Raw genomic sequence first — 115,343 nt, 5'->3', positions numbered from 1 at the left:
TGAATTTATCGTCGTAATACACTGTTCAATTGAGTGTTAAGAGGTTTTGAAATAAGAAGGTTGGTTTATCGGCGATTTTCTAAAAGAATTTTAACAGCGAGTCCGGCTAATACAGTTCCCATGAGCCAGCGTTGTATATTTGCCCAAAGAGGCTTTTCTTGTAGAAAAAGCGCAATGCTACCGGCAGAAAGTACAATAAGAGCATTTACTGAAACGCTTACAAAAATTTGAATCGTACCAAGTTGGATTGATTGCCATAAAATACTGCCTTGTTGTGGGTGAATAAACTGTGGCAGTAAAGATAAATACATAATGGCAATTTTAGGATTAAGCAAGTTTGTGGCAAAACCCATTAAAAAGAGTTTAGCTGGGGAGTCTACTGATAAATCTTTTACATTAAAAATAGGGGAGGCATTGGGACGTAGTGCTTTCCATGCAAGCCAGAGTAAATAAATTGCACCCGCAATACGAATGGTGTCATAGGCGTAGGGAACAGCTACAATTAACGCCGTAATACCAAAAGATGCGCAAAGCATATAAAAGATAAAGCCTACAGCTACCCCACCTAAAGAAATAAATCCAGCGGTTTTCCCTTGGCAAATCGAACGAGAAATAAGGTAAATCATATTGGGACCAGGAGTGAGTACCATCGCCAAACAAATTAGTCCAAATGCCAAAATTTGAGAAAGCTCTAGCATGCGAAAACACTCCAATATTATTATGTTGCTAGGTATAACATAATTATTTTTAGAAGTCTTATATTCAAGCACAAGGCTATTTTTAAAATACTGAAAATAGCGAAGATATAATCCATTATAGGAATGTGATGTATAAGCTTTGATTTTAAAAAAGCTTATATTCTTAATATAAAAAAAGAGCCCCCTTAATTTAAGGAGGCTCTTTTTTACGTTCTTTTTAGCAAAGTAAAGCTGATTAGTTTCCTTTGCTCATTTGTTCAAGCACGTCCCAACGTTCCAATTTTTCAAGTAATAACTCGTCAATTTCTGTAAGACGTTGGCTTGCTTTTGTTGCTGCATCAGCATCTTTAACAAACCATGAACCATCTGCAAGTTTCTCAGAAAGTTCTGCTTGCTCCTTTTCTAAGTTTTCAATTTCAGCGGGTAATTGTTCAAGTTCACGCTGATCTTTATAACTAAGTTTTACTTTTTTAACACTGTTCTGAGCTGCGGCTTTTTCAGCTTCAGCTTTTGCCTGAGCTTTTTTTACATCAGATTTCTGGTCTACAACTTTATCATCTGGACGCTGTTGCAAATAGTCTTGATATCCACCGATGTATTCTGCAATGTTACCTTTACCATCAAATACCCACGTCGATGTTACTACGTTATCCATAAACGCACGGTCATGGCTAATGAGAAGCAAAGTGCCTTTGTATTCAGCTAACATTTCTTCAAGTAGCTCAAGGGTTACCATATCCAAGTCATTGGTTGGCTCATCCATTACAATCAGATTGGATGGTTTGAGCAGCAATTTAGCCAGTAAGATACGATTTCGTTCACCACCAGAAAGTGCTTTTACTGGAGTACGTGCACGTTCAGGTGAAAATAAGAAGTCTTGTAGATAGCTGTAGATATGACGACGGTTGCCATTCACATCAACGAAGTCAGAGCCTTCTGAAACGTTGGCCATTACCGTTTTTTCAAGGTCTAAGGCATTACGCAACTGGTCAAAATAAGCAACTTCTAACTGTGTGCCTGTTTTAACTGAGCCGCCATGTTCGATTGTACCTAAAATAGCTTTAATTAAGGTTGTTTTACCAACACCGTTATCGCCGACTAAACCAATACGGTCACCGCGCATGACAAGGGCAGAAAAATCTTTGATGAGTAGATTGTCACCATAAGATACGCTTAAATGTTCGATATCGAATACTAATTTACCAGAACGATTTGCATCTTGAGTTGCCATACTCACTTTGCCTTGTTGTGAGCGGCGTGCTTTAGATTCTTCTCGTAAAGCTTTTAGGGCACGAACACGGCCTTCATTACGCGTACGACGTGCCTTAATACCTTGGCGAATCCAAGCCTCTTCTTCAGCTAGCTTTTTATCAAATAAAGCATTCTGTTTTTCTTCGGCTTCCATTTGCTGAGCTTTAAGCTCTAAATAACGTGAATAGTTACCTTCATAAGTGCGTAAAACGCCTCGATCGAGTTCTACAATTCGAGTTGCAATGCTATCCACAAAAGAACGGTCATGCGAGATAAACAGAAGCGTTAAATTATTTTGATCTAGTAAAAATTTTTCTAACCATTCAATACTTTCAACGTCTAAATGGTTCGTTGGTTCGTCTAGAAGTAATACATCTGGTTGCGTCAATAGAGCGCGAGCTAATAAAACACGGCGTTTACGTCCACCAGATAGGTCTGCCAAGTCGGCATTTGGATCGAGACCCATTTTGCTTAGAAGAGCATTTACTTTATTTTCGAGTGCCCAACCGTCTAATTGGTCTAGCTTATGCTGAAGGTTACCCATACGATCACAGGCTTCCATATCTCCTAGCATACAAGCGTCAGTCGCTTCATGATAAGCTCTGAGTACTTCTGCTGCTTCTCCTGCACCATCTGCCACAATGTCGGCTACTTTGCCAGAGTCCATTGGAACGTCTTGGGCTAACATTGAAACAGTTAGACCATTTTGAATGGAAACTTCACCAGAATCTGGTAATAGGCTTCCCTCGATCAGTTTAAGTAAAGTAGACTTACCTTCACCATTACGCCCAATTAAACAGACTCGTTCGCCACGTTCTAGATTAAAGTTCGCGCCATCGAGCAGGGCAGGTCCGCCAAAAGCAAGTTGGACATCCCTTAGGGTAATATAGGCCATAATGTTTTCCAGAATCTCAAATGAGGATTTAAATGACTAAACCACCATATCATGATGATCAAGCGTCATTGTCCGCACCCATTGAAGATTTGCAAGTGCGAATTACATTTTTGGATGATTTAGTTGAAGAATTAAATCAACAACTCGCTATTCAGACCCAAGAAATAGCTGATTTAAAAAAACAAATGCAATTTCTTTATCAACGTGTGGAATCATCGGATTTATCAGATGGCATAGCACCTTTTGACCCATTAACCAATAAACCTCCTCACTATTAATAAAATGGCAAGTTCAATACTTGCCATTTTATTAGGGGGTATTTATGAATTTTGCTTAAAAACCATGTAATACGATCTTCCCTTTTATTGTACCACTTTCAATTTGCTGGTGAACCAACTTTAAGTTTTGCGCATTAATCGGGGTTAAAGTTTGCGTAACTGTGGTTTTGATTTTACCCGCGTCAACAAGTTCGGCAACCTCATTGAGTAATTCACTTTGTTTAACCATGTCTTGGGTTTGATACATGGAGCGAGTGAACATAAACTCCCAATGCACTGATACAGACTTAGATTTAAAAGGTTTAATATCTAACTGTGCCGGATCATCAATTAAGCCAAAATGGCCTTGCGGTGCAATCAACTCTACGATGTCTGCTAAATGTTGATCAGTTTGGGTAGTCGAGAATACATATAAAGGTGCATTTAAACCTAATTGCTTGATTTGTGTTGCTAAAGGTTGACTATGATCTAACACATATTCGGCACCGAGTTGCTTAACCCACTCTTTAGTTTCTGCTCGTGAGGCTGTTGTAATAATCGTTAGGTTAGTCAACTGCTTGAGTAGTTGAATTGTGATTGAACCAACACCGCCAGCTCCCCCAATCACTAATATTGATGTATTTTCTGGGGCAACTTTTGGGACCTGTAACCGATCAAATAACATTTCCCACGCCGTGATTGCGGTTAAAGGAAGGGCCGCTGCTTCTGTAGGTTCTAAGGTCTTTGGTTTATGGCCCACAATGCGTTCATCAACCAACTGCAGCTCACTATTACTGCCTTGGCGATTGAGTGCACCTGCATACCAAACCACATCTCCGACTTTAAATTGTGAGACTTTGTCTCCAATGGCTTCAACGACACCTACCGCATCCCAACCAAGAGTCTTCCACTGATTATTATCTGCGCTTACATTCTTACGAATTTTTGTGTCTACAGGGTTCACAGAGACCGCTTGGACACGGACAAGTAGATCATGACTTTCTGCAACAGGTGTCTCTAGTTCGACTTCAACCAGTGCCTCTGGTGATGTAATCGGACCTGCTTTTTGATATGCCACAGCTTTCATAATAATAATTCCTCTTGTTGGGAGTTTGATCATAACGTAAGCTTAAATTGGGTGACTACAGACAAATAACGCTCATAGTGTCAAAAAGGATACTGTAAAATGGCAAAAGCACGACATTCAAGTTTTGATTGCTCTCCGGGTTGTTCAGTTGAAGCAGCCATTAGTCTGATTGATGGAAAGTGGAAATGCGTCATTCTTTGGCATTTATTTAATGAAGGCACCTTAAGATTTAATGAAATTCGAAAGCGTGTTCCAAGCATTACCCAAAGAATGCTGACAAATCAGTTACGTGAGTTAGAACAAGACGGGATTATTCATCGAGAAGTTTATCCTCAAGTCCCACCTAAGGTTGAGTACTCTCTAACTGATTTAGGACAAAGCCTAGAGCAAATCTTGTTTGCTTTAAAACTGTGGGGAGATGCTCATCTTGATCGGTTTGGTAAATTGGCATTGGTTGCGAGCGATCAGAACCCTTAAACATATTTAAATAATCTCACGGCAATTTGCACCGTGAAATACCGATATTTTGGGTCTTGCGATCTTATCGGGCATTATTTTTATGATGTAACTTGCGTTTTCTGGTCAGCTTATGCAACTCTAATAAAAGAGATTAATAGGTTTTGCTATGGACAATATGGGAATTTGGGTTACCGTTATCATTGTTCTTTTCGTAATAGGCTCCATTTTTGGTTTAAGAGTGAGCCCACGTGAAAAGGCACTTGGTATTATGCGAGATAAAGCCCGTAAAATAGGGTTACATCCGCGTGTAATTGTTGCACCTGAATGGACACATGTCCCAATGGCCACTGAAAAACGTGCCAGCATGGTTGCTTATTATAGTGTATTGATTCCTGATGCCCGTTTATCTCTAATGCGTGCTCGTGTTATAGACGGCAAGTTAAAAGTAATTCAGGGTGATGAGAAATTTAATGATTCTCCCATTGCATTAAAAGGGATTTATGCTATTGATATGCAGGCAAACTGTGTAGGGCTTTATTGGGATGAGGAATCAGACCTAAGAGCGACACAATTAGATGAGATGAAGGCTTATCTATTGGCCTTGGCTAAAGCCTGATTTTTAAATTTATTGGTATAGGAATAACATTTTATATGGCGAATACCTCGCGCTCTGCATCTCAAAGCACAGCATCTACTGCACCTGCTGCACATAAACGTGCCTTAGTGATTGTGGAGTCGCCTGCCAAAGCGAAAACCATCAATAAATATTTGGGTTCGCAATTCATTGTAAAGTCTTCTGTAGGTCACGTACGTGACTTGCCAACAGGCGGCAGTAAATCAACAGAGAAAAAGCCGGCTGCCCGGACTAAACTCACCGAGGCCGAAAAAGAACAAAAAGCTAGTCAGGCTTTAGTTAATCGTATGGGGGTTGATCCTGAACATGGTTGGGAAGCTCATTACGAAGTTCTGCCTGGCAAAGAAAATGTTGTTGCTGAACTCAAAAAACTCGCCAAAGATGCCGATGCAATCTATCTCGCAACGGATTTGGATAGAGAAGGGGAAGCCATTGCTTGGCACCTAAGAGAAGTTATCGGTGGTGATGACAGTCGTTATCACCGCGTAGTGTTCAACGAAATTACCAAAAATGCCATTCAAGAAGCATTTAAACAGCCAACACGTCTAGATCTAAATCGTGTGAATGCTCAGCAAGCACGCCGTTTCTTAGACCGTGTAGTGGGCTTTATGGTTTCGCCATTACTTTGGGAAAAAATTGCCCGTGGTTTATCTGCCGGACGTGTGCAGTCAGTAGCGGTGAAACTGGTTGTAGAGCGTGAGCGTGAAATCCGTGCGTTTATTCCAGAAGAATATTGGCAAGTTTTTGCAGATACTCAGTCCAAAAAAGATGATATTCGTCTTGAAGCATTTAGACAGGCTGGTAAAACCCTTAAACTGAAAAATAAAGCTGAAACTGATGCTTTATTAGATGTTTTAAAAGGTGCTGAATATAAAGTTGCACAGCGTGAAGATAAACCAACTAAGGTCAATCCAAGCGCACCTTACATTACTTCAACTTTGCAACAGGCTGCGAGTACACGTTTAGGTTTTTCTGTGAAGAAAACCATGATGTTGGCTCAGCGTTTATATGAAGCAGGTTTTATTACCTATATGCGTACTGACTCAACTTTCTTGAGTGATGATGCGGTAAGCATGGTACGTGCCCATATTGAAAGCCAATATGGTGAAAAATATTTACCGGCAAAGCCAAACCGCTATGGTAACAAAGCGGGTGCTCAAGAAGCCCATGAAGCGATTCGTCCATCAAATGTTGCACTTACTGGCGATCAGCTTGCGGGTGTAGAGCGTGATGCTCAACGCCTATATGATTTGATCTGGCGTCAGTTTGTTGCGTGTCAAATGACACCAGCAGAATATCTATCTTCTACTTTGATTGTTGAAGCAGCGAATGTTGAGTTAAAGGCGAAAGGCCGTACGCTTGTATTTGAAGGCTTTACTAAAGTGCGTGGCGCGAATAAGTCAGATGACGATATTATTTTACCTGCTATTAAAGTAGGCGAAATCTTAAAGTTAGAAAAGTTAGATCCAAGTCAGCACTTTACTAAACCACCTGCACGTTTTACTGAAGCATCTTTAGTTAAAGAGCTTGAAAAACGTAGTATTGGCCGCCCTTCGACCTATGCTGCTATTATTTCTACCATTCAGGAACGTGGTTACGTTAAGTTAGAAAACCGTCGTCTTTTCGCCGAAAAAATGGGTGAAATTGTGACGGATCGTCTGGATGAAAGTTTTAATAACTTGATGAATTATGCCTTTACGGCAGATCTCGAAGGTCAGCTTGATAAAGTCGCAACGGGTGAGCGTAACTGGAAAGAGTTGCTAGACACTTTCTATGGCGACTTTAAGAAACGCCTAACCAATGCTCAGGGTGAGCAGGGAATGCGCCGTAACCAACCGGTTGAAGTACCAGCAGTACATTGCCCTGAATGCTCACGTCCAATGCAGATTCGTACGGGTACAACTGGTGTATTCCTAGGGTGTTCTGGCTATAACTTGCCGCCTAAAGAACGTTGTAAAGGTACACTGAACTTAACACCTGTTGAGTCTTTGGCTGCGCTATCTGATGATGATGGTGCTGAAACCGCGGACTTGATGTCTAAGCATCGCTGTGAGAAATGTGGCACTGCCATGGACAGCTATGTGATTGATGGTGGTCGTAAACTGCACGTATGTGGTAATAACCCAGACTGTGATGGTTTTGAGCTTGAAGAAGGTGAGTTCAAGATTAAGGGTTATGATGGCCCAACGATTCCATGTGATAAATGTGATGGTGAAATGCAGCTTAAGACGGGACGTTTTGGTCCATATTTCGCTTGTACCAGCTGTGACAATACACGTAAAGTCTTGAAGAGTGGTCAACCTGCACCTCCACGTGTAGAGCCAATCAAGATGGAACACCTACGTTCAGCGAAACATGATGACTTCTTTGTGTTACGTGATGGCGCAGCAGGTTTATTCTTGGCAGCGAGTAAATTCCCGAAAATTCGTGAAACACGCGCACCAAAAGTCGCAGAGTTACGTAGTGTTGCAGCTCAACTTGATCCGAAATATCAATTTATTTTGCAAGCACCAGATGTAGATCCAGAAGGTAATCCAGCAGTTGTGAAATTCAGTCGTAAGAATCAATCACAATATGTAGGCTCGGAAACCCCAGAAGGTAAACAAACTAAATGGAGCCTAATTTATCAAGATGGTAAATGGGTTGAGGGCTAATCAAGTCCAACATAAAAAATGCTAGCTCAGCTAGCATTTTTTATGTCTAAAACAATAAAGAAAATTTTAATTTTATGGGGAATAAGAATGTGGAAAAACATTCGGATCTTATGCTTATTAATTATTTTATTGATTGTTGCTGTTCAGGCATGGCGAGATCAAAATCAAGACTGGAATCACACCGTTGTAGTCGTTCTACATCCAGTGAATGCTGATGGTTTACAATCAACGCAGAGCTATATTCATCAGTTAAAAAACGAAGATTTTTGGGCAATTAAAAACTATCTAGATGAATGGTCACAGCATTATCGTGGGCAAACAGGAAACTTTGTAATTCGCTTAGGACAGCCGTTGCAGCAACGACCACCAGAGGTTCCTCAAAAGGCCAATATCTTGCATGTTATTTGGTGGAGCTTAAAGTTTCGTTTTTATGCATGGCGACAACAACAACCCGAGGATAGTGGAGCCTCACTCAAACTTTACTTAAATTATTATGATCCAAATTATCAGAAAGTCTTGATCCATTCGACTGCTTTAGAAAAAGGTCGCATTGGTAGTGTTAATTTATTTGCGACCAAAACACAAGCTTCACAAAATCAGGTCGTGATTGTTCATGAGTTATTACATGGCTTTGGAGCACAGGACAAATATGATTTAAAAACAGGACAGCCGGTTTATCCTCTAGGCTACGCTCAACCAAAAAAAATTCCTCTTTATCCGCAAAATCAAGCTGAAATTATGGGAGGTCGCACTGCCTTATCTGAGCAGAGTAGTAAAATGCCCAATAATTTACAAGAAACGATCATAGGTTTACCTACTGCCCGAGAAATTGGCTGGGTGAAATAAAACTGTGGATAAATACTGCTTTATCCACATCAATTGTTAAGAAACGATGCAGATTTTATACAGACAAAAAGTGTGAAGTACATCACTATTGTTAGGTAGATGAAATTCTAATACCTGATAATAAGAGTAGCCATGATGAAAACTGTAGGTAATGATTTGGTACGTAATCAGTTACATGCTGACCGTAAATGGTATTTGATATTAGGCTTTGTGCTTATTGGTTTTGGTCTGATTTTATTTAGTTCATTGCCATTTGCGACTTTTTCTGTCGTTTTTTTATTTGGAATACTCATGATGGTCGGAGGTGTGTTACATCTCGTCGCGGCGATGAGTGTTTTTAAAGGCGCAAGCCGATGGTTATGGGCACTGTTTGGTCTGCTGTATCTCATGGCTGGCTATTACGCTTTTTCTACTCCAGTCACTACAGCTGTGGTTTTGACAAGCCTATTATCTATAGCGCTTATCATTGCTGGTGCTATACGTACTATAAATGCAATTTTACTTAAGCCTATTACAGGCTGGGGCTGGACCTTGTTTTCAGGACTGCTCACCTTATTTACTGGTATTTTAATTTTGGTTTCTAAAGATTCACCTTTTTGGGTGCTGGGAATGTTCCTTGCTGTTGATATCTTATTTCAGGGAATTAACTTCCTTGGCTTAGCTTCAGCTATCAAACATCTTCCATCTAGTTCAAAAACAGTATCTTAAAAAATAATATTGACTCAAAGAGCACTTTAAGTGCTCTTTTTGTTTTTAGGAGGGGCAGACCCATCTTTGTTGGGCTCTGTTAAACTATGCCTTGGTGTGTTAGCGATATGTGTTATGAGTCTTGCAAAATTAATTAATGAACTAAATGCTCAGCAAAAAAAAGCAGCAACAACGTCTGTGCAGAACTGTTTAGTTTTGGCGGGTGCTGGTTGTGGCAAGACGAAAACGATTGTTGCGCGTGCAGCCTATTTAATTGATCAGGGCTTACCAGCGAACCAAATTCAGATTTTAACTTTTACTCGACGCGCTGCGAGTGAAATTGTTGCAAGAGTAGAACAACATGTGGGAGCACAGGCAAAGGGTCTGAGAGCTTCAACTTTTCATACTTTTTGTATGTATTTACTGCGCCGTAATCCACAAGCTTTTGGGTTAAATCAATTTAGTATTATTGATCGTGATGATCAGTTGCTCATGTTTCGCTTATTAAGAGGCAAAGACAAAGATAACGTCTTACCTAAAGCCGCAGAGCTATGCGATTTATATTCTTATGCCCGAAATACTCAAACAAAGCTTTCTGACGCATTAATCAAACAGCTTCCAGAAGCCTATGACCATAAGACTCAAATTGCAGATTTGATGAAAACCTATGAGCAGCGAAAAAGAGAGCGTAATTTTTTAGATTATGACGATATTCTCTCAATTGTGGCTGTTCATTTGCAAAATTCTGAAGCACTCACCAATTGGGTTGCAGGTTTTTGTCAGGCATTGCTGGTTGATGAAATGCAAGACACTAATCCTTTGCAATGGGCTTTATTGCAGCCGTTGATTGGTAAAGTGAAGCTGTTTTGTGTTGGCGATGATGCCCAGTCGATTTATGGTTTTCGCGGTGCTGACTTTGAAAATATCCATTCTTTTAAAGAGCGGATACCTGACGCAGTCATTCATACACTGGATTTAAATTACCGCTCGACTCAAGAAATTTTAGATTTATCAAATTGGTTATTGGAACACAGTCCAATTGATTATCAAAAACAGCTGCAAGCCCATCGTGGTCAAGGCCAAAAGCCTCACCTACATTTGTTTGGTAATGAGTATGAAGAAGCAAACTGGATTGCACAGGATTTAATAACGCGACATCAGCAAGGTGCAAACTGGCACGACCATATGATTTTAGTGCGTTCTGGCTATAGTGCACGATATCTGGAAGGGGCCTTTATTGCTGCTGAACTACCTTACCGTTTTATTGGTGGTGTAAAACTTCTTGAGTCGGCCCATGTAAAAGATGTGCTTAGCCTGCTACGTATTGTGAGTAATCCTCACGATGATTTGGCGTGGATGCGTTTCTTAACTTTGTGGGATGGTATTGGTGATGTTGGAGCAAGTAAGCTCGCTCAAGAGCTGATGGGAATTGCTGATGTTGAGGAGCGCTGCAATCGTCTAGAACGTCATGGCAAAGTTCCTTTACAAGCGATTTTAATTTTAAAACAGCTAGATGTATTACAGCAGCATGTTGAAGCAAGTATTGGCTTAGCACTCGATGCTTTAGGTGAACAACTAGAGCAAAATTATAAGACTAAAGATTGGTCACGCCGCTTAAAAGACTTTGATTTGGTCAAGCAGCTTGCTCGTAAACACGCATCTTTAGGTGAATTTCTTGAAGAATATGTGCTTGAACCTATTTCAGTTTCTGAAATTGAAAAAGCAGCTGATCAGGATTTAGTGACTTTAATTACGATTCATTCAGCTAAAGGTGCTGAACAGAAAGTCTGTTATGTACCTCATGTATCACCAAATCAATATCCTTATGCAAGGGCACAGGGCGATTTTGATGATGTCGAAGAAGAGCGCCGCGTATTGTATGTTGCATTAACACGTGCAGAAAATGAATTAATTTTGACTAAGCAAAACCTCAATACATGGTCAGAAGACAATTATGACGAACAAGGTCGTAAAATAGAAAGTTATTTCCTAAATGATCTTCCTGCACATTTAGTTCAGGCAAAGATTCATAGGCAAGTACCTCAGCCATTTGCTAAAAAGCAATGGAACCGCTCACCTGCAGTAAATTTAGGTTTTGGTATCGATCTGGATTAAACTACTGTATAAGACACTGTGATTACTTAAATATATTGGCTGCTCCCTTTAATTGCCAATTAAGGTTAGAAAATGAAGATATTAGTTCGTAATTTAGATCGTGCTGTGAGTGAAACTGAAATTTTAGAGTTATTCAAAGCATTTGGTAAAGTTGAAACGTGTGTTCTTGTTACTGATAAAGACACAGGTAAATCAAAAGGTTTTGGTTTTGTTGAAATGCCTAACCCACGTGAAGCAATTAAGGCAATTAAAGGCTTAAACCTGCTTAAAGTTAAAGGCAATGGAATTCGCGTTAAAGCAGCTGAAGAATAGGTCTTCAGTGTGAAAAGACAGTTTTTAGCTCTTTCGATTGTCGCGCCAAATGGTACTCGTATCGCTGAAGGTATAAAAACACTTGAAGTGCGTTCATGGGTACCTACAAAACTACCAATCAAAGATCTATTAATTGTCGAGAACCAAAATTTTTTGGTCAAAGATACTGATGAAGAAGAGGGAGTTGCTGTCGTTTTGGTTGATATCGACTCTATTCATGCTTGGCGAAATGATGAAATTGAGCCAGCATGTGCAACTGCTTGGAGCGAGGGATATTTTGCTTGGGTTTTAAGTAATGTTCGTCCTATAAGCCAGCCTTTAAAAACTTTAGCTAAACGTAAAATTTATCAAGTTGAGCTGGATTTACCATAAATAACGTTGATTTTATTAATGGAGTCGTTAAGCTAAAGATTAGCTGTTGCAATAGCGATTTTAAAACAGGAAAGTTTAGTTATGTCACGTGTTGCTCGTTATCATGCCGATCGTACCAATCAGAAGCTCTATTTTGCGCGCTTAGCGTGTCAACAGGCTGAACAGACCGATCATGTGCAGCAGATACAAGCTCACCGTGAAGCAGCTGTATTCCACCTACATGGTGCAATGTTAGCTTTCTTGCAAGAATTGGTACGTTATTATCGTTTAAATGATTTACAACCTACCTTAAAATCTATTGAGGAACATATGGCGGCAAAAGGGCAGGTTTCTCCTGAAGTCTCTGTTTTGCAGCAATTGGCAAAAGATGGTTTCGTTGCTGAGTTAAAGCGAGCTTATCGTATGTGCCAATATGCGCCGGAACCAAAAGAGCCGACCCCTGAAGAAGAGACATCCTCTAACCTGATTATCAAAGTAACTCAAGGTCCTCAATCTTGGTTGCCTGATGTCAAAATTTTGCGTGAATGGCATCGAGAATTAACCCATTTAATTGATGGTTTTCGTAATGAAATGGTCGAGTTCTAAAATTAAACTGTCCTAGTGCTTGAAATTTAGTGTGGATGTGCCTATATAAATAAGACAAGAGATGCAAAGTGCAAGGGTGCTTTGCCACCATGTTGAAACATGGAGGAAGTATATGTCTATACAGCAATTGAAAGAGTTATTTGGAAATCAAGAAGCAGTGTTGGAATTAGTCCAACTCGAAGGTGGTGAACTTGCCTTGCGTAATGCCGGTTCTGAGAATGAACCCTTGGTCAAAATTCAATTTAGTGATGAAGTAAAAGCAATCTTAGGTGAACAAACACCTGTGGTTGCCCAACATATGATTCAGGCTGCATTGTTTGGACTGCTTGAGAAGCAGGTAAATGAGTGGCAGGCTGAGGTAGTAGACGAACAGCCTAAATTCTTGAGCTAATAAAAAGCGTACTCTTGAGTACGCTTTTTATATCAGTTAATGAATAGTTGACTGATGGGCAAGCTCGATCTGATTTACTATATGATGGCTCATATTCTTTGCCATTTCCTCTTTAGCATAGAACACTTCACCAATATTCTCATCTCGAATGATAGCCGCTTCTTCTTTACTTTCTGCGCAAATTAACACCTGAATTTGAGGGTTTAATTGCTTAGCAATCGCCACAATACGGTGAATATCTAGAATATCCATAGGTGAAATCACCAAGAGCCGTGCATGCATGATATGTGCTTGAATTAAAACACTTGGCTCAGTCGCCACACCACTGACTGCTGCAATATTCGAGTTACGCAGTTTTTCTACGATTTCACGATTCTCTTCGGCAATAACGACTTTAATATTTTCATTAATTAAATTTTCAGTGATACGTCGTCCGACACCGCCGTATCCCACAATGACGACCTGATCGCGTAAATAAGCTTGATCAACTTCATCAGGTAACATTGCTAATGGGTCACCACTACGTTCAAGAAGCCGAGCTAAGTGAGAGCGCTCACGAATCCAGCGTTGTACTGGTTCAATTGCAGAGAATATAAAAGAGTTCAGCGTAATTGAAAATAAAGCACCAGCTAGAATCAGGTTTTGTGCTTCTAAAGTTAATAAACCTAATGAGACACCGAGAGTTGCTAAAATAAATGAGAACTCACCAATTTGGGCCAAACTCGCGCCAACTGTAAGGGCTGTATTAAGTGGATAGCGAAAGAATAAAACCAAAGCCATTGCAGCAAGTGTTTTACCTACCATAATAATGGCGATAACGGCCAAAATATGTAGCGGACGTTCAACAAGAATATGTGGGTCAAAAAGCATTCCCACAGAGACAAAAAACAGAATTGAGAAAATTTCGCGTAATGGAAGCGTTTCTTCTTCTGCGCGGTGGCTAAAGTCTGACTCTTTAACAACCATCCCCGCAAAGAAAGCCCCTAATGCCATTGAAACCCCAAAAATGGCATAAGACCCGTAGGCAATTGAAACAGCAGCCGCAACAACGGTCAGGGTAAATAACTCTCTTGAACCTAAACGAGCAACAAACTGCATAATAATAGGAACAACGCGTTTACCTACAATTAGCATAAAGGCAATAAAGCCAACTACTTTTAATAAAGTGAGCCCAAGGGTTAAACAAATATTACCATCTGCACCTGCTGGTGCTTTCCCGCCGAGTAAAACTGCTGTAGCTGGAAGGAGTACTAAAACAAGTACCATGACTAAATCTTCGACTAACAGCCAACCCACAGCAATTTTGCCGTTGACTGAATCTAAAAGACCTCGGTCTCCTAAAGCTTTTAATAATACAACAGTACTCGCACATGACAGACTTAAGCCAAAAACGAGTGCAGAACCAAAGCTCCAGCCCCATAGCATGGATACGCCAACTCCCAATAGAGTGGCGACCGCAATTTGTAAAATCGCGCCTGGTACAGCAATACGGCGAACGAGCAATAGGTCATTTAATGAAAAGTGCATACCTACACCAAACATCAGGAACATGACCCCGAGTTCTGCAAGCTGGTTAGCAAGATGCATATCAGCTTCTATGCCGGGTGTATTTGGACTAATAATAATTCCGGCAATTAAATAGCCGATAAGAGGGGGAAGTCGTAATCGGGCTGCAAGATAACCAAAGAAGAGGGCAACACCGAAACCAACAGCAAGTAAAACAATTAAATCTACGTCATGCGGCACTAAAAACTCCTTTTACGTGAGTTAGGCTAAAGACAAGCATAAAAAATGCCAAGGCGAAATATGTGGAAAGTTTAACAAAAAAAAGCCAGGTATAAAAAAAATGCAAAAAAAAACGACCTCATTGTGAAGTCGTTTTTTTCGAGGCTAAAATTATTTGATTTTAGCTTCTTTGAAAATCACGTGTTGACGGATTTTTGGATCAAATTTTTTGATTTCCATTTTTTCCGGCATAGTACGTTTGTTTTTAGTCGTGGTATAGAAATAACCTGTACCAGCTGTAGAAACGAGACGAATCTTATCACGCATTGTTCAGACTCCTTAGATTTTTTGACCTTGAGCACGAAGGTCTGCAACAACCTTTTCGATACCCAATTTGTCAATAATACGCATACCTTTAGTGGTTAAACGAAGACGTACAAAACGTTTTTCGCTTTCTAACCAGAAACGGTGGTGGTGCAGGTTCGGCTCGAACCGGCGCTTGGTTTTGTTGTTGGCGTGTGAGACGTTGTTACCAACGACTGGACGCTTGCCGGTAACTTGGCAAACCTTAGACATGGTGTAACTCCATTGATTCAGCCAACAGCAAATCTGTGGCCAGTCATACTAAATGTAAACGGATGAATTCATTCAAGGGGCGTTTTATACCAAAAATACGATTAAAAGACAAGCGGAATTGGTAAAAACGAGGCATGATTTAGTATAACAGATCATGCCTTGATCAGTTAGCGCAACAAGGTTTTCGAAATGAAACGATGAATGGGCTTATTGAACGGTGGAAGAATGTATTTAAGACTATAAAGTTTTGGATTTGACATCACCGAACGTTCATGAGAAAGACTGAAAAAGCCCTCTGGTCCGTGATATTTACCCATACCTGATGCGCCAATTCCTCCAAAGGGTAAATCATCCTGAGCCACATGGGTAATGACCATGTTGATTCCGAAATGTCCTGAGTGGGTGTGCTGCGCAACATAATCAGCACGCGCCTGATCATAGTCGAAATAATACATGGCTAAAGGACGTGGACGACTATTAATAAATTCGATGACTTCTTCTATTTGATCATATTCTAAAATTGGTAGAACGGGACCAAAAATTTCATTTTGCATAATATCCATTGCAGTCGTTACGCCTGTAACTAAAGTCGGTGCAATTTTACGGACATCATCTAAAATTTCATTTTGTGGGTTAATTTCCACAATACGAGCACCTTGATCGCGGGCATTTTCAAGGTAACCCTGAATACGGTTGTATTGCTTGTCATTAATAATAGAAGTGTAATCTTGATTATTGCGGAAATGTGGGTACATACCAGCCACAATCAATTTAAAGTTTTCGATGAACTCAGCAGTTTTTCCGCGCGGTAAGAAAATATGGTCAGGTGCAACACAAGTTTGTCCTGCATTCCATAATTTACCTACAGCAATACGTTGAGCCACATCTTTCATATCCATAGATGCATGCACAAGTGCAGGGGATTTTCCGCCTAACTCAAGAATCACTGGAACTAGGTTTTGAGCTGCGGCTGCCATCACTGTTTTACCAACAGAAGTTGAGCCTGTGAAAATCATTTTGTCAAAAGGCAAATGACTAAAAGCATCTGAAATAACGCCACCACCATTTACTACAGCAACTAATTCTTGTGGGAATGCTTCTGCTAATACACTTTCAAGGACTCGCCCAAAATTTGGAGAGGCACTAGAAATCTTGATCATGGCATGGTTGCCCGCTGCCAACGCACAGATTAATGGTCCAACTGAAAGCAGCAATGGGTAGTTCCATGGTGTAATAATACCAATTACACCCATAGGTTGATATTGTACCCAACCTTTTGCTGGTTGATGTAATACACTGATATGGCGTTTTGAAGGTTTCATCCACGCTGTCAGATGTTTGCTGTAATATTTGATTTGTTCCAAACTGGTGAGTAACTCACCAATTTTTGTTTCCATAACTGCACGATTGCCATAATCAAGGTTAATTGCGTCGGCAATCTGATCTTGATATTTTACCAAGACTCTTTTAAGACGAGCTAAACGATCAATACGCTCTTTAGCAGTGGGTACCGGATGACGTAAATAAGCAAGCTTTTGATGTTCAAGCAAGTCATGTAAATGCTTAACATCATAAGGAAGCTGAGTCTCTGGATTTGTTTTTGTTTGACTGTTCATCGGTACTTACCAAATACATTGATATGTTTATTTTTTAGAGTAAATACTCTAAATAGTCAAGTCAGTTTATGTGTTCAAGTCTTAACCATTTGAATTATTAAAGGTTATTAAAATGTCTCAACCTAAAGCTCTGAAGACAAAAGACCGGATTTTACAAATCAGTTTGCAGCTTTTTAACGAGCGAGGTGAACGGTCGGTTACAACCAATCATATTGCTGCGGAGTTAGGTATCAGTCCCGGGAACTTGTATTATCATTTCCGGAACAAGCATGAAATTATTAAGGAATTGATGTATCAATATCAGGCCGAGACTTTGGAAGTACTTTCTTTACCTGACGATAGACCATTAACGACCAATGATAAAATCAACTATTTTCAAGTGCTCAGTGGACAGTTATGGAGTTACCGTTTTATTCATCGCGATGTTTATCATTTAGTTGAAAGTAACGAAGACTTTAAAAAGATTTATCCACGTTTTGCAGGGCAGGTCATGCAGCAGGGGCAAAGAATTTATCAAGCCTTTGTAGATGCAGGTCTTATGAAAATGACAGCGTCAGAAATTGAAGCACTCATTATTAACCTCTGGATTGTATTAACAAACTGGACAAACTTTTTGTATATGTCTGGTCATATTAGTGACAATAACCATTTAGAAGAAAAATGGGTTTGGCAAGCATTACGCCAAATGGTTTTCCTTGAAGGCCCTTATCTTATGGGTGAAAGCCGAGCAACTTATGAGCAGTTGCTTGAATCTCTTGGCCCTTCAGATCTATTTGCTAGCTTATCGTCCTTAAAAGACGAATAGTTGTGCTTGTTTATTTAGGGCGCTAGAATACTCGGCCTATTAAAAAATTTATCTCAATTAAGTGATATTAACCAAATGAATATGACCACTGCCAATACAGCCCGTTTACTGATTACTTGTGAAGACAAGCCAGGGATCGTACAAGCGGTATCGAGCTTTTTGTATCACCAAGGTGCAAACATTACCGCGCTTGATCAGTATGCGACGGAAGCTCAGGGCGGACGTTATTTCATGCGTGTTGAATTTGAACTTGACCACTTACAGTCGCGTAAAGATGCCTTAATCCAGACTTTTGCTGCGAACGTTGCTGAGCGTTATGGCATGCAATGGCGTCTTGCTTTCGTAAACGATGTTAAAAAAGTTGGTATTTTAGTTTCTAAAGTTGACCATGCATTGCTTGAATTGTTATGGCGTCATGCACGTGGTTCGTTACATTGTGAAATTACTCATGTTATTTCAAATCATGAAGATTTACGTGAATCTGTTGAAAACTTCGGGATTCCATTTACTGTAATTAAAGTCACCAAAGACAATAAAGCTGAAGCTTATGCGCAAATTGATGAAATGATGCAAGGCAACGATTTATTGGTTCTTGCACGTTACATGCAGATTTTAAGTGAAGATTTTGTTGCGAAATGGGAAATGAAAATCATCAATATTCACCATTCTTTCTTACCAGCTTTTGTGGGGGCTAACCCATATAAGCAAGCTTATGAAAAAGGTGTGAAGTTGATTGGTGCGACAGCTCACTATGTGACTGCTGACCTTGACCAAGGTCCAATTATTGAGCAAGACGTTGAGCGTGTGAGTCATGACTATAATGTTGAACAATTACGTGAGCTTGGTGAAGATGTAGAGCGTAATGTATTGGCTCGCGCAGTGAAGTGGCATTTAGAAGACCGTATTATTGTTGATGGTAATAAGACTGTTGTTTTTTAAATAACCGCTATCTTAAAAAAGCACGCTTTATGCGTGTTTTTTTTATATTTAAAATATTAATGAAATGATATAACATATCAATAATTGAGTTGGTTTGTGATAGTATTGGTTTTGTTCAATATGAAGTTATTCAAGCAATATAAGTTTGATTAAGTGAATGATGAGCAAGTGATCAACACTGATGTAACTATGAGAAAACTAAAGCAAAGACACTTAATAGATACAAATGGGTGACATAGCACAGATGATTTTCTCAAAAAATAGTTGCAAATGAAAACACTTCTCATTTATTATTGTGGCACTTTATTGTTCTATCCGATGTTTGAAATCGTTTCTATAAATAGAAAGCTGAAATCATCATCCATTAGGTAATTAGATTCTTATGAGTCAATCTTCCGCAGCCTTAAACTCTCCCAATCCGATGAAAAAGAAAGTCATCACAGCACTAATTGCAGTTGCAATTGGTCATATCGGGGTCTTATGGGCAGTTAGCCATATTAAGCCTGCTGAATTAAAGCCAATCGAGAAGAAACCTTTACAGGTACGTTTCGTAAAAATTCAAGAGCAACCTAAACCACTACCTCCTAAACCAAAGGAACCGCCTAAAAAGCCGGAACCTAAGAAAGAGGTAAAAGAAGTTAAAGTTGTTGAAAAGCCTGTGACACCACCGAAAAAAGTGGAAAAAATTCAACAGGTGAAAAAGGCTGAAACACCAAAAGAAACAGTAAAGACAGAACCTAAAGTTGAAACCAAAGTGGTGACAACGACTGTTTCTGAAAAAGTCGTTGAAAAACCAAAGCCAGTAGTACAAGAAGCACCTAAAGCTCAACCCGCTCCAGATCCATCACCAAAACGAGTTTCAATTGGTGGTTCAGGTGTACAGTGGAGTCGTTCACCACGTTTAACAGTTTCTTCAAAAGATTTACAAGGCGAAGCACGCTCTGTCATGGTACTGATTGAAGCCGATGAAAAAGGCAAGATTATTAATGTACGAGTGACGAGAAGTAGTGGTATTTCAAGTCTAGATGACAAAGTTGTCCGTGCTGTTCGCGGTGCGAAATTTAAACCTTATATGGAAAACGGGGTTGCTTATCCAATTAAAGCAGAGCAACCCTTTGATTTAACCCCTTAAATGAATTTGAGTCCCACGGCTAACCTTAATCAGGAGTTCATATGAACTTTTCAATCTATTGGCAACATGCAGATGCAGTGAGTAAAACCCTGTATTTCATCTTATTGGCAATGTCGATTGCTACTTGGACAGTTTTCATCTTACGTTTGATGGGGACTCGCCAATTAAAGCAACAAGCTTATGCTCAACTTTCTCAGGCTATCACTTCGCTAAAAGCAAAGTTACAACCATTAAGTTTTGAGCAGCGTAAAGCGGTTGCAGAGCAGGCTCTACTTCGTCAAATTTCTGCTGAAAAAGTCAATGCTGAGAAAGGTATTTCTGTTTTAGGAACAATTGCTTCAATTGCACCATTCGTTGGTTTGTTTGGTACGGTATGGGGTATTTTCCATGCACTTGTTGCAGTAGGTAAAAGTGGACAAGCAGGTTTGGCTCAAGTGGCTACACCAGTAGGTGAAGCGCTTATTATGACGGGTCTTGGTCTTGCAGTTGCGATTCCTGCGGTATTGGCTTATAACATCTGTGTACGTGCTAACCGTGGTCTTGCTCATGATTTACAAGATCAAGCACACAGTCTGTTAATTGACACGATGTTGCAGCAAGATTCTACTGTAAAGTCTGATGTTAAAAATGCACAGCAAAGTTATGTTGGAGGTCAAGCTTAATGGCTTTTCAATTGGGTGAAGACCACGATAGTGGCATAAATGAGATGAACCTCATTCCGCTAATCGACATTATGTTGGTGTTAATGATCATCTTTTTGGTCACAGCAACAGTTGCCAACCCATCGATTCCATTAACGCTTCCTAAAACAACTGCTGAAATTATTGATCCACCACCAAAAGCAATTACGATTAGTATTAATGCAAATGGTGAAGTGGCTTGGGATACTCAAGTAATTAGCCTAGATGAGCTTCAAAAACGTTTTCAAGAAGCGGGTCAAGGCGATGTTAAACCAACAGTTCAACTTCGTGCTGATAAAGAGTCGAAGTACGATACTGTTGCACAGGTAATGTCTCGCGCAAGTGAAGCCGGACTGAGCGATATTGCCTTTGTCAGTGAAAACTAAAATTTAGTTTACTCAATAAAAAAGCAACCTCATTGGTTGCTTTTTTATTGCTTTGATTTATTGATCTTTCATAAGATGCTGGAATTTACTATATAGCTTGAGCAACTTAGGTGGAATCGCAAAGTTGCAATAACCTTGTGAAGGATTCTTTGCATAGTAATTCTGATGATATTCTTCGGCTGGATAGAACGTCGGAACAGGAGACAACTCAGTCACAATATCAATATCATCATCTTTTAGCGTTTGAATCGTATGTTCCGCTGCCTGCTTTTGCTCTTCATTATAATAGTAAATAACAGAGCGATATTGCGTGCCGATATCATTACCTTGGCGATTTAAAGTCGTTGGATCGTGAGTCGCGAAGAATACATCGAGTAACTGGGAGTATGTTACTTGCTCTTCATCAAAATCTACTAAGATCACCTCAGCATGCTGAGTATCTCCTTGGCAGACTTGCTCGTAGGTAGGATTAGTCGTGTGCCCACCTGCGTAACCACTAGTTACTTTTTCTACACCGCGTATTTGTAAAAATACAGCTTCGACGCACCAAAAACAGCCGCCGCCAAATAATGCCTGTTGCATTGTTTTTTCCTCTATTTCCTGCCTATTACAATAGGGTTTATGTATTTAAAATACAAAGTAAAGCATGTATAAAAAAGTAAAGAAAAGTGCATTACTTATTTCGGTTTTGGTAAACCTTGTCGAACGATTTGAGAGAAATGTTCGCTACTCTGATCTGAAAGCTGTTCAAAATTTTCAGTACGTGGGTTGATGTGTGCAATTTGATACCACTGTTTTAAACTGATAGTTTGATTAAGTGCTTTAAGATCATATAAATAATTAGGTAAGTAACCTGAAGCGATTAGACGGTAATCTTTAGGAAGTTGATAGGGGTTAATCGCTTGAACCATATCAAAAATTAAGGTGGTGCAGTTACTAGTGAGGGTGTTGTACCACTTTGGCTCTGCACGAAGTTCATCGGATTTCTTTAGATATTCTAAAAATAAAGCCTTTTGCTCGCGACGTGGCATGTTGATAGGAAAATTATAAACTTGCTCTTTACGGATGTTACTGCGTGTGTACACAATATCTTTTTCATCAGAAGCAATTAGACTAAGTTCATATTTTCTAAAAAATCCACCAATTGCCGAAAATTCTTCGGTTTTTTCTTTACGAATCTCGATTGAAAATACTAAAGGTTGTTGATTCTTAAATTCAAAGCTGACCAATGTATGAGCAATTTGTGGTCCCATCCAGTAAGAGGCAATGATGTTTATGCCATTCAATTGGTTAAGATCAAAAGTTCGAGTTTCCCACCGAACATCATAGGTTCCATCGGGATGCCAGTTGAAGTTACGAACATTATGCAGGGTAATCACATCGCCATGCTTTTCGTAGCTCAGCATATTGGCAACTTCAGGGTTCCAATCACGGTCTTGGCGTGCAGTAATCGAAAAATACCAAACGAGAGAGCAGGCAAATGCCAAAAGATAAATCAGGATGTCTGTACGGCGGCTAATAATATGGCCTTCAACATATAAGCCAGCCATACTGAGTGCAAAAGCAATCCAGATGCCAATGAGTATGCGGCTGCCTAACCAGCCCAAAGGTTGTTGAACCCAGAGCGCTACACATACCCAAATGCTAGAGAGCACAATAAACAGCGTGAATAGACTATGTAATAGCCCCAAAAGTAGGGCAGTAATAAATTCACGTGTTCCGATATTGTGCATAGGCATCCATAGAATTATTTTTTATAAGTAGCAAACTCGAATGAAGTTCCTGATTTTTCATCAACTTGCTGTTCACTCGCAGTTTTATGAAATTCACTCGGTATTGTTGGGTAATGTGCATCACCTTGCACATCTAAGTCAACATGAGTAAGTTCAAGACGGTCTGCAATTGACAAAGTTTGCTTAAATATCTCACCGCCACCAATAATGAACAGTGCCTGCTTTTCGGTATTTTTTACATCTTCCAAAGCTGCGTTTAAAGCATCTTCAATTGAATACGCAACTTTAACGCCGTCAAATTGCCAGTTAATGTCACGGGTAATCACCCAGTTCACACGGTTGGGTAGAGCACGCCCCATAGACTCAAGGGTTTTACGGCCCATCACGACTACACCGCCTTGAGTGATTTCTTTAAAGTGTTTTAAGTCGGCAGAAATATGCCATGGCAACGCATTGCCTTTACCAATACAGTGGTTTTTGTCCATTGCCACAACGTGAACAACTTCTACATTTTGCCATGCCATAATCTTATTCTCTAAACCGTAATCTAATGAAATTTGAGTCGTCGTTATACTGCAACTGGTGCTTTAATTGCAGGATGTGACTCATAACCTACAATTTCAACATCTTCAAATTTGAAATCAAATAAGTCTTTTACTTCTGGATTCAGTTTCAATTGGCAGAGTGGTAAAGGTTCACGTGTCAATTGAAGTTGTGCTTGTTCAAAATGATTGACATAAAGATGCGTATCACCGCCTGTCCAAACAAAGTCACCTACTCCTAAACCGCACACTTGAGCAATCATATGGGTGAGTAGAGCATAACTGGCAATGTTAAAAGGCACGCCTAAAAACACGTCTGCACTACGTTGATAAAGCTGGCATGACAATTTGTTATCTTGTACGAAAAATTGAAAAAGCGTGTGGCAAGGTGGTAAAGCCACTTGTCCAGCTTCGTTTGGATTCCAGCCTGAAATAATTAAACGGCGTGAATTCGGATTGGTTCTGATTTCATTAATTAACCATTTAATTTGGTCAAAACCATCTTGGTTATAAGTACCATCGGCATTTTTGGTTGCACCGAAATTACGCCATTGATGACCATATACCGGTCCAAGTTCATGTTCTGGGCGGCCAAAACGGGCAGTTTGTTCTGCTGTAGCCCATTCATCCCAAATCGATACTTTATTGTCTTTTAGATATTGGACGTTGGTGTCGCCTTTTAAAAACCAAAGTAATTCAATCACGATAGAACGGAAGTGAACTTTTTTTGTGGTGAGTAAAGGAAAACCTTTAGAGAGATCAAAACGCATTTGATGACCAAATACAGAACGGGTTCCTGTGCCTGTACGGTCGCCTTTGTCACCGCCATTATCAAGGATATGTTGTAGAAGGTCTAAATATGCACGCATAACACTCTCGAGTTCGGATTAATTCCATAAAATAAAGGGGGAGATAGCTCAATGATAAATAATTACGCAATAGAGCTGCTTCATCATGAACCACTGAAGATGATACCTGTTGTAGCTCAAGATGAAAATCTAAAAATAGTTCTATGGCATTTCAATGGACGTAATTAGTCAAATCGCTTGGCGCGATTTTGATAAATCGAAACAAGAAAGAAGCCAACCAGTACAAAGCCTAAAGCTTGTATCGCAAGAATCCATTTATGCTGAGCAGGAAGCAGATACATCAAAATAACAACGATAAAAATAGGATAGATGCTGCTTAAAAGTCTAAAGCTCGATTTATATGATTTGTTATTTGAAATTTTGCTATTTAAGTAATGTCCAACATGTAAACCAAAACCGAAAATAAGGCTGAGTACAGTATGAATAGGAGACAAGGGCTGAATTTGATTAGCGACGTAAACTGCCACACAAACGGCAACAATGAAGATGAGTTTGATATGGCGCGGAGCGTTGTACCAATAAGCCAACATGAAAACTAAACCTATTTCTTAAAAAGCGATTGAGGTGAAAAGATAAAAGCTGCAAGCGCCATAAAAGCGATTCCTTGAACACCCCAGATCAGCAAGTTCGGCATTGCTTTAACAAAAATAAGGGCAAACAAAAGGGCTATAGGGATCCAAGTAAATAGACGGTAAAGTAAACCAGTTGGGTTGCTTTGAGCGAAATGCAATTTAAAGTAACGACAGATTAAAAAAATTACCCCAGTTCCAGTAAACATCAGAATCGTATCTAAAGGTAGCGGTTGGTATTGATATAGCGCAATACAAATAAGTAGCGTAATAATTAAAATCACTAGTTTTTTAAATGTTGGGACTTGCGTATTAAACCAGAATTCCAGCATGGTATATCTTCATCTTGGGAGAGTAAAAACTGTAGCATAAAAAAGAAAAGAGGAGCCGAAACTCCTCTAATTTAGATATTAACTATTCTTTTGTGGACCCCAGTCATAAATTTTCTTTTGATAGGCATACCACATCATCCAAAGGCCAATTAGCAACATTGGAATTGTTAGAATCTGTCCTTTTGTCATCCAGCCTAATAGAATAAAACCTTGGTCGGCATCTGGCTGACGGAAGAATTCCATAACAAAGCGGGCAACGCCATATCCCATTAGAAATAGGGCAGAAACAGCCATACGTGGGCGCGGTTTTGAACTAAACCACCACAAGATAATAAATAGAATTAAACCTTCACAAAGCGCTTGATAGATTTGTGATGGATGGCGGACTAGATGTAATGGATCTGTCGGGAAAATCATCCCGAATGGATAATTTGGGTCAGTTACCGCACGACCATATAACTCTCCACCAATAAAGTTACCAATGCGTCCGAACATTAAGCCAGTCGGTACACAAGGAGCAATAAAGTCGAGGGTTTGGAACCATGTTTTTTGGTATTTTTTACACCAAAATAGCATAGCAATCATGACGCCTAAAAAGCCGCCATGGAAGCTCATACCGCCTGTCCAGACTTGAAATAGCCAGATTGGGTTTTCGAGGAATTTATCAAACTCATAGAAAAGGACATAGCCGACACGACCGCCCAGAACGACACCTAGAGCACCGTAAAATACCAGATCGGAAACGATGTCTGATGTCCAGTCATCACGCTGTTTGGCACGGTAGGAAGCAAGTCCCCAAGCACATAAAAATGCTAATAAATACATGAGTCCATACCAATGGACTTGAAGAGGTCCTAAGTGTATTGCGACCGGATCGATATTAGGATAGGTCAGCATTGCTGCTCCTTGATCTTACGTTTTGACAGATTGTAGCGGAATGATGTGAAAAATGTTGTACATTCAATGTGTAAAGATAGGGAACAAGAATTAATGTGTATTGTGGCTTTAGCATGGCATGTTCTGGATGATCTGCCCTTGTGTCTTATGTCAAATCGAGACGAGTTTTATCATCGACCAACTGCATTGTTGCATCAGTGGGAACATACGCCAATTGTTGCAGGGCAGGACTTACAGTCCGGTGGTACTTGGATGGGGGTTACGCCTCAAGGCCGATGGGCTGTTTTGACCAATTTTCGTGATGGGCGAGACCAAAAAACTTATGAAACTTCTCGAGGGCATTTAGTTCAGGCTTTTTTAGAGTCTGATTTATTACCTATTCGTTTTGCTCAACAATTAGAACAGCAACAACAAAATTTTGCTGGCTTTAACTTGTTTATGGGCAATGCTGATCAGGCTGTCTATATGAGTAACCGTGGTGAAGCTCCTCAAGTTTTAGCCAATGGAGTCTATGTGGTTTCTAATGGCCTCATGTCTGATCATTGGGAAAAAACCAGACATTTACGAACACGGTTTACGCAAGAGTTTTTGCCTATGCTTCAACACCAGACAGAAGAATTAACATTGCAACATGCAGCGTGGGATATTCTGGAAGATGAGCGCAAGGTCACAACGGCATTATTGCCGAATACTGGCATTCAAGCAGAAATGGAAGAGTTATTATCATCCACCTTTATTCAAAGTCCCGTGTATGGAACACGCTGTTCGAACTTTCTAAGAATGACCAATAATGAATGGCTTTGGTTAGAAAAGACCCAACAAGGTGAGCACAGCGGTCAAATTGTGCAGCAGCAGATTCTCTTAAATCGATAGTAATAAAAATGCCGATCAATTGACCGGCATTTTTATAAGCATAAACGAATTAGCCCGCGATCACACCGCCATCTTTACGGGTAATCACAACAGTTGCTGAACGTGGACGTGCAGTTTTATTGCTTGGGTCTTTTTGCGTTGCAGGCCAGTTACTATCTGGTGTGGCATAACTCTTAGAATCTTCACCAGGATGTTGAACATTAATAAAAATAGCTTTGTGGTCAGGGGTCATGGCAATGCCTGTAATTTCACACTGCTTTGGCCCCACCAAGAAACGGCGTAATGTTGAGTCTGTAACTTTAGCGCCGACTAGCGTTTGTTGGCCATTTGAAGTGGTTGCAGTAGCGCCATCACCAATCTGGCCCGGTAGTGCAGCAAGCATCATACAGTTGGTGACATCGGTATAGGCACCATCGTCTGTTTGAATCCAAAGCACACCGCGTGAGTCGAACCACATACCATCTGGTGAAGACAAATCGTTATTGTCAGTTAAACCAGATAGGTTGATGTTTGATGCCATAGATGCTTCTGCGCCGAACAGGTAGATATCCCATTTAAAGGTTTCAGCAGTGGTTTTGTCATCGGTTTCTTTAAAACGGATAATATGACCGTTCACGTTACCTTTTTGTTCTTTGGTGCCGTTATATAAATCTGTGTAGTTACGTGGGTTGGCTGCGTCTGTTGGGTAGTCTTTACCACGATTTGAGTTGTTGGTTAGGGTTACATAAATTTCGCCGTTGACTGGGTTAACAGTACACCATTCTGGGCGGTCCATTTTTGTAGCACCGACAGCGTCGCCAGCCAAACGCGCAAATGTAACAACGTCCGCTTGAGATTTGAATGGGTAAGTGGTGTTGCTTTCATTTAAGCCGTTTTTGCCATAGGCAAGTTCAATCCATTGACCTGAACCATCGTTATTAAATTTGGCAACATACAATTTACCCGCGTTCATATATTTGTCACCGACCGTATAGCCGCCGTTTACATCTTTGGCATCCCATACAGCGGTAGAGACAAATTTATAGATGTATTCTCCGCGAGAGTCATCACCCATATAAAATGCTAATGGTTGACCTACAACGGCGCGGCAAGCACTATCTTCATGTGCAAAGCGACCTAATGAGGTACGTTTAACTGGATTTTGGCGAACATCAAACGGATCAATTTCGACCATCCAACCGAATGTATTTGGACCGTTACGGTAGTCTTGGGTAGCTTGTGCAGCTTTTACGTCGGCATTCCATCGGTTATATAAGTCTTGTGACTCTACTTGACCAATTGCTGTTTCCCAGCCATAACGCGAACTTGTACCTAAATAAATTTGTCGCCCTTGTTCATCAACGTTAGGGATTAACTCACCATTTTTATCTTTTAAATAAATAACCTTGCCATCTTTATCTTTTTTAGGAGCACCTTTTTCATCTTTCTCGTAAAGATATGGTTCATCTTTTTTAACACCTAAACCGTAACGTTTTAATGCAATTTTTTCTGCATCTGTACGTGCATATTCATCGCTACCTGAACGTTGGAAATAACCAATAAAGTTTTCTTCGGTAGTTAAATACGTGCCCCAAGGAGTATGACCATTACCACAGTTATTATGTGTGCCGCGAGTTTGACGGCCAGCAGGCGAGAAGCGAGTTGCAAGCAAGCCAGAACCAGCAGCAGCACCTGCAAACTCCATTACAGTAGACGCTGTAATACGTCGGTTAAAAATAGATTTTTTATCAATTACTACTTTTTGAGTTGCTGCATCTTTTTTGATGTGGACTACAGATACGCCGTGTGCATTGGTTTCACGAATGACTTCATCTTCAGGGCGACGTCCATCAACTTTTGTTGGGCCTTTAGGGTGAAGGAAGGTCTGATTAATATATTCGTGATTCATGACTAACAAACCTTCGGCTGAAACACTTTCATCAAAGTCTTTTGTCGAAGTATTTAAACCAAAGAAATGCATGCCGTCATGGCAGTCACCAGAACGGAACTGGAAGCTTGGACCTGATGGAATATTATTATCATCCCAGTCACCAAAAGCAGGGTTGATTGAATCACCTAAAGCGTAAATGACATTGGCTTCATAACCTTCAGGTACAGTCACAATATCGTTGTGGTTTTTCGCCACTGCTGTAAAAGTTAATTTTTCTGGTCTTTTATTTGGGTCTACAGGCGGGGTTCCACCGTTGTTCGAACCAGAGTCATCATCACTATCATTACAGCCAGTTAATGTAGAAGCTAAAGTTAATGCTACAGCGCCGCTTGCTGCTTTGGTGATTAAACTACGGCGGCTTACATGTTGGTCTAAAATGTCACGGAAGTGGATGTTGTCTGAAGTATTGTTATCCAGTTCTTGGACTTCATGATATGGCGTCAGCTCTGTCATGGGAAATTCCTAAGTAAATAATAAAGAGATTGTTCTAAAAGTCTTCATGAGCTTAGGTTGTGAATGTGACGTAGCGTTGACGTTTTGATGATAAGTTAGTTAAAGCTTCAGTGATTTTTCATTTTTATAAAAAGTGCGAGCTTATCTAAAAAACATTATAGCTGACCTTAGCCAGCTATAATGTTTGAAGCATATTAAAAATTATTTGGTTGTGACTGATGGTGCAATTGGGTCTGCTGTAATATAGCCCACGTTAGCGCTATAACCATTGTTATAATTTTGGTTAATTAATGCCTTAACATCCTCAGGTACACTGCTGCTATCGCCTGGGTGCTGGAAGTTACTCATAATATAAGTCCAACCATTGATTGAATCTACCGCATGCAAGCCAGTCGATTCTGCACCTGCTGGTGTAGAAAGTAGTCGGATTAACTCTTTGGTATCTACATTGTAGGCCCACAAGAAGTTATTAACATGATTACCTGAGTCTTCACCAATGAATAATGTACGTAAAGTTTCAGAGAACTTCAGATTGTCTGGGCTGGCAATTTTGTCTGGATGAGCTGTATTACCTAAACTATCTTTCGCAGCAAGATCTTCACCCATTAATAACATAGATGAGTAAAGAGGGACCCATTCACTATTAATTGAGCTGCCTTCATTGTCTGTAAAGCTATTACCCAACTTGTGTGCAAGAACCCCACCAGCAGTAATTTTTTTAGAGAACCCTACATTATGTTCTGCAACATAACCCTTACCGCCAACAACCATTGAATCTTGAATATTAGCTAAAGCAGAGTAGGCCACTTTATCTTTAATATTCACGTTTGTTCCTTCCATCTTGGTGAACGCCATACTTGCACCTTTTAGTGCTGCATAACGATGTGTTTCCAAGAAAGCTGCTGCTTTTTCCATACCGGGTTTAAGTTTGACCCAAAGTGTTTTCTTTGCCAAAGTAATTTCAGTATAGCTGGCATCATTTGGGTTCGTTGTTAAACTTTCCATAATGTCAGTTGGCTTAATTCCACCCGCAACTAAATCTTCAATTTCTTTACTTGTCGCATGACCAAGTTTGATCCATTGAATACTCGCAGTTGAAGTTTCAGTTAAAGTATTGATGTATTTAGCGACATACAGCGTACCTGCCGATAAGTCTTTTTCTTTGTCAGCAACGAACATGAAGAAACCACCATTTGTGTAGTCATCTCCCATAAGTGCTGTGCGATTGTCTGGCATCACATGAATAAGTTCATGAGAAATGCGGCCCAAGCAGTAATGCTTTTTAATGCTACCAGTACCATCAAGGTTAACTGTTACTTCTGGCAAATGACCGTAGTTATATGGGTTTGCTTTAGTTTCATCACCAAAGAAGTATTTACCAAGATATTTTGGATCTGTACCACCAATGCCTTGATTGAATGCATCAGGTTCATACTCTTCACTTGATAAGTGAGTATTCCAAGGCGATAGGCTAGCACCGCAAGTGATCCATAAACCGTGTACTGGTGCAGTATCAACGTTGAAGTATTTTTTAAGTTCTAGATGACCAGTTTTTTGGTCTTGATCTAAAGTCAAAATTGCAATTGGCGATGGTAGTTGGCCATAAGTATCTCCACCTGCTTGGTCCTTTGAGTTGTACTCAAATTGAACAACATGAAATACAGGATTTGCTACACCATCAACTTTCGCACCTTCTAACTGAATTAATGATGAACCATCTGGACAGTCTGAAAAGAACTGACGCTCTTTACCCGCAACAGACTTATCCATAATTGGATTGCCATTAACATCAAAATAACCACCAGCGATAATTGTTCCACCACCATGCTTTGGTACGCTATCACCAGTTTTAAAGAACGGTTTATAAGCAAGTTGGTACTCAGTACTGGTTGAGTTTTCCCAATCAATTTTTAATTTAGAATTTACTAAAGTTGTTGCACGGTCTGCTGCTGCTGTTGGAGCTGACATTGCCGTAAATTTTGCATTTTTTAATTTGCTTGGTTGTGGTGTTGGAGTGACTACAGAACTGTCATCACTATCATTACAACCTGCTAACGTTGCTGCCGTAGCCATCGCCCCTAATGGTAGAAAAGGAATCCCCGAGAACCATTTTAAAATTTCGCGACGCGTTGGTTGAGTAGAAGCAGTTGTCATAAGAAATCCGTAAATTTTGTGGGTATATTTGTTGAGTTGATTCTATGGCCTGAAAATGACACTTTTCTTACATTTTTAAGTCACTTTGAAGACAGTTTATGGCTTTGTAGATTGAAAAGTACTCCAAAAGAAAAAAGCCCTGAACTTCGATCTTCAGGCTTTTTTTATATTCATTTTATTCAGCAGAATGAGTTTTTCTTTTCTCAAGAATTTTACCAAAGAGCAATCCGAGCTCAAAAAGCAACCACATTGGAATGGCCAACATCACCATAGAAATTGCATCTGGCGGAGTAATGAACATGGCTACAAAAAAGCATCCCACAATAATAAAACGTCTTTTTTCAGCAAGACTTTTTGTGTCTACTACGCCTATTAAAATGAGTAGTAGGGTTGCAATTGGAATTTCAAAAGTGAGACCAAAAACTAAAAATAGCTTTAAGCAAAAGCTTAAATAGCTATTAATATCTGTCATAGGTGCGACGGTTTCAGGCGATACGCTAATAAAGAAATGTAAAATTGCAGGAAGGGTAATGTAATATGCGAAAGCAACTCCGGCATAGAATAAAACAATACTGCCAATGAGTAACGGAATCGCTAAATGTCGTTCTTTTTGATACAACGCAGGGCGAACAAAAGACCATATTTCATAAAGAATAAATGGCATAGCTAACACGAGCGCGACAAATAAATTTAATTTAAATGGAGCCATAAAGGTTGCAGTCACATCTGTAGCGATCATTGAAGATGATGCCGGAAGTTGCAGCCTTAAAGGTTCAGATAATAGTTGGTATGTATTATTTCGAAAGGGTAATAAACAAAAGAATAAAAATAATGTTACCCCAACAATTTTAAATAAATGACGTCTTAAAATAACCAAATGGCTCATGATAGGCATTTGGTCTAGATTTTCCTGAGAATTTACAGTAGTTGAAGGCAGTTGGTTCATACGGCAATCTTCAAGTTAACGGGAGATGTCTCTGAAATTTCGGGTGTCGATACCAAAGGAATAAACTTTCCAATGTACGGCACTTTATACTGACCCGAGATAGGCAGACATATCCGAATAGGCTTTGGCAATATTTTAGAAGCCTCAGTTTTATCTACAGTTTCGGAAATATTCTGTTTTTGTATTTCTTCGAGTTGTTGTTGTACTTTCCGTTCCAGTGCTTCAATGCGGTTGAGTTCATCCTGCATTTCTTTTCGAAATTCAGAAAGACGCAACTCTTGATCAATATCATTTTGCAAATTAGTAATATAACGTTTTAGGCGAACATACCAGCGACCAGCAAAGCGTGCGGCTTCCGGAAGCTTATCTGGGCCTAAAACTAAAATTGCAATAATTGCAAAACAGAGTAGCTCTGTCATTCCTACATCAAGCATGGTTGAAAACCTTTAGCTTTTTACTGATGTGCTGTCAGGCGTTTTGACTTGGGCATCAATTGTACGTGGAGTATTAAGAGCAGCAGCTTCGTCTTCTTCACGAACTGATTTTTTAAAGTCTTTTACTGCACCGCCTACGTCTTTACCGATATTTTTTAATTTAGATGTACCAAATAATAAAATAACGACAATTGCAAAAATAACGACATGCCAAATAGATAAACCAGCCATGATCTTATACCTCTTTTCAGTTCGCTTTATATCAACAGGTTGCCATGACAGGAATGTGACATTTATATGTCATTTTTAAGACAATGGCCGTCAGTCAAAATCTAAAAAGATGGGTTCTAGAAAGGATGTGTTTGGTTTTTACTTTAGAAAGAGTTAAAAAGAGAAGCTTAAATTACTTGAAAAGGAGAGTACATTTCATTTTGAAAAGGTGTAGCATAACAAACTGATTTTTATGGGTGAGAGGAGCAAACGTGGCGTTATTACTGCCAATATTGGCGTTCATCACTGGACTTTTACTTGCCCAGACTTCTCTTTCAGAAACGATAAAACCTGTTCTTTCCGCTTGGCTTGCCCGCTTACTTATTCCAGTTGTTATTATTTACAACATGGTATTTTATCAACCAGGTAGTTTGAGTTTAATGCTGTTTAGCTTTGGTTCAGCATTTCTTATTTTCTTTGCTTATTTAGCTTTATTTAAAGATAGATTATTAGCACTTTGTGCAAGTTATACCAACATGGGCTGGCTCGGCTTTCCTTTTGCCATGGCTTTATTTGGCCCCCAAGCTACGGCGCCTATTGTGGCGTTATATATTGGTATGTCGCTGTTCGGAAATGCTTGGGCTGTGACTGCTGTAACAACTGCACCGCAAAGTAAGCTCAATATATTAAAAAAAGTTTTGTCTTCTCCACCATGTATTTCAATATTCGTTGCGCTTCTACTTAGACTTCTTGGTGCTCAACATATTGAACATCCTGCCATACATTGGGTGTATGAGGTTGCCAAGTTCGCAATGACTTTTGCTGGGATGTGTGTATTGGGAATGTGGCTGCGCCGTACTCGAGTTCATGTAAAAGATTTAATCTACAGTACAAAAGCTCAAGCTTTTAAGGTGGTATGTGGGCTTATTCTTTGTGGACTTACTTATAGATTTCTACCGATTCCCAATATGAGCCAGCAAATTGGAGTGATGTTTTTAATGTTCTGTTTGCCACCAGCAGCCAATATTGTAGCGCTTGAAACCCATTACCAAGGAACAGGAAGATCTGCGGCTTATATTGCTTCAGGGACGATTGTGAGTTGTGTGTGTATTGCGATTTATGCTGTGTTTTTACATTTTCCACTATAATTTTTAAACTTCTTTCACCACATTTACTTGTGCGAAGGCGGCATGGAGGCCGCCATGTCACTGCCTTGCGTTGATTTCCAAAGCAGTGCTTTGGAAATCGCTCAGGATGTACCATCAGTCTAACAAAAGATTTTTGCTTACTTTTCATCTTTGAAAAGTAAGGTTTGCCTATACAAAGTTGAATAGGTTGTAACGTTATATATTGTGGCAGTATGAACAATTTACTTCTGCAAACTTTCTCTGAATAACTGCATCGCTTGTCCACGATGACTAATCTTATTCTTGTCTTCTTTAGACAGTTCAGCGCTAGAAACTTGCAATTCAGGCAACCAGAACAGTGGGTCATAGCCAAAGCCATTTTCACCACGTGCAGCTTCTAAAATTTCGCCGTGCCAAATGCCTTGGAAAATTTGTGGTAAAGGATCTTCAGCATGGGTCACTAAAGCAAGTACACATACAAACATACCTTCAATCACTTCACCATTTTTACGAAATGGTAAAAGATCATTTAATAATTTGGCATTGTTCGCTGCATCGTCACCGTGTTCTCCAGCATAGCGTGCAGAGTAAATGCCAGGTGCACCACCTAAAACAGGAATACAAATGCCTGAGTCATCAGCCATAGCAGGTTTACCTGAAATTTTAGAGGCATGACGAGCTTTAATAATGGCATTTTCAATAAAGCTTAAGCCATCTTCAATTGCATCCGGAATATCAAGGCGACCTTGAGGAATAATTTCTACAGGTAACTTAAGCTGTTCAAAAAGTTTTTCAAACTCAGCGACTTTACCTTTGTTATTGCTGGCAAGAACTAAACTGCCCTGATCAAACCAATGTGGGGTAGACATAATAAAACCAAACTTTATAGCTAATATCGAACGTGAGTTATGTTACGTGTTTTTTAAGAGGGGATATAGAGGGAAATAAATAGAATATAAAATGGGACAACCTAAACTAAAGCCACCTTGTAGAGCATACAAGGTGGCTTTAGTCGAGTAAGGTTTTTTTACGGATGAACCGTTATTATTGTGCTTGAATCCATTTGTCTGCACGGTCACGTGCGGTACGGATTTGTTCTTGAGTTAAGTTCGCCGCTAGAGCAGTTTTCTTACCTTCAGATAGGCTAATCACTTTATTATCGAGCATGCCATCACGAGTTGAAAGCTCATACCACTGGTAAGCACCTACGTAGTTTTTCTTTTGCTCTTCCATCATCGCGAGGTTGTAGCTTGCACGGTTATCACCATTGCTTGCTGCTTTTTCAAAGTATTTACGAGCCATAGACTCATCTTTTCTAACACCAATACCGTCGGCGTACATACGACCTACGTTGAGTTGTGCTGGTGATAAACCTTGATCAGCTGCCGCTTTAAACCATGCGAAAGCTTGTTTCTCATCTTTTTCTACATCTTTACCATATTGGTAGTGTGTACCAAGGTAAAATTGCGCGCCTGCTTGACCAGCTTTTGCAGCTTTCTGAAGGTCATTAACCCCCATTGTTGAAAAGCGTGCAGCCTGACTCGCAACCGATTGTGGCTGGGCGATATAATCTGCATGAGCCTGCATACTTAGCAGTCCTGCAAATAGTGTGCTAAATAATGTCTTTTTCATAGTGCACTCACTCGATAAATAGCGACTTCACCAAACAAATTAGGAACATGTTTGCTTAACAGGCTTCCCTGCTGATTTCCATTGACGGCGAGTCGATTAATAATTTGTATCTGATTTTCAGCACAGAGTGCTTCGAAATCTTTAAATGTACATAGATGAATATTGGGGGTGTTATACCACATATATGGTAAAGCATCCGATACAGGCATCATTCCTTTTAATGCAAGAAAAGAACGAGTCTTCCAATGCGCAAAGTTTGGAAAAGTAATAATTGCCTGTTTACCCACACGCACCATGTCTCTTAATAAAACATCCGGTGCATCTACGGCTTGCAAAGCCTGTGCCATAACCACATAGTCAAAAGACTGGTCGGCAAAACGGCTCAAACCGAGATTCAAATCTTGTTGAATAATATTTAACCCGCGACTGACGGCAATTGCAATCTTTTCTTGATCAATTTCTAAACCATAAGCACGAATTTGATGCTTTTGGCTCATATGAGCGAGTAATTCACCATCACCACACCCTAAATCGAGTACGCTTGAGCCGGGTTTAATCCACTTTTCTGCCAGTTGTTGATCAATACGCATTAACTTGCCTCCAGTGATGTCGATTTTAAGTGTTCTTCACCGCCTAAGAAAGCGCGCATGGTTTTGACATACAGTGGAATCGGGAATAAGAACGAGTCATGGCCTTGTTCAGCATCAATATCGAGATAACTTACAGGCTTATGATTGGTAATAAGTGCATCTACAATTTCTTGAGAGCGACTAGGGGCAAAACGCCAATCTGTTGTAAATGAGACAATCAGGAACTGACATTTGGTTTTACCCATCGCTTCTGTTAACGAATGATTGTATTCACGTGATGGGTCAAAATAATCCAAAGCTTTGGTCATGATGAGATAAGTATTGGCATCAAAGTTACGGCTAAACTGTTCACCTTGATAACGAAGATAGCTTTCGACTTGAAACTCAACATCAAAACCATACATAAATTTGCCAGATTTTAAATCACGGCCAAATTTTTGTTTCATGGCTTCTTCTGAAAGATAGGTGATATGACCGACCATGCGAGCCAAAATCAGACCACGTTTCGGGTAGCTATCATTTTCTAAATAACGACCATGATGGAAGTCAGGATCAGATAAGATCGACTGACGCGCAACCTCATTAAATGCAATATTTTGTGCTGAAAGCTTTGGTGCACTGGCAATAATCACACACTTTTGTAAGCGGTCAGGATAGTCTACTGACCATTGTAGTGCTTGCATGCCCCCTAATGATCCACCCACAACTGCATACCACGCATCTACACCTAAAAGGTCAGAAAGCATGGCCTGAGTTTTGACCCAGTCGCGTACCGTTACCAACGGGAAATCCGGTCCATAAGGGCGATTATCATTTTCAGGATTTGGTGACGTTGGGCCAGTTGAGCCGCTACATCCACCAATATTATTGAGCGAAACTACAAAGAACTTATTCGTATCGATTGCTTTACCCGGGCCAATACAGCTATCCCACCATCCAGCTTTTTTATCATCTTCATGGTGATAACCCGCTGCATGATGATGTCCGGAAAGAGCATGACAGATTAAAATGGCATTTGATTTATCTGCATTTAAAGTGCCGTAAGTTTCGACCATTAATTCAAAACGTGGCAAAACACGCCCACATTCAAGATGTAATGGTTCTTCAAATTGGAACTTTTGCGGAGTGACTAACCCCACTGAATCAGCTGGAAAAGACACGGGAACATTTCGCCTTTTAAATCTTTCAGGAATAAAAAGAAAGGATACCAAGCTAGGTATCCTTTCAAAAGAGTTTTTTTAAATTAAACAGCGGCGGCAACAACCTGATCTGTACTTAAAACGCCTTGATCAATCAAACGGTTAGTACATGCAATAATTGCTTCAATCGATGAGGTAACTGTATTGTCATGAACACCTGCACCAAATGAACCTTTACCTGTACCTTTGACTTGAAGTTCAATTAAGGTTAATGCTTTCGCATTTGCACCTGAACTAATACTACGTTCTTCATAGTTCAATACGTCAATTGGTAATTGAAGCGCATTTAAGAATGCAGAGATTGGTCCATTACCTTCACCGCGAAGTTGTTGTGTTTCACCTTCAACATCAACATCAAGTTCGATAATTTGAGTGCCATTAATGTCAGATAATCTGTAGTTTTTGACTGTGTAATGGTGGTTTTTCACATCAACATAAGTGTCTTTAAACAAGGTCCAGATTTCTTTTGCATTAATTTCTGTACCATTATCATCAGCATATTGTTGAACAACTTGGCTGAATTCGATTTGTAAACGGCGAGGCAATACAACGTTGTAGTTCGCTTCTAATAAGTAAGCGATACCGCCTTTACCAGACTGACTATTTACACGAATAACTGCGTCATAGTCGCGGCCCAAATCTTTCGGGTCGATTGGCAAATAAGGCATATCCCAGATTTCTTCGTTTTTCTGGTACTCGAAGCCTTTTTTGATTGCATCCTGATGTGAACCAGAGAATGCAGTAAATACCAAGTCACCTGCATATGGATGGCGAGGGTGTACAGGTAAACCAGTACATTCTTCAACCGTTGCAATCACTTCATTAATGTTAGAGAAATCTAACTCTGGCGCTACACCTTGGGTGTACATGTTCAATGCAATAGCTGCAACGTCAACGTTACCCGTACGTTCACCATTACCGAACACACAACCTTCAACACGGTCAGCACCCGCCATAATGGCAAGTTCTGATGCAGCAATACCACAGCCACGGTCATTGTGGCAGTGAACAGAAATGATCACACCATCACGACGTGCCAAATTACGATGCATCCATTCAATTTGGTCTGCATAAACATTTGGCGTAGACACTTCTACAGTCGCGGGTAAGTTTAAAATCACTTTATGGTCAGGACGTGCATCCCAAATTTCTGTGACGGCATCACAGACATCTTTAGCGACTTCTAATTCAGTTGCAGAGAAACACTCTGGGCTGTACTGGAAAATCCAGTCAGTTTGAGGATATTGCGCCGCATATTCTTTAACTTTTTGAGCAGCATTAATTGCTAATTGTTTTGCGCCATTAACGTCTACATTCAACACCTTTTGACGGAAGGTTGGAGAGTTAGAGTTATAAATATGCACAATTGCGCGTTTAGCACCTGCCAAAGATTCAAAAGTACGTTCAATTAAATGATCACGTGCTTGAACCAAAACCTCAATGTATACGTCATCAGGAATATGATTTTCTTCAATCAACATGCGAGTAAAATCGAAGTCAATTTGAGACGCGGAAGGGAAACCGATTTCAATATGTTTAAAACCGATTTTTACAAGCATTTTGAACATTTTGAATTTTTGTTCCATGTTCATCGGTTCAAAAATTGCTTGGTTACCGTCACGTAAATCAGTACTCATCCAGATAGGCGCTTTTGTAATTTCTTTATTTGGCCATTGGCGATCTGGTAAATCCACTCGTTGGTACATACGGCGGTATTTTTTGCTTGGGTCAGCCAACATCATGAGAAAACTCCTTGTCTCGTAGCGCAGTTGCTCTGGATATATTTAAAAGGCAACGTCTCTACTTAATATATGGTATCTAATTCAGAAAAATTAAAGGGAACTTCAAAGTGCTGCTTTAGAAAGCAGACAAAATTTTTATACGCGCGCTTGGCGCAGCATCAGGAGTTGCGGATGATGTCTTGCTTGAGTAGGCTGGGCAAACAAGTAATTCGTTTTCATCTCTAGACCGTGAAATAATAAGTTTGGTGGTTTGCTAATATGTTTATCATTTAGATATATCACATCTAAACAATGATTACACGTTGTGCAAAATTCTTATAATAATTTTAATCTCGGAAATTAGAAAATAATTTTCTAATTTTGCGCTACTTTCTAATTTATGGGAAATATTTTTCGTTATTTTGCCTTATCAAGGGAAAAAAGATTGCATCGTCTCAATAAGGCAAAAATAAATGTAGTTACAGTTCTGACCACATGCGAATTAAGTTGTGGTAAATGTTGGTGAGTTTCATAACTTCAGAATAACTATCACCGTGTGTCTTACGCAGTGCTCTGATACTTTCATCTAAATTAAATAGAAGGTGTCGCTTACTATCATCGCGGACCAGACTTTGAACCCAGAAAAAAGAAGCAAATCGAGTACCTGATGTAATACTACTTACCTCATGTAAGCTAGTAGAAGGATAGAGTACGACATCGCCTGCTGGTAGTTTGACTTCGTGATAACCATAAGTATCTTCAATAACCAGATCACCACCTTCATATTCATCAGGTTCACTTAAAAATAATGTACAAGATAAATCGGTACGAATTTGCTCAGAAGTACCACGGATAAGACGAATTGAGTTATCTACATGGAAACCAAAGCTTTCATGTTCATCATATCGATTAAAAAGTGGTGGAATAATTTTGTGAGGTAGGGCTGCGGCCTGAAACACAGGATTTTGCCAAATTGCTTTGATCACAATATCACTTAAATGATGTGTAAGTGGATCTTGTTCAGAGAGTTGCTGATTTCTTTTAACTGAAGCCGATAGAGTGCCAGCAGTAACTTTCCCTCCCACCCAATTCGCTTCTTTCATGAGTTTACGAAACTCGGCAACTTGCTCTTTGCTTAAAACATTAGGGATATGATGAATCACAGCAAACACCTTTAAATAGATATTTCATTTATAAAAATAGCCTCGTGATGAGGCTATCTTATATGAACTTTAATTAATTCCATAAATAGATTATGGAATTTAAACTTAGTACTTAAAGTTAATTGCTAACACTGCGTTACGGCCATTACCTTCAAATGCATAGTGGGCTGCATGTGCACTCGTGAAATAGCGCTTATCAGAGATATTATTAATATTAAGCTGTAAATTTACGTTCTTGTTAACGTCGTATTTAGCCATCGCATTATAAATAGTATAGGTTGGCAAGTATTTTGGAGCAGTTGTGTTCACAAAAACTTGATCGCGGTATTCAACACCAGCACCTAAAGTCAATTGAGGCATCACTCTGTAAGTAGACCATAAAGTCGCGCTGTTTTTAGCTACGAATGGAAGAGGTTTACCTTCTTGAGCAACAGCATTGTATGCCGCTTCCGTGATTTCGCTATCTAAATAGCTATAACCTGTCGATACATCCCATTTGTCAGTAATCTTTCCGTTCAAGCTGATTTCAAATCCATCAACTTTACTTTTACCAGCGTTAGCAGTTGTTGTAGGGTCGATTTGGATACGTGTATTTTGCTTTTCAGTACGGAAGATCGCAGCAGTTAAGTTCGCACGATTATTAAACAGGTCCCATTTTGTTCCAAGTTCAAAAGTACGTGCTTCTTCAGGCTTAAGATTGTTAACAATATCTGTTGTACCTAGAGCGTTATCGCTACTATCGCCTTCAGCTAAAACACCGACTGGGTTTGCAGAGGTTGCATAACTTGCATAGATGCTACCAGCTTCAGTTGGCTTAAAGACTAAGCCAGCTTGATAAGTGAAGAAATCTGAATCACTTTCGTATTTTGTTCCCTTAGGAATGCTAATGGTAGAGTTATAAGCTCCGCCAGTTGTGCCGTACACATCTTTATTATATTTTTTTTCTGTTTCAAATTTATCCCAACGTACACCCAAATTTAAAAGCCATTGAGGATTAAATTCAATGCTATCTAAGGCATAAAGAGAAACAGTGTGGCTACGAGTTGTAGATTGTCCTTTAATTGTTCCCAGTTTGTCAGTGAATGCACCGTTCCCTGGATTATTCAAACTCGTGCACCACCCATTTGAAGCCGCCGCAGCTGAGTTACAGTTGCTAATATTATCTTGTAAAATTGTTGAAGTTGTTTGTCCTGCCGCATTGGTAAATGTATACATACCTTGGTCAGTTTCTTGGAGACTCCATTCAGTACCGACATTAAAAGAATGTTTTAATGAACCGGTATTAAATTTACCTCTCAAAGAAAGTTGATCACTATACGCATCAGTATCCAAGATACGACTTAAAGCACGGCGAGCGACTGTCCCTCTGTAAATGTTACCCTTCGAGTCATCAGCATTGGTGTAAACATAGTCAGATTTAGATTTGTTGTAAGTCGCTACATTTGACAAGGTAAGATTTTCATTAAAGTCATGTTCTAATTTAAACGTACCAATATGGTTTTCACGTTTATCAAAGTCACGAGCTTTCCAGCCATAGTAAGTACCTGCTTTTACACTAACAGGTTTACCATCCCCCTTTTCTGCACCAGCTGGTGCATAATCTGGAATGTTGGGATTGTTAAATGGAATACCCGCATCTGGTTCATCATTACTGCGTAAATAGTAGTAGCTAAGTGTTCCACGAGTTGCTGTATCTAGGCCAAATGCAAGGCTTGAGGCAATACCAGCACGAGCATATTCAGCTCCATTACTCTGACCAGCTTTTTCATTTTCATGGCCCATCACTACAACACGACCAGCAATTCCGTTACCAAAGTCTTCGTTGGCATCAAGTTGGATATGGCGATAGTTGTCAGTACCACCTTGAACACTACCTTGGTAAACGTCACCTTCATGGGCAACTTTAGGGATTAAGTTGATACTTCCACCAACGCTACCACCGCCACCAAGAGCAGAAGAAGAGCCCTTAATCACTTCAACTTGCTCAATAGCAAACATATCGCGGCTTTGTGACGTTGTATTGCGAACACCATCAACATAAATAGAAGACTGTCCGCTATAACCACGAATGTAAGGCATATCTGTAAATGGTGTACCACCTTCGCCAGCACCTAAAGTAATGCCTGGTTCATAGCGTAAAGCTTCGAGTAGGGTATTCGAGTTTGTATCTTTAATTAATTTTTGAGAAAGAATAGAGACCGATTTTGGCGTGTCTTTGAGGGGAGCCACGAATTTAGAGTTTGCAGACTGATCTACTTTTAAAGATTCTTCTTGAGTCGCTTGAGTATGAATCGTTGGTAATTGTGAAATTGCTTCTTGTGCCATGGCTGTTGTTGCAATCATTGATAGCGATGAAGCTATCGCAGAAGAAACAATTTTTTTACGTGTTCTAATCAAAGACATGACTTCAGGACTCTAAAACTAAAAGGTTATGCGAATAATAATAATTCTTATTTATATGTACAGTTTGTGTTAATTGGATTTGCCAATTGGATTGTGAAGATGAAGTGAATGATTGAATAGGTAATTGTACTTTTATGTAGCTAATCTACTGATTCTTAGTAATTGTTTGTAAAAACGATTAAAATTAGATTTTGATTGTAATTTTAGATTTATGAAGAATAACTAAAAAATTAGTTTTGCTTAAGGCTTTATGAAAAATATTTAAAGAATCATAAAATTACTGTGAAATTTACGAGAATAACGACCTTCATTTAAATGAAGTGGTCGGTTAATTTTGTATATCTTGAAAGTTGTCATATAATACAGCACTTTTAAAAAAACTGTTCCTACTCACTAATTTTTATCGAGGAAGCCATGCAAGTAACGACTGAAGCGGTTTCGGGCGTTGCCCGTCGTTTAAATGTTTCTGTACCGACGAGCCGTATTAACGAGCAATTTGAAGCTCGTTTGAAGCGCACTGCCAAAACTGTGAAGATCAACGGCTTCCGTCCAGGTAAAGTACCTGAAAACGTTGTTCGTCGCGAATACGGTGCGGGCATTTATCAAGAAGTTGTAAATGACATCATTCGTGATAGCGTTTTTGAAGCAATTCAACAAGAAAAAATCAATGCGGTAGGAATGCCGAACATTGATAAAGTTGAACATAAAGAAGATGCTTTAGTTTTTGAAGCGACTGTAGAAGTTTATCCAGAAGTTACAGTACAAGCATTTGACGGTTTAGAAGTTGAACGTAAAACAGCTGAAATTAAAGATGCTGACGTTGACGCTATGATCGAAAACTTGCAAAAACAACGTCAAACTTGGGCTGTTACCAAGGGCATGGCGAAAAAAGACATGCAAGTGACTTTTGATTTTGAAGGCACTATCGACGGTGAGAAGTTTGAAGGCGGTTCTGCTGAAGACTTTAAACTTGTGTTAGGTTCAGGTCGTATGATTCCTGGCTTCGAAGACGGCATCATTGGCATGAAAGCTGGCGAAGAGAAAGTAATCGATGTTACTTTCCCTGAAGACTACCAAGCTGAAAACTTGGCTGGTAAAGCAGCTCAGTTCAAAATCACTGTGAAGCAAGTTGAAAAATCAAAACTTCCAGAAATTGATGCTGAATTCTTGAAAATCTTCGGTGTAACTGAAGAAGAAGGCGTTGAGAAGTTAAAAGCTGACGTTCGCAAGAATATGGAACGTGAAGTTCGCAATGGTTTACGTAACCAAGTTAAACAAGCTGCTTTTGATGCACTTGTTGCTGCGAACGAAGTTGAAGTTCCAACTGCAATGGTTGCTCAAGAAATTGACCGTCAACGTCAACAAATGGTTCAACAGTTCACTCAACAGTTCGGTGGTGCAGGCGCGCAATCTTTTGACAAGAGCATGCTTCCTGACGAATTGTTCAAAGAGCAAGCAGAGCGTTCTGTTAAGCTTGGCGTATTAGTAAGCAAAGTTTTAGCTGACGCTAAACTTGAAGTTGATCAAAATCGCGTTGATGCTTACATTGACGATATGGCTTCTTCTTACGAAGATCCAACTGAAGTGATTGAATACTTCAAAAATGATGCTCAACAACGTGCTCAAATCGAAGCAGTTGTATTAGAAGATCAAGTTGTTGATCACATCTTAGCTGCTGCTAAAGTGACTGACAAAGCTGTATCTTACGATGATTTGTTAAAAGAACAACAAGCTCGCCGTATGGGCTAATTTTTTAAGAAGTCAGAAAAAGGCGCTTTAGGCGCCTTTTTTGTTTTTCACTATGTGGTTAATTTGAGTGCGACATTAAGTACTTAGGTATAAATAATATAATATTTCAGTGCGAACCTTTTGCAATTTGAGAAATTATCCCGCATATTGTTGCCATAGGTTAAGTCACAAAAAATTTAGGAATAAATAACGTATGTATGTTCCAACAATTGAAAATGCTTTAGTTCCTGTTGTGGTTGAACAATCTTCTCGCGGCGAACGTTCTTTTGATATTTATTCACGACTTTTACGTGAGCGCGTCATTTTCTTAACAGGTGAAGTTGAAGACAACATGGCAAATCTGATTGTTGCCCAAATGTTGTTTTTAGAAGCTGAAAACCCTGATAAAGATATCCACCTTTATATCAACTCTCCAGGTGGTTCTGTGACAGCGGGCATGGCTATTTATGACACGATGCAGTTTATTAAACCTGATGTCGTGACATATTGTATGGGTCAAGCTGCTTCAATGGGTGCATTCTTGTTAAATGCTGGTGCTAAAGGCAAACGCTATTGTTTAGAAAATGCCCGTGTCATGATCCATCAACCATTAGGTGGTTTCCGCGGTCAAGCATCGGATATTGAAATTCATGCGCGTGAAATTCTATTTATTAAAGAACGTTTAAACCGCTTAATGGCAGAGCACAGTGGTCAAGACTACGAAACCGTTGCTCGTGATACTGACCGTGATAACTTTATGACAGCGCAGTCTGCTAAAGAATATGGTTTGGTTGATCAGGTGTTAAGTAAGCGTCCATAAGGAGCTTCCTATATAAATAACTTGAGATGTTGAAAAAGATCTCCATTTAGTTATTTATGCAGTGCATCTTGCCCTAATATTTAAGATTCTATTTGTGGAGTGAATATGTCCGAACATCCTCAAGGACAAAAACATTGTTCATTTTGCGGTAAAACGCAGTCTGAAGTCGGGAAACTGATTGCAGGTGAGGACGCATATATTTGTAATGAATGTGTGGATGTCTGCTTAGACCTTGTACAAACCAGCCAACAGGTTGAAGCAGGGGACTGGGCGAGTAAGGCATTGCCAAAACCACATGAAATACGTGCTGCGCTTGATCAATATGTGATTGGTCAAGATCTTGCCAAAAAGACGTTATCTGTTGCGGTTTATAACCATTATAAACGCCTAAAAGTTGGTCATAATGGCCATGTGTCTAAAGAAGTAGAAATTGCTAAAAGTAACATTCTACTGATTGGACCTACAGGTTCGGGTAAAACGTTACTTGCGCAAACATTGGCTCGCCTTTTAGATGTTCCATTTGCAATGGCAGATGCAACGACATTAACCGAAGCTGGTTATGTGGGCGAAGATGTTGAAAATATTGTACAAAAGCTTTTGCAAAAAGCAGACTACGATGTAGAAAAAGCTCAAAAGGGCATTATCTATATTGACGAAATTGACAAGATTACTCGTAAATCTGAAAACCCGTCAATTACGCGTGATGTTTCTGGTGAAGGTGTACAACAAGCATTGTTAAAAATGATTGAAGGTACAGTGGCTTCTATTCCTCCGCAAGGTGGTCGTAAGCATCCGCAGCAAGAGTTTATCCAAATTGACACCTCGAATATCTTGTTTATTTGTGGTGGTGCATTTTCTGGTTTGGAAAAAATTGTACAGCAGCGTCAAGAGAAAGGCGGTATTGGTTTTACAGCTGATGTTAAAAACAAAGATGAAACCAAAAAACTTGCTGAATTGTTCCGTCAGGTTGAGCCAACCGACTTAGTGAAATTTGGTTTAATTCCAGAATTCATTGGTCGTTTACCAGTGATTGCTACACTTGAAGAGTTGGATGAAGAAGCATTAATGCAAATTTTGACTGAGCCAAAAAATGCATTAACTCGCCAGTATCAATATCTTTTCACTATGGAAAATGTTGATCTGATCTTTGAAGATTCTGCATTGCGTGCTATTGCGAAGAAAGCACTTGAACGCAATACGGGTGCGCGTGGTTTACGTTCTATTATGGAGAACGTACTGCTTGAAACCATGTACGATTTACCAAGTCGTACTGATGTTGGGACAGTCATTATTAATGAAGCAGTCATCAATGGTGAAGCAGAGCCTGTTTATCAGTCTGAACGCCAACCTAAAGAAGCTGTAACACATGAAAGTGTTGCAAAGGCCGATTTAAAGGTTATTGATTCGAAGTCTGCATAGATTTCATTCATCTAAAAAGCATGAATCGCGTGAGTGATTCATGCTTTTTTTGTTTTCAATTTATGTGCGTGGTGTTAATCTTAAAAATACAAAATACGCATAGTTTTGCGGTGTAAAAAATAAATCAAAAACAAAACGCTTTGAGGGATGCCATGCGTTATTTAATCGTATCTTTGTGCTGTGCCGGACTGTTTGTGGGCTGTCAGAGTTCATCTCATTTAGAAAAAAATACGGGTGAATTGACTGCAACCTTACCTAAAGTCGATGTTGAAAAAGAACCCGGACTATTAGACCAATATCACGTAGGTGGTTTTGCCGTGGGTGGTTGGGTTAATCAAAAATTGGGTCAGACATTTGTTCCGATCAAACCACAAAATGCACAAGCTGCTGTCGTTTACCTCTATCGACCAGATACGAAATGGAATCGTCAGGAAATCGCGGCGATTAACCTGTTTGTAAATGGCAAGCGAATTCCGAGCCTGCTACATAACCATTATTATTGGATTGAATTGCCAGCAGGGACTTATCGTCTTTCTGCGAGCCGCCCTTTATTGGGGATTCATTTTCAAGAGCCAAAATATATGGATATAACTGTTGAGGCTGGAACGTCTTATTATTTGAAATATGATGAAGAAAATAAAATGGACCGAGGTGAACACACTGGCCCATTTATGTTAATGCAAGATAATATTGGCCGTAGAGAAATTGCCTTTACCGAGTTGAAATCTTCAAGCTATAACTTTGTAGCAGAAGATGCTTCAGGCAAGATTAGACATAAGCCACAAGAATTAAAACCTGCAAAATATGATGAAAAATCAGATGTACATCTGATTAAGCCTTTTAAATTATGGAATCCTTTAACTTGGTAATGACCTGCAAAAGATAAAGAAAAGTTAAGACTTTTCTTTATCTTTCATCAGTGGAGCAATAATTTTAAGCATCTCTTCTTGCATATGATCCCTTGCTTTAGGGTCATTAAAGGTCTGTTGTCCTAACTCCATCATATATTCTGAAATTTGCCCCATAATCTGTACGTTTTTACGTGTAATCGATTGGCCTTCTGGGGTTTTTAAAAATTTAAGATTCGCTTGAATCTCTTCTTCAGAATATGTCTTTAAGTAAATATCTTGTAAGGCTTGTGCAGTTTTAGGATTGCTAATGAGTTGATTGCTTGAATCTTTCAATAGTAAACCAAGCTTTTTCGCAGCTTCTTTTTCTTTCGGACCTAAAGTTTTGATACCCGTGATATTACTAACGATCTGTTCTGCTTGTTGATCATAATAAGGCGTTAATTCATTAATTGATTCTTTAAGTAAGTAATCAATTTGGCTCATTTGCATGAGTTCTTTGACTGAACTTAATTTGGCAGGAGAAGCAAATAAGCTTGTCGTAATACAGCTTAGGCAGAGGCTAATTGAAAGATTTTTAAGAATAGGGCGAATAGTCATGAAATGACCTATATTCAATATATGGCGAGAGAGTGCATTTATTAATAGCACAGATTGAAGAAGCAATTGTTACAATTCTTTTCAGATTTTAAAATAAAAAAGAATGCATAAAAAAAGCACCGAATTCGGTGCTTTTCTTGATTAGCCTGCTGCAGCATCGACTACTGGAATTTTCCCAATTTTCGCTTGCCAGATTTTTGGAGCAATTGCATGAATTGAAGTACCGTTTACGTCAACCGCAACAGAAACAGGCATATCTTCAACTACGAATTTGTAGATTGCTTCCATACCTAAGTCTGCAAATGCAACAACTTCAGCTTCGCGAACAGCTTTAGATACAAGGTAAGCTGCACCGCCAACTGCCATTAAGTAAGTTGCTTTGTTGTCTTTGATTGCTTCAATCGCTGTAGGACCACGATCAGCCTTACCGATCATGCCAAACAAGCCAGTATGCTCAAGTACTTTACGTGTGAATTTATCCATACGTGTTGCAGTTGTAGGACCAGCAGGGCCAACAACTTCGTCACCCACTGGATCAACAGGGCCAACGTAGTAAATAAACTTACCTTTAAGATCAACTGGTAATTCTTCACCGTTGTCGATCATTTCAACCATACGTTTGTGAGCAGCATCACGACCTGTGTACATTGTTCCGCTAAGGAGTAATGTGTCACCTGGTTTCCAAGAATCCATTTCTGCTTGAGTAATGGTATCAAGGTTTACACGTTTAGATTTTGAAGAATCCCAAGTTACAGATGGGTAATCTTCAAGTTTTGGTGCCTGAATATGAGCTACACCTGAACCATCAAGCTGAAAGTGAGCATGACGAGTAGCAGCACAGTTAGGAATCATACCTACTGGTTTACCAGCAGCGTGACATGGGTAATCTTTAATTTTAATATCAAGAACAGTGGTTAAACCGCCAAGACCTTGTGCACCAATACCAAGTGCGTTTACTTTTTCAAAGATTTCGATACGAAGTTCTTCGATTTTGTTTTCTGGTCCACGGCGAAGTAATTCGTCCATGTTGATTTCTTCCATGAGCGCTTCTTTAGCAAGCATCATGGCTTTTTCAGCAGTACCACCAATACCAATACCGAGCATACCTGGAGGACACCAGCCTGCACCCATTGTTGGTACAGTTTTAAGTACCCAATCAACAATCGAGTCAGATGGGTTGAGCATCGCAAGTTTAGATTTGTTTTCTGAACCGCCACCTTTAGCAGCAACAGTAATATCTACTTTGTTACCCGGAACGAGTTTGTAGTGAATTACAGCAGGGGTATTATCTTTTGTGTTTTTGCGACCAAATGCAGGGTCAGCAAGTACAGATGCACGAAGAACGTTGCTATTTTCAAGGTAACCTTGGCGAACACCTTCATTTACTGCATCGTCTAAGCTCATTGTTAAATCAAATTTAACATCTAAACCCACTTCAAGGAAAACGTTAACAATACCAGTATCTTGGCAAATTGGACGATGACCTTCCGCACACATGCGAGAGTTAATTAAAATCTGTGCAATTGCATCCTTTGCAGCTTGGTTTTCTTCGCGATCATAAGCACGACTCATTGCTTGGATGAAGTCTTGCGGGTGATAGTACGAAATAAACTGTAGGGCGTCCTTGATTGATGTAATCAAGTCATCTTGTTTGATAATCGTTGTCATACCAAAAAATCTCTTGAGCGGGCTGTTAGCTAGCGGGCTAAATTATATGACAAAAAGATAGTTTTGTGGGAGATTGGTTGATCTTTTGACCGAAAGTCGCATAAGACTATATAGGGTGCATTTAAACGTCAGAGATAGGAAATTATTTATTTTGAAACGATTAAAATAAAAAAAGCCATTTGAGCGGACATCAAATGGCGAGAGGTAGAAGCGGATAAAATTATTAATTATTTAGCAGCAGCTTGCTGTTCAGCCTGAATTGCCGTTAATGCAATGGTAAACACGATGTCATCTACCAATGCTCCGCGAGACAAGTCATTTACTGGTTTGTTTAGGCCTTGCAACATTGGTCCAACGCTCACAACATTCGCAGCACGTTGTACTGCTTTGTAGGTGGTGTTACCCGTATTTAAGTCAGGGAAAATAAATACATTGGCACGACCTGCAACGCGCGACTCTGGTGCTTTTTGGCGTCCAACACTTTCAACTGAAGCAGCATCGTATTGAAGTGGACCATCAATAAGTAAATCAGGGCGACGTTGCTGAGCAATTTGAGTTGCTTGTTGTACCTTCTCAACATCTGCACCTGTTCCAGAAGTACCGGTTGAGTAGCTGATCATGGCAATACGAGGGTCAATTCCAAAAGCTTTAGCCGAGTCAGCAGACTGAATCGCAATTTCAGCCAGTTGTTCGGCTGTAGGGTCTGGGTTAATTGCACAGTCACCATATACATAAACTTCATCTGGTAAAAGCATAAAGAAGATAGATGAAACTAGTGAATATTCAGGGGCTGTTTTGATGAGCTGGAATGCAGGGCGGACCGTATTTGCTGTGGTGTGTACTGCGCCAGAAACTAGGCCATCTACTTCGTCTAAAGCTAACATCATCGTACCGAGTACTACGGTGTCTTGAAGTTGTTCCTTTGCCTGAAGCTCGTTGAGTTTACCTTTACGCAGCTCGACCATTGGCGCTACATATTGGTCGCGAATGCTATCTGGATCGACAATTGCTAATCCGGCTGGTAATTCAATACCACGGGCTTTTGCAACATCCTGAACAGCCTCTGGTTTTGCCAGTAAAATACAGTCAGTAATGCCACGTGCCTGACAAATTGCCGCAGCTTGAATGGTGCGTGGCTCATCGCCTTCAGGCAGTACAATTCGTTTTTTCGCTGCAATCGATTTTTGCACCAGTTCGTGACGGAAAGCCGATGGCGACAGACGAGGGGTAGCTGCATTGTTACTGTGCTGCTTGAGCCATTCGACATCAATATGACTTGAAACAAAACGAGTCACTTGTTCTGCACGTTCAGTATCATCGACGGGAATTTCATTACCAAAATCAGATAAACGCTGAGCAGTTTCTAATGTATTGAGACGTGTATGTAAAATTGGTAAGCCTTGCTTGATCGCACTTTGGCAAAACTCTAAAAGCTCAGGAGCTGGTGCTTCACGTTCAGTAAGAACCAAACCAGCGAGTGGAATACCATTACTGGTCGCCAAACTACTTGCAAGTAAAACGTCGGTACGCTCAGACGCACTAATAATTAGTTCGCCTGCAATGAATTTGTTTAGTTCATATTCAATGCTTGACGCAATTAAACTTGAATGCAAAATACGGCGTGTTTTAGCTTCACCTTGATGTACCCATTGCCCATCAATCACATTCGCAATATCTAGGGTTCTCGGTACGCTCAGCGTATTACTAAATGGAACTAAACCAATAATTGGTAAATCGCTAGAGCCAAAATAACGATTATATTTTTGCAGTTCGGTCGTAAATTTTGCGATGTCTTCGGTTGGTCGTAATGATGGATCAAACGCAACAGGAATTTGTGCTGTTTCTTCGGTTAATCCACGGGTACGCATAAAGAGTACACCCGCAGTACGATTTGACGCTGCACCGCCAAACTGACGTAAATGAGCATCTACTTTTTCTGCGGCTTTTTTCGGATTTTGAATATCTGCTGTACTGACCAATACGACTTCTGCATCAAGTGCTTGTGCAAGACTTGCGTTGAGTTCACTTGCGAAGTGGTCTTGTCCGTTTGGTAATAAACCTTCCACAATAATGACATCATGGTCTGCTGCCACACTGCGATGTAGGCTTACAGCCTCTTCAAGTAATTCATCCACTTCCCCAGCGGCAATAAGCTGAGTTAATTTTTCATGCGAAATAGATTGAACGGTTTTACCTTGAAATAAGTGACCAAATAAAGAAGTTGTTCGATCAAGATGCTCTTGGTCTTCTTGAGAAAATGGTTTTAAAAAGCCTGCTTTAATCCCGTTACAATCAAGTGCGTAAATCATGCCTAGGCAGGCAGAGGTTAAACCAACCCCTTCACCTGTAGGAATCAATAAAATTGTATTCATATAAACCTATAAATAAATGAATATCGAGTTTTCGCTAAGATTTGATTAAGCAAGGCTCGCTACAGATGCTGTAGTTCCTGCCGCTTCAACAACTTGACGGGTTTCTTTGGCAATACGGCCTTCTTCGTCTGTTGGAATGACCCAAATTTGTGGACCTGTTCCATTATCGATTCGGCCTTCAGTGCCACGTTTTAAGTTGTTGTTTTGATCTTTGTCGAGCTGCAAACCAAAATGAGGTAAATACGCTAAAGTTTTTTCACGAATATATGCCGAGTTTTCACCAATACCACCTGTGAAAATGAGGCCGTCTAAAGTTGGTAAACCACAGCTTAACGCAGCAAGTGATTTTGCAAGGCGATAACTAAACACTTCAATTGCAAGGCAAGCATCTTCATTGCCAATTTCTGCTGCTTCAATCACGGTACGCATGTCATTAGACAATTGCGACAAGCCAAGTAATCCACTTTCGTTATTTAAAACCTTATCAATTTTAGCCAAATCCCAACCAAGATTTTTAGCAAGGAAACTATGTAAGCTTGGGTCAACGTCACCACTACGAGTTCCCATCACCACACCTTCAAGTGGAGTAAGGCCCATAGAGGTATCAACACTTTGTCCGTTCCATACCGCGCAAGTTGAACTACCATTTCCTAGGTGCGCTGTTAACCAACCACCTTTTTTCAGATTGCCTGCAAGTTCACTTGCTCGGTCAGACACATAGGCATGGCTTGTACCATGGAAGCCATAACGACGGACGTTATGTTCGGTATATAAGAACTTAGGAATTGCATAACGGTAGGCATGCGGTGGCATGGTTTGATGAAATGCGGTGTCGAATACTGCAACTTGAGGCAATTCAGGAAATAGGCGTACGGTTGCGTCAATACCGATTAAATGTGCTGGGTTGTGAAGCGGAGCCAAAGGTGTTGCAGCGCGAATACGTTCAATAATTTCAGGAGTGAGTAATTCTGCTTTGGTTAAACTACCGCCGTGTACAACACGATGTCCGATTGCTTGCGGTTTGTAGTTAGCAAGACGTGCAAGTAAAGTTTCTAAAGCTTTGGCATGGTCAGCATAAGGAATTGAAAGTTCCAGTGGTTCACCACCAACTGTCACTCCCTTAATACGAGCATCGGCTGCCCCCAAGTTTTCTGCTAAACCGTAAATACGATCTTCACGACGTTCTGAAACTAGCGCGTATTTAATAGATGAAGAGCCGCAATTGATAACTAATACTGATGTAGCCACGTTGAAATACCCACGTCCTGATTTAAAATAGTTTTCCTAACTTCCTGTTCAAAATGTATTATTTTCAGATACAGGTTGAACGGGTTGTCATGTTTTAACATGTGTTGTTTTTCTGTCCAAGATAGACTTTAGCCCATTAGACTTAAGCACTATCGACCATCAAATTATTTGTAACTAATATTTGTTCAGTATAAAGCTTAATCACTGTATTCCTTGTTTTTTTATAAGGATGCAAACGAGTTTTTTGTATACATTTATGAAAAATAAGCTTGAATCAAATTTTATTTTAAATGGTGGGTATTGATTCTTTATTAAGAGGGCAGAAGTCTCTTTAATTAAATTTGAAAAATATATTACAAATAATATACGTAATTGAAATTAAGAATTAATAGTAGGAATGAGAATTATAAAGAATAAAACATAGGCTTATTAGAACTAAAAAATAGTATGAAAAGCTTATTATCTAGATATTGTTCAATGTGTTTCATAATATTGATATTACAATAATTTTACCATAATTTCTGAAGTGCGGTTTAAGCATAAATAATCGAGTTTTTAAATAGATTTTTGGTCTAAAACCTAAGCTTGCTATACCTTTAAGGTCTATGATGAGGTCATTAAAGCAGCATTGCCTAGGGTTGCATGTCGCTTTTCGCCTGAATAATATTATTCATCCTTTTTCAAATGATCAGAAAAATATATCATTTGGTTTATTTTTATTTTCCGGCTTATCCGGTTGTACAGGAGCGTCCTGCATGGACTTGCCGAATCCCATACTGGCAAAAGTTACCGAGCGCGTAATTGCGCGTAGTCAAAAAACTCGTTCTGCATATTTACAACGTATTGAACATGCACAAGGCAAATTTCCTGCTCGTGGTGCACTCTCATGTGCCAATCTGGCTCATGGTTTTGCCAGCATGGAAGATAATGAAAAATTAATTATTAAAGTAGGCCGTGAGCCAAATATTGGCATTGTATCTTCATATAACGAAATGCTCTCGGCACATGCACCCTATAAAACATTTCCAGATCTAATTAAAACAGCCGCTCGTGAAAATGGTGGTGTAGCGCAATTTGCTGGCGGTGTGCCAGCGATGTGTGACGGTATTACTCAAGGTAATGCTGGCATGGAACTATCATTGTTCTCTCGTGAAACCATTGCGATGAGCACAGCGATTGCATTGTCTCATAACATGTTTGATGCAGCATTATGTCTGGGTGTTTGCGACAAGATTGTGCCAGGGTTGTTAATTGGTGCTTTGCAGTTTGGTTATTTACCTACCATTTTTGTGCCTGCGGGCCCAATGACAAGTGGGTTATCTAATGACGATAAAGCCAAAATCCGTCAGCAATTCGCAACAGGTGAAGTTGGGCGCGATGCTTTGCTTGAAGCTGAATCAGCAGCCTATCACGGACAAGGTACTTGTACATTTTATGGTACAGCCAACAGTAATCAAATGTTGATGGAAGTGATGGGTTTACACCTTCCAAGTGCTGCATTTGTTCATCCTCACACACCATTACGTGATGCCCTCACCGCAGAAGCTACGATTCGTGTACTTGATTTAACCGTTGAGCGCGGAAACTACACGCCGATTGGTCATGTCGTTGATGAAAAAGCAATTATAAACGGTATTGTGGCGTTATTAGCCACAGGTGGATCGACTAACCATACTTTGCATCTTATTGCGATTGCCCGTGCTGCTGGCATCTTGATTGACTGGGATGACTTTGATGAATTGTCGGCTGTTGTTCCATTGTTAGCCAAAATTTATCCAAATGGTAAGGCCGATGTGAACCATTTTCAGGCTGCGGGTGGGGTTGCTTTCCTCATTCGTAATTTGCTTGAAGCTGGTTTGTTGCATAACGATGTGACTACCGTTGCAGGTAAGGGTTTATACCATTACACCAAAGAACCAAAACTGATCGACGGTAAGCTCACTTGGGTTGATGGCGTGGTTAAAAGCCTTGACGACAAAGTTTTGCGTAGTTTCGATGAGCCGTTTCAACCAGATGGTGGTTTGCGTTTAATGCAAGGTCGTCTTGGCCGTGGCGTCATCAAGATCTCTGCCGTTGCTCCAGAACATCGTAAAGTTAAAGCACCTGCAATCGTGTTTGATTCTCAAGAAGCAGTGCAGGCTGCATTTGATCGTGGTGAGTTACATCGTGATTTCATTGCTGTTGTTCGCTTCCAAGGCGCGCGTGCGAATGGTATGCCAGAGCTACATCGTTTAACCCCTGTATTAGGTGTTTTACAAGATCAAGGTTTCCATGTGGCATTAGTAACCGATGGCCGTATGTCTGGTGCTTCAGGTAAAGTTCCAGCAGTGATTCATTTATCTCCAGAGGCTTTGCTGAACGGTCCGATTGCTAAAGTGCAAACGGGAGATATGTTGGTGATTGATGCTGAAGCTGGTGTACTCGATATTGAGTTAGATGAAGCTGTTTGGCAGTCACGCCCTGTTGCACAACCTGAACATCAGGCAGAAAACGAAGTCGGTTTTGGCCGTGAATTATTTGGTGTTTTCCGTGCCGCTGCTGCACCAGCTGAGCATGGTGCTTCTGTGTTTGGTGCATTGGTTGGTGAAATCGTTCAACCTTAGACTTTAATAATAATAGGAATAGAAAAGTAATGATTAAGATTGAAGATGTCGTTCAATTAGGACCAGTGATTCCGGTACTGGCATTTGAGTCTGCCGAGCAAGGTGAACATGTATCACGCGCGCTGCACACTGGTGGCGTGAAAGTATTGGAAATTACGTTACGTACTGCGGCAGGACTGGCTGCTATTGAGCGTGCGAGCCAGTTGGCAGATGACATTGTGGTCGGTGTAGGTACGATTACTAAGCCAGAACATTGTGCTCAAGCCAAAAAAGCTGGTGCTCAATTTGGTGTGTCACCAGGTTTGACTAAAGATTTACATTTGGCTGCGCAAGATGCAGGTTTGCCTTTATTGCCGGGTGTAATGACGCCAAGTGACCTGATTCAGGCAATTGAATTAGGTTATGAAATTGTGAAGTTCTTTCCAGCCCAGCAAGCGGGTGGAGTCGAGATGCTAAAAGCATTTTATGGTCCATTTCCTAACCTACGTTTTTGCCCTACAGGTGGCATTACTGTAGAGACAGCACCAGATTTCTTGAAGCAACCGAATGTGGTGTGTGTTGGTGGTTCGTGGTTAACACCGAAAGCGGCAGTTGCTTCACAAGATTGGGCGGAAATTACTCGCTTGGCACAATTGGCTAGTCAGTTGAGAACATTGTAAATGTAATCAATATTTATAAAAAATGAAGCGCGTTTGATGTGCTTTAGAGCTTATGTCGATATGACCAGTAGTGATGCTGGTCATACCTAAATATAAAAAATTAGTGTCTCAACAGTAGGAATTATCCTGGTTGAAGACCTTTATTTGGGCTTAGCCTAGATAGTTACTCCAAGGAGAAATGTCACATGGAGACGGTTCAGGGTGGCATGTTGCTTATCTATACTGTAATCGCGATTATTGCTTTAGTTGTCATGATCGCGAAGTTCAGAATTTATCCATTTCTAGTTCTTATTATTGTTTCACTCGGTTTAGCCTTAGCTGTTGGCATGCCAATGGGCGATATTGTTAAATCCTACGAAGCTGGTACTGGTAAAACCTTGGGTCACCTTGCGATTGTAATCGCACTCGGAACGATGCTCGGTAAAATGATGGCCGAGTCGGGTGGTGCAGAGCGAATAGCAATTACTTTAATTAAATGGTTCGGTGAGAAAAATATTCACTGGGCCATGATGTTTATTGCCCTTATTGTGGGGCTGCCCGTATTTTTCGAAGTGGGCTTCGTACTCCTTATTCCAATTGCTTTTAACATTGCTAAAAGAACGGGCAAGTCGTTATTGGTCGTAGGTTTGCCTATGGTTGCAGGGTTGTCCGTTGTGCATGGTTTGATTCCACCACATCCGGCAGCGTTGTTGGCAGTACAGGCATATCACGCTGATATTGGTAAAACAATTGCCTACAGTTTGTTAGTGGGCGTACCAACGGCGATTGTTGCAGGGCCGTTGTATGCATTATGGATCAACAAATATGTCAAATTGCCTGAGAACAATCCATTGTTTAAGCAATTTGTTGAGGTAGATAAGAAAGAAACTCGTGAGCTACCAAGCTTTGGAATTACCTTATTTACGATTATGTTGCCTGTCGTATTAATGTTAATCGGAAGTTGGGCTGATCTTTTCTTTGCACCACAAACTTTCGCAAATGATTTACTACGTTTCATTGGTACTTCTGATATCGCATTGCTTATTGCCGTACTGGTCAGCTTTATTACCTTTGGTACGATGCAGGGCTTTAACCGTGAACAGATCGAAAAATTCTGTGGCGGTTGTTTAGCTTCTATTGCCGGAATTATGTTGATTGTCGGTGCTGGTGGTGGTTTTGGCGGTATTTTGCGTGACAGTGGTATTTCTAATGAGATCGTTTCTACAGCCTTGAAGGCAAATTTGTCACCTTTATTGTTGGGCTGGTTAGTTGCGGCATTGATTCGTTTAGCAACAGGATCGGCAACAGTCGCTATGGCTACTGCTTGTAGTATTGTCGCTCCGATTGCTGCTACAGCTGGTGTTACCGTTAGACCGGAACTTTTAGTACTTGCAACAGGTTCAGGTTCATTAGTTTTCTCTCATGTAAATGATGCAGGATTTTGGTTAATCAAAGAATATTTTGGTATGACAGTAGGGCAGACACTCAAAACTTGGTCAGTATTAGAAACCATTATTTCGGTGTTGGGTTTGTCTTTCACGCTACTTCTTAGCACTATTTTATAATTAGAGGTAAGTAATCCATGATTGTGATTGCAATGGGTGTCTGTGGAACAGGCAAAACACTGATTGGTGAGTTACTGTCGGAGCATTTGGCTTGTGAGTTTCTCGATGGAGATACACTGCATTCGACTGCAAATAAAAGCAAGATGAGTCAGGGTATTCCTTTAACTGATGAAGATCGCATGCCTTGGTTACACGCGATTCGTAAAGCTATTGAAGAGAAACAGCAGGCGGGTGAGACCGCAGTGTTTACTTGTTCTTCATTAAAGCGAGTCTACCGAGATATTTTACGCGGCCATGACCAGAATGTGCAGTTTGTATATTTAAAAGGGTCATATGAGTTGTTAAAACAGCGTCTTGCTGAGCGAGCGGGTCATTTTTTCGACCCTTCGTTATTGCAGACTCAGCTTGATACTTTAGAAGAACCTGATGTTCATGAGGCAATTACGATTGATATCGCATTGACACCTGAACAAATAGTTGTGCAGGTCATGCAAAAATTAGGGGTAACTGACAGCGTGTGTAGGGGGTAACCTCATTTATAAACATTGCAAAGTCTTGATTGATTTGTGGTGCGGCTCAAGCAAAGTGAATACCAGTAATGGTACTGGTATTCACAGGAACAAGGTCTGATCATAGCGGGCTAGGTTCGAATATATAAATACATAAATATATCAAACTTGGAGATAAGAAGAATGAGTCATTCAAATAATTTGCAGCAGAAATTTCCCATCGTAGATAGTATTCCTGAGAGCGTGCGTCTACCATCCCAGATTCATCAGCGTGTCTCATTAGTAGATGGTGAGCTGAAGTTATGGGCTGGTGTAACCAAGAAAACATTGTCCCCAATCTGGACTCAGCAACCTGATGGTAGTTTGCAGCAAGTTGAGCTTGGCAGTTATCCAATCATGGGTGAGAAGGAAAGCGACGAAGCACTAGAAGCAGCAGTACGGGCCTACAACAATGGTCGTGGTGAATGGCCAATGATGAAAGTTGGTGAGCGCATTGCCTGTATGCAGAATTTTATTCAGCGTATGGTGGAGCGGCGAGACCTGATTGTTAAACTGATCATGTGGGAAATTGGCAAGAGCTTAGCTGACTCTGAGAAAGAGTTTGACCGTACTGTCACCTACATGCGTCAAACCATTGATGCCCTGAAAGACTTAGACAATGCTAACTCCCGCTTTGTGATTGCTGAAGGTACCATTGGTCAAATCCGTCGTACCCCGTTGGGCGTAGTGTTATGTATGGGGCCATATAACTATCCGCTGAATGAAACCTTTGCTACCCTGATTCCGGCTATGCTAATGGGTAATACCATCGTCTTCAAACCACCTCAATTTGGTACCTTGTTGTTTGAACCATTGCTGGAAGCATTCCGTGAATCATTCCCGAAAGGTGTGATCAATACCATCTATGCGCCAGGCTCACTGGTGGTGCCGCATCTGTTGGCATCTGGAAAAATCAACGTATTGGCGCTGATTGGTTCTAGCAAAGTGGCCGATTACTTGAAAAAGCAACATCCTAAATCTCACCGTCTGCGTGCGATTTTGGGGCTAGACGCGAAAAATGCAGCCATTATTCTGCCGGATGCCGACTTGGATCTGACAGTGAAAGAGTGTCTGCTGGGTGCATTGTCATTCAATGGTCAGCGTTGTACTGCGCTCAAAATGCTGATGGTACATCGCTCGATAGCCGATGAATTTGTTAACCGCTTAACGGCTGAACTGGCCAAGCTGAAAGTGGGTATGCCGTGGGAAAAAGGTGTGTTTATTACTCCTTTGCCAGGCATGCACCGTACGGCTTACATGACAGAAGTCATTGAAGATGCCGTGGCTAAAGGGGCAAAAGTGGTTAATGTAGAAGGTGGTGAATTCTGCAAAACTATGTTCTATCCAGCCGTAGTTTATCCAGTGACTGAAGGGATGAGACTGTATCGTGAAGAACAGTTTGGTCCAGTGGTACCAGTCTCTGTTTATGATGACATTGAAACTGTGCTGGAATATGTCACTACTTCTGATCATGGTCAGCAGGTGAGTATTTTTGGTAGCGACCCTGAGCAAATTGGCCATTTGGTTGATCCGCTGGTCAATCAGGTTTGCCGTGTAAACATTAATTGTCAGTGCCAACGTGGACCAGATGTGTTTCCATTCGGTGGTCGTAAAGATTCTGCGGAAGGTACACTGTCTGTGCATGATGCGCTGCGTGCATTCTCTATCCGTTCTATGATTGCTGCTAAACAGACTGATGACAGCAAAGGCATGCTGGCCTCTATGGTGTCTGAGCACTATTCTAAATTTGTGAATACCGACTTTATTTTCTAAGTAGTATGTAGTTAAAAAAACCAGCCATCGGGCTGGTTTTTTTTGATTGTAAAATTTGAATAATAAAATAAACAAAAACGCCTGATTAATATCAGGCGTTTTTGTTTGGAATAGTAGATCGATTATTGACGAATCTGACCGTCACCTAACACAATCCATTTTTGAGAAGTTAAACCTTCTAAACCAACTGGACCACGTGCATGGATTTTATCTGTAGAGATACCAATTTCTGCACCTAAGCCATATTCAAAACCATCAGCAAAACGAGTCGAAGCATTGACAACTACTGAACTTGAATCTACACGAGCCAAGAATTGACGCGCCAAACTATAATTTTCGGTCACAATCGCATCGGTGTGATGTGAACCATATTTGTTGATATGCTCAATTGCTTCGTCTAAACCACTAACAACTTTAATTGCAAGAATTGGCCCTAAATATTCGGTATACCAATCTTCTTCCGTTGCAGCTTTAACAGATGGGCCTAAAATTCGGCGTGTTTCTGGGCAGCCACGTAGTTCAACTTGCTTTTCTGCATAAAGTTCGGCAATGCGTGGTAAGAAAACGTCTGCAATTTTTTCATCAATAAGCAGAGTTTCCATCGCATTACAAACACCATAGCGATGAGTTTTTGCATTCAATGTAATAGGTAAGGCTTTGTGAAGGTCTGCTTGCGCTTCGACAAATACATGACAGTTACCATCAAGATGCTTAATAACAGGAATACGTGCTTCATTCGTCACACGCTCAATTAAGCTTTTACCACCACGTGGAACAATGACATCCACATATTCAGCCATAGTAATAAGGTGGCCGACTGCCGCACGATCAGGCGTATCAATTACTTGTACTGAATGTTCAGGTAAGCCTGCTACTTTTAAGCCATGCTTAATTGCTTCTGCAATTGCTTTATTTGACTCAAGTGCTTCTGAACCACCACGCAAAATAATGGCATTGCCCGATTTGATGGCTAAAGATGCTGCTTCTAGCGTGACATTTGGGCGCGATTCGTAAATCATCCCAACGACCCCTAGAGGTACACGCATTTTGCCAATTTGAATACCTGTTGGGCGGTATGCAAGATCAGTAATTTCCCCAATAGGATCGACAAGCGCGATCACATCTTTTAAACCTTGCAACATTCCTTTAAAACGTGCGGGCGTAAGTTCAAGACGATCAAGCAATGCGCTATCGAGCTGATTGCTACGACCTTTATCCATGTCCACTTGATTCGCTGCCAAGATTGCTGCCTGATTATTTTCCAAAGCAGTATAAATAGCAGAGAGTGCATGATTTTTAAGCGAGGTAGAAGCACTTGTTAAGACGCGTGAGGCGTCACGTGCTTGTTGCCCGACTTTTTGCATATATTGTTCAATTGAATCTTGCATAGCCGTTTTTAATCGTTTACCAATGACTACGATAGTAGCAGTCAAATGCGGAACAATGAATGGCTTTTTTTGAAAAATGTGACCGCTATAAAAAAACATTTAAATATTTTGCAAACTATTAGCGACTTAAACAAGATGAGCGGTCATTTGAGCGATTGCGTATATTTCACACAATTGTTTAGAATGTTATTGTGCAATACAAACTAATACAAATTTTAAAGTTTTGTGCATAAAAGATTACGTGTTCAAGAAGGAACTCTTGCAGCATAAAAAAATTACAGCAAGGAGGAAGCAAGGATATGAATTCCATTATTCAAATGGATTCGGAGATAAACCAAGCTTATGCCGGTTTTGGCTTTTTCGATATCTACCATAGAGATAGTTTTAAACAACCTGCTCGTACAACATGGATTGACGGCTGGAAGATTGAATATATGGCAATTGCCGATCCAAAAACGATTCACAATACGCCAATTGTGATTGTGGGCGGTGCTTTCCAGAATTTTAATTCTTATAAATATTGTGTTGAACAATTGTTTGAAAGCGGTCCGGTAATCTTAATTGATTTACCTTCTATGGGCGCAAATCAGCAAATTACCAATCGGGATACAGGAGTATCTGCGGGTACTTTAGAATTACCTGATTTATCTAAAATGTTGGGACGCTGGCTGGATATTGTTGGACTACAGAAAGTTTCTGTGATGGGAATGTCTTTGGGGTCGGTGATAGCCTCTTGCTTTGCTTATCATCGCCCAGAATTAATGGACCGCATGATTTTGATGGGTGTTATGCAAAAGACCCGAAAAAGTTGGCGAATGATTTTGGAAGAGTCCCTCAAACTCATGCAAGAAAACCGCATGGAAGAGTTTGGGCAAGCTGTGATTTTATATTTGGTGAATCATGCAAAATTAGATAAAACCCGCATGTCACCTACAGCCAAAAAATTATTTTTTAGGCAAATGGCTGAGTTTACGGGCACAGAGCGAGAGCGTTATGAAATTAACTGTAATCGTCTTTTGCGTTTAACTGATGTACCAATTCCGGCGTGTAAAACTCTCGTTGCTGCAGGGCAGTACGATAGTTTTACTCTGCCTCATGAAAATGCAAATTTTGCTTTGCAATGTCCAGATATGGAATTTGCACTTATTGCAAACGCTGACCATGTACCTCAGTTGCAACGCCGTAAAGAAACTATGAGTTTGTTCACCACTTTCTTGAAGGGGGAGTCTATCCATAATCTGGATGGAATTATTCCTATGACACGTGAACAAATGCAAAAGATGGAACGCCGTGGTGAAGAGCGAGTGCCAGTTTTGCAGCCGAAAACTCAACTTACTCACCGAGAGTTTGATGCACAGGTGCCAGTGACGATCGTTGATGTCACATTCTTTGGTATGTATTTAAAAATGGATGATGTTTCGAAGCTGGATTTTGTAAATGAACATCCACGTGATTTGGCACTGCATTTAGAAGATGAAGAAGGTACTTTTTCAATTGAATGTTTAATTTTTGAAAGTACAGAGCAGGGGATTCGAGCTTTATTTAAACATGGTAGTTTTGAACTTGCTGATCGTTTAAGTCGTTTTATTGCTCGTCAAAAACAAACTGTTTAATCTATTCCTTATAGTTGGAAGCTCGTAATTTTCGAGCTTCCAATTTTTTATGCTTATTATTTTGTTTGGCTATGGATTATCCAGACAAGATCACCTAAATGTTGCTCATGACCATCGGAAGAAACTTGTCCAAAAAATATTTGTGGCTGTTCAACTGTGACTTGTTGAAACCCCGCATCTTTAAAAAAATCCTGCACTTCTTGAGGACTTTTAAAATGAAAACTAAAGGAACTACGGGACATTAATTTAAGTAGCTTACTACTGTTCCAGATAATACTGGCAAGTTTATTTTTAACTGGCTCAGGGTACAGATCCGTTAAATAATAGAATGTTTTAAAAGCAGCACCATAGTGAGCGATCGATTGAATGAGTTGTTTTAATAAATCTTTATCAAAATAGTTAATTAAACCTTCACTAATCACAACCAATGGGCGTTTAGGGTCAAATACTTCAAATGCTTGCGCAAAAGCTTCCGTAAATAAATCGACTGAGAGAATTTCGGGCGCATTTTTTTCAATTTGTTGAAGTGCATTTTGTTTGGTTTGTGCCATGTCGGGTAAATCAAGCTCCCGATAGGTAATTGAAGGGTAATGCTGTCTAAACCACCATCCGCGAGGGGACAGGCCACATGCTATTTCTAAGACTTGTAGATCAGGATTTTCTTGAATTAACTTCTCTAAATGATGATCAAGCATCGTATGGCGTTGTTTGAGTGTGGTGCGCATGCTACCACCCACATATTTCTCGGCCCAAGACTCTATAGGGTGAACCAAATACGCCAGTGATTTTCCTTTAGCTGTAGCAAGTGCTTCGTGAGAGATCCCCATTTGGTACCAGATATAGCCGGTATAGTGTGCAGTAAAAGAAATATGGCGGTGTTTAGAAAGTTGTTGTGTCATTCGTCCTGAACTCGGTTTATTGTTTTTGTGTGATCTTCATTATTCATAACAATGAAGAGGTTTTAATGCATTGATGTTGAATGAACCTGCATGACGGAGTCCTGTCAATTAGGTTGGCATTCTAGGATGAACTTTCAGTTAGAGTTACTTTTCTTTCGGGAAAAGTAACCAAAACCTGAGGTGCGAATAGCAAAGATTAATTATCTTTGCCGTACCGTAAAACGAAAGCTATGCTTGAGTAAAATACTACGCACTTCGTTTGTCTTGCGCAATGCGAAAGCGCTAACGCTTTTGCATTGCTCAGGTTGCGTATGACTTAACCGCGTATCAGATAGTGAATAGGTTTTTGTAGCCAATTGAAATTTATACTAACTTAAATTGAATTCTTAAACTCTTCAATGGCAGTTTTGACAGCCTGCCACTCACTTCCAAGCGATAAGGTTTCACCAATCTGAATTTGTGGAATTTGACCGCGCATACGTTCTAAGCGTTCTTGGTTTGGCAGAGCAAGTTTTTCGATACCTTCTAGTGCTGTGCATGCCGCATCACGGTCATTACACACAAGTCCCATATCACAACCCGCAGAAAGCGCGGCTTGAATACGTGCATCTGCACCACCTGCTACACATGCGGCCTGCATACTTAAGTCGTCAGAGAAAAGTACACCATCAAACTTCAAACGGTTACGTAGAACTTCTTGAATCCAAAAAGGTGAAAAACCAGCTGGATTTGGGTCAATCTGATCATAAATAACATGTGCTGGCATGAGTGCATCAAGCTGAGGCATGAGCTTGATAAAGCTTTGCATGTCATGATTATAGATTTCATCATAGCTACGGCTGTCAATTGCAGCTGCGACATGAGAATCTGCTTTCACGGAACCGTGGCCCGGGAAGTGTTTGCCCGTGTTTGCCATTCCGGCTTTTTTCATGCCTTGCATAAATGCGCCAGCAAGAGGTGCGATATCCTCAATATTTTTAGAGAAACCTCGGTCACCAATCACGTCACTAATTGCATTAAGGTCTAAAACTGGTGCAAAACTGAAATCAATACCTACAGCAAGGACTTCGGTTGCCATGAGCCAACCACACTGTTCAGCTAGCTCAAGTGCTTTTTGAGGTTGGGTAATATAAAGTTCACCAAAACGGCCCATGGCCGGTAATAAGGTGAAACCAGATCTTAGGCGCTGAACTCTACCACCTTCTTGGTCGACAGCAATTAAAATATCTGGACGAATTTGACGCATGTGGTCTGTTAAAGCACGCACTTGTTGCGGAGATTCAATATTTCGTGCAAATAAAATCATGCCACCGACTTGCGGAGCGCGTAATAGTTCAATATCTTCTTGAGTAAGTTCTGTGCCGGCGATATCCAGCATCAATGCGCCAATCATATTGGTTCCATTTGAATTTTGATTGAAAAACAATAAGCGAATTTTGCAATGTTTTGCTACATTTTGTCAGTACAGAATATGATAAAACTACACGGTATAAACAATTTAGTTGGTTAAGATTTTGAATCTGCTTAGTTCATATCGAAAACAGAGCATGTAAGATAGGAACACCCAAGGAAGTATTAAAAATTTATGAAACTTCAAACTATAGCTTGTGCAGTAGCGATCGCGACTGGCGGTTTATTCTTCTCTCATACGATGAATGAAGCGAGAGCAGCAACGAATACTGCTGTGGTTTCTCAATCGATCCAGCCAACGCAAGAGCAGGCTTTGGTAGCCCGCCAACTGGCAACTTTAGTTGATCGCCAACATTATTTGAATATGCGTCTGGATGCAACAACATCAAATCGTATTCTCGATATGTATTTAGATAATCTTGACCCAGATCACTCACTATTTTTAGACGCTGAAGTTCAAAATTATAAAAAACTATATGGTTCAAATTTTGGTGCTTCATTAAAGGCGGGGAACTTAACAGGGCCATTTGCAATTCATCAGCAATATCGTGAACGCTTAAAACAATTTTATGAGTTCATGTTGGCTGAGTTGAAACAACAGCAAAATTTAAAACAGCCAAATAGCTATATTGAAGTTGATCGTGAAAAAGCACCGTATTTTAAAACGACAGCTGAGCAACAAAACCACTGGCGTAAAATGCTGGTTTCGCAGTTAATCAACTTAACTATTAGTCGTGAAGAAGAGCAGGCAAAACAAAAAGCGCTTAAAGAAAACCCTTCACTTGCTGATGGTCAAGACTTAACTGGCCCAGAAGATTTAACGCCAGCTCAGACCTTAACTAAACGTTATACACGTCAGCTTGAAAGAATTAGTCGTGTGAAAAGCGATGATGTGTTGGACAAAACATTAAATGCAATGTTGGCGACCTATGATCCACATAGTAACTATTACCCGCCAATTGATGCGATAGAACTTAATCGCCAAACGACCTTACAACTAGAAGGTATTGGGGTATCGATTCGTCCAGAGCGTGGCAATGAAGATTACACCAAGATTGAAACCATTGTAGAAGGTGGTCCTGCTAGTAAGTCTGGTCAAGTGAAATCAGGAGATCGAATCGTTGGTGTCGCCCAAGAAGGCGAGAAAATGATTGATGTGGTTGGCTGGTCAAGTTCTGAAATTGTTGGGCTTATTCGTGGTAAACGCGGAACGAAAGTAACATTAAAACTTCTTGGTGCTGGTGCATCAATGAGTCAGGCACGTAATGTGACTTTGGTGCGTGATGTTATTCAAGAAGAAGATGCTGGTGTTCGTTCACGCACAGTTGAAGTGACACGTGATGGTAAAAAGCACGTATTGGGCGTAATCGAAATTCCATCATTCTATTTTGACTATCGTTCACGTCGTGCTGGTCAACAGTACCGTTCAGTTTCGGAAGATACTGCAAATGCTTTTGAAGCCTTAAAAGCGAAGAAAGTAGAAGGTATTATCATTGACCTACGTAATGACCCAGGTGGTTCATTAGAAGAAGTTGCACGTATGCTGGGTCAAGTGATTAAGTCTGGTCCAGTTGTCCAAATTCGTGATGGTAATGGCAACGTAAGTGTTTTTGAAGACAACGACGGTGGTCAACAAATTTACACTGGCCCTCTTGCTGTAATGGTGAACTTGGCGTCAGCGTCCGCAAGTGAAATTTACTCTGCTGCAATTCAAGATTATGAGCGCGGTATTATTATTGGTAGTACAACAACTGGTAAGGGTACTGCTCAGGTACAACTTGATACTCTGGCATACGGTCAAGCGACTTTAACTCAGCGTAAGTTCTACCGTATTACGGGTGGTAGTACACAAAATAAAGGTGTAGTGCCAGACATTAAACTCGTCGATATCTATAACGAAGAGTTTGGTGAACGTAAATCGAAGAATGCGTTGAAGTGGGACACCATTCCTACAGCGCCATTTAAACGTGAAGGTTCTGTTCAGCCATATGTCGCGAAGTTGTCTCAGTCTTCTGAACAACGTGTTGCTGTCGATCCTCAGTTTAAATATTTAAATAAACGTACTGCGATTGCTAAGGTTACAAGTGAGCAAAAGCAAGTCGTACTTGATATTGATAAACGCCGTGCAGAATTGCTTGGTTTAGAGAAACAGACTCTAGATGCAGAAAATGAACGCCGTGCAGCAAGTGGCCAAAAGCCTTTTGCAAACTGGGAAAGCTATCAAGCTTCATTAGATGCTCTAGCTGAATCTCGCGCTAAAATGAAGGCTTCACAACGTCCTGCATTGCCAGAAGAAGAAACTTTTGTGACTGAAGCTGCAAATGTACTTATGGATTATGCAAAATTGCAAAATCGCTAAGCGTTATTAAGCTTTAAGAGAAAAGCACACTGTCATCAGTGTGCTTTTTTTATTTTTCATGTCAGTAAACTGTCATGCATTTATCATCAAAGTGTCAAAAAAACTGCTTAATCTTTAAGCATGAAAATAAATACATTGATGGATGGCGCTATGCAAAGCTCATACGCGACAGCACTATTAAAACAACAGCAACTTCCTGAAAGCTTCCAATTCTATTTTAAACAAAAGCAGCAGTTGTCTAATACCCACTCATTACATGAGTTGGTTCGCCCGCGTTTAAAAATTGCGATTGTTACCGAAACATGGCCACCTGAAATTAATGGTGTGGCACTTTCATTATTACAGTTATGCCAAGGCTTACAAAAGCAGGGGCATAAGATTTTATTGATTCGCCCAGAACAAAAAGCAAAATGCCATGACTTTACACCAGAGCAAGAATGTCTGGTCATGTCGCAAGCGATTCCAAAATATCCGACTTTACAGTTTGGTTGGCCACAATATCTAAAAGTATCGAAAGCTTTTGAAAAGTTTGTGCCAGATGTAGTCCACATTGTGACAGAAGGTCCTTTAGGTTTAACTGCCATGCAGGCCGCAAAAGCAAAAGCTATTCCGGTTTCTAGCGGCTTTCATTCACCCTTTCAAGATTTTAGCCGATTCTTTGATTTGGCTTTTTTAGTAAAACCAATTCAAAAATACCTGTGCTGGTTTCACAATAATACTCAAGTGACCTGTGTGCCGAGTAAAGATACACAAGAAGCATTACGAGGTTTCGGTATTACGTGTCCACTGGTTGTTGTTGGGCGCGGCGTAGACACAACGAGATTTTCACCAAAGCATCGTTCTGAAAATTTGCGAAAGCAATGGGACGCCGATGAGAATACTCGCGTTATGCTCTATGTGGGACGTTTGTCTCCAGAGAAAGAAGTGCAAGTGCTCATTGAAAGTTATGCCAACCTACAAACTGTTCAGCCATATAAAACTAAGTTAGTTATTGTGGGAGATGGCCCAGATTTTGCTCGGTTAAAATCATTGCCTGAAGCGAAGGGTGTTATCTTTACCGGAAGTCTGAGAGGTCAAGACTTGGCAACTGCCTATGCGAGTGCAGATGTATTCGTATTTGCGAGTCAAGTTGAAACGTTTGGTAACGTAGTTTTAGAGGCAATGGCAAGCGGTTTGCCAGTTATCGCGTATGATTATGCATGTGCACATCAATACTTAACACATGGTGTGAATGGCTGGTTAAGCCCACTTGGACACAAAAGCCACTTTATACAACAAATTTATCAGCTTCCTTCAGTACAACAACTTAGAGAAATGGGCGTACAAGCCTGTCATAAAGTACAGCAAAGCGGTTGGCAACTTCCGGTTCAGCAATTGGAGCAGGCATTTTATCAGGTAGTGAAGGAGCCCTCTGTGGACTTCACCTAAGTATCCTAAAATAGGAGAATGACCATGAAATTTAAGAATGCAAAAATAAAAATACTCGATTTAGATTTGAGAGGCTGTTTATATCTGAACAATTTCTCTCACTCACAACGTGTTGCCCTTTTTTTCAAAATCATCAGTCGTGTGGGTGATGGACCATTTTGGTATCTGATGCTGGCAATTGTATGGGGGATGCAAGGCATCACCTATAGCCTGCAAATCATCTACTTATTACTGGGTGGTTCTCTTGGAACGGCAATCTATAAATTTTTAAAACATAAAACAACGCGACCTCGTCCTTATCAGGTGCATCAGGTGATTGTGCTAGGTGAGAGACCACTCGATCATTTCAGCTTTCCATCTGGCCATACGCTTCATGCTGTGATGGTGACAATTGTCTTGGGCTATATCCAGCCAGTCCTGCTTGCTGCGATGTTTCCTTTCATGGTGCTCGTGGCATTGTCTCGAATGGTACTTGGTCTTCACTACCCAAGTGATGTGATTGTAGGAGCTTTAATTGGCGCTGCTGTGGCAAGTTTAATTATTTTTGCTGCACCTTTATTGAACATCGCTTTATAAGCATCGGTAATTTTTATCAGCTTAAGCTAACGATTAGGTTTGTGGATTTGCTAAAGTACACAGTTCTTGATTTAGCAGATTAAACAGATAGGAGCCGCTATGGGCTTACGTTGGACAGATACGATTGATATTGCCATTGAATTGTCAGAAGCACATCCAGAAGTTGATCCGCAATGGATTCGTTTTACCGATTTACATGCATGGGTATGTGCTTTACCAGATTTTAATGATGACCCCAATAAATCGACAGAAGGATTGCTAGAAGGGATCCAAATGGCCTGGATAGACGAAGTTCGCTAAAAACAGTAGAAAAAATCGCAACTTTTACACATACAAAGCTGATTATTGCCTATGACATCGGTATAATGCGGCAAATTTTTTAAAGTTTAAATCTTAAAATAAAGGAGCCACTCATGGCTATTGAACGTACTTTGTCTATCGTAAAACCTGATGCAGTGTCTAAAAACCACATCGGTGATATTTTTGCTCGTTTTGAAAAAGCGGGTTTAAAAATTGTTGCGACTAAAATGAAACACCTTTCTCAAGCTGATGCTGAAGGTTTCTATGCTGAGCATAAAGAACGTGGTTTCTTTGGTGACTTAGTTGCATTCATGACTTCTGGTCCAGTTGTAGTATCTGTTCTTGAAGGCGAAAATGCAGTTCTTGCACACCGTGAAATCTTAGGCGCTACAAACCCTAAAGAAGCAGCTCCTGGCACTATCCGTGCTGATTTTGCTGTAAGCATCGATGAAAACGCTGCTCACGGTTCTGACTCAGTTGCTTCTGCAGAGCGTGAAATTGCTTACTTCTTTGCTGACAACGAGATCTGCCCACGCACTCGTTAATCGAAAGCATTCAAACCAGATAAGTGGTATACTACTTATCTGGTTTTTTTATTCTCTCAAGAGAATATTGTTTGATTCTTGAACAATATCTTCAGTTTTTTGACATGGTTTAGGTAAATACACATGAGTTCTGCAGAGGTCGTTTCATCTGAAAATCTTGATGGACAGCAGCAATCTTCGTCCACGCTGGTAATTCCTGCTGCCGAAAATAAAGTGAATTTACTCGGCATGTCTCGTACTGAATTAGAAAAATTCTTTGAAGACATTGGTGAGAAAAAGTTTCGTGCCGGACAAGTCATGAAATGGATGCATCAATACTTCATTACTGATTTTGCTGAAATGACCAATATTTCAGGCAAATTACGTGAGAAGCTTGAACAGATTTGTGAAATCAAGGCGCCTGAAGTTGTTCACCGTCATTATTCAAAAGATGGCACACGTAAGTGGGTTTTTCGCGTGGGTGATGGAGCAGGATCTTTGGTTGAAACGGTATTAATTCCTGCTGAAGACAAAACAGGCTTGCGCAAGACTTTGTGTATTTCCTCACAAGTAGGTTGTGCATTGGACTGTTCATTTTGTTCAACAGGTAAACAAGGTTTCCAACGTGATTTAACGCCAGATGAAATCATTGGACAACTCTGGATGGCAAACTATTCTTATATGGAAGAAGTGCCCGTTGCCGAGCGCGAGCGTTCAGTGACCAATGTCGTGATGATGGGTATGGGTGAGCCATTGCTCAACTATGATGCAGTATTAAGCTCCATGCAGATTATGCTTGATGACTTTGCCTATGGTATGTCTAAGCGCCGTGTGACTTTATCAACGTCAGGTGTTGTACCGAAAATTGACCAACTTGCAAAAGACATTGATGTTGCTTTAGCAATTTCTTTACATGCACCAAACGATGAATTACGTAACGAATTAGTGCCAATTAATAAAAAATATCCATTGGCTCAGTTAATTGCAGCATGTCAGCGTTATATTGCCAAAGATGGTAATGAAAGTACGCGTAAACATGTGACCATTGAATATGTGATGTTAGAGGGCGTAAATGATCACCCTGAACATGCACAGCAAATGATTAAATTATTAAAAAACTTACCAAGTAAAATTAATTTAATTCCATTTAATCCGTTCCCGCATGCGCCATATGGTCGCTCAAGCCGAAATCGAATTATCTCGTTCCAAAAAACTTTGTCTGATGCTGGATTTGTGTGTACGATTCGTCAAACACGTGGTGATGATATTGATGCTGCATGTGGACAGTTAGTCGGTCAAGTGGCTGATAGAACTCGTCGTGCTGAACAGTGGCAGAAAAAAGTCACACAGCGTCAAGAGATTTTGCGGACACAAGGATAAATTGAGGGCAGGCTTTGAGTACTCCAAAGTTAAAAACGGTATTTTGTATGGGAGTTGCAGTTGCGCTTTTGGCAAGTGGTTGCCAGACAACGCATACGCAAAAAAAAGACCCAGAAAAAGCGGTAAAGGTGCGTACACAACTTGCTGCTGAACATATCCGTTCAGGTGACTTGGATTCGGCAAAGCGAGCTCTTGATCAAGCCTTAAGTGTAGATAGCCGTGATGCAACGGCAAATATGATGATGGGTATTTTACTACAGCAAGAAGGTAGTAAGCCGAACTTAGAAAAAGCAGAACATTATTTTAAACGAGCAATTTCATCTGAACCAGATAATGCTCAAGCACATAATAACTATGGTACTTATTTATACCAAATGGAACGCTATAATGATGCGATCGAGCAATTTCGTATTGCTGGCACAACATTAGGGTATGACCAACGCTATCAGGCGTTAGAAAATCTGGGGCGTATTTATTTAAAATTGGGTGATGTTGCGAATGCTGAAAAAACATTCAAGCAATCACTCCTTGCTAACCGCGACTCTTATATTTCAATGTTAGAGTTAGCGGAAATTTTTTATTTGCAGCAGCAGATTCCGGCTGCTACACAAATGTATGAGCAATATGCTCGTACAGTGGGGCAGAAAAATCAGGGTGCAAGAGCACTTTGGATTGGTGTAAGAGTGGCTCGAGCCAATGCGGATAAAATGGGAATGCAAGTGTTAGTAAACCAATTACGTGCTTTGTTCCCAGAAAGTCCAGAATATCAACGTTATTTGCAATTACAGTATAGTACTGAGGCCGTATGGAAATAAATCCTAATTCACAGCAGCCAACTGGCTCAAGCTTACCGACTTCTGCTTTAGGAAATATTCAACGTCCTGGTGAGTATTTACGTCAAATTCGAGTTGCTCAGAATAAAGAGTTAGGGCAAGTTTCTTCAGATCTAAACATGCCGGTTAAAACTCTAACCGCTTTAGAGCAAGATGATTATAAGTCATTGCCAGAAGCGACTTTTATCAAGGGTTATTACCGTTCATATGCAAAATATCTAAATACAGATGCGACGGCAATTATTCAGCGCTTTGATGAGATTTATGCAAATGATACCGGGCTTTTACCGAACCATGCTTTAAATAACTCACCAATTAAAATCATGGGTAAACTCCCAGGTTCTAATAGTGACCGTAATAAGAAATGGTTGAAGCGTGCACTGCTTGCAATTTTGGTTATTGCTGTTGTGTCATTGATTGTTATGGGTATTCAAAAATGGACTTCAAAGAAAGAAGATGCTGATTTACCTAAAGTAAATCAATCTAATGTTGAAGTTTTACCTATGAAAGGAAATGCCACCTCAACAGTGGGTGATCAATTGGTGCTAAACTTTAACCGACCAACTTCTGTTCATATTGTTGATGCAACAGGTAAAGTTTTGGCGACAGGTCGTCAGTCATCAACTTTAAATTTAAATGGTGAGTCTCCATTTCAGATTCGTCTTGATGATGCAACTGCTGTGTCATTAAGTTTAAACCAAGAACAGATTTCATTGTCTCCATATACGGTAAACGGTAAAGCTGAATTCCGTTTATCCCGCTAATACCATGAGTTGAGCGATACAATGATAGAGAACCCAATTAAACGTCGACCAACACGTAAAATCCGTGTTGGGTCGGTGTATGTCGGTGGCGATGCACCTATTAGCGTGCAAAGTATGACAAACACTGAAACTTGCGATGTTGATGCAACCGTTGCTCAGATTGAACGTTGCGCTGAAGCAGGTGCTGATATTATGCGTGTTTCGGTCCCATCTATGGAAGCTGCTGAAGCATTTGGCGCAATTCGTAAGCGCGTTTCAGTACCATTAGTTGCCGATATTCATTTTGACCATAGAATTGCCTTAGCAGTTGCAGATTATGGTGCAGACTGTTTGCGTATTAATCCAGGGAATATCGGGTCCGACCAGAAAGTTCGTGAAGTCGTTGCTGCTGCACGTCATCATGGCATTTCAATGCGTATTGGCGTCAATGGTGGTTCTCTAGAAAAAGATTTACAAAAAAAATATGGTGAGCCTACAGGTGAAGCACTGCTTGAGTCTGCATTACGCCATATTGATATTTTAGATCGACTCAATTTCCATGAATTTAAAGTCAGTGTAAAAGCATCTAATGTATTTTTAACCATGGATGCTTATCGTTTACTTTCAAAACAAATCGATAATCCATTACATCTTGGTGTAACTGAAGCGGGTATTTACCGTACCGGTACTGTGAAATCAGCGATTGCCCTTGGCGGATTATTGATGGAAGGTATTGGCGATACGATGCGTATTTCGCTTGCTGCCGAACCAGAAGATGAAATCAAGATTGGTTTTGATATCTTAAAATCATTAGGACTTCGCTCTAATGGGATTAACTTTATTGCTTGTCCGAGTTGTTCGCGCCAAGAATTTAACGTTATTCAAGTGATGCAAGCTTTGGAGGAGCGTTTAGAAGATATTCGTACTCCAATGGATGTGTCAGTGATTGGTTGTAAGGTAAATGGCCCGGGTGAAGCAAAAGAAGCCGATATCGGGGTTGTCGGGGCAGCGCCTCGCTCATTGGTTTATCGTAATGGTGAGAAAAGCCATTTAATCGATACCGATCAATTGGTTGATGAAATCGAAACAATGGTTCGTCAACGTGTCCAAGAGCTTGAAGAAGCTAAATCTAAAGAAATTATTCGTAGTTCATCATGAGTTCAATTGTCGCAATCAAAGGTTTTAATGACGTCTTGCCAACGCAAACAGTAGCGTGGAGACGTCTCGAGCAACATTTAGCATCTTTAATGGATGCTTATGGTTATCAACAAATTCGTTTGCCGATCGTTGAACAAACGGGCTTGTTTAAACGTGCTATTGGTGATGCAACCGATATTGTTGAAAAAGAAATGTATACCTTTTTCGATAAAGGTAATCCACCTGAGTCGTTAACCTTACGTCCAGAGGGTACGGCAGGTTGTGTTCGCGCGATGCTCGAACATAATTTGTTGCGTGGTGCTACACCGCGTGTGTGGTATATGGGACCTATGTTCCGCTATGAAAAGCCACAAAAAGGCCGTTACCGTCAGTTTCACCAGTTTGGCGTGGAAACTTTTGGCGTGGCAACACCTGATATTGATGCCGAATTGATTTTGTTGACTGCACGTTTATGGAAACGTATGGGTGTTGCTGATAAGGTTCAACTTGAGTTGAATACTTTAGGTGAGGCTGATGAGCGTACTGAATACCGCAATGCATTGGTTGCTTTTTTAAACGAGCATAAAGATGCGTTGGATGAAGATTCTCAGCGTCGCTTAACAACAAACCCGTTACGCATTTTAGATTCTAAAATTGAATCTACCCAGAAAATTCTGGAAAATGCACCGAAATTGCATGATTTCTTAAAAGAAGATAGTTTGGATCATTTTAAGCAGTTACAAGATTATTTGACTGCTGCTGGTATCCAGTTTGTAATTAACCAGAAGTTAGTACGTGGTCTGGATTATTACAACAAGACTGTTTTTGAATGGACGACTACGGCACTTGGTTCGCAAGGTACAGTATGTGCCGGTGGACGCTACGACGGTTTAGTTGGTCAGTTAAAAGGTAAGCCGGATCAGTCCGTACCAGCAGTTGGTTTTGCGATGGGTATGGAGCGTTTATTGCTTTTACTTGAGCAAGTTGAACAGGCCGAAGTTATTCGTGATTGTGAAGTCTTTTTGGTTGCAGAGCCTGCTTATCAAACCAAAGCTTTGATTTTAGCTGAACAATTACGTGACCAGTTAGAAGCTGCAAATAGCAGTATTCGAATCAAAACAGGTTCTCAAGGCAGCATGAAAAGCCAGATGAAAAAAGCTGATCAGGCTGGAGCAATCTTTGCTTTGATTTTAGGGGAACGAGAGTGGGATGCACAGCAGCTTGCAGTAAAAGAACTAGCAACAGCTGAACAGTCACAAGTAGCAATTGCTGACCTCGTACCATTTTTAATCCAAAAATTTACAAAATAAACTGAAACATCTGGAAAAGGACAATCACATGAGCGTAAGTGATGAAGAACAATTCGACAGCTTAAAGTCGTTCGCCAAAAAATATGGTTCTGCCATGATTAGCGGAATTCTCATTGCGTTGATTGCCTTTTTTGGGTGGACATACTGGCAAAAAAAGAATCTGGCAACTAGCCAAGTAGAAACTGCAAAAGTACAGCAGTTAATGGATGAGGCAAATGCAAGTGCCGATAATCCTAATGCCTTAAGTTCGGTAACTGCATCGGCAGATAAAATTGTAAAAGATGATATCGACTCTGTTCAGGCAATACAGACTCAGTTTGTATTAGCAAAATTAGCCTATGAAAAACAGGACTATGCTGCTGCTGAAAAAGCATTAAAGAAAGTTGAAAATTCAAAAGTAAAAGATGAAGGTTTGATTCAAGTTGTAAAATTGCGTTTAGCAGATGCACAATTGGCGCAAAACAAATATGATGAAGCACTAAAAACCTTGTCTGGTAACGTCGATCCAGCATTTAAAGCAACAGTAGAAGAGTTACGTGGTGATATCTTTGTTGCTAAGAAAGATGTTGATTCTGCTAAAAAAGCGTATCAGGCAGCCTGGAATTCGTTACTAGAACGTAAACAAGAGCGACAAATTTTACAAATTAAACTCGAAAGTGTTGGCGTTTTAGTTGAAGATCCACAGATTGAGCGCCCAATTTTGGAAACACAGGTGGAAGAGTCTTAATGAATCAGAAATTCAAACTGCCTTTGGCAATTGCAATCGCATCGGCTGTACTGGTGGGATGTTCGAGTAATAAAGTAAAAGAAGTTAAACCTAATCCTCTACCGAAATTGACCGAGTCGAAAAAGACCTTAACGCCAGTGTTTTCGCGTAGTGTTTCTTCTACTGATAAGGCTGATCCATTACGTTTGCAACTTGATGCAAACGATGGTGTGGTTTTCACTCTTGATCCAAAAGGTGAAGTAGCTGCATATCGTGGTAAACAACGCATTTGGGAAAAGAAAGTCAGCAAATTAGGCTTGAGCTCTGGTGTTGAAGCTGCTGAAGGAATTGTTGTTGTTGGTAATAGTAAAGGACAACTCTTTGCACTAGACCAAGCAACAGGCGAGCAGAAGTGGACTGCACAGTTATCGGGCGCATTGTTAAGCCCGTCATTGGTTCAATCTGGACGCGTTATTACCATTGCGAATGATGGTACTGTTTTTGCGCATGATGCCGCTTCTGGTCAACAAGTTTGGGCTTATAAATTACCAAATGTCCAATTTAGTTTACGTGGTCAGGCATCACCGGTGAGCCTTGATCCTCGTACTGTATTAATTGCATCTGCGAATGCGTATGTTTATGCAATTGATACGATTAGTGGTATTCCACGTTTCCAACGTCGTGTTGCAGTAAGCGAAGGTCGTTCTGATATTCAACGTTTAATTGATATCGATGGTGATCCTACTGTAGCTGGACAGTTTATGGTAACGACCAGTTTCCAAGGTCAAGTAACTGTAACCGATCTTGCTTCTCAACGTGTAGTTTGGAGTGAAGATTCGAGCAGTACTAAACGTCCAGAAGTTTATGACAACAAAGTATTTGTCTCTTCAGCAGATGGTAAGCTAACAGCTTACGATTTGGCGTCTGGCGAAAAAATCTGGGAAAATGATAGTTTGTTAAACCGTCATTTAAGTAATCCGGTTGTGCTAGGACAAGATCTTGTTGTAGGTGATTTAGATGGCGTATTGCATCTTGTTGAACCAGCAACAGGTAAATTAATTGGTCGTTCAAAAACAAGTGGTGAAGTTAATACATTACGTGTTATCGAGAACCAACTTTATGTTTCGACCAGAAAAGGTGATTTAAGTATTTGGCAGAATCGTTAATTTCGTTCGCTTGTGCTAAAATAAGCGCTTAACAAATTACGCTGTTAAAAATATCGGGGTGTTTGAATTAAATCAGTTCAAAGCCCCGTCTTTTATTATGGTCATCTCTGACCTTAAAATATATCTCCTGTACTGTTTTTAATGCTCATGCCATGAGATATGGCTGGTCTTGAATTAAGGTTATTGTATGAAACCCGTTATTGCGCTCATTGGTCGTCCGAATGTCGGAAAATCAACGTTATTTAACCAGATTACCAAGAGTCGTGATGCACTTGTAGCCGACTTCGCGGGCCTGACTCGTGACCGTAAATATGGTGATGCGACTTATCAGAATAAGTCTTTCATTGTTGTTGATACTGGCGGTATTGGTGAAAATGAAGGCGGTATTGATAACTACATGGCCGAGCAGTCAAAAACAGCGATCAATGAAGCAGATATCATTATTTTTGTGGTTGATGCGCGTGCTGGTTTATTGGCTTCGGACGAACAAATTGCTCGTGAACTGCGCACTTTGGGTAAAAAAGTTTACTTGGTTGCCAATAAAGTTGATGGTGTTCATGCAGAAGCTGCGTTGGTTGAGTTCTACAAACTTGGTATGGGTGAACCCTTACAAGTTGCTGCAAGCCATGGACGTGGTGTACAGCAAATGCTTGAGGATGTCTTAGTAGACGTACCTGAAGATGAAAATCCAGAAGAGCATGACAAAGCAACAGGTTTGCGTTTAGCGATTATTGGTCGTCCAAATGTGGGTAAATCGACTTTGGTCAATCGATTGCTTGGCGAAGATCGTGTAGTAGCATTTGACCAACCTGGTACAACTCGCGATTCGATTTATATCCCATTTGAACGTGATGGCCGTCAATATACCCTTATTGATACAGCGGGTGTGCGTCGTAAAGGTAAAGTTGATGAAATGATTGAGAAATTCTCAATCGTGAAAACACTACAAGCCATTAAAGATGCACATGTGATTGTGGTGGTGTTGGATGCTCGTGAAGGCGTAGTTGAACAAGATTTACATTTGATTGGTTATGCACTTGAAGCTGGTCGTGCCATGGTGATCGCCATTAACAAATGGGACAACATGACCGAATACGATCGTAAACAGTGTAAATTGGATGTTGATCGTCGTTTTGACTTTATTCCTTGGGCGAAAGTCCATTTAATCTCGGCATTGCATGGCACTGGCGTAGGGGAAATGTACCCAACCATCCATCGTGCTTATGATTCATCGCATTTAAAAGTTTCTCCTGCGAAATTAACCCAAATTTTAAATGATGCGACTGAAGCGCATCAACCACCAATGATTGGTGGTAAGCGTATTAAAATGCGTTATGCGCATATGGGTGGGCAAAATCCACCAACGATCGTAATTCACGGTAATAAGGTCGACAAAACCCCAGCGGATTATCGCCGTTACCTTGAGAATGTGTTCCGCAAAGTTTACAAACTGGAAGGAACGCCAGTACGTGTCGATTTTAAAACGTCGGAAAACCCATTTGAAGGACGTAAGTCACAAGTGGATGAGCGCGTTGCGGCACGTAAACGTCGTTATGTACAGAAATTCAAAAAAGCTGAGAAAAAGTTTAAACGTTAAGCTTTTTAAAGTTAAAAAACCCAAAGTCTTCTTTGGGTTTTTTATTGCAAATAAATGAGCATGTTCCAAGAGTTATGAAAAAGTGTGAATGATAAACGTAATTTTTTGTAAATTTCATAACGAATGCTATAATCAGCATCTTTATAAAATAATTTATATTTCGACAGAATAATGCTGCTTAGGGTTCACTTTTAGCATGGTAACATTACATCTTGCTCAGCTCACATTTACACATGCGCAGCCCTCATATACAGCCCTTGACTGTATTCCAGCTATGCAGCGTAGACGGTTATCGCCATTAGCTAAACTTGCTTTAAATAGTGCGCTTGGTGCATTAGATGGCAGTAAAGCTGATTATATAGTTTGGGTATCACGATATGGTGACGAGTCTAAAACGTTGAATATCTTGCAAGACGTTTTAAGTGAGCAAACACCATCACCTACACAATTTTCAACGTCTGTTCATAATGCAATTTCTGGGCTTTACTCTATTTTATGTCAGGATGACACGCCATCTACCAGCTTAAGCTGTTCATGGACTGAAAGTTTGATTGAGGCCTATGCTCTTTTAAAGTCAATGAAAGATATCCAGCGGGTATTGGTCGTTGCCTATGATGAGCCTTTACCCAATATTTATGCTGAAGCGGTCGATTTCCCTGCCTATGCGATGGCTGCTGTCGTTACTCTAGAGCAACCTAATTTACAAATTACTTCGTGGACGCATACAGATGAAGCAGAGGCTCCTACTTTTGCTCATTTTTGGCAGGATGCTGACCAGTTAATATCTGCATTTGGGTGGAACAAATGCTAAATCTTAAAAATCTCAAACAAAAGGGTAATTATTGCTGGCGTGTAGCTGCAACTGGTTTTAGTTTTGCTAGTTTCGGGCTGGGCGGTATGGCAATCGCCTCAGTTATCGCCCCAGTACTAAATGCAACAACCTCTGATTCTGAAAAGCGTCAGCAGCGTGCGCAGAATGTGATTAAGTATAGCTTTAAAGGCTTTACCGAAATGATGGTCAAACTGGGCATCATGACTTATTCGGTTGAAGGTTTGGAAAAGCTACAGAATAGTCGCCAAGAGCTAGTCATCGCCAATCATCCGAGTTTGATTGATGTTGTAGTACTAATTGGTATGATGCAGCAGGCTAATTGTGTGGTGAAGCAGTCTCTTTGGTCGAACCCCTTTACCAAAGGACCTGTACAAAGCGCGGGTTATATTTTGAACGCAGGCTCTCAGCAATTTGTTGAAGACTGTGTGATGCGTCTAAAAGAAAATAATGCGGCTTCTCTTTTAATTTTTCCGGAAGGAACGCGTACTGAAAAAGGGATGACCCTAAACGAATTTCAGCGCGGTGCAGCCAACATTGCCATCCGTGCAAATGTACCAATTCGCCCAGTAATTATTACCTGTACACCATCGACATTAACCAAGAATGAAAAATGGTACCACGTACCATCTCGGCCATTTCATATCGAAGTGAAAGTACTCGATGCTGTACAAGTTTCAGATTTGTTAGATGATTTAACAGTAGGACCTAAACAAGTTCGTCAGTTAAGTCGTAGTTTTTATAAAATTTTTGATGAAGAGTTATCTTGAAATGAGCAATCTTGCTGATGAACTAAAGCAAATGATTATTGATGTTTTGGCACTAGAAGATATCACTATTGCAGATATTGATACAGAAGCTCCATTATTTGGAGAAGGTTTAGGATTAGACTCGATTGATGCACTGGAGTTGGGACTAGCTTTGAAAAAGCGTTACAACATTCATTTAAATGCAGAGTCGGATGAAACCAAACAGCATTTTAAATCAATCCAAAGTTTAGTTGCTTTAGTTGAAGCACAGCAGAAGTCATAAGGAGTGTGATGATGTTATCTCAAGAGCAAGTATTAACTAAACTCCGCGAATGGATGGAAGATTTGTTTGAAATTGAACCGGAGTCTGTTCAACTCGATTCAAACTTATATTCAGATCTTGATGTAGACAGTATTGATGCAGTTGATTTAGTTGTAAAAATTAAAGAGCTAACCGGTAAGCAAGTAAAACCTGAAGATTTTAAAAATGTGCGAACCGTACTTGATGTTGTGACGGTTATTCGGAATATGACTGCTGAATGAAGCTCGTGATTAAAGGGATGATTACAGCACTTTTTGTGTTGTATCCCTTTATTGTGGGTTGGAGTTTGACGCACGGTCAATTTGTTTGGGTGAGTGTGTTACTCATCGGATTAGGTGTGGTCAGACTTTTTAGTAAAGGCAACTCATTATTATGGCCTTTAACTGGTTTTGCCATTGTTTGTGGCAGCCTTAGCTTGCTGTCACAGAATCATGCTTGGTTAAAGTTATATCCGGTTGGCATGAGTTTGGGTGCATTGGTTATTTTTGCACTGACACTGATAAAACCACCGTCTATGATTGAACGCTTTGCTCGACTCGTTGAACCTGATTTACCTCCTTCTGGTGTGCAGTGGACCAGACAGGTGACTAAGGTATGGTGCATTTTCTTTTTCTGTAATGCATTGATTGCTTTAAGCACCGTACTTTTTACATCGACTCAGGTTTGGGTCATTTATAATGGCTTTATTTCTTATGTGCTGATGGGCATTTTGTTCGTTGGTGAATTTATTTTGCGTAAGCGACATCAGCGTTTACATTCTACAAATCATTAATTAAAAATTATGCACTGTCATTTTCAAAAATTCATCGATTCAGCTCATCCACTTTGTATAGATGCTGCTCTACATTCGACTAGTTTTACTCAATTTTGGCAGGATGTTGCCTTACAAGCTGCTGCAATTGCTCAAATGGAAAATTTAACTTGGGCATTATGGGAAGCAGACAGCTATGAATTTCTGGTTTTATTTTTTGCCGCTTTGTTAGCAGAAAAACAGGTACTTTTACCACCAAATCGAGTACGCGAATTAGAACAAGATTTCGCAGCACAGCAGATTTATTTTTTAAAGCGTCAAGATGTTGAAAAAGTTGTTCCTTTATCTTTAACCTTAGATGATGCTTTTCTAGAGCAGGCGCAACTCTATTTTTATACATCAGGTTCAACGGGAGAGCCTAAAAAAATCCCAAGAACACTCAGACAATTACTCAACGAAGTTCAAGGATTAAGCCAGAGCTTTACTTTCGATGAGCATGCAATTGCGATCGCAACGGTCAGTCATCAACATATTTATGGGCTACTGTTTAAATTATTGCTACCACTAGCAGCGGGTCGAAGTTTTTATTCCCCTCAAATGGCATTTCCTGAAGATGTGGTACAAGCTCAAAAACAATTAGAAACACTGGGATTAAGCAATTATTTGATCTCAAGTCCTGCATTATTAAAACGCTGGACCACAGATGTCATTTTACAGCAATGCCAGATGGTCTTTAGTTCGGGTGGCAAGCTAGAAAGTGGTGTTCGTCCTTTATTAAATCGTCCGATTATTGAAGTTTTGGGAAGTTCTGAAACAGGTGGTATTGCCCATCGTGCTAAAGATGAGGATGCTTGGACTGCTTTTAGCAATGTGGCTATTCGTATTGAAGACCAACAGCTCATGGTCAAGAGTAATCATGCCTATGAGGATGATTGGATTACCACAGGTGATGGCGCAGCATGGACAGATGCAACGTGTCAGACTTTTAAGCTGATGGGGCGTACAGATCGAATTATTAAACTTGAAGAAAAGCGTCTGAGCCTAGATGCGATCGAGCAAAGCATTCAAGCTTTAGATGCGGTACAGCAATGTCATGTACTGGTACTTGAACATGAGCATCGCCAAATATTGGGGTGTATTGTTGTTTTAAAAGAACATGCACGGGAACAGTTACAGCAACTAGGTAAGTCCGCTTTTGTTGGTCATTTAAAACAACAGTTGAAAGATCACTTGGAAACTATAGCAATTCCACGTCAATGGCGTTTCCTAAGTCAGCTACCACAAAACTCTCAGTCTAAACTCAATAAAAGCTATTTGCAGACTCTATTTAAGCCTATGTTACAACCTGTAGTTTTGTCGCAGTCTCAAAGTTCAGATGACTATATTTTTAGCCTTGAATTTCCACCAGAGTTAGCGTGTTTTAAAGGGCATTTCCCAACACAACCGATTTATCCTGGGGTCGGGCAAATAGGTTTTTTACAACATTTTGCTAAATCAATTTGGTCGGACTTAAATTGGTGTCAGGGTTATGAACAGCTAAAATTTCAAAATCTGATCCGTCCTTATGCAATTGTACAACTTAAGCTTTCTCGAAAAGAGCATAAAGTGAGTTTTGAGCTACGCGATTCAGAACAGATTTTGGCTTCTGGGCGTTTATTATTCGCTTTGCAAACGGAAGTAGAGGGTTAAAAATGCAGACCAACTATGGCTTTGTTATCCCAGTTTATAACCATCCCTATTATTTAGCTGACTTGATTGCCTATCTTGATCGCTTTCATTTGCCGATTGTATTGGTGAATGATGGAAGTGATGATGCTTGTAGCCAGATTTTACGGGCATTGGCCGATCAATATTCACAAATTCATTTAATTGAACATGAAGTGAATAAGGGCAAAGGGCAAGCGGTGATTACAGGATTGCGTGCTGCACATGAGTTGGGTTTAAGCCATGCCTTACAACTTGATTCCGATGGGCAACACCACTGGGATGACATTCCTAAATTTATTGAACAGTCCCAGCAACATCCCAAAGCTATGGTAATTGGTCAGCCGTACTTTGATGAATCTATTCCTAAAAAACGGTTGTACGGACGTTACATTACCCATTTTTGGGTATGGCTTAATAGTTTATCTTTTGAAATTAAAGACAGTATGTGTGGATTTAGAGTGTATCCACTCGAAAGCACCATTAAAGTTTTGAACAGTGCTAAGTTTCAGCCACGTATGGGCTTTGATAGCGAAATTTTGGTGCGTTTAAAATGGGAAAATACCTCATTTATTAATGTGCCGACACCTGTGGTTTATCCAGAACAAGGTATCTCCCATTTTCATGCTTGGCGAGATAACTTAGGACTGAGTAAAGCACACGCAACTTTGTTTATGGGCATGCTGATTCGCTTACCGAAGCTGTTAAAACAGAGGCTGCAAGGTTAATTATGTCAGATTCAGCTTCTCCAAAATGGAATGACATTAAAGAGCGAGGAGGCATGGTGCCCCTCATGCTTATGTTGTGGTTTTACCGTTTTGGTGGACGTTGGTTATGCAAGTTGGTGATGTACTTTGTCATTATGTGGTATTGGCTGTTTGCCGCCACAGCACGACAAGCTTCCTTAATTTATTTACAAAAACTGCATCATTTTGCTGGAACACAGTCTCCCTTTACCCACGAACCAACTTGGGCAAATAGCTATACGCATTTTATGCAATTTGGTGAATGTATTTTAGATAAGATTGAAGGTTGGCTAGGGCATATCTCAGAGCAGAATCTAGAAGTTTTTGGGCATGAAAACTTTTCTCGGCACTACCAAAAAGGGGCGCTGATTGTGGTTTCCCATTTTGGCAATATTGAATTGCTTCGGGCAATTAAGTCAGAACATCCCCAGAAAATTAACGTGCTGGTATACCAAAAGCACGCGACCAAGTTTAATGAGTTTTTGAAAAAGCTAAATGATAAGGCTGATGTTTGCTTATTGCCCGTCGATGAGTTGGGTATTGAAACTGCTATGATTTTACAAGACAAAATGCAACAGGGTGAGTGGGTGATTGTTGCTGCGGACCGTGTACCTGTGCAGTCAGATCGTGTCCAGCATATCGAGTTTTTAGGGGAATCAGCAGCCTTTCCACAAGGTGCATGGATCTTGGCAAACTTACTGAAAGTACCTGTTATAGCTGTATTTTGCTACCGTGTGCAACAACAGTTTCAAGTTCATATTCATTCAATTGCCGAGCAGGTAAGTCTACCCCGCGCTAACCGTATTGAAAGTATGCAAACCATAACTAAAACTTATGTTGCCGTATTAGAACAGCATTGTCTGCGTGCCCCTTATCAATGGTTTAATTTTTATAATTTTTGGACGAAATAACATGCGTGTGTTAACCGTAGGTGAACAGCCACTGAGTATTGAAGATGTCGTTTCGGTCGCAAGAGGCGAATGTCTGGTTGCGTTACCTACATCATCTTCATGGCGTGACCTAATTCAAAAAGGTGCTGATTTTCTCGATCAGCTACTTGAAGAAGAAGGTGTCATTTACGGTGTGACCACGGGTTATGGTGACTCGTGTTTAGTTGAAGTGCCATTACATCAGGTCAATGAGTTACCACTGCATCTTTCACGTTTTCATGGTTGTGGTTTAGGTGAAAACCTAGATGTGATCACTGCACGTGCAGTAGTGGTGACGCGTTTATGTTCGTTGGCTCGTGGTTATTCAGGTGTGTCTTTGGCATTGCTTGAACGCTTGGTTTGGCTACTCAATGAAAATGTGATTCCAGTCATTCCATCTGAAGGTTCGGTGGGGGCAAGCGGTGATTTAACGCCGTTGTCTTACATTGCTGGAACGTTAATCGGGGAGCGTGATGTCTATATTGATGGACAAATTACCTCTGTTGCTCAGGTGTATGCTGAAAAAGGCTTGCAACCATTAACGCTCAGGCCTAAAGAAGGTTTGGCGCTTATGAACGGCACTGCCGTGATGACGGCAATTGCTTGTTTAAACTATAAAAAAGCAGAGCAGATTGCACTCGCAAGTACTCTAATTACCGCTCTAAATGTGCTGGCCTTGGAAGGTAATCCTAGTCATTTCGATGAAGTACTGTTTGCACAAAAACCTCATCCGGGACAGCAACAGATTGCCAAACAATTGCGTGACTGGCTTAACAGTGAAGTACAAACAGCACATCAAAGCCCACGTTTGCAAGATCGTTATTCGTTGCGTTGTGCACCGCATATTATTGGTGTGTTTGAAGACTCAAAAGTATGGTTACGTCAGTTTATTGAAAATGAACTGAATTCAAGTAATGACAATCCATTGATTGATCCTGTAGGCATGCGTGTGTTGCATGGCGGGCATTTTTACGGTGGGCACATTGCACAAGCAATGGATAGCTTAAAAATTATGATTGCCAATATTGCTGACTTGATGGATAGACAGATTGCACAATTGGTCGATCATAAAATGAATCATGGTTTGCCACGTAATTTAACAGGGGCAACGGCTGAACGTTTACCACTCAATCACGGCTTTAAAGCTGTGCAAATCGGGGTTTCAGCGTGGACTGCTGAAGCCTTGAAAAATACTTTAGCAGCTTCAATTTTTTCACGTTCAACCGAATGTCATAACCAAGATAAAGTCAGTATGGGAACCATTGCAGCACGTGATGCAAGCCGTGTGATTACTTTAACCCAGCAAGTAATTGCAGCCCTCTGCTGCGCTAGTGTGCAGGCGATTCATCTGAAAGGTTTAACAGCACAGTTAAGCCCAACATTGCAGGCATTTATGCAATGGACCTTACAAAGCTTTGCATTTGTCGAAGAAGACCGACCATTACAAACCGAATTACAACAGATTGTTGATCGTTTAGACCAACTTGAATTGTTTAATCAACCAGAATTTATGGGATAAGGTGAGCCAATGCATGCAGATGTAATCATTGAAATTCCATTTCATGATGTCGATACCATGAATGTGGTTTGGCATGGACACTATTTAAAATATTTTGAGATTGCGCGTTGTAAATTGCTCGATCAATTTCATTACAACTATATGCAGATGAAAGAATCAGGCTATGCATGGCCTGTGATTGAAAGCCATGTTCGCTATGCATATGGGATTGAGTTTGAACAAAAGATTCGGGTTCGCGCCATCTTAAAAGAATGGGAAAACCGCTTAAAAATTGATTATCTAATTTTTGATGCTGAGTCTGGGAAACGTTTAACTAAAGGTTATACCACACAGGTGGCGGTGAATATTGAAGCCCGTGAAATGTGTTTTCAGTCGCCTCAGGTTTTGTTTGATCGTTTGAATGCGTGGTCTGAGTTTCAACCGAAGAGGAATACGTGATGTCTCAATTCATCAAAACTTTAGGTTTAGGTACTGCTATCTGGATGGGTAGTTTAAGTGCGGTCTATGCAGCACCGGCACAGGTCACTCAAATTTTTCAGCAATTGTCGCAGTCTCCTACGGTTCGTGCTGATTTCGAACAGCAAAAAAAACTGCCATCGTTGAATAAGACCTTTATGTCGAACGGCTCGTTATTATTTGCTAAATCTTATGGTGTGGCATGGCAAATCAAACGCCCAGTACAAGCAGATTTGATTGTTACCCCAACCAAGCTAGTGCAAAAAACGCAGCGTACATTTAGCCAAATTCAGGTGGATCAATCACCTTATAGCTCTGTAGCAACTTTATTTTTGCAGTTAATGTCAGGTAATGAACAGGCCTTGGCAAAGAATTTTAATGTAGTGAGTGCGAACTATAGTCCAGCGGGTTGGAGCATGAGCTTAACTCCGAAAAGTAGCCTGTTTAAAAAGCTGTTTGTACGTGTTGATGCGCAAGGGCAACAGTACGTTAACCAAATTGTGATTACCGAAAAAGCCAATAATTTGACGACCATTCGTTTTAGTCACCAGACTTCTCAACCGACGACTCTAACGGCTGCTGAGCATGCGCTTTTCCAACTGGCAAAATAAGTTCACTGCACTTTGGTTAATTGCTCTGCTGCTCATTGCAGTGGGGCTTGGCGTGACTTGGCTGAACAAAGATATTCATATTCAAACTAATATTTTTGCGTTATTGCCTAAAGTTCAGCAAGACCCAGAACTTGCACGTACTCAGCAGTACATGAATGAGCAACTCAACAATAAAGTATTTGTGGTGGTAGATGCCAAAGATGAAGTTGCGATACAACAAGCGACTCATTTCTTAACAGCGCAGGCCAAGCAAAGTCAGTTGTGGCAGCCACTCAAGCCACAACTTGATCTTGATCAATTTGCAAAACAGTTGTATCAACATCGAGCAGGTTTGTTGAGTGCTCAAGATCAAGCCTTATTGCAAAAAAAGGACTATGCTGCGCTGACTGAACAAAGTCTGATGCAGATGATGAGTCCCGGCATGCCTGTCACTGCTGAATCACTTAAGCAAGACCCGCTATTATTGTTCCCTCGTTATGCCATGCAGTTGGCGAATCCGTCACAACAAGATATTGAAATGGAACAGGGCTTTGCGACCATTCACCATGAGCAAGGTATCTCTCGGCTTTTCGTATTACAGTTAACCCAAAGCCCATACAATATTGATTATCAAGAACAAGTATCGAACTGGATTGAGCAAACTAAGCAAAAGTTAGCGACAATGGGATTAAATTCTCATTGGACTGGAACTATTTTATTTTCAAATTTTGGGACGCAATCGGCTAAGCAGGAAATTTCAACCATTGGTGTCGGTTCGACACTGGGCTTAATTTTTCTGGTTTGGTTTGGCTTTCGTTCATTGCGACCTTTGGCGACCGAGTTTATTGCAGTTTCGACCGGAAGCTTTGTTGCATTTGCAGTCACGCATTGGATGTTTGGTGAAATTCACCTGATGACATTGGTGTTTGGTGCGAGTCTTATTGGTGTTTGTGTCGATTTTTCATTTTATTTTATGGCGATGCAATCACAGCATAGACAGCTTGGCGGTTTTCAAATTTTAAAACCACTATTGCCAAGCTTGTTTATGGGCTTAATGACCACATTGGTTGCTTACATCTTTTTGAGTTTTACTCCATTTCCTGGGTTCAAGCAGATTGCAGTCTTTTCAATTGTGGGACTGACTGCGGCTTGGATTAGTAGTGTGCTTTTATTGCCAAGACTGCCCGCACTCAATGCTCAGCCAGCCATACGAGCATTGTCGTGGATTGGACAAGCACGCTTATGGTTTCAACAACGAGCTAAAATACGTTATGGCTTGATTGCAGCCATTTTAGCAGTGGGTACGGTGAGTCTTTTCTATCTTAAAAGTAATGATGACATCCGTAACTTACAAGGGATGGATGTGAGTCTGAAACAGCAAGACCAAGCTGTTCGTGAGCAATTTGGCCAGCAACAAAGTAGTGATTATTTTGTAGTACGAGCAGCCTCTGCAAATGAAATGCAGCAACAAGAGCAGCAACTGATTGGGCAATTACAACAGTTGCAAGCAAAAGGAAAAATCAGTGCATTTCAAGCTCTAGGACAATGGATTCCCCCATTGGCAGAGCAGCAAAACAATGTACAACTATTAAGAAATATTCCAAAAGCGACTTTGCAGCAATATGCCCAAAGCATGGGGTTAAATGTCACTGATGTTTTACAGTGGCAACAGCAACTGGCAACACAACCGTTATTAGATTTTTCTGTATTTAAAGACCATCCTTTAGCTTTTTTACAGCCTCAAGCCAGTGAACGATTAGTGATGGTGACAGGAGTGAAACAGCCTGAAGTGTTAAAGCAGCTTCAGAATGATCACATAAACTTCCAGCAACCGATTACTGCAATGTCGGAAATGTTTGCCGAACATCGAGTGCAGGCTCAGCATCTTCTCATTTATGCCTTAATTGGTCTGGCGGTTGGTTTAGCGCTTATTTATGGTCTAAGTTCGATTGTGCCTTTGGTTCTGCCAGTAAGCTTGGCATTACTGAGCACTTTTGCTGTTCAGGCATGGTTAGGTGTCGAGATTAACCTGTTTAGTATTATGGCGACTTTCCTGATTATCGGGATTGGAGTCGACTATGCAATTTTTTACCGACATGGACATGATCACCCGCAAGTGGTTGGAATGGCGTTATTTTTATGTATGATGTCCACCTTACTAGGCTTTGGATTACTTTCGTTTAGCCATACTTACGCAATTCATTGTTTTGGTTTAACGGTTTTATTCGGGGTTATTTTCTCGTTTATCTATGCGACTTTATTAACCCCCGCAGATGAAAAACATATCGTGAATTTACAAGACCATTCATAATTTGAATAAATTAAAAAGGAAGTTGTGCTATGAGCACTATAGAAAAAATTGACGTCGTAATTATTGGGGCTGGACCATCAGGTAGTTCTGCTGCGGCACTGCTTCGAAAAAAGGGTTATACCGTTACGGTCATTGAAAAACAGCATTTCCCACGTTTTTCGATTGGTGAGTCATTGTTACCGCAATCTATGGCATTTTTAGAAGAGGCTGGTTTATTAGAAACGGTCCGTGAGCATGTTGATCAATACGCTTTTCAATTTAAAAATGGCGCGGCTTTTTTACGCGGTAAACAACGTAGCTTTTATGACTTTACAGAAAAATTTACGGATGGGCCGGGGACTACTTGGCAAGTTCGCCGTGCAGATTTTGACAATTTATTAGCAAAGCAGGCACAAGTTTATGGTGCTGACATACGCTTTGGACATGAGGTTTTAGATGTTGATGTTGCATCTGAACAACCTGTACTTACTGTATTAGATGAAGAACAACAGCGTTATCAGATTCAAACTAAATTCTTGTTAGATGCGAGTGGTTTTGGGCGGATTTTACCAAAGCTTTTAGATCTAGAGAGCCCATCAAACTTTCCAGTACGTCGTGCACTGTTTACCCATATTGAAGATGGGATTGCAGATGACCCTGAGTTTGACCGCAATAAAATTTTAATTACTGTGCACGAAAAAGATCATCGCGCATGGTATTGGCTTATTCCATTTGCAGATGGTCGTGCTTCTTTTGGTGTGGTTGCAGAACAAGATTTTTTTGACAAATACACGGTCGAAAATGCTGAAGATAATGAACCTGAGGCAATGTTTAAGCGTATTTTAGCCGATGAGCCAAGCTTGTCACATGTATTGCACCGTGCAAGATTTGATACACCAGTACGGACCTTGGTGGGTTACTCAGCGAATGTAAAACACTTGGCCGGCAACAACTATGCACTATTGGGTAATGCTGGTGAGTTTCTCGATCCCGTTTTTTCATCGGGTGTGACGATCGCTTTAAAATCTTCCAGCTTGGCTGTACCTTTGGTTGAGCGTGTCTTGCAAGGTGAGCAGGTAGACTGGTTGCAAGAATATGAAAAACCATTACGCCGTGGTATTCAGGTGTTTCGTGCCTATGTTGAGTCATGGTATGAAGGCGAGTTTCAAAATGTAGTGTTCTCACAAAATCAGAATGAAGGCATTCGCCGTATGATTTCTTCATTACTGGCTGGTTATGCGTGGGATGAAAAAAATCCAATCCATAAAAATGCCAAACGTAGACTTACTACTTTGGCAGAATATTGTCGTGAGGGCTTGGCACAAGAACAGGCACTTGAGGGGTAATCATGCAACGCAAATGGGCAACGATATTACTCAGTAGCTTTATATTTTTAAATGGTTGTCAGGTTATGCCACATGCCAAAGGGCTGCAAAGCCCACTATGGCAGGCGCAAGCTTATCAACGACAAGATCAGGTTGAAGTTCAGTGGAAGCAGCAAAGTTTTAGCTTCTTGTTATACCAACAGCAAAAGGGTGCTGTACTGGATATGGTGGCTTTGAGCCTGACAGGTCAACAATTATTTAAGTTACAGTTCGATGGACATCGGGTTCATGTTGAACAACGTATTGATCAAATGCGTTTATTGCCTTTTGAGTTTGTGGTACGTGATCTTTTGTTTGCGACATACCCTAAATTTTCACATTTAGGACAACAAGCAGTAGAGATGAAACAACAAGCAGGCATGCAGGTTGTTTATATTGAAAAGCAGCCTGTGTTGCAGCTTAAACAAGGGCAAGGAAGCATTGAATTGATTAATCAACAAGTCCCTTATACCATGACGCTGAGTTCGATTGAAAATACGTTGCAGACAGAAGAAAGTCCTACACCATGAAACATTTACCTTCAGAAAATGCAGCCACAATGGCAGTAGGCATACAATTAAGTGTCAGTTTATCTGCATTAGGTTGCGAACTTAATCAAATCAAACAGGCATTACAACAGCCACAGCAAACCTTAAGTTTGCGAGATGATTTAATTGCTGATCGTAATGTGTGGGTGGGGCAATATACACATCCATTATGCTCGAATGTACCAAACACCTTACAGTCTGTAGATTCACGTAATCTACGTTTTGCATTAACTGCATTATCTGAAATCGAAGCAGCGTTAAGAGACTATACGGCATCCTTTGAAAATAAACGTTTGGCCATTGTGGTGGGCACATCCACCTCTGGTATTTCAGATAATGAATTATTACTTAAGCAATATTTTCAAGGGAAAACCGAACTTTCAATATCTCACTATCCTCAGGAAATGGGCTGTTTAGCAAAAGCATTGCAGCAGTACTTAGGATGGGAAGGGCCTGCATATACTATTTCGACCGCTTGCTCTTCAAGCGCGAAAGCATTAGCTGCGGGGCAGCGTTTACTTCATGCAGATTTAGCCGATGTTGTATTGGTGGGTGGCGTCGATACCTTGTGTCAGTTGACACTAAATGGATTTAATAGCCTAGAAAGCTTATCTGAACGGACTTGCCAACCCTGCGGTGTGAAACGTGATGGCATTAATATTGGTGAAGCTGCTGCATTTTTTGTATTAAGTAAAGCCACTGCTCCTGTGATGTTAATGGGTGCGGGTGAATCGATGGATGCATGGCATATTTCGGCTCCACATCCTGAAGGCAAAGGTGCAGCATTAGCCATGCAACGCGCATTAGATATGGCTCATATTTCAGCTCAAGAGGTTGGTTATATCAACTTGCACGGCACAGCAACTCCACAAAATGACGCAATGGAAATTAAGGCCGTACGACAAGTTTTTGGTGATTATCAGGTTGCTTTAAGTAGCACCAAACACAAAACTGGACATTGCCTTGGTGCAGCTGGCGCTATAGAAGCTTTTATTTGTGAACAAGTTCTAAAAGATCAAAGTTGGTTGCCATTGCATCAAAATGTTGAGATTGATCCGGATTTGGCTGACCAAAACTATGTGCAAGATGCTGAACTAAAACAACCCATTCGCTATGTGATGAGTAATTCTTTCGCTTTTGGGGGAAGTAATATTAGTCTTGTTTTTGGAGTGAAGCCCTGATGAAACTTGATGCAATTCAATATATTCCTCATGAGCAGCCTATGGTTTTTATTGACCATTTAACTGATGTTGCAGAAGGGCGGGCACAAGCAGAACTCACGATTACACCCGAGCTCATGTTCTGTGAAGCAGAAGGCTTGCCGACATGGGCAAGCATTGAAATTATGGCACAAACCATCAGCGCTTATTCAGGCTGGCAAGGCCAGCAGTCAAAACAAGCGCCAAAAGTCGGTTTTTTATTGGGAACACGTAAGTTAAATTTACCAATCCCGTATTTCGCTTTAGGTTCACGATTGATCATTCAAATAGAACAACAATATTTTCATGAAGGACTTGGGCAATTTTCCTGTGAAATCAAATATGCTGAACACTGCATTCAGGCAACGTTAAGTGTATTTGAGCCAACAGAAACACCATTTGAATAACTACAAAGAATTAGGAATACATTGTGACAAGACGAATTTTAGTAACGGGTTCAAGTCGAGGAATTGGGAAAGCGATTGCATTACAACTTGCAAAGGCGGGTTTTGATGTAACTGTGCATGCCCGTTCGCGTCAGGCAGATGCAGAACAAGTCGTACAAGAGATTCAAGCTTTAGGGCAAAATAGCCATTATTTAATGTTTGATGTCACTGAACGCCAGACGGTTCAGCAAATTTTAGAACAAGATGTAGAACAGCATGGTGGATTCTATGGTGTTGTATTGAATGCAGGTCTTACCCATGATGGTGCTTTCCCAGCTTTAACAGATCAAGATTGGGATGAAGTTATTTCGACTTCCTTAGATGGTTTTTATAACGTATTAAAACCATTAGTTATGCCAATGATCCATTTGCGTAAAGGGGGTCGTATCGTCACGTTATCTTCGGTTTCTGGCATTATGGGTAACCGTGGACAGGTTAACTACAGTGCTGCAAAAGCAGGGTTGATTGGTGCGACCAAGGCCTTGGCACTCGAATTGGCCAAGCGAAAAATTACCGTGAACTGTGTAGCACCCGGCCTGATTGAGACGGAAATGGTTACCGATGAAGTCAAAGAGCATGCACTTAAAATGATTCCGTTACAACGCATGGGACAAGTCGATGAAGTTGCTAGCGTGGTGAAATTCTTGTGTTCAGATGAAGCTTCTTACGTAACTCGACAGGTTATCTCTGTGAATGGGGGACTCATCTGATGAAACGCGTTGTCGTGACGGGAATGGCTGGAATTACCTCTTTAGGTGAAACCTCTGATGAGATTTTTGCCCAATTTGAAGCCGCTAAAAGTGGTATTCGCTACATGCCGGAATGGGAACAGTATGTTGACCTTCGGACCAAGCTTGCTGGACCTGTTGAAACATTTCATGTTCCAAAGCATTTTAACCGTAAGGTTACCCGTGGTATGGGGCGTGTAGCGCTTATGTCTGTGGTTTGTGCCGAAACTGCTTTGCAAAATGCTGGCTTGCTTGGACACGAAATTTTGTCTAGTGGCGAAGCGGGTGTTGCCTTTGGTTCTTCTGCGGGCAGTGTAGAGGCTGTGGGTGAGTTTGCAAGCATGTTGCTTCATCAGAGCATGAGTAAGATCAATGCAACAACCTATATTCGTATGATGGCCCACACAAGTGCGGTGAATATGACCGTATATTTTGGTCTAAAAGGGTTAACTTTACCGACCTCAAGTGCATGTACTTCTGGCTCTATGGCCATTGGGCAAGCCTATGAAGCGATTAAATATGGCAAACAACAGGTCATGATTGCTGGTGGTGCAGAAGAACTCAGTGCAGCAGGTGCTGCGGTTTTTGATGTATTGTTCGCGACCAGTGGAATGAATGACCAACCAGAAAAAACACCACGACCATTTGATGCTAAGCGAGATGGATTGGTGATTGGTGAAGGGGCGGGCTGTTTAATTTTAGAAGAATACGAACATGCCAAAGCTCGAGGTGCCCATATCTATGCAGAGGTGATTGGCTACGGTAGCAATACTGATGGTCAACATGTAACTCGCCCCGAGTCAGAAATGATGGGGCGCTGTATGCAATTGGCACTTAAAGATGCATCTGTAGAAGCTAAAGACATTGCTTATGTAAATGCGCATGGCACCTCAACTGATCAGGGCGATGTAGCAGAAAGTCAGGCGACAGCAGCAGTTTTGGGACGTAAGCCGATCAGCTCTTTAAAAAGCTACTTTGGACATACGCTGGGGGCGTGTGGGGCTATTGAAGCTTGGCTGAGCATTGAAATGATGAATCGTGGCCGTTTTATTCCAACTTTAAATCTAGATGAAGTTGATCCACTGTGCGGCGATCTGGATTATATCGTTCAGCAGCCAAGAACTCTGGATGCTGACATTATTATGAGCAATAACTTTGCTTTTGGCGGAATTAATACTTCGCTTATTTTTAAACGTGTTAAACAATAAGGAACACAACAATGTTAAATAAAAAACTTTTATTTGTAGCAATGCTAAGTGCGGGTTTTACTGCCACTGTTCAGGCTGGAGATGAAGTACATCAGTTAAATTTTAAAGAAGCTGTAGACCGTGCAGTTGCAGATGGCACTTTAGATGGTTCAGTAAAGTTTTATTTAAAGGGTACAAAGTCTGGTGGTAAAGTCATTCAAAAAGATGCGGTGACCAATAAAAAGACCAATGGTTTTGGTAAGTCAGCAGCAACGTCTTGTGATTGGGTTTTACGTTCAGCACTCATCCAAATGCAAAACAATGCTAAAGCACAAGGTGCAAACGCGGTTACTAATATTGTGAGCTATTTTAAAGCCAATGAAACCACAAGTACGACAACTTACGATTGCTACAAAGGTGCCATGATGGCGGGCGTTACCTTAAAAGGCGACGTGGTTAAATTCTAATTAATTTTAAATAAGGTCGGGATAATGTCTAAGCGTAATATTGAAGTCTACACACAGACATTGTCCCGGCTTCTTTTAAAACCTAAACAAGATTTTCCTGACTTTCGTGCATTTAATCATTATAAAAAACAGCAAATACATAACATTAGAAACGAGCTGATAGCACAGAAATTACAAATTACAATAACGGATTTAGAATTTGCAAAGCATGAGCATGGCAAGCCATATTTACTGAATCATGATTTAGATTTCAATCACTCTCATAGCCAACAGTATTATGCTTTAGCGATGAGCCCGCATATTAAAGATATCGGTGTAGATGTTGAAGAACTAGACCGTAAAGTTCGTTTGGAAGCTTTAGCCCAGCATGCATTTCATCCTGATGAATATGAAACGTGGCTAAGCTTAGAACAAGACAGAGAATACTGGTTTAAAGTCTGGACGACTAAAGAAGCTGTTCTAAAAGCATCAGGTCTCGGTATACGATTAGATTTAAACACTTTAAATACCCAAGCACATCCTACAGACAATGGCGGAATATGTTCTCATCCACTTATTGGGACATTTGCTTATCAAAATTTTGTTTTAGGCAATATGATGCTAACAGTGGCATGGCGCTCAGAATTATCTTGCCGCGGTTTTCAGTTTCCTAGTATTCAGCTTATTTCTCTTGATCATTAATTTTTTAATTATTCAAAACATAAAAAAACCGCGATAAACGCGGCTTTTTACTAAAGGAAAAGCTAAAAAATTAAGCTTGACCTTCAACAGCTTGAGCACGTTGCATATTTGCTTCGAACTCTGCATCAAAGTTGATTGGAGTAAGAAGTAACTGTGGGAAGCTACCTTTAGTCACTAAATCATTTACCGCTTCACGTAAGAACGGGAACAAAATATTTGGGCAATAAGCGCCTAAAATATACGGTAAGCGATCTTCTTCGATGTTATCAATCAAGAAAATACCTGATTGAGTGATATCTACAATGAACGCTGTTTCGTTGTCGTTATCGGCTTGTACCACAACTTTTAAAGAAACTTCAAAATGAGTTGGATCAATTTTTTCTGCAGCAGAAGAAAGATTGATATTGAGTTCAGGTTGCCATTGTTTAGTAAAAACCTGCGCCCCTGGAACCTCAAAAGAAATATCTTTTGTATAAATACGCTCTAAAGCTAATTGTGGTTGAACTTGTTGTTCTTCGCTCATTGTTTTTTCCTTAATATGGATGCGATGTTAAGCCAATAATTCGTCGAGTTTACCTTCACGCTCTAAAGCATAAAGTTGGTCAAAACCGCCAATAAACTGATCGTTAATAAAAATTTGTGGGACAGTACGATGATTCGTGCGTTGCATTAATTCAACACGTACTTCCGGTGCTTCAACAGAAAGATTTACTTCTTTGTAAGCAATACCTTTACGCTCAAGTAGCTGTTTAGCTCGAACGCAATACGGGCATACAGAAGTTGAGTAAACAATGACATTTGCAGTCATAATAATTCTCCTTAAGCTTTTGGTTTGCTTTTTACAAGAGGTAAGCCTTGTGCTTTCCAGTTACTAATACCACCATCAAGACGATAGCTGTCATGGTGAGCAACTTTTTGCAAAGCACTACCAGCAACTTGCCCGAGGTTGCAAATAAATACCAATGGACGCTCACTTGCTTTTAATTCATCAGCATGACTTGCAATTTGGCTGAAAGGAATATTGCGGCTGCCACTAATATGACCTTCACGGAAGTCTTTACTATCGCGCAAGTCGATCAGTATGGCATTTTTCGCTTTCACTAAAATACCAAGCGACTGTGGTGAAATTTTACGACCGTTACGTTGACCTTCAAAAATGAAGAACAACACGACCAAGACTCCGAGCGTACCAAACAAAATGGGGTGATTCCCCATAAACTCTAACCAGCGTTCCACAAGTCACCTAAAAAAAATTAAAAACAAAATTGACCTAGAGTATAGCGTATATAGATGGTGATCAAAATCACCACTTCAAGTGCAAAGCGGACAGAAAATTAGTTTTTTTGCTGTGCTTCTTGAATCTCATCATTTAAACGCAAAAAGCTATCTAGGCGCCGTGGTAAAATTTCACCAGATTCTACAGCGTGTTTTAACCCACAGTTCTTTTCATGAGTATGGGTACAATTACGGAATTGGCAAGAACCTAAATGTGCTTCAATTTCTGGAAAGCCCATACGAATTTTTTCTAAATCAAGATGCCAAAGCCCAAATTCACGAATTCCCGGTGAGTCGATTAACGCGCCATTTTTACCGAAATTCATTAAACGTGTAGAGGTTGTTGTGTGCTGACCAAGTGCAGAGTTTTCAGAAATAATATTTGTTTTTTGCTCTGCATCTGGAATTAATACATTAATTAAAGAACTTTTCCCTACACCCGATTGACCAACGAAAGCTACTGTTTCGCCATCTAAACGTTCAGATAAAGCAGATATATCTCCCTTTTTAGACTGACAAATCATCACCTCATAACCCAAAGTTTTATATTCTTCTAATAGCGTAAGAATTGGGTCATTTTCAGTGAGTAAATCTGATTTGTTTAAGACTAAAAGTGCAGGAATGTTAGCGTCTGCGCAAGCCACTAAATAACGATCGATTAATGTCGGAGCTGGTTCAGGAAGGGGAGAAAATACAATTACAATCAAACTGATATTTGCTGCGACTGGTTTAACTTTGTGATAACGGTCTGGACGGGTAAGTAATGAGTTGCGTGGATGAATGGCAGTAATAATGCCTAAACCCGTGTTTGGGTCTGCTTGCCATTTAACCCGGTCACCAGTCACAAGTAACTCAAGGTTAGTTCGAGTATGACAGCGCCATACGCTTTTGAGCTCGATAGGTTTCCAGAATGGTTCTGGTTCTCCTTCGGCAACTTGAGGTTTTTCTGGGTGATGCTCAGGTACAGAGAGTGCCTGTACTTCGAGTTGGCGGCCATAATGTTGTACGACGAGTCCGTCCAGATCTTGTGAAGTATCGGCCTCTTCTTGGCGAGTTTTGTGCTGTTTTTCAATACGACGTTGCTGCTGTTCAGTTAAACGACGCTTACGAATTAAAGCCATTCATATCCCAAAAAACCACTGTTTGAAGATGGCAAAAATAGCATGAAGCGGCTATAGAATTACAGCGCAGATGCAAGAAATTTGCTACTATTGATGTTTTTACGGCATTTTAGAACGTACATACATGAGCAGTACTTTAAATACACGATTAATTTGGATTGATCTGGAAATGACCGGTTTAGATACCGATAATGACCAAATTATTGAAATCGCAACAATTATTACAGATGATAATTTAAATGTACTTGCCGAAGGTCCGGTCTTGGCTATCCATCAACCTGATCGTATTTTAAATGCAATGGATGAGTGGAATACCCGCCAACATGGACAATCTGGGTTAGTTGAGCGAGTTCGTCGTAGCAAATTGACAGCTCGTGATGCTGAGCTACAGACTTTAGAATTCCTAAAAAAATGGGTCAATCCAAAAGTTTCACCGATGTGCGGTAACTCGATTTGTCAGGATCGCCGCTTCTTACATCGTCTTATGCCTGAGCTTGAGCAATATTTCCATTATCGTAATCTTGACGTGTCTACCGTAAAAGAACTTTCAAAACGCTGGCGCCCTGAAATCATGAGCGGTCTGAAAAAGAATGCATCGCATTTGGCAATGGATGATATTCGTGACTCAATTTCTGAATTGAAATATTACCGTGAATACTTCTTTATTATGAATACTGATGGTAAAGATTGATTACGTTGTATACGTAGTATGAAAGGGGGCTGCTGCCCCTTTTTTTATTGCTTAAAGGACATTGTTACAATAATGCCGAGAGCCTGATTTGGCTTTCATATTCATTTTGCTTAAAATGATGTTTTAAATTTTTATTATAAAAAGAGAGCATTTATGCAAAGTAATAACCCGATACTGACACGTGTTGAAACGGTCAGTGACTATAGTCAACCAATGACTGTGCAAGGTGCGATTCAAAAATCTGTTATGTTGACGGTCATTGCAGCGGCTGTGGGCATTGCTTTATTTTTCTACGCAGCTTTTACTGCAAATGTTGGTATTGCCTATGCGGGTGCTATTGTTGGTGCAATTGGTGGCCTGGTTTTAGCTTTGCTTGCCACATTTAAACCGACGACTGCACCAACCTTAGCAATTCCTTATGCACTTTTTGAAGGTGCATTTTTAGGTGGTATTTCTTTTACCTTTCAAATGAAATACCCAGGTGTGCCTTTACAAGCATTACTTGCCACTTTCGTGACAACATTGGTGATGTTTGGTCTATATAAATTTCAGATTGTACGTGCAACAGAAAAATTTAAGTCAGTTGTGATATCTGCATCTCTGGCTATTTTTCTTGTGTTTATCGTGCAGATGATCATGCGTTTAGCATTTGGTTCAAGCATTCCTTATATTTTTGAAAGTAACTGGTTAGGCATTGGCTTTGCTGCATTTATTGCTGTGATTGCGTCACTTAACCTGATTTTAGATTTCGATTTAATTGAAACCAACGCAGCTTATCGTGCTCCAAAATTTATGGAGTGGTTATGTGGAATTGCATTACTCTCAACTTTAGTTTGGATGTATATTTCTTTTTTACGTTTGATTGGTTTGTTATCTGACGATTAAGATTATATTCATTTAGAAGTCGCTCCTCATGAGGGGCGATTTTTTTTCGTGCGATTTTTGAAAAAAGATGCATTATGCAATTTCGAAAACCGTTGAATATTGGCATTATGCTTTAAATTGTTTTGAGTGAGATCGGCATGACACAAGGACTTTTAGCAGGTAAACGCTTTTTGATTGCAGGCGTTGCTAGTAAATTATCAATTGCTTTTGGTATTGCCCAAGCATTACACCGCGAAGGTGCAGAGCTTGCGTTTACTTATCCAAACGAAAAATTAAAAAAACGTGTGGATGAATTTGCTGAGCAATTCGGTTCTAAGCTTGTGTTCCCATGTGATGTTGCAGTTGATAGCGAAATTGACAATGCATTTGCAGAACTTGCAAAACATTGGGATGGTCTAGATGGCGTAGTTCACTCTATCGGCTTTGCTCCTGCACATACACTTGATGGTGATTTTACTGACGTGACTGACCGTGACGGTTTTAAAGTTGCTCATGACATCAGTGCATACAGCTTTATTGCGATGGCACGTGCTGCAAAACCATTATTACAAGCTCGCCAAGGTTGTTTATTGACTTTGACTTACCAAGGTTCTGAGCGTGTTATGCCTAACTATAATGTTATGGGTATGGCAAAAGCTTCTTTAGAAGCTGGTGTTCGTTACTTGGCATCAAGCTTAGGTGTTGATGGTATTCGTGTAAACGCGATTTCTGCGGGTCCAATCCGTACATTAGCTGCTTCTGGTATTAAATCTTTCCGTAAAATGTTAGATGCTAATGAAAAAGTTGCGCCATTAAAACGCAACGTAACCATTGACGAAGTGGGTAATGCAGCATTATTCCTATGCTCACCTTGGGCTTCAGGTATCACTGGTGAAATTCTATATGTAGATGCTGGTTTCAATACTGTTGGTATGAGCCAAAGCATGATGGATGATGAATAAGTTTTAAAATTTATTCAGACATAAAAAAAGCCGTAGTTGAAGGACTACGGCTTTTTTACTGGGCGCAAGTTATTGAGGAAGTTCTTTTACAGGTGAACCGCCTAAAGCTTGCATGAGGGTGACATAAGCGTTGTATTGGCTTTGTTTAGTTTCAACAAGGCTTAAGCGTGCAGTACGTGTAGTTTGCTGAGCATCAAGCAGTGTTTTTAATGCGACAGCACCATAACGATAACGGACTTCAGTTAAACGTTCAGTTTTTTCTGCAAGTTCAACATTACGCTCTTGTAACGCTACTTGTTTATCGAGTTCTGTACGACTTGATAAAGCGTTCTCTACATCAGCAAAAGCCTGATAAAGCGTTTGGCGATATTGAATAATTGCTTTTTCATAATCCAGATTGCTAATCGCAATATCTTTTTTCATATCGTTATATTGCAAAAACGGTAAGCTTAAACTTGCACCTAAAGTTAGGGCAGGGTTGCGTAACAGTTCTGTCAACGATGTACTACTTGATCCCAAACTACTGGTTAAACTAATCGATGGATAGTAGCTCGCCTTAGTGGCATCTTTAGTCGCGAGCGCCTTTTTCAAACGAAGCTCAGAGGCTTGTAAATCGGGGCGGCGCGATAAAATATCGGCAGGTAAGCCCGCACCAATTGCTGGTAGTGCATTGCGTGGCAAACGTTTAGGCTCTTGAATGTTTAACTGTTGCAATGGTTCATGTAAGAGCACGGCAATGGCAGTCCGTGTTTCAACCAATTGTTGCTCAATCTGGCTTAGGCTTGCTTTTTGGCTTTGTACAGATTGTTCTGCTTGAGTAAGATCTACACCTGAAACAGCACCAGCTTTATACTGAATCTGTACTAGTTGATATAGCTTTTGTGAGGTCGCCAGACTCTGCTGAGCAGTCGCATAACGTTCATTTAAATAACCAAGTTGCCAATACAATTTAGCCGTGGTTGCAATTAAACTTTGTCCAGTGGCTTGTAGGTCTTGTTCAGTCGCTAAAGCTTCCCATTTACTTGCTTCAGTTTGGCGTGCAAGCTTACCAAACAAATCAACTTCATAGCTTACGCCCGCACTCATTGATAGACCTTTAGCGCTGTCATCTCCTGAGTTCAAATCAAAAGAATGCCCAGTTGAAACACTAGAGCTAGTACGTAAGCCTTGCTTGTTTGCGGTTAGGTCAGCTTGTAAACGTGCTTGTTTTAAGGTAATGCCTGCGACAGCTAAGTCACTGTTACGTTCTAATACATTGTTTACGAGCTGATTAAGCTGTGCATCACCAAAAAGTGTCCACCAACGGTCAGAATATTGATCGGCAGACATGGTTTTTGCTTTTGTGGCGTCATACTGAAAACTACCCGGAACTTGTACCGCAGGTGTTTCGTAAGGTGTTTTTACCACAGCAGCACATCCAACAAGAGAGCTTGTGAGGAGAAGTGCTGTGCTGAGTTTAGTCATAGAGAAAGACATGCAATTTTCCTTATTCTCGTGATAGTGCTGCAACTGGGTCGAGTTTTGCCGCATTCTTGGCTGGTAAGAAACCAAAAACGACACCAATCAGTGTTGAACACACAAATGCTGCAATAATAGAAGTGCTTGAATAAGCCACGCTAAAGTTACCGCCAGCAAATTTATTAATGAGTTGTCCAAGGCCAAGTGACAGTAAGACACCAAGCACACCACCAATTAAACAGACTAAAATTGCTTCAATAAGAAATTGCTGCAAAATATCACTTTGACGTGCGCCTACAGCCATACGTACACCAATTTCCTGAGTACGTTCAGTCACAGAAACCAGCATAATATTCATAACCCCGATACCACCAACCACTAATGAAATTACGGCAATTGCTGAAACCAGAAGGGTCATCGTGCTGGTTGTTTTCTCGATGGTTTGACGGATACTGTCACTGTTCATGGTGAAAATATCTTGTGCACCATGGCGCTGGGTTAATAAGTTTACAATCGCATTTTCTGCGGCTGTAGTTGAATATTTGTCATTAATACGAACCACAATATTGCGGACATTGGACTGACCTAGCATACGGCTCATTACGGTTGTATAAGGCATATAGACATTTAAGGTGTCGTCTGAGCCCATGCCGCTTGTTTGCGGTTCTACAACCCCGATAATACGCGCTGGTACACTACCGAGTAGTACTACTTGGCCAATTGGATTGCTACCATCGCCAAAGAATTGTTTTTGTGTATTGGTATCAATCACCACATCTTGTGAACGATCACGAACACTACGTTGATCAAAAGTTTGCCCATCTTTAAAGACCAAACCTTTTACATCGAAATAATCATTACTCACACCATTAATGGTGGCGTTTGCTTCATTCTGTTGATAGCGCATAGTCTTGGATGTACTGACCATCGGACTGACTGCACTAACATAAGGTTGAGTCATTAACGCATCGGCATCGGCAGGAACTAAGGTCTTAAAGCTTGCAGTTTTGGAGTTGTCACCAAAACCACGGCCCTGAAACACCGTAATCGTATTTGTTCCCAGACTACTAATATTGCTTAAAATTTGCTGTTGAGAGCCTTTACCTAGAGCGACCACCGTAACAACAGAGGCAATACCAATAATGATGCCAAGCATGGTTAAAAAGGTACGCATGCGATGGGCATTCATAGACAGTAAAGCCATTTGGAAGGCTTCAGATAAACGGTCTAAAGTTGAACGCCATGCAGAAATACTTTTGCCTTTCTTCTGTTTACCTTGTAAAGCAGGAGCGGCATCAGGATCAGACTTGATTGGTTCAGCTGCTTGATCTGGAACATTAGGACGGTCACTAATAATTTCTCCGTCACTAATCTCGATAATACGAGTCGCATTTTTTGCAACTTGCATATCGTGTGTCACCAGAATAATAGTGTGACCAGCAGCATTGAGTTCACGCAAAATACGCATAACTTCAACGCCACTATGAGAGTCGAGTGCTCCTGTTGGTTCATCCGCAAGGATAACGTCACCACCATTCATGAGGGCACGAGCAATAGAAACACGTTGCTGCTGACCACCAGAAAGCTGACTTGGTCTATTAAGTGTTTTAGTGCCTAACCCTAATTCGGTAAGTAGAGCTGTTGCGCGTTGTTTACGCTCAGAAGGCGTAACACCTGCATAAACTGCTGGAACCTCAACGTTGCCTTCAGCCGATAAGTCACCCAGTAAATGGTAGCGCTGGAAAATAAAACCAAAATATTCACGACGTAGTCGAGCGAGCTGATCTGGCTCTAACTTACCAGTCTCTTGCCCACTAACTTTGTAACTACCACTGGTAGGGCGGTCTAAGCAGCCCAAAATGTTCATGAGCGTTGACTTACCCGAACCAGACTGGCCGACAATGGCAACCAGTTCACCTTCATAAATGGTAAGGTCAATCCCTTTTAAAATTTGTATTGTGCTTTCGCCAGCAGGGAATTCCCGGACCAGATTGCTGACTTCAAGCAAAGCTTGTTTTGTCATGCTTACATTCCCATTGGGCCACTACGGCGACGGTTATTACTACTATTTGCTGATGCAGCAGAAGTATCTGCACTATCGGCAATGACAACTTGATCACCTTGTTTTAAGCCCGCAAGAACTTGCGCATTTACACGGTTGTTGATGCCAACCAAAATTTGAGTTGGTTTAGTTGAGCCATCGGCTTGTAATACACGTACAACACTTAAAGTTAATTTACCTTGCTCAATTAACTGTTTTTGCTCAGCAGTCAGGTTAAGACGCTCTAAACGAGCTCCATTTCCTTGAGATTTTTTAGCTGCTTCAGGTGTAGAGCTTGCTTTATCAGATGACTGACCTGATTTTCTTTGACCTGAAAATTGTTTAGAGCTAAGTGCTGATGAAGGAACGAGCAAGGCATTTTTAGCTGAGTTTAAAACAATATAAACTTGTGCAGTCATATCAATACGCAATTTACCATCGGTATTTGGCACATCGAATAGGGCATTATAGTAAACGGCTGAACTGGTCGTTGAACTGGTGGTATTCGTTGATTCGCTAGAAATTGAATCAGGAGCAGGTTCAATTTGACGTAAGGTTGCGTAACGCTTAGTGTCTTCACCTAAGGTAGTGAAATAAACCTGTTGGCCTTTCTCAACTTTCATAATGTCAGCTTCACTGACTTGCGCCTTAATCGTCATATTTTGTAATTTTGCAATTTTGACAATTGTTGGCGCACTTTGGTTTGCGTTTACCGTTTGACCTTCTTCCGTCACAATTGCGACAACCGTACCATCAGTTGGAGCAAGAATACGGGTATAACCAATATTGGTTTGCGCCGTAGATCTTGTTACTTTTGCAGATTCGATTTGCGCATCTAATGCTTTGATTTGTGCTTGAGCTGTTTTATAGCTTGCTTCAGCCGATTCTAGATCTGCGCGTGGTGTTGCATCTTGCGCATACATTTGTTGCTGACGGCGGTATTCAAGTTGTTTTTCATTCAAAGAAGCAACTTGTTGAAGACGCTGTGCTTCTAAATTCTTAATATTCGCATCAGAAGTTTTTAAACTATTTTCTTGGGTCGTTGAGTCAATTTGCGCAATAAGTTGACCTTGCTTAACCTGATCGCCTAGTTGTACATACATCTTTTTAACCTGACCAGATACCTGTGCACCGACACTAATCAGTTTGGTTGCATCAAGTGTACCCGTTGCAAGTACATTATTTTCAATATCCCCGCGTGTTACCTCGGCAGTAATATATTGTGGCTGCTGCTGTTTTGGCTTGAAAAACTTCCAGGCTAAAAGAGCAATAATGACTATACAGACGATGATAATAACAAGTTTGATTGGCTTTATTTTTGGCATGGCGAGAGGTCGAAAAGTTTAAAATTTAATTTAGTATAAAAGCGAAATGAGGATAAAACGTGAATTTTTATGATATTTCCGGAATGATGAAAAATGATTGAGCCGAATTATTGTATAAATAGTGTTTTTCCACATAATTCAGCAATCGCTTGCTGCATTAAATGTTCTGCATTTTCGTTCGACATTCCTTTAATTGCTGCGTCAATTTGCAATAGAAGGGTAGACCAGCCTAAAAACTGTTGTGGATTTAGTCTTCTTAAGGCTTGTTGATATAGACCAACCTTTGTTTTCCATATACCAAGCTGTAGGGCATTATGAGGTTGCTCAAACAATTGCATCAACAAGCGCATTTCTTTACTGAGAGTCCATAAAATCAGACTATCTGGTTCGCCTGCTGCAATTAGATATTGAAAAATCTTAATAGATTGGCCAAGGTTGCCTTCTAATAACGCATCACTTAAATCATAGGTGGTATAGCGTGATTGATCTTGTAAACAAGCATATAAATGCTCAATCAAAATCAGTTTTTGGTCTGGAAATGTGTCTCTTACACGCATCAAGCTGTTTTTTGCTGCAAGCAAATTGTGCTCATGATGTTGCATTAACCATTGCCAAGCATCATTGTCGAGTTGGATCTCTAACTTTTCTGCTTCTACGTTTAAAATACGTTGACGGTCTTGTGGGTAATTTGCCGTTAGAGCAACTACAACCCCATTTGCTTCAACAACTTGAAAAAAAGCAGATTTTAAGCTGCTACTATCTTGTTTGGGTAAAACAATTAATAACAGGTTATGTTCATTATGTTGTATATAGCTTTTAAGTTGTTTTAAGCCATTTGCATCAGGTTTTATATTGCCATGTACTTCAATAGCAAGCTGTTGAGAAAATAAAGATAAGCTATTAAGTGCGTTAAAGACATTTTTCCAGTCGCTCACGCTACTAATATCATAGCGCTGTCTTTCAACTTCTTGTTGTTGCCAGCTTTTGCGAAAGGCATCTAATAAATTTTGTTCTAATAAGGGTTCTTGCCCATGCAAAATCCACGCACCCCGAGCTTCCGGAGTACGTTTTAAGGCTTGTAAATAGTCAATTTTCATTGCAGGCAAAAATACAGATTAAGGCTGAGCTTTTGGCAAACGATTTGCTGAAATCTGACGAGTGATTTGTTGTGCAATATCATCAATCACAATATGTTGTAAGTAAGTTTCTTGCTGATTTTCAGTGTTGACTGTTGCCAAGTCATATTGATAACTACGAGATGCAGTTAATGAGCGTGGTTCAGTAATTTTATTACCCTGACGATCTTCAATCTGGAAGGTTACGGTTAGGCGTAATAATACTTCTGTCAGTTTTCCATTTAAAAGCTGACGACGTGGTGTGTATTCCAAAACACGGAGTACATAGGCATCACTATCATTACTGAATTGAACACCATTGGCAGCCAAATACACTTTTAACTGCGTTTCCAAATCATCAGTTTTAGCTGGTAACTCAAGGCTTAACTTTTTATAAACAAGCGGAGTAGCAGTCGGGTTGGTTCCTTTTAAGTGAAATCCACACCCGACTAAGCCTGCACTAAGGCCTAAGGTTAAAACAACAGCGGCTAAACGTTTGGCTAAGTGCATGCTTGATCCTCTCATTAATAACTTTAATTAAACCACGAGGTTAACTAGTTTATTTGGAACTACAATTTCTTTTTTTGTTGGTCCGGTTAAGAATTGTTGAACTTCTGGTAGAGCTTTAGCTTGAGCTAATAGATCTTCTTTAGAAATATCAACAGAAACTTCTAGTTTACCGCGAAGTTTACCGTTAACCTGTACAACAATCGTTTGCGTATTACGTGTTAACGCAGAAGCATCCACTTCAGGGAACGTTGCTGCTGTAACATCTGTACCAAATTGAGCCAATAAAGTTTGGCTTAAATGTGGTGCAAACGGTTCAAGCAAAGTTAAAAGTGTAGTGATCGCTTCACGTTCTACAGCAATGTCGTTGTCATCTTTTGCTTCAAACTTGTTGCTTGCGTTTAACAACTCCATTAAAGCAGCAATAGCAGTATTGAATGCATGACGACGTTCAATATCATCACTTACCTTTTGAATGGTTTCGTGTGTTTTACGACGTAAATCTTGAGCATCTTTAGACAAGTTTGCAGTATCGATTGTAGAAGTTGAGTTTCCTTTTTCAAGGAAGCCTGCTACAAGACGCCATACACGTTTCAAGAAACGGTTTGCACCTTCAACACCTGCATCAGACCATTCTAAAGATTGATCTGGTGGAGCAGCAAACATCATGAATACACGAGCAGTATCTGCACCGTATTGATCAATAATTGCTTGTGGATCGATACCGTTGTTTTTCGACTTAGACATTTTTTCTTGTCCGCCGATGACAACTTCTTGACCATCACCTGAATATTTCGCAGAAAGAATACGACCTTTTTCATCGCGTTCTAACTCAATATCAGCAGGGTTAAACCAAGTTTTCTTACCATTTTCTGCTTCACGGTAGAACGTGTCTGCAAGCACCATGCCTTGAGTTAACAAGTTGGTGAATGGTTCATTACCTTGTACAACGCCTTCATCACGCATTAATTTGTGGAAGAAACGTGCATAAAGTAAGTGAAGAATCGCGTGCTCAACACCACCGATGTATTGGTTCACAGGAAGCCAGTTTTGAGCTGCTTCAGGTTTAACCATACCACCAGTGAAGTCTGGAGAAGCATAACGTGCATAGTACCAAGATGACTCTACGAAAGTATCTAAAGTATCTGTTTCACGACGTGCATCGCCACCACAACAAGGACATTTAGTTTCATAGAATTCAGGCATTTTATTAAGCGGGTTGCCTGAACCATCTGGTACAACGTCAGTTGGTAATACAACAGGAAGTTGATCTTCAGGCACTGTGACTTGACCACAAGTATCACAGTTAATCATTGGAATTGGACAACCCCAGTAACGTTGACGAGATACACCCCAGTCACGTAAACGGAATTGAACTTTAGAATTTGCTAAATTTTGTGGTTCTAATTTTGCAAGGAATGCATCAAAAGCAGCTTGGAATTCTAAACCGTCAAACTCGCCAGAGTTAACAAGTTTACCTTCTTTAGAACCGTACCATTCTTGCCACTGGGTTGCAGAGTAGTCTGCATCGTCAGCGCCTTTAGCATCAATGACTTGCTTGATTGATAAATTAAACTTGTTAGCAAATTCAAAATCACGTTCGTCATGTGCAGGCACAGCCATAACAGCGCCAGAGCCATATGACATTAATACGTAGTTTGCGATCCAAACAGGAAGCTCTTCACCAGTTACAGGATGTTTTACAAACAAGCCTGTTGCCATACCTTTTTTCTCAGCTGTTGCCAAGTCCGCTTCTGCAACCGAACCCATGCGGCATTCTTCAATAAATGCAGCCAATTCAGGGTTAGTTTCAGCAGCTTTAAGCGCAAGAGGGTGTTCTGCTGCAACAGCAACATAAGTCACACCCATAAGCGTGTCAGCACGAGTTGTATAAACAGTTAAACCGTCAGCATAAATTTCAGTATTGGCAGATGGGAACGTAATTTCCATGCCAGTAGAGCGACCAATCCAGTTACGTTGCATGGTCAACACTTGTTGAGGCCAGCCGTCTTGTAGGGTGTCAAGATCGTCTAATAATTCTTGTGCATAATCCGTAATACGGAAGTAGTACATTGGAATGTCACGTTTTTCAACCAATGCACCTGAGCGCCAGCCACGACCATTTTCAACTTGTTCGTTTGCCAAAACTGTTTGGTCAACCGGATCCCAGTTTACTGTTGAAAGTTTACGGTAGATCAGGCCTTTTTTATAAAGCTGAACAAATAACCATTGTTCCCAGTGATAATACTCTGGTGTACACGTTGCGAACTCGCGATCCCAGTCTACAGATAGACCCAATTTTTTTAATTGGTCACGCATGTAGGCAATGTTTTCAAATGTCCATTTTGCCGGAGCAACTTTATGGGCAATTGCTGCGTTTTCAGCAGGTAAACCGAATGCATCCCAACCCATAGGTTGTAATACAGTTTCACCTTTTAAACGGTAAAAACGGCTAATTACATCGCCAATTGTATAGTTACGCACATGCCCCATATGCAGCTTGCCGCTTGGGTAAGGAAACATTGACAGGATGTAGCGATGTTTACCTTCGACAGTGTCGGCAACTTTAAAGACTTTACGATTTTCCCAATCTTGTTGAACTGATGGTTCAATCGTGTTTGCTTGATATTCGGGGTCAATGTGAGAAATAGTCATAGACGTAAGCTATACAACGAAAATTGAAATGAAAGATTGCTGCACAGCATAGCGCAAAATAAGGGGAAATGTCAGTTTTTAGATCAGGATTTTATCTTTTAATATGAGCAGTAAACATTTCCCAATCCATTCTTCTTTATTTTAAATAATAGAAGAGTGGTGAAAATATTCACCACTCTCATTTTGGTTATCGTGCTGCTGCGGATGGGGCGGGCGGAACTGGTACAGCGGGTACGCCTTTTTCCGGTACTACGTTAGCTGTTTCTTGCACTACTTTATCTGTTTTATCCTGAGATTGTTGTTCTGAGGTGGGTGTCGAATTTTTTACCGATGGTTGACTGCCGTAAGTTGAAACTTTGTTCAAGTTTTTTGCACTCTTAGGTGGCGGAGTCGTGGTGTAATGTGTAGAGCCACTTTTATCCATCCATTTATAATATTGCTGTGCCTGACTTTGACTTGAGTAAACTAAAATCGCTGTTGTTACTGCTGTATATAAGCTTGTTTTTAAATAAGATAAATTCATATCAGATCTTCCCCAAAAAAGCTGACTATATTTAAATAAAGTTTATAAATAAGCAATTTACAATGTATGGTTTTATATAAAAAAGAATAATTATTTTTAATAAATAGGGATTGGAACTACCAAATTTACGATTTAATTTTAGATTAAAAAAGAAGCAGCTAAAAAATTTTATGGAAAAACCTTTTCTTTAATCTTGACTTTAATGAATTAAACAACAAAAATGCTTCCTTTAGTTTTATATGCGATTATTTGATCACCCTTCGAATAACCGTCATGTTTTGTAATAGACATTCTCTCTAGCCGAGAGATTGATTTTACTTAAAGTATGTATATCCAGACATGCTTTATTAATGTTAAAAAAGCTTATACGGCTGAAAAACAGAAATTTTTCTATTGCAACGAAAACTAGACAATATGTGTGCTATAACAGTGCAGACAATTCAATGAATGAAACACTATTTGTGCCTTCCATAAATAGTGATAAAGATTTTAGGGTGAATCACGTTGGAACTTTTATCTGGTGGTGAAATGCTCGTTCGTGCTCTTGCGGACGAAGGCGTTGAACATGTTTTTGGTTATCCAGGCGGCGCTGTATTACATATTTATGATGCGCTATTTCAACAAGACAAAATTAATCATTACCTCGTACGTCATGAACAAGCTGCTGGTCATATGGCAGATGCTTACTCACGTGCTACAGGTAAGACTGGCGTAGTACTGGTCACTTCTGGACCTGGCGCAACTAATACTGTGACTCCAATTGCAACAGCTTATATGGACTCAATCCCAATGGTGATTTTGTCTGGCCAGGTTGCATCACATCTTATTGGTGAAGACGCTTTCCAGGAAACTGATATGGTGGGTATTTCACGTCCTATCGTGAAACACAGCTTCCAAGTTCGTCACGCAAGTGAAATTCCTGCAATTATCAAAAAAGCATTTTATATTGCATCAAGTGGCCGTCCTGGCCCAGTTGTAGTCGATATTCCAAAAGATGCGACAAATCCTGCAGAAAAATTTGCGTACGAATATCCTGAAAAAGTGAAGATGCGTTCTTATCAGCCACCTTCACGTGGTCATTCTGGTCAAATTCGCAAAGCGATTGATGAGCTTTTAAGTGCTAAACGCCCTGTAATTTATACTGGTGGCGGTGTTGTTCAAGGTAATGCATCTGCATTATTGACTGAGTTGGCTCATTTGTTGGGCTACCCAGTGACAAATACACTTATGGGTCTTGGTGGCTTCCCTGGCGATGATCCACAGTTTGTGGGCATGTTGGGTATGCACGGTACTTATGAAGCAAACATGGCGATGCATAATGCTGACGTCATTCTTGCAATTGGTGCTCGTTTTGATGACCGAGTAACCAATAACCCAGCAAAATTCTGTGTGAATGCCAAAGTTATTCATATTGATATTGATCCGGCGAGCATTTCAAAAACGATCATGGCGCACATTCCGATTGTAGGGGCGGTTGAGCCTGTACTTCAGGAAATGTTGACGCAATTGAAACAATTGAATGTGTCTAAGCCTAACCCTGAAGCAATTGCTGCATGGTGGGATCAAATTAATGAATGGCGTAAAGTTCATGGCTTGAAGTATGAAACACTGGCTGATGGCACAATGAAGCCACAGCAAGTTGTTGAAGCTTTATATAAAGCGACCAATGGTGATGCCATCATTACTTCGGATGTGGGTCAACACCAAATGTTTGGCGCGTTGTACTACAAGTACAAACGTCCACGTCAATGGATTAACTCAGGCGGATTAGGCACCATGGGCGTAGGTTTACCTTATGCAATGGCAGCCAAGTTAGCTTTCCCAGATCAACAGGTAGTTTGTATTACCGGTGAAGCTTCAATTCAGATGTGTATTCAGGAGCTTTCAACTTGTAAGCAATACGGTATGAACGTGAAGATCTTGTGCTTGAATAACCGTGCTTTAGGTATGGTTAAACAATGGCAAGATATGAACTATGAAGGCCGTCACTCAAGCTCATATGTTGAATCATTACCTGATTTTGGCAAGTTAATGGAAGCTTATGGTCATGTTGGTATCCAAATTGATCATGCTGATGAACTAGAGTCGAAGCTTGCTGAAGCAATGGCAATTAATGATAAATGTGTATTCATTAATGTCATGGTTGATCGTACAGAACATGTTTATCCAATGCTGATCGCAGGTCAGTCAATGAAGGATATGTGGTTAGGTAAAGGGGAGCGTACATAATGAGACATATTATTTCTGTACTCGTTGAAAACGAAGCTGGTGCGCTTTCTCGTTTGGTGGGTTTGTTCAGTCAACGTAACTACAACATTGAAACGTTGAATGTAGCTCCAACCGAAGACCCAACTTTATCACGTCTGACGTTAACTACTTATGGCGATGACCATAAGATTGAACAGATTACAAAGCAGCTCAACAAACTTGTTGAAGTTGTAAAAGTAGTAGATTTATCAGAAGGTTCACACATTGAGCGTGAACTGATGTTGATTAAAGTAAAAGCGTTAGGTGCTTCACGTGCTGAAATTAAGCGAACAGCGGATATTTTCCGTGCGCAAATTGTAGACGTGACACCAACTACCTATACCATTCAAATAGCAGGGACAACTGAAAAATTAGATGGTTTTATCGATGCGCTTGCAGAAAACACTATTCTAGAAGTCGTTCGTTCAGGTGTATCTGGTATCGCCCGTGGCGAAAAAGTATTAGCCATTTAATTTTTTAAAAGTATTTTAGCGGAGAACACAAATGCAAATTTTTTACGATAAAGACTGTGACTTATCAATCATCCAAGGCAAGAAAGTAGCGATTGTTGGTTACGGCTCTCAAGGTCATGCTCATGCACTTAACCTTAAAGACTCAGGCGTAGACGTAACTGTAGGTTTACGCGCAGATTCAGCTTCTTGGAAGAAAGCTGAAAATGCTGGTCTTAAAGTTGCAGAAGTTCCTGCTGCTGTTAAGCAAGCTGACCTCGTAATGATTTTGACTCCAGATGAATTCCAATCACAACTTTACCGTGACGTGATTGAGCCAAACATCAAAGAAGGCGCAACTTTAGCATTTGCTCATGGTTTCTCAATTCTTTATAACCAAGTTGTTCCACGTAAAGACTTAGACGTAATCATGGTTGCTCCGAAAGCACCTGGTCACACAGTTCGTTCAGAATACCAACGTGGTTCAGGTGTTCCTGACTTAATCGCAATTCACCAAGATGCTTCTG

Annotated in this window: 111 protein-coding genes and 1 pseudogene (1 of these 112 cut by a window edge); 67 read left to right on the top strand and 45 right to left on the bottom strand. The window is 40.4% G+C overall.

Features of this window, described 5'->3' with window-relative positions; genetic code table 11:
* Nucleotides 1-65: 65 nt before the first annotated feature.
* Both RMB03_RS01725 and RMB03_RS01720 read right to left on the bottom strand, forming a co-directional pair.
* Nucleotides 66-698 carry a LysE family translocator gene (locus tag RMB03_RS01725; protein ID WP_017388434.1) on the bottom strand — a complete coding sequence of 211 codons (633 nt, stop codon included), beginning with the start codon at nt 696-698 and terminating at the stop codon, nt 66-68.
* A 235-nt stretch (nt 699-933) separates the two neighbouring features.
* Entirely contained in the window at nt 934-2,844 is a 1,911-nt protein-coding gene (locus RMB03_RS01720) for an ATP-binding cassette domain-containing protein (RefSeq protein ID WP_056482973.1), read from the bottom strand.
* A 32-nt stretch (nt 2,845-2,876) separates the two neighbouring features.
* On the opposite strand from RMB03_RS01720, the gene RMB03_RS01715 reads away from it, so the two are divergent.
* A complete protein-coding gene (locus RMB03_RS01715; protein ID WP_004641012.1) occupies nt 2,877-3,122 on the top strand; it encodes a SlyX family protein in 246 nt (81 codons plus the stop codon).
* A 55-nt stretch (nt 3,123-3,177) separates the two neighbouring features.
* Here the strand turns inward: RMB03_RS01715 and RMB03_RS01710 are convergent, their stop codons facing one another.
* Nucleotides 3,178-4,188, bottom strand: coding sequence for a zinc-binding alcohol dehydrogenase family protein (locus RMB03_RS01710; protein ID WP_311073397.1), 1,011 nt, complete (start codon nt 4,186-4,188; stop codon nt 3,178-3,180).
* A 99-nt stretch (nt 4,189-4,287) separates the two neighbouring features.
* Here RMB03_RS01710 and RMB03_RS01705 point away from each other — a divergent pair, with 99 nt between their 5' ends.
* The 10 genes from RMB03_RS01705 (at nt 4,288) to RMB03_RS01660 (ending at nt 13,243) form a co-directional block, all read left to right on the top strand.
* A complete protein-coding gene (locus RMB03_RS01705) occupies nt 4,288-4,665 on the top strand; it encodes a helix-turn-helix domain-containing protein (RefSeq protein ID WP_017391321.1) in 378 nt (125 codons plus the stop codon).
* Nucleotides 4,666-4,813: 148 nt separating this feature from the next.
* Nucleotides 4,814-5,263 carry a hypothetical protein gene (locus tag RMB03_RS01700; RefSeq protein ID WP_017391320.1) on the top strand — a complete coding sequence of 150 codons (450 nt, stop codon included), beginning with the start codon at nt 4,814-4,816 and terminating at the stop codon, nt 5,261-5,263.
* A 35-nt stretch (nt 5,264-5,298) separates the two neighbouring features.
* Nucleotides 5,299-7,935: a type I DNA topoisomerase gene (gene topA, locus RMB03_RS01695; protein ID WP_080026257.1), complete on the top strand. Its 2,637-nt coding sequence runs from the start codon at nt 5,299-5,301 to the stop codon at nt 7,933-7,935.
* An 87-nt stretch (nt 7,936-8,022) separates the two neighbouring features.
* A complete protein-coding gene (locus RMB03_RS01690) occupies nt 8,023-8,781 on the top strand; it encodes a hypothetical protein (RefSeq protein ID WP_311073392.1) in 759 nt (252 codons plus the stop codon).
* Nucleotides 8,782-8,916: 135 nt separating this feature from the next.
* Nucleotides 8,917-9,489 (top strand): HdeD family acid-resistance protein, encoded by a 573-nt coding sequence (locus RMB03_RS01685; RefSeq protein ID WP_311073604.1) that lies wholly within the window; start codon nt 8,917-8,919, stop codon nt 9,487-9,489.
* Between the two features lie 114 nt (nt 9,490-9,603).
* On the top strand, nt 9,604-11,583 hold the full coding sequence (locus RMB03_RS01680; protein WP_311073390.1) for an ATP-dependent helicase: 1,980 nt from the start codon (nt 9,604-9,606) through the stop codon (nt 11,581-11,583).
* A 72-nt stretch (nt 11,584-11,655) separates the two neighbouring features.
* Entirely contained in the window at nt 11,656-11,895 is a 240-nt protein-coding gene (locus RMB03_RS01675) for an RNA-binding protein (protein ID WP_003654760.1), read from the top strand.
* Between the two features lie 9 nt (nt 11,896-11,904).
* Complete coding sequence (locus RMB03_RS01670) at nt 11,905-12,267, top strand: ASCH domain-containing protein (protein WP_311073388.1); 363 nt, start codon at nt 11,905-11,907, stop codon at nt 12,265-12,267.
* An 81-nt stretch (nt 12,268-12,348) separates the two neighbouring features.
* Nucleotides 12,349-12,852, top strand: coding sequence for a DUF6586 family protein (locus RMB03_RS01665; RefSeq protein WP_003654765.1), 504 nt, complete (start codon nt 12,349-12,351; stop codon nt 12,850-12,852).
* Between the two features lie 112 nt (nt 12,853-12,964).
* Nucleotides 12,965-13,243: a hypothetical protein gene (locus tag RMB03_RS01660; RefSeq protein WP_003654767.1), complete on the top strand. Its 279-nt coding sequence runs from the start codon at nt 12,965-12,967 to the stop codon at nt 13,241-13,243.
* Nucleotides 13,244-13,279: 36 nt separating this feature from the next.
* On the opposite strand, the gene RMB03_RS01655 is transcribed toward RMB03_RS01660, so the two are convergent.
* The 4 genes from RMB03_RS01655 to RMB03_RS01640 form a co-directional block, all read right to left on the bottom strand.
* On the bottom strand, nt 13,280-14,989 hold the full coding sequence (locus RMB03_RS01655; RefSeq protein WP_311073384.1) for a cation:proton antiporter: 1,710 nt from the start codon (nt 14,987-14,989) through the stop codon (nt 13,280-13,282).
* 150 nt (nt 14,990-15,139) lie between these two features.
* Nucleotides 15,140-15,295, bottom strand: coding sequence for a 50S ribosomal protein L33 (rpmG, locus tag RMB03_RS01650; RefSeq protein WP_003654787.1), 156 nt, complete (start codon nt 15,293-15,295; stop codon nt 15,140-15,142).
* A 12-nt stretch (nt 15,296-15,307) separates the two neighbouring features.
* Nucleotides 15,308-15,544 (bottom strand): 50S ribosomal protein L28, encoded by a 237-nt coding sequence (gene rpmB, locus RMB03_RS01645; RefSeq protein WP_000048256.1) that lies wholly within the window; start codon nt 15,542-15,544, stop codon nt 15,308-15,310.
* A gap of 167 nt (nt 15,545-15,711) precedes the next feature.
* Nucleotides 15,712-17,160 (bottom strand): coniferyl aldehyde dehydrogenase, encoded by a 1,449-nt coding sequence (locus RMB03_RS01640; RefSeq protein ID WP_017391314.1) that lies wholly within the window; start codon nt 17,158-17,160, stop codon nt 15,712-15,714.
* A gap of 112 nt (nt 17,161-17,272) precedes the next feature.
* Between RMB03_RS01640 and RMB03_RS01635 the strand changes: the two genes are divergently transcribed.
* From RMB03_RS01635 to RMB03_RS01615, 5 genes are all read left to right on the top strand, one after another.
* On the top strand, nt 17,273-17,965 hold the full coding sequence (locus tag RMB03_RS01635; RefSeq protein ID WP_003654791.1) for a TetR/AcrR family transcriptional regulator: 693 nt from the start codon (nt 17,273-17,275) through the stop codon (nt 17,963-17,965).
* 75 nt (nt 17,966-18,040) lie between these two features.
* Entirely contained in the window at nt 18,041-18,904 is an 864-nt protein-coding gene (gene purU, locus RMB03_RS01630) for a formyltetrahydrofolate deformylase (RefSeq protein WP_005036989.1), read from the top strand.
* Between the two features lie 382 nt (nt 18,905-19,286).
* Nucleotides 19,287-20,036 carry a TonB family protein gene (locus RMB03_RS01625; protein ID WP_311073369.1) on the top strand — a complete coding sequence of 250 codons (750 nt, stop codon included), beginning with the start codon at nt 19,287-19,289 and terminating at the stop codon, nt 20,034-20,036.
* 41 nt (nt 20,037-20,077) lie between these two features.
* On the top strand, nt 20,078-20,698 hold the full coding sequence (locus RMB03_RS01620; RefSeq protein ID WP_311073367.1) for a MotA/TolQ/ExbB proton channel family protein: 621 nt from the start codon (nt 20,078-20,080) through the stop codon (nt 20,696-20,698).
* Nucleotides 20,698-21,102 (top strand): biopolymer transporter ExbD, encoded by a 405-nt coding sequence (locus tag RMB03_RS01615; protein ID WP_003654800.1) that lies wholly within the window; start codon nt 20,698-20,700, stop codon nt 21,100-21,102. Before RMB03_RS01620 ends, RMB03_RS01615 begins: the two co-directional genes overlap by 1 nt.
* 57 nt (nt 21,103-21,159) lie before the next feature.
* Here the strand turns inward: RMB03_RS01615 and msrA are convergent, their stop codons facing one another.
* The 7 genes and pseudogenes from msrA to lgt all read right to left on the bottom strand — a co-directional run bounded on the left by msrA (nt 21,160) and on the right by lgt (nt 26,044).
* On the bottom strand, nt 21,160-21,684 hold the full coding sequence (gene msrA, locus RMB03_RS01610; RefSeq protein WP_311073364.1) for a peptide-methionine (S)-S-oxide reductase MsrA: 525 nt from the start codon (nt 21,682-21,684) through the stop codon (nt 21,160-21,162).
* A 95-nt stretch (nt 21,685-21,779) separates the two neighbouring features.
* On the bottom strand, nt 21,780-22,835 hold the full coding sequence (locus RMB03_RS01605; RefSeq protein ID WP_311073361.1) for a DUF4105 domain-containing protein: 1,056 nt from the start codon (nt 22,833-22,835) through the stop codon (nt 21,780-21,782).
* 14 nt (nt 22,836-22,849) lie between these two features.
* Nucleotides 22,850-23,359, bottom strand: a complete 510-nt coding sequence (locus RMB03_RS01600) for a dihydrofolate reductase (RefSeq protein WP_003654807.1) — start codon at nt 23,357-23,359, stop codon at nt 22,850-22,852.
* A gap of 44 nt (nt 23,360-23,403) precedes the next feature.
* Entirely contained in the window at nt 23,404-24,246 is an 843-nt protein-coding gene (gene thyA / locus RMB03_RS01595; RefSeq protein ID WP_311073358.1) for a thymidylate synthase, read from the bottom strand.
* 160 nt (nt 24,247-24,406) lie between these two features.
* A pseudogene (locus RMB03_RS01590) lies at nt 24,407-24,776 on the bottom strand (hypothetical protein); the annotation flags it as partial.
* Between the two features lie 11 nt (nt 24,777-24,787).
* Nucleotides 24,788-25,147 carry a hypothetical protein gene (locus tag RMB03_RS01585; protein WP_009392979.1) on the bottom strand — a complete coding sequence of 120 codons (360 nt, stop codon included), beginning with the start codon at nt 25,145-25,147 and terminating at the stop codon, nt 24,788-24,790.
* Nucleotides 25,148-25,225: 78 nt separating this feature from the next.
* Nucleotides 25,226-26,044 carry a prolipoprotein diacylglyceryl transferase gene (gene lgt / locus RMB03_RS01580; protein ID WP_311073354.1) on the bottom strand — a complete coding sequence of 273 codons (819 nt, stop codon included), beginning with the start codon at nt 26,042-26,044 and terminating at the stop codon, nt 25,226-25,228.
* A gap of 93 nt (nt 26,045-26,137) precedes the next feature.
* On the opposite strand from lgt, the gene RMB03_RS01575 reads away from it, so the two are divergent.
* Nucleotides 26,138-26,917: an NRDE family protein gene (locus tag RMB03_RS01575; protein WP_003654817.1), complete on the top strand. Its 780-nt coding sequence runs from the start codon at nt 26,138-26,140 to the stop codon at nt 26,915-26,917.
* A gap of 49 nt (nt 26,918-26,966) precedes the next feature.
* Here RMB03_RS01575 and RMB03_RS01570 read toward each other — a convergent pair whose 3' ends face one another.
* From RMB03_RS01570 to RMB03_RS01550, 5 genes are all read right to left on the bottom strand, one after another.
* On the bottom strand, nt 26,967-29,300 hold the full coding sequence (locus RMB03_RS01570) for a PhoX family phosphatase (protein WP_311073353.1): 2,334 nt from the start codon (nt 29,298-29,300) through the stop codon (nt 26,967-26,969).
* Nucleotides 29,301-29,501: 201 nt separating this feature from the next.
* Nucleotides 29,502-31,454: an alkaline phosphatase PhoX gene (locus RMB03_RS01565; RefSeq protein ID WP_311073351.1), complete on the bottom strand. Its 1,953-nt coding sequence runs from the start codon at nt 31,452-31,454 to the stop codon at nt 29,502-29,504.
* Nucleotides 31,455-31,629: 175 nt separating this feature from the next.
* Nucleotides 31,630-32,400: a twin-arginine translocase subunit TatC gene (tatC, locus tag RMB03_RS01560; RefSeq protein WP_311073349.1), complete on the bottom strand. Its 771-nt coding sequence runs from the start codon at nt 32,398-32,400 to the stop codon at nt 31,630-31,632.
* A complete protein-coding gene (tatB, locus tag RMB03_RS01555) occupies nt 32,397-32,834 on the bottom strand; it encodes a Sec-independent protein translocase protein TatB (protein ID WP_202742590.1) in 438 nt (145 codons plus the stop codon). The genes tatC and tatB overlap by 4 nt, the downstream gene beginning before the upstream one ends.
* A 12-nt stretch (nt 32,835-32,846) precedes the next feature.
* On the bottom strand, nt 32,847-33,065 hold the full coding sequence (locus tag RMB03_RS01550; RefSeq protein WP_003654829.1) for a Sec-independent protein translocase subunit TatA: 219 nt from the start codon (nt 33,063-33,065) through the stop codon (nt 32,847-32,849).
* Between the two features lie 251 nt (nt 33,066-33,316).
* Here RMB03_RS01550 and RMB03_RS01545 point away from each other — a divergent pair, with 251 nt between their 5' ends.
* Nucleotides 33,317-34,192, top strand: a complete 876-nt coding sequence (locus RMB03_RS01545; protein WP_311073345.1) for a permease — start codon at nt 33,317-33,319, stop codon at nt 34,190-34,192.
* 221 nt (nt 34,193-34,413) lie between these two features.
* Here the strand turns inward: RMB03_RS01545 and rdgB are convergent, their stop codons facing one another.
* The 7 genes from rdgB to RMB03_RS01510 all read right to left on the bottom strand — a co-directional run bounded on the left by rdgB (nt 34,414) and on the right by RMB03_RS01510 (nt 42,879).
* Nucleotides 34,414-35,040 carry an RdgB/HAM1 family non-canonical purine NTP pyrophosphatase gene (gene rdgB, locus RMB03_RS01540; protein WP_311073343.1) on the bottom strand — a complete coding sequence of 209 codons (627 nt, stop codon included), beginning with the start codon at nt 35,038-35,040 and terminating at the stop codon, nt 34,414-34,416.
* Between the two features lie 175 nt (nt 35,041-35,215).
* A complete protein-coding gene (locus RMB03_RS01535; RefSeq protein WP_013198993.1) occupies nt 35,216-35,803 on the bottom strand; it encodes a tetratricopeptide repeat protein in 588 nt (195 codons plus the stop codon).
* Nucleotides 35,800-36,393: a methionine biosynthesis protein MetW gene (gene metW / locus RMB03_RS01530; RefSeq protein ID WP_001217230.1), complete on the bottom strand. Its 594-nt coding sequence runs from the start codon at nt 36,391-36,393 to the stop codon at nt 35,800-35,802. Before metW ends, RMB03_RS01535 begins: the two co-directional genes overlap by 4 nt.
* Complete coding sequence (locus tag RMB03_RS01525; protein ID WP_049837917.1) at nt 36,393-37,553, bottom strand: homoserine O-acetyltransferase; 1,161 nt, start codon at nt 37,551-37,553, stop codon at nt 36,393-36,395. Before RMB03_RS01525 ends, metW begins: the two co-directional genes overlap by 1 nt.
* Before the next feature lie 83 nt (nt 37,554-37,636).
* Complete coding sequence (gene leuA, locus RMB03_RS01520) at nt 37,637-39,334, bottom strand: 2-isopropylmalate synthase (protein ID WP_013198991.1); 1,698 nt, start codon at nt 39,332-39,334, stop codon at nt 37,637-37,639.
* A gap of 458 nt (nt 39,335-39,792) precedes the next feature.
* On the bottom strand, nt 39,793-40,476 hold the full coding sequence (locus RMB03_RS01515) for a Fe2+-dependent dioxygenase (RefSeq protein WP_205469917.1): 684 nt from the start codon (nt 40,474-40,476) through the stop codon (nt 39,793-39,795).
* Between the two features lie 105 nt (nt 40,477-40,581).
* A complete protein-coding gene (locus tag RMB03_RS01510; protein WP_311073337.1) occupies nt 40,582-42,879 on the bottom strand; it encodes a TonB-dependent siderophore receptor in 2,298 nt (765 codons plus the stop codon).
* A 414-nt stretch (nt 42,880-43,293) separates the two neighbouring features.
* Between RMB03_RS01510 and tig the strand changes: the two genes are divergently transcribed.
* From tig to RMB03_RS01490, 4 genes are all read left to right on the top strand, one after another.
* Complete coding sequence (tig, locus tag RMB03_RS01505; protein WP_311073335.1) at nt 43,294-44,628, top strand: trigger factor; 1,335 nt, start codon at nt 43,294-43,296, stop codon at nt 44,626-44,628.
* Nucleotides 44,629-44,821: 193 nt separating this feature from the next.
* Nucleotides 44,822-45,427 carry an ATP-dependent Clp endopeptidase proteolytic subunit ClpP gene (gene clpP, locus RMB03_RS01500; protein WP_003654845.1) on the top strand — a complete coding sequence of 202 codons (606 nt, stop codon included), beginning with the start codon at nt 44,822-44,824 and terminating at the stop codon, nt 45,425-45,427.
* Nucleotides 45,428-45,532: 105 nt separating this feature from the next.
* Complete coding sequence (gene clpX / locus RMB03_RS01495) at nt 45,533-46,846, top strand: ATP-dependent Clp protease ATP-binding subunit ClpX (RefSeq protein WP_005036952.1); 1,314 nt, start codon at nt 45,533-45,535, stop codon at nt 46,844-46,846.
* Nucleotides 46,847-46,998: 152 nt separating this feature from the next.
* Nucleotides 46,999-47,715 carry a DUF2846 domain-containing protein gene (locus RMB03_RS01490; protein WP_005036950.1) on the top strand — a complete coding sequence of 239 codons (717 nt, stop codon included), beginning with the start codon at nt 46,999-47,001 and terminating at the stop codon, nt 47,713-47,715.
* A 24-nt stretch (nt 47,716-47,739) separates the two neighbouring features.
* On the opposite strand, the gene RMB03_RS01485 is transcribed toward RMB03_RS01490, so the two are convergent.
* The 5 genes from RMB03_RS01485 to RMB03_RS01465 all read right to left on the bottom strand — a co-directional run bounded on the left by RMB03_RS01485 (nt 47,740) and on the right by RMB03_RS01465 (nt 53,683).
* Nucleotides 47,740-48,294 carry a DUF2059 domain-containing protein gene (locus RMB03_RS01485; protein ID WP_003654848.1) on the bottom strand — a complete coding sequence of 185 codons (555 nt, stop codon included), beginning with the start codon at nt 48,292-48,294 and terminating at the stop codon, nt 47,740-47,742.
* A gap of 141 nt (nt 48,295-48,435) precedes the next feature.
* A complete protein-coding gene (locus RMB03_RS01480; RefSeq protein WP_004641080.1) occupies nt 48,436-49,962 on the bottom strand; it encodes a fumarate hydratase in 1,527 nt (508 codons plus the stop codon).
* Nucleotides 49,963-50,189: 227 nt separating this feature from the next.
* Entirely contained in the window at nt 50,190-52,334 is a 2,145-nt protein-coding gene (pta, locus tag RMB03_RS01475) for a phosphate acetyltransferase (protein WP_311073332.1), read from the bottom strand.
* Between the two features lie 45 nt (nt 52,335-52,379).
* The gene (locus RMB03_RS01470) at nt 52,380-53,582 is read right to left on the bottom strand and encodes an acetate/propionate family kinase (RefSeq protein ID WP_003654854.1); all 1,203 of its coding nucleotides are present in this window, start codon (nt 53,580-53,582) and stop codon (nt 52,380-52,382) included.
* Nucleotides 53,564-53,683: a hypothetical protein gene (locus RMB03_RS01465; RefSeq protein ID WP_080026271.1), complete on the bottom strand. Its 120-nt coding sequence runs from the start codon at nt 53,681-53,683 to the stop codon at nt 53,564-53,566. The genes RMB03_RS01470 and RMB03_RS01465 overlap by 19 nt, the downstream gene beginning before the upstream one ends.
* A gap of 654 nt (nt 53,684-54,337) precedes the next feature.
* On the opposite strand from RMB03_RS01465, the gene edd reads away from it, so the two are divergent.
* From edd to RMB03_RS01440, 5 genes are all read left to right on the top strand, one after another.
* Nucleotides 54,338-56,185 (top strand): phosphogluconate dehydratase, encoded by a 1,848-nt coding sequence (gene edd / locus RMB03_RS01460; protein ID WP_311073329.1) that lies wholly within the window; start codon nt 54,338-54,340, stop codon nt 56,183-56,185.
* Nucleotides 56,186-56,214: 29 nt separating this feature from the next.
* Entirely contained in the window at nt 56,215-56,844 is a 630-nt protein-coding gene (gene eda, locus RMB03_RS01455; RefSeq protein ID WP_017388409.1) for a bifunctional 4-hydroxy-2-oxoglutarate aldolase/2-dehydro-3-deoxy-phosphogluconate aldolase, read from the top strand.
* Between the two features lie 185 nt (nt 56,845-57,029).
* Nucleotides 57,030-58,388 carry a gluconate:H+ symporter gene (locus RMB03_RS01450; protein WP_056482915.1) on the top strand — a complete coding sequence of 453 codons (1,359 nt, stop codon included), beginning with the start codon at nt 57,030-57,032 and terminating at the stop codon, nt 58,386-58,388.
* A 17-nt stretch (nt 58,389-58,405) separates the two neighbouring features.
* Nucleotides 58,406-58,918 carry a gluconokinase gene (locus RMB03_RS01445; protein WP_005036944.1) on the top strand — a complete coding sequence of 171 codons (513 nt, stop codon included), beginning with the start codon at nt 58,406-58,408 and terminating at the stop codon, nt 58,916-58,918.
* A 162-nt stretch (nt 58,919-59,080) separates the two neighbouring features.
* Nucleotides 59,081-60,709, top strand: a complete 1,629-nt coding sequence (locus tag RMB03_RS01440; protein WP_311073326.1) for an NADP-dependent glyceraldehyde-3-phosphate dehydrogenase — start codon at nt 59,081-59,083, stop codon at nt 60,707-60,709.
* A gap of 122 nt (nt 60,710-60,831) precedes the next feature.
* On the opposite strand, the gene RMB03_RS01435 is transcribed toward RMB03_RS01440, so the two are convergent.
* The gene (locus RMB03_RS01435) at nt 60,832-62,097 is read right to left on the bottom strand and encodes a glutamate-5-semialdehyde dehydrogenase (RefSeq protein ID WP_311073603.1); all 1,266 of its coding nucleotides are present in this window, start codon (nt 62,095-62,097) and stop codon (nt 60,832-60,834) included.
* Between the two features lie 299 nt (nt 62,098-62,396).
* On the opposite strand from RMB03_RS01435, the gene RMB03_RS01430 reads away from it, so the two are divergent.
* Entirely contained in the window at nt 62,397-63,710 is a 1,314-nt protein-coding gene (locus RMB03_RS01430; protein ID WP_311073324.1) for an alpha/beta hydrolase, read from the top strand.
* A 56-nt stretch (nt 63,711-63,766) separates the two neighbouring features.
* On the opposite strand, the gene RMB03_RS01425 is transcribed toward RMB03_RS01430, so the two are convergent.
* Nucleotides 63,767-64,609: a class I SAM-dependent methyltransferase gene (locus tag RMB03_RS01425; RefSeq protein ID WP_209734707.1), complete on the bottom strand. Its 843-nt coding sequence runs from the start codon at nt 64,607-64,609 to the stop codon at nt 63,767-63,769.
* Between the two features lie 373 nt (nt 64,610-64,982).
* Complete coding sequence (gene nagZ / locus RMB03_RS01420; RefSeq protein ID WP_311073321.1) at nt 64,983-66,002, bottom strand: beta-N-acetylhexosaminidase; 1,020 nt, start codon at nt 66,000-66,002, stop codon at nt 64,983-64,985.
* Nucleotides 66,003-66,194: 192 nt separating this feature from the next.
* Between nagZ and RMB03_RS01415 the strand changes: the two genes are divergently transcribed.
* The 33 genes from RMB03_RS01415 (at nt 66,195) to RMB03_RS01255 (ending at nt 97,583) form a co-directional block, all read left to right on the top strand.
* Nucleotides 66,195-68,378 (top strand): carboxy terminal-processing peptidase, encoded by a 2,184-nt coding sequence (locus RMB03_RS01415; RefSeq protein ID WP_133747619.1) that lies wholly within the window; start codon nt 66,195-66,197, stop codon nt 68,376-68,378.
* Between the two features lie 138 nt (nt 68,379-68,516).
* Complete coding sequence (locus RMB03_RS01410; RefSeq protein WP_311073602.1) at nt 68,517-69,806, top strand: glycosyltransferase family 1 protein; 1,290 nt, start codon at nt 68,517-68,519, stop codon at nt 69,804-69,806.
* 24 nt (nt 69,807-69,830) lie between these two features.
* A complete protein-coding gene (locus RMB03_RS01405; protein ID WP_005036937.1) occupies nt 69,831-70,382 on the top strand; it encodes a phosphatase PAP2 family protein in 552 nt (183 codons plus the stop codon).
* A gap of 99 nt (nt 70,383-70,481) precedes the next feature.
* Nucleotides 70,482-70,682 carry a Fe-S cluster assembly protein IscX gene (iscX, locus tag RMB03_RS01400; RefSeq protein WP_003654869.1) on the top strand — a complete coding sequence of 67 codons (201 nt, stop codon included), beginning with the start codon at nt 70,482-70,484 and terminating at the stop codon, nt 70,680-70,682.
* Nucleotides 70,683-70,795: 113 nt separating this feature from the next.
* Entirely contained in the window at nt 70,796-71,227 is a 432-nt protein-coding gene (gene ndk, locus RMB03_RS01395) for a nucleoside-diphosphate kinase (protein WP_003654870.1), read from the top strand.
* Between the two features lie 123 nt (nt 71,228-71,350).
* Nucleotides 71,351-72,586 (top strand): 23S rRNA (adenine(2503)-C(2))-methyltransferase RlmN, encoded by a 1,236-nt coding sequence (rlmN, locus tag RMB03_RS01390; protein ID WP_311073310.1) that lies wholly within the window; start codon nt 71,351-71,353, stop codon nt 72,584-72,586.
* 14 nt (nt 72,587-72,600) lie between these two features.
* Nucleotides 72,601-73,401, top strand: coding sequence for a type IV pilus biogenesis/stability protein PilW (pilW, locus tag RMB03_RS01385; protein WP_005036935.1), 801 nt, complete (start codon nt 72,601-72,603; stop codon nt 73,399-73,401).
* Nucleotides 73,392-74,183 carry a helix-turn-helix domain-containing protein gene (locus RMB03_RS01380; protein WP_004641111.1) on the top strand — a complete coding sequence of 264 codons (792 nt, stop codon included), beginning with the start codon at nt 73,392-73,394 and terminating at the stop codon, nt 74,181-74,183. Before pilW ends, RMB03_RS01380 begins: the two co-directional genes overlap by 10 nt.
* 21 nt (nt 74,184-74,204) lie before the next feature.
* Nucleotides 74,205-75,320 carry a flavodoxin-dependent (E)-4-hydroxy-3-methylbut-2-enyl-diphosphate synthase gene (gene ispG / locus RMB03_RS01375; RefSeq protein WP_004641112.1) on the top strand — a complete coding sequence of 372 codons (1,116 nt, stop codon included), beginning with the start codon at nt 74,205-74,207 and terminating at the stop codon, nt 75,318-75,320.
* Entirely contained in the window at nt 75,317-76,609 is a 1,293-nt protein-coding gene (gene hisS / locus RMB03_RS01370) for a histidine--tRNA ligase (RefSeq protein WP_132070886.1), read from the top strand. The genes ispG and hisS overlap by 4 nt, the downstream gene beginning before the upstream one ends.
* A 28-nt stretch (nt 76,610-76,637) precedes the next feature.
* A complete protein-coding gene (locus RMB03_RS01365) occupies nt 76,638-77,336 on the top strand; it encodes a tetratricopeptide repeat protein (protein ID WP_004641116.1) in 699 nt (232 codons plus the stop codon).
* Nucleotides 77,336-78,481, top strand: coding sequence for an outer membrane protein assembly factor BamB (bamB, locus tag RMB03_RS01360; RefSeq protein WP_311073309.1), 1,146 nt, complete (start codon nt 77,336-77,338; stop codon nt 78,479-78,481). Before RMB03_RS01365 ends, bamB begins: the two co-directional genes overlap by 1 nt.
* A 187-nt stretch (nt 78,482-78,668) precedes the next feature.
* Nucleotides 78,669-80,078, top strand: a complete 1,410-nt coding sequence (gene der / locus RMB03_RS01355) for a ribosome biogenesis GTPase Der (RefSeq protein ID WP_005036930.1) — start codon at nt 78,669-78,671, stop codon at nt 80,076-80,078.
* Nucleotides 80,079-80,274: 196 nt separating this feature from the next.
* Nucleotides 80,275-80,889 (top strand): beta-ketoacyl synthase chain length factor, encoded by a 615-nt coding sequence (locus RMB03_RS01350; protein ID WP_311073305.1) that lies wholly within the window; start codon nt 80,275-80,277, stop codon nt 80,887-80,889.
* Entirely contained in the window at nt 80,874-81,677 is an 804-nt protein-coding gene (locus tag RMB03_RS01345; RefSeq protein ID WP_311073304.1) for a lysophospholipid acyltransferase family protein, read from the top strand. The genes RMB03_RS01350 and RMB03_RS01345 overlap by 16 nt, the downstream gene beginning before the upstream one ends.
* Nucleotide 81,678: 1 nt before the next feature.
* Nucleotides 81,679-81,939: a phosphopantetheine-binding protein gene (locus RMB03_RS01340; RefSeq protein WP_000067033.1), complete on the top strand. Its 261-nt coding sequence runs from the start codon at nt 81,679-81,681 to the stop codon at nt 81,937-81,939.
* 5 nt (nt 81,940-81,944) lie between these two features.
* On the top strand, nt 81,945-82,199 hold the full coding sequence (locus RMB03_RS01335) for an acyl carrier protein (RefSeq protein ID WP_080592314.1): 255 nt from the start codon (nt 81,945-81,947) through the stop codon (nt 82,197-82,199).
* Nucleotides 82,196-82,750, top strand: a complete 555-nt coding sequence (locus RMB03_RS01330) for a Clp protease (RefSeq protein WP_311073300.1) — start codon at nt 82,196-82,198, stop codon at nt 82,748-82,750. The genes RMB03_RS01335 and RMB03_RS01330 overlap by 4 nt, the downstream gene beginning before the upstream one ends.
* Nucleotides 82,751-82,759: 9 nt before the next feature.
* Nucleotides 82,760-84,418, top strand: a complete 1,659-nt coding sequence (locus tag RMB03_RS01325; RefSeq protein WP_311073299.1) for an AMP-binding protein — start codon at nt 82,760-82,762, stop codon at nt 84,416-84,418.
* Nucleotides 84,419-84,420: 2 nt separating this feature from the next.
* Complete coding sequence (locus RMB03_RS01320; protein ID WP_311073298.1) at nt 84,421-85,161, top strand: glycosyltransferase family 2 protein; 741 nt, start codon at nt 84,421-84,423, stop codon at nt 85,159-85,161.
* A 2-nt stretch (nt 85,162-85,163) separates the two neighbouring features.
* On the top strand, nt 85,164-86,090 hold the full coding sequence (locus tag RMB03_RS01315; protein ID WP_311073297.1) for an acyltransferase: 927 nt from the start codon (nt 85,164-85,166) through the stop codon (nt 86,088-86,090).
* Between the two features lies 1 nt (nt 86,091).
* Nucleotides 86,092-87,627: an aromatic amino acid ammonia-lyase gene (locus RMB03_RS01310; protein WP_311073296.1), complete on the top strand. Its 1,536-nt coding sequence runs from the start codon at nt 86,092-86,094 to the stop codon at nt 87,625-87,627.
* 9 nt (nt 87,628-87,636) lie between these two features.
* Nucleotides 87,637-88,065, top strand: coding sequence for a thioesterase family protein (locus tag RMB03_RS01305; protein ID WP_003654902.1), 429 nt, complete (start codon nt 87,637-87,639; stop codon nt 88,063-88,065).
* Complete coding sequence (locus RMB03_RS01300) at nt 88,065-88,694, top strand: outer membrane lipoprotein carrier protein LolA (RefSeq protein WP_311073295.1); 630 nt, start codon at nt 88,065-88,067, stop codon at nt 88,692-88,694. The genes RMB03_RS01305 and RMB03_RS01300 overlap by 1 nt, the downstream gene beginning before the upstream one ends.
* The gene (locus RMB03_RS01295; protein WP_311073294.1) at nt 88,669-90,984 is read left to right on the top strand and encodes a hypothetical protein; all 2,316 of its coding nucleotides are present in this window, start codon (nt 88,669-88,671) and stop codon (nt 90,982-90,984) included. Before RMB03_RS01300 ends, RMB03_RS01295 begins: the two co-directional genes overlap by 26 nt.
* A gap of 29 nt (nt 90,985-91,013) precedes the next feature.
* Nucleotides 91,014-92,309, top strand: a complete 1,296-nt coding sequence (locus RMB03_RS01290; RefSeq protein ID WP_311073293.1) for an NAD(P)/FAD-dependent oxidoreductase — start codon at nt 91,014-91,016, stop codon at nt 92,307-92,309.
* Between the two features lie 2 nt (nt 92,310-92,311).
* Nucleotides 92,312-92,857, top strand: a complete 546-nt coding sequence (locus tag RMB03_RS01285) for a DUF3261 domain-containing protein (RefSeq protein WP_311073292.1) — start codon at nt 92,312-92,314, stop codon at nt 92,855-92,857.
* On the top strand, nt 92,854-94,056 hold the full coding sequence (locus tag RMB03_RS01280; protein ID WP_311073291.1) for a beta-ketoacyl-[acyl-carrier-protein] synthase family protein: 1,203 nt from the start codon (nt 92,854-92,856) through the stop codon (nt 94,054-94,056). Before RMB03_RS01285 ends, RMB03_RS01280 begins: the two co-directional genes overlap by 4 nt.
* Nucleotides 94,056-94,481, top strand: a complete 426-nt coding sequence (locus tag RMB03_RS01275) for a 3-hydroxylacyl-ACP dehydratase (RefSeq protein ID WP_003654915.1) — start codon at nt 94,056-94,058, stop codon at nt 94,479-94,481. Before RMB03_RS01280 ends, RMB03_RS01275 begins: the two co-directional genes overlap by 1 nt.
* A 23-nt stretch (nt 94,482-94,504) precedes the next feature.
* Nucleotides 94,505-95,230, top strand: coding sequence for a 3-ketoacyl-ACP reductase FabG2 (locus RMB03_RS01270; protein WP_005044822.1), 726 nt, complete (start codon nt 94,505-94,507; stop codon nt 95,228-95,230).
* On the top strand, nt 95,230-96,456 hold the full coding sequence (locus RMB03_RS01265; protein ID WP_231761946.1) for a beta-ketoacyl-ACP synthase: 1,227 nt from the start codon (nt 95,230-95,232) through the stop codon (nt 96,454-96,456). Before RMB03_RS01270 ends, RMB03_RS01265 begins: the two co-directional genes overlap by 1 nt.
* An 11-nt stretch (nt 96,457-96,467) precedes the next feature.
* Nucleotides 96,468-96,902, top strand: coding sequence for a hypothetical protein (locus tag RMB03_RS01260; RefSeq protein ID WP_005036894.1), 435 nt, complete (start codon nt 96,468-96,470; stop codon nt 96,900-96,902).
* Nucleotides 96,903-96,926: 24 nt separating this feature from the next.
* Nucleotides 96,927-97,583, top strand: a complete 657-nt coding sequence (locus tag RMB03_RS01255) for a 4'-phosphopantetheinyl transferase superfamily protein (RefSeq protein WP_311073290.1) — start codon at nt 96,927-96,929, stop codon at nt 97,581-97,583.
* 70 nt (nt 97,584-97,653) lie between these two features.
* Here the strand turns inward: RMB03_RS01255 and secB are convergent, their stop codons facing one another.
* The 4 genes from secB to rsgA form a co-directional block, all read right to left on the bottom strand.
* Nucleotides 97,654-98,106: a protein-export chaperone SecB gene (gene secB / locus RMB03_RS01250; RefSeq protein WP_003654925.1), complete on the bottom strand. Its 453-nt coding sequence runs from the start codon at nt 98,104-98,106 to the stop codon at nt 97,654-97,656.
* A 27-nt stretch (nt 98,107-98,133) separates the two neighbouring features.
* Nucleotides 98,134-98,391, bottom strand: coding sequence for a glutaredoxin 3 (grxC, locus tag RMB03_RS01245; RefSeq protein WP_003654926.1), 258 nt, complete (start codon nt 98,389-98,391; stop codon nt 98,134-98,136).
* Nucleotides 98,392-98,402: 11 nt separating this feature from the next.
* Complete coding sequence (locus RMB03_RS01240) at nt 98,403-98,819, bottom strand: rhodanese-like domain-containing protein (RefSeq protein ID WP_003654928.1); 417 nt, start codon at nt 98,817-98,819, stop codon at nt 98,403-98,405.
* Between the two features lie 98 nt (nt 98,820-98,917).
* On the bottom strand, nt 98,918-99,979 hold the full coding sequence (rsgA, locus tag RMB03_RS01235; RefSeq protein WP_004641160.1) for a small ribosomal subunit biogenesis GTPase RsgA: 1,062 nt from the start codon (nt 99,977-99,979) through the stop codon (nt 98,918-98,920).
* 124 nt (nt 99,980-100,103) lie between these two features.
* Between rsgA and orn the strand changes: the two genes are divergently transcribed.
* From orn to RMB03_RS01220, 3 genes are all read left to right on the top strand, one after another.
* On the top strand, nt 100,104-100,670 hold the full coding sequence (orn, locus tag RMB03_RS01230; RefSeq protein WP_005036888.1) for an oligoribonuclease: 567 nt from the start codon (nt 100,104-100,106) through the stop codon (nt 100,668-100,670).
* 153 nt (nt 100,671-100,823) lie between these two features.
* Nucleotides 100,824-101,555, top strand: a complete 732-nt coding sequence (locus RMB03_RS01225) for a Bax inhibitor-1/YccA family protein (RefSeq protein ID WP_311073289.1) — start codon at nt 100,824-100,826, stop codon at nt 101,553-101,555.
* A gap of 137 nt (nt 101,556-101,692) precedes the next feature.
* Nucleotides 101,693-102,496, top strand: coding sequence for an enoyl-ACP reductase (locus RMB03_RS01220; protein ID WP_003654938.1), 804 nt, complete (start codon nt 101,693-101,695; stop codon nt 102,494-102,496).
* Between the two features lie 69 nt (nt 102,497-102,565).
* Here the strand turns inward: RMB03_RS01220 and RMB03_RS01215 are convergent, their stop codons facing one another.
* The 7 genes from RMB03_RS01215 to RMB03_RS01185 form a co-directional block, all read right to left on the bottom strand.
* Nucleotides 102,566-103,960 (bottom strand): efflux transporter outer membrane subunit, encoded by a 1,395-nt coding sequence (locus tag RMB03_RS01215; protein ID WP_311073601.1) that lies wholly within the window; start codon nt 103,958-103,960, stop codon nt 102,566-102,568.
* 22 nt (nt 103,961-103,982) lie between these two features.
* On the bottom strand, nt 103,983-105,977 hold the full coding sequence (locus tag RMB03_RS01210; protein WP_017391269.1) for a MacB family efflux pump subunit: 1,995 nt from the start codon (nt 105,975-105,977) through the stop codon (nt 103,983-103,985).
* Nucleotides 105,978-105,979: 2 nt separating this feature from the next.
* Nucleotides 105,980-107,320: a MacA family efflux pump subunit gene (locus RMB03_RS01205; protein WP_045126264.1), complete on the bottom strand. Its 1,341-nt coding sequence runs from the start codon at nt 107,318-107,320 to the stop codon at nt 105,980-105,982.
* 107 nt (nt 107,321-107,427) lie between these two features.
* Nucleotides 107,428-108,417 (bottom strand): DNA polymerase III subunit delta, encoded by a 990-nt coding sequence (gene holA / locus RMB03_RS01200; protein ID WP_017391267.1) that lies wholly within the window; start codon nt 108,415-108,417, stop codon nt 107,428-107,430.
* Between the two features lie 18 nt (nt 108,418-108,435).
* Nucleotides 108,436-108,945 carry an LPS assembly lipoprotein LptE gene (gene lptE, locus RMB03_RS01195; RefSeq protein WP_092707358.1) on the bottom strand — a complete coding sequence of 170 codons (510 nt, stop codon included), beginning with the start codon at nt 108,943-108,945 and terminating at the stop codon, nt 108,436-108,438.
* Nucleotides 108,946-108,972: 27 nt separating this feature from the next.
* Nucleotides 108,973-111,597, bottom strand: a complete 2,625-nt coding sequence (gene leuS, locus RMB03_RS01190) for a leucine--tRNA ligase (RefSeq protein WP_199990074.1) — start codon at nt 111,595-111,597, stop codon at nt 108,973-108,975.
* Nucleotides 111,598-111,784: 187 nt separating this feature from the next.
* The gene (locus tag RMB03_RS01185; protein WP_311073287.1) at nt 111,785-112,120 is read right to left on the bottom strand and encodes a DUF4124 domain-containing protein; all 336 of its coding nucleotides are present in this window, start codon (nt 112,118-112,120) and stop codon (nt 111,785-111,787) included.
* Nucleotides 112,121-112,624: 504 nt separating this feature from the next.
* Here RMB03_RS01185 and RMB03_RS01180 point away from each other — a divergent pair.
* The 3 genes in view from RMB03_RS01180 to ilvC are tightly spaced (at most 31 nt apart) and all read left to right on the top strand, a layout consistent with a single transcriptional unit that may run on beyond the window.
* On the top strand, nt 112,625-114,349 hold the full coding sequence (locus tag RMB03_RS01180) for an acetolactate synthase 3 large subunit (RefSeq protein ID WP_003654952.1): 1,725 nt from the start codon (nt 112,625-112,627) through the stop codon (nt 114,347-114,349).
* Nucleotides 114,349-114,840, top strand: coding sequence for an acetolactate synthase small subunit (gene ilvN, locus RMB03_RS01175; RefSeq protein ID WP_001215920.1), 492 nt, complete (start codon nt 114,349-114,351; stop codon nt 114,838-114,840). Before RMB03_RS01180 ends, ilvN begins: the two co-directional genes overlap by 1 nt.
* A 31-nt stretch (nt 114,841-114,871) precedes the next feature.
* Nucleotides 114,872-115,343 carry the 5' portion of a ketol-acid reductoisomerase gene (gene ilvC, locus RMB03_RS01170; RefSeq protein ID WP_004641176.1) on the top strand. 545 nt of this gene lie beyond the right edge of the window, so 472 of the gene's 1,017 nt are visible here — the first part of the coding sequence; it begins with the start codon at nt 114,872-114,874; the stop codon falls past the right edge of the window.

Source organism: Acinetobacter sp. V91_7 (assembly GCF_031799075.1).
Taxonomy (GTDB): domain Bacteria; phylum Pseudomonadota; class Gammaproteobacteria; order Pseudomonadales; family Moraxellaceae; genus Acinetobacter; species Acinetobacter calcoaceticus.
Note: the sequence above shows the minus strand (reverse complement) of the source record. Positions and strands in the feature narration are given on the sequence as shown.

What these genes read in the sequence shown, in the direction of transcription:
- RMB03_RS01725 (WP_017388434.1), bottom strand. Translation starts at nt 698, where the DNA reads ATGCTAGAGCTTTCTCAAATTTTGGCATTTGGACTAATTTGTTTGGCG.
- RMB03_RS01720 (WP_056482973.1), bottom strand. Translation starts at nt 2,844, where the DNA reads ATGGCCTATATTACCCTAAGGGATGTCCAACTTGCTTTTGGCGGACCT.
- RMB03_RS01715 (WP_004641012.1), top strand. Translation starts at nt 2,877, where the DNA reads ATGACTAAACCACCATATCATGATGATCAAGCGTCATTGTCCGCACCC.
- RMB03_RS01710 (WP_311073397.1), bottom strand. Translation starts at nt 4,188, where the DNA reads ATGAAAGCTGTGGCATATCAAAAAGCAGGTCCGATTACATCACCAGAG.
- RMB03_RS01705 (WP_017391321.1), top strand. Translation starts at nt 4,288, where the DNA reads ATGGCAAAAGCACGACATTCAAGTTTTGATTGCTCTCCGGGTTGTTCA.
- RMB03_RS01700 (WP_017391320.1), top strand. Translation starts at nt 4,814, where the DNA reads ATGGACAATATGGGAATTTGGGTTACCGTTATCATTGTTCTTTTCGTA.
- topA (WP_080026257.1), top strand. Translation starts at nt 5,299, where the DNA reads ATGGCGAATACCTCGCGCTCTGCATCTCAAAGCACAGCATCTACTGCA.
- RMB03_RS01690 (WP_311073392.1), top strand. Translation starts at nt 8,023, where the DNA reads ATGTGGAAAAACATTCGGATCTTATGCTTATTAATTATTTTATTGATT.
- RMB03_RS01685 (WP_311073604.1), top strand. Translation starts at nt 8,917, where the DNA reads ATGAAAACTGTAGGTAATGATTTGGTACGTAATCAGTTACATGCTGAC.
- RMB03_RS01680 (WP_311073390.1), top strand. Translation starts at nt 9,604, where the DNA reads ATGAGTCTTGCAAAATTAATTAATGAACTAAATGCTCAGCAAAAAAAA.
- RMB03_RS01675 (WP_003654760.1), top strand. Translation starts at nt 11,656, where the DNA reads ATGAAGATATTAGTTCGTAATTTAGATCGTGCTGTGAGTGAAACTGAA.
- RMB03_RS01665 (WP_003654765.1), top strand. Translation starts at nt 12,349, where the DNA reads ATGTCACGTGTTGCTCGTTATCATGCCGATCGTACCAATCAGAAGCTC.
- RMB03_RS01660 (WP_003654767.1), top strand. Translation starts at nt 12,965, where the DNA reads ATGTCTATACAGCAATTGAAAGAGTTATTTGGAAATCAAGAAGCAGTG.
- rpmG (WP_003654787.1), bottom strand. Translation starts at nt 15,295, where the DNA reads ATGCGTGATAAGATTCGTCTCGTTTCTACAGCTGGTACAGGTTATTTC.
- rpmB (WP_000048256.1), bottom strand. Translation starts at nt 15,544, where the DNA reads ATGTCTAAGGTTTGCCAAGTTACCGGCAAGCGTCCAGTCGTTGGTAAC.
- RMB03_RS01640 (WP_017391314.1), bottom strand. Translation starts at nt 17,160, where the DNA reads ATGAACAGTCAAACAAAAACAAATCCAGAGACTCAGCTTCCTTATGAT.
- RMB03_RS01635 (WP_003654791.1), top strand. Translation starts at nt 17,273, where the DNA reads ATGTCTCAACCTAAAGCTCTGAAGACAAAAGACCGGATTTTACAAATC.
- purU (WP_005036989.1), top strand. Translation starts at nt 18,041, where the DNA reads ATGAATATGACCACTGCCAATACAGCCCGTTTACTGATTACTTGTGAA.
- RMB03_RS01625 (WP_311073369.1), top strand. Translation starts at nt 19,287, where the DNA reads ATGAGTCAATCTTCCGCAGCCTTAAACTCTCCCAATCCGATGAAAAAG.
- RMB03_RS01620 (WP_311073367.1), top strand. Translation starts at nt 20,078, where the DNA reads ATGAACTTTTCAATCTATTGGCAACATGCAGATGCAGTGAGTAAAACC.
- RMB03_RS01615 (WP_003654800.1), top strand. Translation starts at nt 20,698, where the DNA reads ATGGCTTTTCAATTGGGTGAAGACCACGATAGTGGCATAAATGAGATG.
- msrA (WP_311073364.1), bottom strand. Translation starts at nt 21,684, where the DNA reads ATGCAACAGGCATTATTTGGCGGCGGCTGTTTTTGGTGCGTCGAAGCT.
- RMB03_RS01605 (WP_311073361.1), bottom strand. Translation starts at nt 22,835, where the DNA reads ATGCACAATATCGGAACACGTGAATTTATTACTGCCCTACTTTTGGGG.
- RMB03_RS01600 (WP_003654807.1), bottom strand. Translation starts at nt 23,359, where the DNA reads ATGGCATGGCAAAATGTAGAAGTTGTTCACGTTGTGGCAATGGACAAA.
- thyA (WP_311073358.1), bottom strand. Translation starts at nt 24,246, where the DNA reads ATGCGTGCATATTTAGACCTTCTACAACATATCCTTGATAATGGCGGT.
- RMB03_RS01585 (WP_009392979.1), bottom strand. Translation starts at nt 25,147, where the DNA reads ATGCTGGAATTCTGGTTTAATACGCAAGTCCCAACATTTAAAAAACTA.
- lgt (WP_311073354.1), bottom strand. Translation starts at nt 26,044, where the DNA reads ATGCTGACCTATCCTAATATCGATCCGGTCGCAATACACTTAGGACCT.
- RMB03_RS01575 (WP_003654817.1), top strand. Translation starts at nt 26,138, where the DNA reads ATGTGTATTGTGGCTTTAGCATGGCATGTTCTGGATGATCTGCCCTTG.
- RMB03_RS01570 (WP_311073353.1), bottom strand. Translation starts at nt 29,300, where the DNA reads ATGACAGAGCTGACGCCATATCATGAAGTCCAAGAACTGGATAACAAT.
- RMB03_RS01565 (WP_311073351.1), bottom strand. Translation starts at nt 31,454, where the DNA reads ATGACAACTGCTTCTACTCAACCAACGCGTCGCGAAATTTTAAAATGG.
- tatC (WP_311073349.1), bottom strand. Translation starts at nt 32,400, where the DNA reads ATGAACCAACTGCCTTCAACTACTGTAAATTCTCAGGAAAATCTAGAC.
- tatB (WP_202742590.1), bottom strand. Translation starts at nt 32,834, where the DNA reads ATGCTTGATGTAGGAATGACAGAGCTACTCTGTTTTGCAATTATTGCA.
- RMB03_RS01550 (WP_003654829.1), bottom strand. Translation starts at nt 33,065, where the DNA reads ATGGCTGGTTTATCTATTTGGCATGTCGTTATTTTTGCAATTGTCGTT.
- rdgB (WP_311073343.1), bottom strand. Translation starts at nt 35,040, where the DNA reads ATGTCTACCCCACATTGGTTTGATCAGGGCAGTTTAGTTCTTGCCAGC.
- RMB03_RS01535 (WP_013198993.1), bottom strand. Translation starts at nt 35,803, where the DNA reads ATGAAAAAGACATTATTTAGCACACTATTTGCAGGACTGCTAAGTATG.
- metW (WP_001217230.1), bottom strand. Translation starts at nt 36,393, where the DNA reads ATGCGTATTGATCAACAACTGGCAGAAAAGTGGATTAAACCCGGCTCA.
- leuA (WP_013198991.1), bottom strand. Translation starts at nt 39,334, where the DNA reads ATGATGTTGGCTGACCCAAGCAAAAAATACCGCCGTATGTACCAACGA.
- RMB03_RS01510 (WP_311073337.1), bottom strand. Translation starts at nt 42,879, where the DNA reads ATGTCTTTGATTAGAACACGTAAAAAAATTGTTTCTTCTGCGATAGCT.
- tig (WP_311073335.1), top strand. Translation starts at nt 43,294, where the DNA reads ATGCAAGTAACGACTGAAGCGGTTTCGGGCGTTGCCCGTCGTTTAAAT.
- clpP (WP_003654845.1), top strand. Translation starts at nt 44,822, where the DNA reads ATGTATGTTCCAACAATTGAAAATGCTTTAGTTCCTGTTGTGGTTGAA.
- clpX (WP_005036952.1), top strand. Translation starts at nt 45,533, where the DNA reads ATGTCCGAACATCCTCAAGGACAAAAACATTGTTCATTTTGCGGTAAA.
- RMB03_RS01490 (WP_005036950.1), top strand. Translation starts at nt 46,999, where the DNA reads ATGCGTTATTTAATCGTATCTTTGTGCTGTGCCGGACTGTTTGTGGGC.
- RMB03_RS01485 (WP_003654848.1), bottom strand. Translation starts at nt 48,294, where the DNA reads ATGACTATTCGCCCTATTCTTAAAAATCTTTCAATTAGCCTCTGCCTA.
- RMB03_RS01480 (WP_004641080.1), bottom strand. Translation starts at nt 49,962, where the DNA reads ATGACAACGATTATCAAACAAGATGACTTGATTACATCAATCAAGGAC.
- pta (WP_311073332.1), bottom strand. Translation starts at nt 52,334, where the DNA reads ATGAATACAATTTTATTGATTCCTACAGGTGAAGGGGTTGGTTTAACC.
- RMB03_RS01465 (WP_080026271.1), bottom strand. Translation starts at nt 53,683, where the DNA reads ATGTTAAAACATGACAACCCGTTCAACCTGTATCTGAAAATAATACAT.
- edd (WP_311073329.1), top strand. Translation starts at nt 54,338, where the DNA reads ATGGACTTGCCGAATCCCATACTGGCAAAAGTTACCGAGCGCGTAATT.
- eda (WP_017388409.1), top strand. Translation starts at nt 56,215, where the DNA reads ATGATTAAGATTGAAGATGTCGTTCAATTAGGACCAGTGATTCCGGTA.
- RMB03_RS01450 (WP_056482915.1), top strand. Translation starts at nt 57,030, where the DNA reads ATGGAGACGGTTCAGGGTGGCATGTTGCTTATCTATACTGTAATCGCG.
- RMB03_RS01445 (WP_005036944.1), top strand. Translation starts at nt 58,406, where the DNA reads ATGATTGTGATTGCAATGGGTGTCTGTGGAACAGGCAAAACACTGATT.
- RMB03_RS01440 (WP_311073326.1), top strand. Translation starts at nt 59,081, where the DNA reads ATGAGTCATTCAAATAATTTGCAGCAGAAATTTCCCATCGTAGATAGT.
- RMB03_RS01435 (WP_311073603.1), bottom strand. Translation starts at nt 62,097, where the DNA reads ATGCAAGATTCAATTGAACAATATATGCAAAAAGTCGGGCAACAAGCA.
- RMB03_RS01430 (WP_311073324.1), top strand. Translation starts at nt 62,397, where the DNA reads ATGAATTCCATTATTCAAATGGATTCGGAGATAAACCAAGCTTATGCC.
- RMB03_RS01425 (WP_209734707.1), bottom strand. Translation starts at nt 64,609, where the DNA reads ATGACACAACAACTTTCTAAACACCGCCATATTTCTTTTACTGCACAC.
- nagZ (WP_311073321.1), bottom strand. Translation starts at nt 66,002, where the DNA reads ATGATTGGCGCATTGATGCTGGATATCGCCGGCACAGAACTTACTCAA.
- RMB03_RS01415 (WP_133747619.1), top strand. Translation starts at nt 66,195, where the DNA reads ATGAAACTTCAAACTATAGCTTGTGCAGTAGCGATCGCGACTGGCGGT.
- RMB03_RS01410 (WP_311073602.1), top strand. Translation starts at nt 68,517, where the DNA reads ATGGATGGCGCTATGCAAAGCTCATACGCGACAGCACTATTAAAACAA.
- RMB03_RS01405 (WP_005036937.1), top strand. Translation starts at nt 69,831, where the DNA reads ATGAAATTTAAGAATGCAAAAATAAAAATACTCGATTTAGATTTGAGA.
- iscX (WP_003654869.1), top strand. Translation starts at nt 70,482, where the DNA reads ATGGGCTTACGTTGGACAGATACGATTGATATTGCCATTGAATTGTCA.
- ndk (WP_003654870.1), top strand. Translation starts at nt 70,796, where the DNA reads ATGGCTATTGAACGTACTTTGTCTATCGTAAAACCTGATGCAGTGTCT.
- rlmN (WP_311073310.1), top strand. Translation starts at nt 71,351, where the DNA reads ATGAGTTCTGCAGAGGTCGTTTCATCTGAAAATCTTGATGGACAGCAG.
- RMB03_RS01380 (WP_004641111.1), top strand. Translation starts at nt 73,392, where the DNA reads ATGGAAATAAATCCTAATTCACAGCAGCCAACTGGCTCAAGCTTACCG.
- ispG (WP_004641112.1), top strand. Translation starts at nt 74,205, where the DNA reads ATGATAGAGAACCCAATTAAACGTCGACCAACACGTAAAATCCGTGTT.
- hisS (WP_132070886.1), top strand. Translation starts at nt 75,317, where the DNA reads ATGAGTTCAATTGTCGCAATCAAAGGTTTTAATGACGTCTTGCCAACG.
- RMB03_RS01365 (WP_004641116.1), top strand. Translation starts at nt 76,638, where the DNA reads ATGAGCGTAAGTGATGAAGAACAATTCGACAGCTTAAAGTCGTTCGCC.
- bamB (WP_311073309.1), top strand. Translation starts at nt 77,336, where the DNA reads ATGAATCAGAAATTCAAACTGCCTTTGGCAATTGCAATCGCATCGGCT.
- der (WP_005036930.1), top strand. Translation starts at nt 78,669, where the DNA reads ATGAAACCCGTTATTGCGCTCATTGGTCGTCCGAATGTCGGAAAATCA.
- RMB03_RS01350 (WP_311073305.1), top strand. Translation starts at nt 80,275, where the DNA reads ATGGTAACATTACATCTTGCTCAGCTCACATTTACACATGCGCAGCCC.
- RMB03_RS01340 (WP_000067033.1), top strand. Translation starts at nt 81,679, where the DNA reads ATGAGCAATCTTGCTGATGAACTAAAGCAAATGATTATTGATGTTTTG.
- RMB03_RS01330 (WP_311073300.1), top strand. Translation starts at nt 82,196, where the DNA reads ATGAAGCTCGTGATTAAAGGGATGATTACAGCACTTTTTGTGTTGTAT.
- RMB03_RS01325 (WP_311073299.1), top strand. Translation starts at nt 82,760, where the DNA reads ATGCACTGTCATTTTCAAAAATTCATCGATTCAGCTCATCCACTTTGT.
- RMB03_RS01320 (WP_311073298.1), top strand. Translation starts at nt 84,421, where the DNA reads ATGCAGACCAACTATGGCTTTGTTATCCCAGTTTATAACCATCCCTAT.
- RMB03_RS01315 (WP_311073297.1), top strand. Translation starts at nt 85,164, where the DNA reads ATGTCAGATTCAGCTTCTCCAAAATGGAATGACATTAAAGAGCGAGGA.
- RMB03_RS01310 (WP_311073296.1), top strand. Translation starts at nt 86,092, where the DNA reads ATGCGTGTGTTAACCGTAGGTGAACAGCCACTGAGTATTGAAGATGTC.
- RMB03_RS01305 (WP_003654902.1), top strand. Translation starts at nt 87,637, where the DNA reads ATGCATGCAGATGTAATCATTGAAATTCCATTTCATGATGTCGATACC.
- RMB03_RS01300 (WP_311073295.1), top strand. Translation starts at nt 88,065, where the DNA reads ATGTCTCAATTCATCAAAACTTTAGGTTTAGGTACTGCTATCTGGATG.
- RMB03_RS01295 (WP_311073294.1), top strand. Translation starts at nt 88,669, where the DNA reads ATGCGCTTTTCCAACTGGCAAAATAAGTTCACTGCACTTTGGTTAATT.
- RMB03_RS01290 (WP_311073293.1), top strand. Translation starts at nt 91,014, where the DNA reads ATGAGCACTATAGAAAAAATTGACGTCGTAATTATTGGGGCTGGACCA.
- RMB03_RS01285 (WP_311073292.1), top strand. Translation starts at nt 92,312, where the DNA reads ATGCAACGCAAATGGGCAACGATATTACTCAGTAGCTTTATATTTTTA.
- RMB03_RS01280 (WP_311073291.1), top strand. Translation starts at nt 92,854, where the DNA reads ATGAAACATTTACCTTCAGAAAATGCAGCCACAATGGCAGTAGGCATA.
- RMB03_RS01275 (WP_003654915.1), top strand. Translation starts at nt 94,056, where the DNA reads ATGAAACTTGATGCAATTCAATATATTCCTCATGAGCAGCCTATGGTT.
- RMB03_RS01265 (WP_231761946.1), top strand. Translation starts at nt 95,230, where the DNA reads ATGAAACGCGTTGTCGTGACGGGAATGGCTGGAATTACCTCTTTAGGT.
- RMB03_RS01260 (WP_005036894.1), top strand. Translation starts at nt 96,468, where the DNA reads ATGTTAAATAAAAAACTTTTATTTGTAGCAATGCTAAGTGCGGGTTTT.
- RMB03_RS01255 (WP_311073290.1), top strand. Translation starts at nt 96,927, where the DNA reads ATGTCTAAGCGTAATATTGAAGTCTACACACAGACATTGTCCCGGCTT.
- secB (WP_003654925.1), bottom strand. Translation starts at nt 98,106, where the DNA reads ATGAGCGAAGAACAACAAGTTCAACCACAATTAGCTTTAGAGCGTATT.
- grxC (WP_003654926.1), bottom strand. Translation starts at nt 98,391, where the DNA reads ATGACTGCAAATGTCATTGTTTACTCAACTTCTGTATGCCCGTATTGC.
- rsgA (WP_004641160.1), bottom strand. Translation starts at nt 99,979, where the DNA reads ATGGCTTTAATTCGTAAGCGTCGTTTAACTGAACAGCAGCAACGTCGT.
- orn (WP_005036888.1), top strand. Translation starts at nt 100,104, where the DNA reads ATGAGCAGTACTTTAAATACACGATTAATTTGGATTGATCTGGAAATG.
- RMB03_RS01225 (WP_311073289.1), top strand. Translation starts at nt 100,824, where the DNA reads ATGCAAAGTAATAACCCGATACTGACACGTGTTGAAACGGTCAGTGAC.
- RMB03_RS01220 (WP_003654938.1), top strand. Translation starts at nt 101,693, where the DNA reads ATGACACAAGGACTTTTAGCAGGTAAACGCTTTTTGATTGCAGGCGTT.
- RMB03_RS01215 (WP_311073601.1), bottom strand. Translation starts at nt 103,960, where the DNA reads ATGACTAAACTCAGCACAGCACTTCTCCTCACAAGCTCTCTTGTTGGA.
- RMB03_RS01210 (WP_017391269.1), bottom strand. Translation starts at nt 105,977, where the DNA reads ATGACAAAACAAGCTTTGCTTGAAGTCAGCAATCTGGTCCGGGAATTC.
- RMB03_RS01205 (WP_045126264.1), bottom strand. Translation starts at nt 107,320, where the DNA reads ATGCCAAAAATAAAGCCAATCAAACTTGTTATTATCATCGTCTGTATA.
- holA (WP_017391267.1), bottom strand. Translation starts at nt 108,417, where the DNA reads ATGAAAATTGACTATTTACAAGCCTTAAAACGTACTCCGGAAGCTCGG.
- lptE (WP_092707358.1), bottom strand. Translation starts at nt 108,945, where the DNA reads ATGCACTTAGCCAAACGTTTAGCCGCTGTTGTTTTAACCTTAGGCCTT.
- leuS (WP_199990074.1), bottom strand. Translation starts at nt 111,597, where the DNA reads ATGACTATTTCTCACATTGACCCCGAATATCAAGCAAACACGATTGAA.
- RMB03_RS01185 (WP_311073287.1), bottom strand. Translation starts at nt 112,120, where the DNA reads ATGAATTTATCTTATTTAAAAACAAGCTTATATACAGCAGTAACAACA.
- ilvN (WP_001215920.1), top strand. Translation starts at nt 114,349, where the DNA reads ATGAGACATATTATTTCTGTACTCGTTGAAAACGAAGCTGGTGCGCTT.